This window comes from Methanosarcina sp. UBA5 (assembly GCF_002505485.1).
Taxonomy (GTDB): Archaea; Halobacteriota; Methanosarcinia; order Methanosarcinales; family Methanosarcinaceae; genus Methanosarcina.
This window is the reverse complement of the sequence record NZ_DAVG01000099.1, coordinates 1-97,533: the sequence shown is the minus strand read 5'-3', so window position 1 is coordinate 97,533 and position 97,533 is coordinate 1. Positions and strand designations below refer to the sequence as shown.

At 39.5% G+C, this 97,533-nt stretch carries 78 protein-coding genes and 3 pseudogenes; 38 read left to right on the top strand and 43 right to left on the bottom strand.

Annotated features, from left to right (window positions below; translation table 11 throughout):
* Nucleotides 1–160 precede the first annotated feature (160 nt).
* Both BP621_RS11540 and BP621_RS11535 read left to right on the top strand, forming a co-directional pair.
* On the top strand, nucleotides 161–793 hold the full coding sequence (locus BP621_RS11540) for an HD domain-containing protein (RefSeq protein ID WP_292390047.1): 633 nt from the start codon (nucleotides 161–163) through the stop codon (nucleotides 791–793).
* A gap of 159 nt (nucleotides 794–952) precedes the next feature.
* Nucleotides 953–1,672 carry a histidine phosphatase family protein gene (locus BP621_RS11535; protein ID WP_292390045.1) on the top strand — a complete coding sequence of 240 codons (720 nt, stop codon included), beginning with the start codon at nucleotides 953–955 and terminating at the stop codon, nucleotides 1,670–1,672.
* 179 nt (nucleotides 1,673–1,851) lie between these two features.
* Here the strand turns inward: BP621_RS11535 and BP621_RS11530 are convergent, their stop codons facing one another.
* Nucleotides 1,852–2,475 (bottom strand): SagB/ThcOx family dehydrogenase, encoded by a 624-nt coding sequence (locus tag BP621_RS11530; RefSeq protein ID WP_292390044.1) that lies wholly within the window; start codon nucleotides 2,473–2,475, stop codon nucleotides 1,852–1,854.
* Between the two features lie 87 nt (nucleotides 2,476–2,562).
* On the bottom strand, nucleotides 2,563–2,859 hold the full coding sequence (locus tag BP621_RS11525) for a metal-sulfur cluster assembly factor (RefSeq protein WP_394339306.1): 297 nt from the start codon (nucleotides 2,857–2,859) through the stop codon (nucleotides 2,563–2,565).
* Nucleotides 2,860–3,215: 356 nt separating this feature from the next.
* Here BP621_RS11525 and BP621_RS11520 point away from each other — a divergent pair, with 356 nt between their 5' ends.
* The gene (locus BP621_RS11520; protein ID WP_292390062.1) at nucleotides 3,216–3,446 is read left to right on the top strand and encodes a ferredoxin; all 231 of its coding nucleotides are present in this window, start codon (nucleotides 3,216–3,218) and stop codon (nucleotides 3,444–3,446) included.
* A 209-nt stretch (nucleotides 3,447–3,655) separates the two neighbouring features.
* On the opposite strand, the gene BP621_RS11515 is transcribed toward BP621_RS11520, so the two are convergent.
* Nucleotides 3,656–4,429, bottom strand: a complete 774-nt coding sequence (locus tag BP621_RS11515; protein ID WP_292390042.1) for a winged helix-turn-helix domain-containing protein — start codon at nucleotides 4,427–4,429, stop codon at nucleotides 3,656–3,658.
* Between the two features lie 231 nt (nucleotides 4,430–4,660).
* Between BP621_RS11515 and BP621_RS11510 the strand changes: the two genes are divergently transcribed.
* Nucleotides 4,661–4,861 (top strand): hypothetical protein, encoded by a 201-nt coding sequence (locus BP621_RS11510; protein ID WP_292390041.1) that lies wholly within the window; start codon nucleotides 4,661–4,663, stop codon nucleotides 4,859–4,861.
* 205 nt (nucleotides 4,862–5,066) lie between these two features.
* Nucleotides 5,067–5,504 carry a CoA-binding protein gene (locus tag BP621_RS11505; RefSeq protein WP_292390039.1) on the top strand — a complete coding sequence of 146 codons (438 nt, stop codon included), beginning with the start codon at nucleotides 5,067–5,069 and terminating at the stop codon, nucleotides 5,502–5,504.
* Between the two features lie 102 nt (nucleotides 5,505–5,606).
* Here BP621_RS11505 and BP621_RS11500 read toward each other — a convergent pair whose 3' ends face one another.
* The 4 genes from BP621_RS11500 to BP621_RS11485 all read right to left on the bottom strand — a co-directional run bounded on the left by BP621_RS11500 (nucleotide 5,607) and on the right by BP621_RS11485 (nucleotide 8,439).
* A complete protein-coding gene (locus BP621_RS11500; protein WP_292390037.1) occupies nucleotides 5,607–5,735 on the bottom strand; it encodes a hypothetical protein in 129 nt (42 codons plus the stop codon).
* Entirely contained in the window at nucleotides 5,704–6,864 is a 1,161-nt protein-coding gene (locus BP621_RS11495; RefSeq protein WP_292390035.1) for a tetratricopeptide repeat protein, read from the bottom strand. Before BP621_RS11495 ends, BP621_RS11500 begins: the two co-directional genes overlap by 32 nt.
* Before the next feature lie 734 nt (nucleotides 6,865–7,598).
* Nucleotides 7,599–7,844 carry a hypothetical protein gene (locus BP621_RS11490; protein ID WP_292390033.1) on the bottom strand — a complete coding sequence of 82 codons (246 nt, stop codon included), beginning with the start codon at nucleotides 7,842–7,844 and terminating at the stop codon, nucleotides 7,599–7,601.
* Between the two features lie 253 nt (nucleotides 7,845–8,097).
* On the bottom strand, nucleotides 8,098–8,439 hold the full coding sequence (locus tag BP621_RS11485; protein ID WP_292390059.1) for a hypothetical protein: 342 nt from the start codon (nucleotides 8,437–8,439) through the stop codon (nucleotides 8,098–8,100).
* Nucleotides 8,440–9,305: 866 nt separating this feature from the next.
* Here BP621_RS11485 and BP621_RS11480 point away from each other — a divergent pair.
* Both BP621_RS11480 and BP621_RS11475 read left to right on the top strand, forming a co-directional pair.
* The gene (locus tag BP621_RS11480) at nucleotides 9,306–10,739 is read left to right on the top strand and encodes a hypothetical protein (protein WP_292390031.1); all 1,434 of its coding nucleotides are present in this window, start codon (nucleotides 9,306–9,308) and stop codon (nucleotides 10,737–10,739) included.
* Between the two features lie 445 nt (nucleotides 10,740–11,184).
* Nucleotides 11,185–11,751, top strand: coding sequence for a flavin reductase family protein (locus tag BP621_RS11475; protein ID WP_292390030.1), 567 nt, complete (start codon nucleotides 11,185–11,187; stop codon nucleotides 11,749–11,751).
* Nucleotides 11,752–11,899: 148 nt separating this feature from the next.
* Here the strand turns inward: BP621_RS11475 and BP621_RS11470 are convergent, their stop codons facing one another.
* A complete protein-coding gene (locus BP621_RS11470; RefSeq protein WP_292390029.1) occupies nucleotides 11,900–13,096 on the bottom strand; it encodes an aldo/keto reductase in 1,197 nt (398 codons plus the stop codon).
* A gap of 633 nt (nucleotides 13,097–13,729) precedes the next feature.
* Entirely contained in the window at nucleotides 13,730–14,944 is a 1,215-nt protein-coding gene (locus BP621_RS11465) for an aldo/keto reductase (RefSeq protein WP_292390057.1), read from the bottom strand.
* A 1,528-nt stretch (nucleotides 14,945–16,472) separates the two neighbouring features.
* Here BP621_RS11465 and BP621_RS11460 point away from each other — a divergent pair.
* Nucleotides 16,473–16,706: a DUF2795 domain-containing protein gene (locus tag BP621_RS11460; RefSeq protein ID WP_292390026.1), complete on the top strand. Its 234-nt coding sequence runs from the start codon at nucleotides 16,473–16,475 to the stop codon at nucleotides 16,704–16,706.
* Nucleotides 16,707–17,069: 363 nt separating this feature from the next.
* On the opposite strand, the gene BP621_RS11455 is transcribed toward BP621_RS11460, so the two are convergent.
* Nucleotides 17,070–17,369: a carboxymuconolactone decarboxylase family protein gene (locus tag BP621_RS11455; protein WP_292390024.1), complete on the bottom strand. Its 300-nt coding sequence runs from the start codon at nucleotides 17,367–17,369 to the stop codon at nucleotides 17,070–17,072.
* A gap of 225 nt (nucleotides 17,370–17,594) precedes the next feature.
* Between BP621_RS11455 and BP621_RS11450 the strand changes: the two genes are divergently transcribed.
* Entirely contained in the window at nucleotides 17,595–17,717 is a 123-nt protein-coding gene (locus tag BP621_RS11450; RefSeq protein WP_292390023.1) for a hypothetical protein, read from the top strand.
* Nucleotides 17,718–17,940: 223 nt separating this feature from the next.
* On the opposite strand, the gene BP621_RS11445 is transcribed toward BP621_RS11450, so the two are convergent.
* The gene (locus BP621_RS11445) at nucleotides 17,941–18,468 is read right to left on the bottom strand and encodes a GNAT family N-acetyltransferase (RefSeq protein WP_292390020.1); all 528 of its coding nucleotides are present in this window, start codon (nucleotides 18,466–18,468) and stop codon (nucleotides 17,941–17,943) included.
* 253 nt (nucleotides 18,469–18,721) lie between these two features.
* On the opposite strand from BP621_RS11445, the gene BP621_RS11440 reads away from it, so the two are divergent.
* The gene (locus tag BP621_RS11440; protein ID WP_292390018.1) at nucleotides 18,722–18,916 is read left to right on the top strand and encodes a hypothetical protein; all 195 of its coding nucleotides are present in this window, start codon (nucleotides 18,722–18,724) and stop codon (nucleotides 18,914–18,916) included.
* Between the two features lie 9 nt (nucleotides 18,917–18,925).
* Here the strand turns inward: BP621_RS11440 and modB are convergent, their stop codons facing one another.
* The 5 genes from modB to cbiQ all read right to left on the bottom strand — a co-directional run bounded on the left by modB (nucleotide 18,926) and on the right by cbiQ (nucleotide 23,538).
* Nucleotides 18,926–19,609 carry a molybdate ABC transporter permease subunit gene (gene modB / locus BP621_RS11435; RefSeq protein ID WP_292390016.1) on the bottom strand — a complete coding sequence of 228 codons (684 nt, stop codon included), beginning with the start codon at nucleotides 19,607–19,609 and terminating at the stop codon, nucleotides 18,926–18,928.
* Nucleotides 19,610–19,620: 11 nt separating this feature from the next.
* A complete protein-coding gene (gene modA / locus BP621_RS11430; RefSeq protein ID WP_292390013.1) occupies nucleotides 19,621–20,454 on the bottom strand; it encodes a molybdate ABC transporter substrate-binding protein in 834 nt (277 codons plus the stop codon).
* Between the two features lie 342 nt (nucleotides 20,455–20,796).
* Nucleotides 20,797–21,654, bottom strand: coding sequence for a YihY/virulence factor BrkB family protein (locus tag BP621_RS11425; protein WP_292390011.1), 858 nt, complete (start codon nucleotides 21,652–21,654; stop codon nucleotides 20,797–20,799).
* Nucleotides 21,655–21,875: 221 nt separating this feature from the next.
* Nucleotides 21,876–22,706 (bottom strand): energy-coupling factor ABC transporter ATP-binding protein, encoded by an 831-nt coding sequence (locus tag BP621_RS11420; protein WP_292390010.1) that lies wholly within the window; start codon nucleotides 22,704–22,706, stop codon nucleotides 21,876–21,878.
* Nucleotides 22,707–22,713: 7 nt separating this feature from the next.
* Entirely contained in the window at nucleotides 22,714–23,538 is an 825-nt protein-coding gene (gene cbiQ, locus BP621_RS11415) for a cobalt ECF transporter T component CbiQ (RefSeq protein WP_292390008.1), read from the bottom strand.
* 874 nt (nucleotides 23,539–24,412) lie between these two features.
* Between cbiQ and BP621_RS11410 the strand changes: the two genes are divergently transcribed.
* The 3 genes from BP621_RS11410 (at nucleotide 24,413) to BP621_RS11400 (ending at nucleotide 27,322) form a co-directional block, all read left to right on the top strand.
* Nucleotides 24,413–25,285, top strand: coding sequence for a class I SAM-dependent methyltransferase (locus BP621_RS11410; RefSeq protein WP_292390006.1), 873 nt, complete (start codon nucleotides 24,413–24,415; stop codon nucleotides 25,283–25,285).
* Between the two features lie 452 nt (nucleotides 25,286–25,737).
* Nucleotides 25,738–26,487 carry a nicotianamine synthase family protein gene (locus BP621_RS11405; RefSeq protein WP_292390004.1) on the top strand — a complete coding sequence of 250 codons (750 nt, stop codon included), beginning with the start codon at nucleotides 25,738–25,740 and terminating at the stop codon, nucleotides 26,485–26,487.
* A complete protein-coding gene (locus tag BP621_RS11400) occupies nucleotides 26,480–27,322 on the top strand; it encodes a nicotianamine synthase family protein (protein WP_292390001.1) in 843 nt (280 codons plus the stop codon). The genes BP621_RS11405 and BP621_RS11400 overlap by 8 nt, the downstream gene beginning before the upstream one ends.
* Nucleotides 27,323–27,646: 324 nt before the next feature.
* Here the strand turns inward: BP621_RS11400 and BP621_RS11395 are convergent, their stop codons facing one another.
* The 6 genes from BP621_RS11395 to BP621_RS11370 form a co-directional block, all read right to left on the bottom strand.
* On the bottom strand, nucleotides 27,647–29,200 hold the full coding sequence (locus BP621_RS11395) for a flippase (RefSeq protein WP_292389998.1): 1,554 nt from the start codon (nucleotides 29,198–29,200) through the stop codon (nucleotides 27,647–27,649).
* 21 nt (nucleotides 29,201–29,221) lie between these two features.
* Nucleotides 29,222–29,587, bottom strand: coding sequence for a hypothetical protein (locus BP621_RS11390; RefSeq protein ID WP_292389997.1), 366 nt, complete (start codon nucleotides 29,585–29,587; stop codon nucleotides 29,222–29,224).
* Nucleotides 29,588–30,941: 1,354 nt separating this feature from the next.
* Nucleotides 30,942–32,420, bottom strand: a complete 1,479-nt coding sequence (locus BP621_RS11385) for a NosD domain-containing protein (RefSeq protein ID WP_292389994.1) — start codon at nucleotides 32,418–32,420, stop codon at nucleotides 30,942–30,944.
* A gap of 463 nt (nucleotides 32,421–32,883) precedes the next feature.
* Nucleotides 32,884–33,039, bottom strand: coding sequence for a DUF1328 domain-containing protein (locus BP621_RS11380; RefSeq protein ID WP_292389992.1), 156 nt, complete (start codon nucleotides 33,037–33,039; stop codon nucleotides 32,884–32,886).
* 553 nt (nucleotides 33,040–33,592) lie between these two features.
* Nucleotides 33,593–34,777 (bottom strand): DUF1015 domain-containing protein, encoded by a 1,185-nt coding sequence (locus tag BP621_RS11375; RefSeq protein WP_292389991.1) that lies wholly within the window; start codon nucleotides 34,775–34,777, stop codon nucleotides 33,593–33,595.
* Nucleotides 34,778–34,854: 77 nt separating this feature from the next.
* A complete protein-coding gene (locus BP621_RS11370; protein WP_292389990.1) occupies nucleotides 34,855–36,225 on the bottom strand; it encodes an MBL fold metallo-hydrolase in 1,371 nt (456 codons plus the stop codon).
* Between the two features lie 2,162 nt (nucleotides 36,226–38,387).
* Here BP621_RS11370 and BP621_RS11365 point away from each other — a divergent pair.
* The gene (locus tag BP621_RS11365; RefSeq protein ID WP_292389989.1) at nucleotides 38,388–38,771 is read left to right on the top strand and encodes a hypothetical protein; all 384 of its coding nucleotides are present in this window, start codon (nucleotides 38,388–38,390) and stop codon (nucleotides 38,769–38,771) included.
* Between the two features lie 520 nt (nucleotides 38,772–39,291).
* On the opposite strand, the gene BP621_RS11360 is transcribed toward BP621_RS11365, so the two are convergent.
* From BP621_RS11360 to BP621_RS11345, 4 genes are all read right to left on the bottom strand, one after another.
* Entirely contained in the window at nucleotides 39,292–40,227 is a 936-nt protein-coding gene (locus BP621_RS11360; RefSeq protein ID WP_292389987.1) for a helix-turn-helix transcriptional regulator, read from the bottom strand.
* A 650-nt stretch (nucleotides 40,228–40,877) separates the two neighbouring features.
* Nucleotides 40,878–41,213, bottom strand: a complete 336-nt coding sequence (locus BP621_RS11355) for a hypothetical protein (RefSeq protein ID WP_292389986.1) — start codon at nucleotides 41,211–41,213, stop codon at nucleotides 40,878–40,880.
* Nucleotides 41,214–41,918: 705 nt separating this feature from the next.
* Nucleotides 41,919–42,944 (bottom strand): DUF5996 family protein, encoded by a 1,026-nt coding sequence (locus tag BP621_RS11350; RefSeq protein WP_292389985.1) that lies wholly within the window; start codon nucleotides 42,942–42,944, stop codon nucleotides 41,919–41,921.
* A gap of 226 nt (nucleotides 42,945–43,170) precedes the next feature.
* Nucleotides 43,171–43,539 carry a VOC family protein gene (locus tag BP621_RS11345; protein WP_292389984.1) on the bottom strand — a complete coding sequence of 123 codons (369 nt, stop codon included), beginning with the start codon at nucleotides 43,537–43,539 and terminating at the stop codon, nucleotides 43,171–43,173.
* Between the two features lie 227 nt (nucleotides 43,540–43,766).
* On the opposite strand from BP621_RS11345, the gene BP621_RS11340 reads away from it, so the two are divergent.
* From BP621_RS11340 to BP621_RS11320, 5 genes are all read left to right on the top strand, one after another.
* Nucleotides 43,767–44,726, top strand: coding sequence for a hypothetical protein (locus BP621_RS11340; protein WP_292389983.1), 960 nt, complete (start codon nucleotides 43,767–43,769; stop codon nucleotides 44,724–44,726).
* Nucleotides 44,727–44,952: 226 nt separating this feature from the next.
* Nucleotides 44,953–46,125 (top strand): ATP-grasp domain-containing protein, encoded by a 1,173-nt coding sequence (locus BP621_RS11335; RefSeq protein ID WP_292389981.1) that lies wholly within the window; start codon nucleotides 44,953–44,955, stop codon nucleotides 46,123–46,125.
* Nucleotides 46,126–46,300: 175 nt separating this feature from the next.
* Nucleotides 46,301–47,332 (top strand): ATP-binding cassette domain-containing protein, encoded by a 1,032-nt coding sequence (locus BP621_RS11330; RefSeq protein WP_349682074.1) that lies wholly within the window; start codon nucleotides 46,301–46,303, stop codon nucleotides 47,330–47,332.
* A 3-nt stretch (nucleotides 47,333–47,335) separates the two neighbouring features.
* Nucleotides 47,336–48,172, top strand: coding sequence for an ABC transporter permease (locus tag BP621_RS11325; RefSeq protein WP_292389979.1), 837 nt, complete (start codon nucleotides 47,336–47,338; stop codon nucleotides 48,170–48,172).
* Between the two features lie 69 nt (nucleotides 48,173–48,241).
* Nucleotides 48,242–48,502, top strand: coding sequence for a UBP-type zinc finger domain-containing protein (locus BP621_RS11320; RefSeq protein ID WP_292389977.1), 261 nt, complete (start codon nucleotides 48,242–48,244; stop codon nucleotides 48,500–48,502).
* A 158-nt stretch (nucleotides 48,503–48,660) separates the two neighbouring features.
* Here the strand turns inward: BP621_RS11320 and BP621_RS11315 are convergent, their stop codons facing one another.
* Together BP621_RS11315 and BP621_RS11310 are read right to left on the bottom strand one after the other, a co-directional pair.
* On the bottom strand, nucleotides 48,661–49,116 hold the full coding sequence (locus BP621_RS11315) for a hypothetical protein (protein ID WP_292389975.1): 456 nt from the start codon (nucleotides 49,114–49,116) through the stop codon (nucleotides 48,661–48,663).
* A gap of 160 nt (nucleotides 49,117–49,276) precedes the next feature.
* Nucleotides 49,277–49,807 (bottom strand): GDSL-type esterase/lipase family protein, encoded by a 531-nt coding sequence (locus BP621_RS11310; protein ID WP_292389973.1) that lies wholly within the window; start codon nucleotides 49,805–49,807, stop codon nucleotides 49,277–49,279.
* Between the two features lie 717 nt (nucleotides 49,808–50,524).
* Here BP621_RS11310 and BP621_RS11305 point away from each other — a divergent pair.
* From BP621_RS11305 to BP621_RS11285, 5 genes are all read left to right on the top strand, one after another.
* Nucleotides 50,525–51,235, top strand: coding sequence for an SDR family NAD(P)-dependent oxidoreductase (locus tag BP621_RS11305; RefSeq protein ID WP_292389971.1), 711 nt, complete (start codon nucleotides 50,525–50,527; stop codon nucleotides 51,233–51,235).
* A gap of 222 nt (nucleotides 51,236–51,457) precedes the next feature.
* Complete coding sequence (locus tag BP621_RS11300; RefSeq protein ID WP_292390055.1) at nucleotides 51,458–52,168, top strand: SDR family NAD(P)-dependent oxidoreductase; 711 nt, start codon at nucleotides 51,458–51,460, stop codon at nucleotides 52,166–52,168.
* 97 nt (nucleotides 52,169–52,265) lie between these two features.
* Nucleotides 52,266–52,934 (top strand): phosphoribosyltransferase, encoded by a 669-nt coding sequence (locus BP621_RS11295; RefSeq protein WP_292389969.1) that lies wholly within the window; start codon nucleotides 52,266–52,268, stop codon nucleotides 52,932–52,934.
* A 487-nt stretch (nucleotides 52,935–53,421) separates the two neighbouring features.
* Nucleotides 53,422–54,948: an alpha/beta hydrolase family protein gene (locus BP621_RS11290; protein ID WP_292389967.1), complete on the top strand. Its 1,527-nt coding sequence runs from the start codon at nucleotides 53,422–53,424 to the stop codon at nucleotides 54,946–54,948.
* A complete protein-coding gene (locus BP621_RS11285; RefSeq protein ID WP_292389965.1) occupies nucleotides 54,924–55,067 on the top strand; it encodes a hypothetical protein in 144 nt (47 codons plus the stop codon). Before BP621_RS11290 ends, BP621_RS11285 begins: the two co-directional genes overlap by 25 nt.
* A gap of 812 nt (nucleotides 55,068–55,879) precedes the next feature.
* Here the strand turns inward: BP621_RS11285 and BP621_RS11280 are convergent.
* A complete protein-coding gene (locus BP621_RS11280) occupies nucleotides 55,880–57,364 on the bottom strand; it encodes an AAA family ATPase (protein ID WP_394339305.1) in 1,485 nt (494 codons plus the stop codon).
* A 537-nt stretch (nucleotides 57,365–57,901) separates the two neighbouring features.
* Here BP621_RS11280 and BP621_RS11275 point away from each other — a divergent pair.
* From BP621_RS11275 to BP621_RS11235, 9 genes are all read left to right on the top strand, one after another.
* The gene (locus tag BP621_RS11275) at nucleotides 57,902–58,357 is read left to right on the top strand and encodes a MarR family winged helix-turn-helix transcriptional regulator (protein WP_292390052.1); all 456 of its coding nucleotides are present in this window, start codon (nucleotides 57,902–57,904) and stop codon (nucleotides 58,355–58,357) included.
* Nucleotides 58,358–58,394: 37 nt separating this feature from the next.
* On the top strand, nucleotides 58,395–58,754 hold the full coding sequence (locus BP621_RS11270; protein ID WP_292389962.1) for a TrmB family transcriptional regulator: 360 nt from the start codon (nucleotides 58,395–58,397) through the stop codon (nucleotides 58,752–58,754).
* 665 nt (nucleotides 58,755–59,419) lie between these two features.
* Nucleotides 59,420–60,169, top strand: coding sequence for an ABC transporter ATP-binding protein (locus BP621_RS11265; protein WP_292389960.1), 750 nt, complete (start codon nucleotides 59,420–59,422; stop codon nucleotides 60,167–60,169).
* Between the two features lie 165 nt (nucleotides 60,170–60,334).
* Nucleotides 60,335–61,750, top strand: coding sequence for a hypothetical protein (locus BP621_RS11260; RefSeq protein ID WP_292389959.1), 1,416 nt, complete (start codon nucleotides 60,335–60,337; stop codon nucleotides 61,748–61,750).
* Nucleotides 61,751–61,854: 104 nt separating this feature from the next.
* A complete protein-coding gene (locus tag BP621_RS11255; protein ID WP_292389956.1) occupies nucleotides 61,855–62,265 on the top strand; it encodes a potassium channel family protein in 411 nt (136 codons plus the stop codon).
* A 716-nt stretch (nucleotides 62,266–62,981) separates the two neighbouring features.
* Complete coding sequence (locus BP621_RS11250) at nucleotides 62,982–63,308, top strand: CU044_2847 family protein (protein ID WP_292389954.1); 327 nt, start codon at nucleotides 62,982–62,984, stop codon at nucleotides 63,306–63,308.
* A gap of 157 nt (nucleotides 63,309–63,465) precedes the next feature.
* On the top strand, nucleotides 63,466–64,968 hold the full coding sequence (locus BP621_RS11245) for an SIR2 family NAD-dependent protein deacylase (protein WP_292390050.1): 1,503 nt from the start codon (nucleotides 63,466–63,468) through the stop codon (nucleotides 64,966–64,968).
* Between the two features lie 506 nt (nucleotides 64,969–65,474).
* The gene (locus BP621_RS11240) at nucleotides 65,475–68,600 is read left to right on the top strand and encodes a WD40 repeat domain-containing protein (protein ID WP_292389952.1); all 3,126 of its coding nucleotides are present in this window, start codon (nucleotides 65,475–65,477) and stop codon (nucleotides 68,598–68,600) included.
* A gap of 297 nt (nucleotides 68,601–68,897) precedes the next feature.
* On the top strand, nucleotides 68,898–69,032 hold the full coding sequence (locus BP621_RS11235; protein ID WP_292389950.1) for a hypothetical protein: 135 nt from the start codon (nucleotides 68,898–68,900) through the stop codon (nucleotides 69,030–69,032).
* A gap of 165 nt (nucleotides 69,033–69,197) precedes the next feature.
* Here the strand turns inward: BP621_RS11235 and BP621_RS11230 are convergent, their stop codons facing one another.
* Nucleotides 69,198–70,049 (bottom strand): methanogenesis marker 8 protein, encoded by an 852-nt coding sequence (locus BP621_RS11230; RefSeq protein ID WP_292389948.1) that lies wholly within the window; start codon nucleotides 70,047–70,049, stop codon nucleotides 69,198–69,200.
* A gap of 317 nt (nucleotides 70,050–70,366) precedes the next feature.
* Nucleotides 70,367–71,154 (bottom strand): annotated as a pseudogene (locus BP621_RS11225) (methanogenesis marker 8 protein).
* 287 nt (nucleotides 71,155–71,441) lie between these two features.
* Here BP621_RS11225 and BP621_RS11220 point away from each other — a divergent pair.
* Nucleotides 71,442–71,761, top strand: a pseudogene (locus BP621_RS11220) (DUF6951 family protein).
* A gap of 447 nt (nucleotides 71,762–72,208) precedes the next feature.
* Entirely contained in the window at nucleotides 72,209–73,555 is a 1,347-nt protein-coding gene (locus BP621_RS11215) for an APC family permease (RefSeq protein ID WP_292389945.1), read from the top strand.
* Nucleotides 73,556–73,869: 314 nt separating this feature from the next.
* Here BP621_RS11215 and uvrB read toward each other — a convergent pair whose 3' ends face one another.
* The 4 genes from uvrB to BP621_RS11195 form a co-directional block, all read right to left on the bottom strand.
* Complete coding sequence (uvrB, locus tag BP621_RS11210; protein WP_292389942.1) at nucleotides 73,870–75,882, bottom strand: excinuclease ABC subunit UvrB; 2,013 nt, start codon at nucleotides 75,880–75,882, stop codon at nucleotides 73,870–73,872.
* Between the two features lie 99 nt (nucleotides 75,883–75,981).
* Complete coding sequence (gene uvrC, locus BP621_RS11205) at nucleotides 75,982–77,541, bottom strand: excinuclease ABC subunit UvrC (protein WP_292389939.1); 1,560 nt, start codon at nucleotides 77,539–77,541, stop codon at nucleotides 75,982–75,984.
* 80 nt (nucleotides 77,542–77,621) lie between these two features.
* On the bottom strand, nucleotides 77,622–80,636 hold the full coding sequence (gene uvrA, locus BP621_RS11200; RefSeq protein ID WP_292389937.1) for an excinuclease ABC subunit UvrA: 3,015 nt from the start codon (nucleotides 80,634–80,636) through the stop codon (nucleotides 77,622–77,624).
* A gap of 1,022 nt (nucleotides 80,637–81,658) precedes the next feature.
* Nucleotides 81,659–81,823: a type II toxin-antitoxin system HicB family antitoxin gene (locus BP621_RS11195; RefSeq protein WP_292389934.1), complete on the bottom strand. Its 165-nt coding sequence runs from the start codon at nucleotides 81,821–81,823 to the stop codon at nucleotides 81,659–81,661.
* 557 nt (nucleotides 81,824–82,380) lie between these two features.
* Here BP621_RS11195 and BP621_RS11190 point away from each other — a divergent pair.
* Nucleotides 82,381–82,917, top strand: coding sequence for a metal-dependent hydrolase (locus BP621_RS11190; RefSeq protein ID WP_292389931.1), 537 nt, complete (start codon nucleotides 82,381–82,383; stop codon nucleotides 82,915–82,917).
* A 212-nt stretch (nucleotides 82,918–83,129) separates the two neighbouring features.
* Here the strand turns inward: BP621_RS11190 and BP621_RS11185 are convergent, their stop codons facing one another.
* The 3 genes and pseudogenes from BP621_RS11185 to tnpB all read right to left on the bottom strand — a co-directional run bounded on the left by BP621_RS11185 (nucleotide 83,130) and on the right by tnpB (nucleotide 88,459).
* The gene (locus BP621_RS11185) at nucleotides 83,130–85,214 is read right to left on the bottom strand and encodes a M13 family metallopeptidase (RefSeq protein WP_292389928.1); all 2,085 of its coding nucleotides are present in this window, start codon (nucleotides 85,212–85,214) and stop codon (nucleotides 83,130–83,132) included.
* 634 nt (nucleotides 85,215–85,848) lie between these two features.
* On the bottom strand, nucleotides 85,849–86,817 hold the full coding sequence (locus BP621_RS11180; protein WP_292389925.1) for a bile acid:sodium symporter family protein: 969 nt from the start codon (nucleotides 86,815–86,817) through the stop codon (nucleotides 85,849–85,851).
* A gap of 519 nt (nucleotides 86,818–87,336) precedes the next feature.
* Nucleotides 87,337–88,459 (bottom strand): annotated as a pseudogene (gene tnpB / locus BP621_RS11175) (IS200/IS605 family element RNA-guided endonuclease TnpB).
* A 381-nt stretch (nucleotides 88,460–88,840) separates the two neighbouring features.
* On the opposite strand from tnpB, the gene BP621_RS11170 reads away from it, so the two are divergent.
* Together BP621_RS11170 and BP621_RS11165 are read left to right on the top strand one after the other, a co-directional pair.
* On the top strand, nucleotides 88,841–89,551 hold the full coding sequence (locus BP621_RS11170; RefSeq protein WP_292389923.1) for a S4 domain-containing protein: 711 nt from the start codon (nucleotides 88,841–88,843) through the stop codon (nucleotides 89,549–89,551).
* 13 nt (nucleotides 89,552–89,564) lie between these two features.
* Nucleotides 89,565–90,326 (top strand): DUF2119 domain-containing protein, encoded by a 762-nt coding sequence (locus BP621_RS11165; protein WP_349682073.1) that lies wholly within the window; start codon nucleotides 89,565–89,567, stop codon nucleotides 90,324–90,326.
* 388 nt (nucleotides 90,327–90,714) lie between these two features.
* Here BP621_RS11165 and BP621_RS11160 read toward each other — a convergent pair whose 3' ends face one another.
* The 5 genes from BP621_RS11160 to BP621_RS11140 form a co-directional block, all read right to left on the bottom strand.
* On the bottom strand, nucleotides 90,715–91,782 hold the full coding sequence (locus BP621_RS11160) for a PKD domain-containing protein (RefSeq protein ID WP_292389921.1): 1,068 nt from the start codon (nucleotides 91,780–91,782) through the stop codon (nucleotides 90,715–90,717).
* Between the two features lie 231 nt (nucleotides 91,783–92,013).
* A complete protein-coding gene (locus BP621_RS11155; protein ID WP_292389919.1) occupies nucleotides 92,014–92,976 on the bottom strand; it encodes a hypothetical protein in 963 nt (320 codons plus the stop codon).
* Nucleotides 92,977–92,981: 5 nt separating this feature from the next.
* Entirely contained in the window at nucleotides 92,982–95,339 is a 2,358-nt protein-coding gene (locus tag BP621_RS11150) for a PP2C family serine/threonine-protein phosphatase (RefSeq protein WP_292389917.1), read from the bottom strand.
* 159 nt (nucleotides 95,340–95,498) lie between these two features.
* Nucleotides 95,499–95,681 carry a hypothetical protein gene (locus BP621_RS11145; protein ID WP_292389915.1) on the bottom strand — a complete coding sequence of 61 codons (183 nt, stop codon included), beginning with the start codon at nucleotides 95,679–95,681 and terminating at the stop codon, nucleotides 95,499–95,501.
* 1,145 nt (nucleotides 95,682–96,826) lie between these two features.
* The coding region (locus BP621_RS11140; RefSeq protein ID WP_292389912.1) for a hypothetical protein at nucleotides 96,827–97,533 on the bottom strand (707 nt) is incomplete at its 5' end.

The window sequence follows — 97,533 nt, the reverse complement described above, 5'->3', positions numbered from 1 at the left end:
AACTGCTTGCCCGCAAGCCTTTTCAAAAAAGGCTTGAGCGAAAACGACGTAGCGGCGTGATCAAGAATACCAATAAAGATAAGACATATAGAAAGGAGGTTTTAATTCGAATTCGGCCAATAAACTTTCAGGAAGTGATCAGCCAGGCGAAGGTTCAAACGTGAGAATATCAAAGGATAATATTCTTGCGGAAGACTTTTGTCCAGAGCCTCTATCTATGGAAGACCTTTACCACATCTATGGAATTGAGCGTAGTCATGCCGACAATGTGGCCAGGAACGCGCTTGAGCTCTTTGATATTCTTAATTCTGTACACGGATTGGACTCCGAAATGCAGAACCTGGTGGAGATAGCTGCTCTTGTTCATGATACCGGAGTGGCAACAGATTTTGAAAACCATCACAAAGCAGGAAGGAACATTTTACTCCTTCACCCGCCTTTAGAGGTGCCTGAAAGGCTCAGGCCTGTTGTTGCCTGGACTGCTTTCCTGCATAAAAAGAGTGCAGGCAAAGAGAAACTTGAGAAACTTAAAGAAAAGGAGTTCGGAAAAATGCCTGAGGACCTTCAAGATCTTACCCTCAAAGTAGCTGCCCTTGTCCGGATTGCCGATGCCCTTGATTACAGCAGGATGGAAAGCAGTCTCGGAAAAGTCACTTTCGGGAAGCGGAGTATCAGGTTCCAGATCGAGGGGCAGGGAGCTGCAATTGATGCGGAAAGAATGGCAAAAAAAGGTGACCTCTGGCATCTTCTCTACAATACTAGGCTTGAGTTCAGGCCTGCACCGAAGAAATAATAAACCATAGTGTTTACTGGATTCTGGATATACTTACTGGATTCTGGATATACTTACTGGATTCTGGATATATTTACTGGATTCTGGATATATTTACTGGATTCTAGCTATACTTACTGGCTTCTGGCTATAGAAACTGATGATATGGAGTATCATTTTATGGGTCATCTTATACTTGTCAGGCATGGAGAACCTGGCTTAAAGCCCGGAGAAAGGCTTGCCGGCTGGGTGGATATTTCTCTCAGCAGGAAAGGGATTGAAGAGGCTCTTCAGTGTGCGGTAGAGCTTGAAAAGTTCGAGCTGGACCTTGCTTTTGCCTCAAACCTTGTGCGAACGCAGGAAACTCTTTTTATAATATTGTCCGGGCAGAAGAAAACAGGAGTTATCGTCCATGAAGGAGCCTGTGATGGAGGATATTCGGAGAAAATGAATTGGTATTCGTCGTATCCTGAAAAGCTTGGTAAAAAACTAATTCCAATTTATTTTACACCTTCTTTAAACGAGCGCTACTACGGGAAGCTCCAGGGCAGGAAAAAGCAGAAGATGGAAGAAAAATACGGGGCAGAAAAACTTGCATCTTGGAGGTGGAACTTTGAGCCAGGCCCACCTGAAGGAGAGAGCCTCAAAGTCGTGTACGAACGTACAGTGCCTTATTTCAAGAAAAAAATTCTGCCTGCCGTAAAGGCAGGGAAAAATGTGCTGGTCTGTGCCCACCAGGGCAGTCTGAGAGCTCTGGTCAAATATATAGAAGGGATTTCCGATGAAGATATCAGGGAAGTCAGGTTTTCTACAGGCGAACTTGCGATATATCGGTATTCTGAAGGCAAGTTAATCCGGGAAAACGCTGAGATGAGCCCTGAAACTAAAAGAAACCTCTGAAGTTTCATAATCTCTTTATTAATCCCTTTCTTGGTTCCTTTCTTTTAAATTCCATCCTCTCTTAAGTTTCTCCTTTTCTTTCGGTTTCTCAATTTAAAATATTAAACTGTTTGAGAGGAGATTGGTACCATAAAAGGCTTTTTTAGAGAAGTATAGAAAATACAGTGCTTTAAAAGGATTCAAATATAACCCAGAGGCAGAATATAGAGAGGATCTTCATTTGCTGGCAGTTTAAGCACTTTTCTTACCTCTTCGTCCTCAAAAGCTCCTACTGTACAGGTTCCTATCCCAAGTTCCACTCCCAGAAGACATACGTTCTGTGCAGTGTGCCCTGCTTCCATATGGGCATAACGAATGCCTCGACTGCCATATTTGCCTGTTATCCTAGGATAAACCGCGGAGATTACAAATGAAACGGAAGCGTTTCTGATCATGGGCTGGAAGAGAGCAGCTTTTGAAAGCTTCTCCCTCACATCGCCTGCGATTTCTCGGACAAGGGCATGGCTTTCAGGAATGTACCTGTAAACCCCAGGTTCAAGTTTGCCATTTTCTCCGGTAACTACATGAATTTCAAGAGGATAAAGCGCACCTGCAGAGGGTGCAGTCCTTAAACCGTCCTCCGAATTTATTCCCTGAGCTGCCCAGAGAAAACGAGAAATAACGGACTCGGAGAGTTTTTTGTCTGTATATCTTCGTACGGACCTCCGCTTTGCAATGAGTTCTTCGATATGGCTTCTATCTGCAGCATCTGGCTCAGGCAGTTTGACTTTCATTGGCAAGTCGGTAAGACCCTGATTTCCCATATTTATTTCCCCCATACTTTTTGTACGACATTTCATTCCTTAATTATTCCTTAGTTATTCTTTAGTTATTCTTTAGTTATTCCTTAATTATTCCGTAATCCGCTTCAGTGCTTCTTCCGAAATCCTGTCAGGAGTCCACGGTGGGTCCCAAACAAGCTCGATCTTTGCTTCTTTTACTCCATCTATCGCCTCGACCCTCCTCTTCACGTTCTCTGTAATAAGCTCTCCCATAGGACAGCCAGGCATGGTTAGAGTCATTTTGATATGTACCCGGTCCCCTTTTACCTTTATCTCATAAACAAGTCCAAGGTCAATAATGTTGATTGGAATTTCTGGGTCGTAGCAGGTCTTTAAAACTTCAATAACTTCTTCTTTCGTAACTATGGTACCCTCCCCTCAAGGTATAGATCTACAGAAATTTATGCTTCCCATTTAATAAAAAGGCGGATAGAATTAAATATATTTCCCAAATATATTTTCCAGAACCTCAACAAAGGCTGTTCTCCGATTTTGAAAATTTATGCCCAGAAGTGAAATTATTCAAAAAAACTAAATAAATAGTTACTAATTCAGATAGTTACTAAACCAGCTCTTTTTTCAATATACATTAAGATGTACAGGACTGCATAGCTTGTCGAGGAATTTAATGCACTGAAAAAGTCATTTTTGAACGTTAAGTTATATATAAAAATCCTCTTAATTACTCTTATTGTAAGATAAACACAATGGGGGAGTGAAGTATAGCCGATAATACCGATAAAGTTGCTGAAAATGTTCCAGGACCTTATTATTGTGACTATAGCTGTATAGCGTGTCATCTGTGCGTGGATACCGCACCAGAGAATTTCAAGATGAATGACGACGATTCTAATGCCTATGTATATAAGCAGCCTGAAAGCGACGAAGAGAGAGAACTTTGCGAAGAAGCATTGGATGCCTGCCCGGTTAATGCAATAGGAAATGATGGCTGAAATCTCGGCTGAAATGGTAGCTGATGTGACAGCTGAAGTAATTTATTGATTTAAGCCAATTTTCCTGGCTTTTTATCAGTTTTATTGATTATTGTTGCCTTTTTACATCATTATTTCCTTTTATATCACTATTTCCTTATCACTACTTCCTTTTTAGATTATTACTTCCTTTTACCGTCTTTTATTACTTTTTCACTGTTTTCACTTATTTATTCTTTCTCAATTTCAGAATAGATTCTTGAAAGCCCCTGAAGAGTGGAATAACCTTTTCTGGTAATAATATAATCTCCCCGCTCATTTCGCTGTAAAACCATGCCTGTTTCAAGCAGTTTCTGGAGGTGGAAAAGCAGGTTTCCGCCGCGCAGACCTGTAAGTTTGGAAAGTTCGGAAAAAGTTTTGCTTTCCCCAGAAAGCGCTTTGAGCATCAAGAGACGCTGTCGGTTTGCTACCGGCTCGCAGACCTCAGTGACCAGCCTTTCAGGTTCGATTTCGCTGATGTCTATTTTTTTATCTTCTTCGTCCTTTTCTTCATAAATCTGGAGCGAGCGCATAAGTCTGACCTGCTTTTCAAAAAGATTTGTAGCTTCCGAAAAGCACCTGCTACAATCGGAGCTTTTTGCTTCCTTTTTTAATTCTTCCAGCCTGTCCCGGTACAGTTTTATGGTTTCAGCTTCTATCCTGCCCTTCCCAATAAGCCCTGCGGTTTCCTGTAAGAGCTCCCGAAAAGCCATTTCACAAAAATCCCGCATCCCGCAGTCCGCTGTCATCCTGGTATGCATTCTATCGTTTGCGTCATCACAAAGGTAGTCTACCATGGGCCTCATGAAGCTCTTTCTCATCTCCCCAATCATCCCTTCAATATGCTGCTGGTTTGCCCGCTGCAAAAACCTTGAGAACTCATTCCGCAGGGATGTGACTTCTTCCTTAATAGAGTGAAGTTCCTCCCGGTAATAAACCTCGGAATTTTCGTTAGCTTTCTCCATTTTTTATTTGCCTCGAAAAATGCTCAAAATTGATTATAAGCAATTAAAATTCTTTTAGTTAAAGCTTTTTGTAATCAGGGCCAACAATTAACGTTGCTAAGAATACTGCTATTGAAGGCACTATTAAAGGTTTAATTAAAAGTTATTTTTCTGTACAATTAAAAACCCGTACATAATTCTGACGCTCAAATATATAAATATATACAACTAACCAGATCCTGGTGATAAATCATGGAACTACATGATATAGACAACTTCGTACAGACCGCAAATAAAGATCAGCTCAAAGCCTTTGACTTCCTGGGGCAGTGGATGATGGAAATAACCCCTAAATACTGCACCTGTGCCTCAAAATGCTCCCAGAACTGTGAACTTGCAAAGGCACTCGGCGGAGCGCTTCAGGCGGCTGGACAGAAGCTTCAGGGACAGTAAGCAGGATAAACAAGTAGAAATAACGAGTGGAAATAAGCAGAATCTTATCCGGATCTGCTGCCCCTTCATTTTTATTTTTTATCTGTTATCTATGCTCGACTTTCCGGAAACTCTTCCTGCACTGCCGGAAACCGTGTTATGGCTTTATATAAGCTTATATAAACCAAAGGACGTATTAATTTAGAATCTAATTGGGGAATTCAAGATGGAATCTACGAAGTCCGAAAGGGAAAATTTCTGGAACGCAAAAACCTATGCATTCGTCACTGATCATACAAAACCCGCAATGAAGTGGGCCATATCCGAACTTAAAAATCGGGGAAAAAATGTTTATGTCATCGACCTTTCCGACAAGCCGGAACCTGGCTCTTTAAGGAAAGTGTCCGAACTTCCGGCCGGCCTTGACCGTGCCGTCCTAGGCGTCACAATAACTGATCCTGGAAATTTTATCCCTGCCCTGAAAGAGAAAGGCATAACTAAAATCTGGCTCCACTGGAGAACAGAAACCGAAAAAGCCGTGGATACCTGCAAAGCAGAAGGTCTCGAATGCATGACCGAACACTGCCCAATGATGTACCTCGGAAGTGGGTTGAGTATACATGGGATACACAGGGCTATTGCGAGGATGACGGGGAAGTATTGAAAACTGGCCAGTTAAATTTTTGACCGAAAAATTCACTTTATAAGTCTCGAAGCCAGTTTCCGTTTTTTATTTTAATGGCTTTCCGAAAAGAGAGCCAGTTTGTTAAATTAATTTATAAATATTTAGAATTAAATCCAGCTTTGACTTTTTATAATCCTCTATTATTGCTGAAAATTTGTATTTCCCTGCTCCCCAGAATTCATCTCCGCCAGCTTCTCTCCATTTTCTCATACAGGCCAATTAAATTATTTCGCGTGATCTTAAAATATGGATGGTCGGGTCCATATTCTTTTTCGATTATGCCAAGGGCTTTTTCGTAGAGGTTGATTGCGGTTTCGTATTCGCCCATGCTTTCGTGGAGGCCTGCGAGGTTGTTCAGGGTTGTGCCGACATCAGGATGAGTTGGGCCGAGGGTTGTTTCGTAGATCTTGAGAGCGCGGGTGTAGAGAGGAAGGGCTTTTTTGTGCTGGCCGAGGATCCTGTAGAGTTCGCCCATGTTATTCAGGGTCTTGGCAACATCAGGGCTGTCAGGGCCAAGGAGACGTTCCCGGATTTCGAGGGCTCTTGTGTAGAGTTCCAGGGCTTTTTCATGGCGGCCTTTCTGGACATAAACGCCTGCGAGGTTATTCAGGGTCGTGGCAAAGCCCGTATGCTCAGTTTTTCCGAATTTTTCCATAATTTCCAGGGACCGGGTATAGAGGATCATGGCTTTCTCATACCTTGTGGTCTGGAAATAGAGCAGGGCAAGATTGTTGAGGGTCTGCGCCACCTGCGGGTGTTCAGCACCGTATACTTTTTCCTGAAGCTTTAATGCCTGTCCGTACCTGTCCTCAGCTTCGTCAAGTTTGCCCATTTCCGAGAGCAAGACACCCATGTTATTCAGGGTTCCGGCTCTATACCCCATAACCACGCGGTTGTCAGGCTCCTGCTCCTGAAGCTTTTCAAGATGTTCGAGAGCCCGCCTGAAGCATTTTTCAGCCGTCTCGGGTTTTTCCAGCCCCTTGTAAAAAAAGGCCATCCTGTTCAGAGTCCTGACAGCACCTAGATTTTTCGGGCTCAGGAATTTTTTCTGGATCTCCAGCGCCCGGGTATAAAAGGAAAGGGCTTCTTCGCGTCGGTCTATTAGAGTATAAAGAATGCCAAGATCACTGAGTGTATCCCCGGTCTCAGGTCTAGGCTGGCTTGGAAGATTTTCGCGGATTCTTAAGGCCCTTGAAAAAAGCCTGAGAGCTTCTTCGTAATTCCCCATATAGCGATAGATTCCTGCAAGCCCGTTCAGCACAGATGCGGTTTCCGGACTTTCGGGCCCAGGCTTGTTTTCCACAATACCAAGCAGTTCTTCATACAGAGGGAAGAGCACTTTCCAAGATACAGATCTATAAAAGGGCTCGGCTTTGGCTGTGAACCAGCTTACCAGCTCCTCTGGCTCAAAAGTCTCCTTTGCATGTATAAAAGCTTCCTTTAAGGCGATCTCATCTTCAGGGGTGATAAGCTCCGGATCCAGATCTTTCAGCCGCTGCTCGTATCTTTCAAGTAGAGCTCTGTGATTTTTCGTTTTTATTTCTACTTCTTTTCCTATTTCCTTTTTTACTTCTTTTTCTGTATTTTTATCTTTAGCTTCAATAGAGGTACTTTCAGCAGAAATCTCTTCTTTTCCTGAGTCTTTCTTTAAATCGGTTATAATTCACCCCTCCTGAACGAAAAACAGTATAATAAACATCTTTATCTGGAAATCTAATTATGTTAACTCTAAATATTCAAGAATGCTTCTATATTAAATAAGCTTGTCCAATCATATATTTCTCAGAGTTGTCAGAATTCCTATGCATTAAAACTTGTAACAGCTAATGAACAATAATAAACAAATCTCTTGACAGGGTAAGCTGGTCTGCTTGGAATCCTATTAACTATGTGAATCAATTGATCACGCATCCAAAAAAAATCTATTAAATAATTAGTGAAAAGAAAATACAAAAAATAAAACAAGGTGGGAAGAGATTAAAAACTGGATTATTCCGGAAAGCAGGAGTTCTCAGAGTCATTCCCACAATATTTCGATTTTTATCTTATAATCCTGTAAGTATATTCATAATCTCAACCTGACTTTCCGTCTTCATCTCCATCCAGAGCAATATCGAGCTTATCTATTATGAATCCAGATCCGGTTTCGCTTCTAAGTAAAATGATTGTTATTCCGGCGCCTGATTCGTCCATAGGATATTCGTCATAAGGACGAAACATCAGCATTCTGGACCCTGTGTCCAATAATACATCCACAGGCTCTTTTGATGCAGAACTTCTAACTATTACGGTTTCTTTCGTAATGATTGCATTGTTCATAGGCGTATCGAATTCGATCCAAATAGGGGAGTCATGCCTGAAAGCAAAGGTTTGCCTTCAGGATATATGGATTTTACCTTCGGAGGAGCCTGTCTGTGCTTGAAAGGAGTGAAAAACGATTTTAAAGCTTCTGGAAGAAACCTGTTGCAGCACATACGTTTTTAACGGCATGTATAATGGCAGCTCCTGCAAGTACACCCAGCAGGAGTCTACACCATATACTCATTTTGTGCAGATTTACCTTCTTCGAGGCTCATTCCACGTCGATTTTATGTCCTCTCTTTTTAGCAGCACGCCTTTTTACAGCGTATATGAGTGTTGCGCCTGCAAGACCACCCAGAATTATTTTACCGATTCTCATTGAAGGCCTCCCCTTGCCTGTTTCAACTTCTTCTTCGCTAAGCATCATTTCTTCCGGCTCTAATTCGGCTTCTACTTCCTTTTCAAGTCTCCCTGACCTGAGTTTATTCAGGAGATATGCGCCAAGGGCCAGCTTAGCATATTTACGCAATATTCCCTTTCTCCCTGGAGATCTGCCTGACTTCATTTTCTTCATGATATATGCACTAAGCAATAGCTTACCGTATTTATTCATATTTTTCAATCTTGCACCCCACAATTTCTCCCTTATCGGAGAGTCCCATTGATAAGTCCCTTATTGTAATTCTTCTCCGGAAAGGGGAGTAGTGAATCATAATACTCCTGTATCTATCTTATAGCTCGCATATTATATAACGGCAACTATACAAAATATCCAATAATTTCCAACTGAACGCCAATTAGCTGGGCTGTTAAGTGCCCGACGAAAAAAACAGGAAATAATTGAAAATGGTGCAGCAACCCTTCATTGAAAAACTGTCTTTAATACTCTGCAGAGAAAAAAAATCTTTAGAAGGAGTAAAGAAAACAAACTTTATAGGAATTTAATTACAGATGAGCTCTATGTATATAAGTACAGATAAGTTCCGTGTATAATAATAGATGAAATCATTATGAAAAGTAGAGTAAGGATATAAGTGTTTAAAAATGGCATATAGTTGCAGATTTTAAGAAAATAATTTAAATTTTTACAGAATTAATTGGGTTTAATTTACGTGGAGAATATCTTTGAGACAGTCAAGTTTGTTTCAAATACTTTGCCAGAATCTAGAGTGTTCATTGATACGTCTTTTACGAAAATTGGCACATGCTGACAGAGACGCTGGTATTACCCCAAAATAAGGGATTAGCATTATGTTGACTAAAATTCTCTTTTATACACCTATTTTCCAATCATTAACATATGTAAAATTTCATTATAACTCAATCTGAGTATAGTCGTGCTAATTCCCTCATTTTGGCGGGATATGCAAAAATACCTATATTGTGAGAGAGGCAGGGATTAAGGATCTGCGATCTGAATAATGATTAGAAATAGTTGTAATCCTGTATATATATAGTCTAAAATACAAATTAATAGTTATGGAAAGAGCTGGGAGAGCCTGTAAATTTTTAGGAATAATATTCATTTTTAGTCTGCTGGCTCAGGGGATTTGTGCAGCAGAAACAAATACGAATTTAAATGATACAGTTAATGGAACAGCAAATGGTACAATAAACAAAATACATCCATTTCAATGGGTTTTGATACTACCTATTTTAGTCGGTTACCTTCTTTTTTTGTGTTGGATGTGCCGGTTTTTCGAAAGAATGAACTTCTGTTTTGTAGTTTTTATACTTTTAGCATTACTATTATGGCTTTTACAATTGAATTTGATCTCAACCATAATCCGGTATTTCTTTGTTATTGTGTTATTTTTTATCTTAGGTGTTATCATTTATTATGAGGTATTCTCTAAGGGGAAAAAAGAGAATGAAAACAACCCAATAATGAATCTTCACGATATAGTAAGGAATTTCATTGTTATTTCTGCAATTTTAATATGGCCCATGATGCTTTTTTATTTTTATCAGCATGACATCGAGAGTATTACATTTTATGGAATAGAGGAATTGGAGTTTCCAATCTACATAATATTTGCATCAACTGCTGGAGTTATTTCTTATCTCCTATTAAGTATTGAAGAAACTTATAGACAGCTCATTCCTGAGTATAAAAAGATGAACATTGCCTGGTCATATGTTAGGAGAATTCTAATTGCACCCTTTATAGCGTTAATAGGCATTTATACACTCCCTTTTCAAAATCCAACAGGTATTGACCCGAAAAATGAAATTTTTATATTCATTTTTTCCTTTTTTGCGGGTTTCTTTACAAAATCAGTAGAAAAATGGGTTTATTTAGGGGTTCAAGCACTTCTTCCCAAGTACGACAAAGATGAGTTAAAATTCAGGACTGAATATGATGTTGAAGAATCAGACTTTGTTAAGATACTCGGATTAGATGAAGATCTGGCATGTATGCTGTACAGTGCAAAGATAAGGACAATAGAAGAACTTGCAAGATACGATGCTGAGGGAATTAGTAAGAAAGTAAACCTTGATACTCGAAACCTGGTAGAAGGAACGGGCAGTTTGCTTAAAAAACAGGAAGGAAGAGTTGGCAACTACTCAATAAATCAAATTAACTTTTATATACACAAAGCAAGATACTATATGGAGATGGATGAATCGGAATTTGTCACAAAACTCAAAATGAACAAAGATCTGGCATTCAAACTTCATTATTTTGCAAATATAAAAACCATTGATGATCTGATAAAATGCGATCCAAAAAAGGCCTTTGAGAAAATCTGCGACTGCAAAAAAAAGGCAGAAACATTAGCAAGGCAGAATAATATTGAGATTAAAGATGCTTACAAAAAGTTATGTGGGTGTTCTGAAGAGGAGATTGAAGAGTTTAAGAAAATAGCAGGAGAAGAGTTTAAGAAAACAGCAGAAGAATGGAGGTTTTGACAAAACTGGTAATAATGCTTTAAAAACAAAAAATCGTTCTCAGTAAAATATGAAAATTCATCAGAATGTCTTTGATTTTTTTTCAGGCATGGTATAACTTTACAAAAACTCACGATCCTCTGAAATTAAAAATTGACTCTCAAAATAGAAAATGATTCCAAAGAACTCCAGAGATGGCGGAAAAAATAACTGATCATATATAGAGTTTAAAGGAATTGTTAACGTTCAGAGTTCCGGTCCAGTAACTTAGGGACACAACCTGATTATTATCCCCTAAAGACATATATTATTTTTAAGATGATTATATTAAGGGGATTTACACTTTTAGTTATATACTCTACTATAATACTTTCTTAATTTAACCAAAAAGAGCACAATTTATAGAATCCTTGCCTACTGATAATACAAAACATACTTATATATTCTCAAAAAGAAAAATAAAAGCATGAAACAATCAATAGGAGCAAAGCCACTTGCATTTCCGACTCCAGCCTGGGTTGTCGGCACCTATGACATGAATGGAAAGCCCAATGCCATGACTGCAGCCTGGGGAGGAATCTGCTGTTCGAACCCTCCATGCATCAGTGTATCCTTAAGAAAAGCGACTTACACTTATGCTGGTATCATGGAAAACAGAGCATTTACGATCAGTATTCCGTCGGAAGCTTATGTAAAACAGGCCGATCACTTCGGTATCACAAGTGGGAGGGATGAAGATAAGTTTGAGGCAACCTGCCTGACGCCGGTAAGAAGTGAGCTTGTGCCTGCCCCTTATGTAGGTGAATTTCCGGTTGTCCTCGAATGCAAACTTCTGCACACTCTTGAGATAGGGCTTCACACCCTGTTTGTAGGAGAAATCCTGGACATCAAAGCCGATGAATCCGTGCTCGATGAAAACGGAAACCCTAATATTGAGAAAATCAGACCTGTTATATATAACCCGGGAAGTAGAGACTATTATGGCGTTGGGTGTAGTCTTGGAAAAGCTTTTTCGATAGGAAAGGAATGTTGAATGAAAAATAGATTAAAGGAATTAGGGCAGTTGTTTATCTAGGGCAGTTGTTTCAATGTTGGTGCAATAACAGACTAAAAAGATAAGTGCCTTGTGATTTGACCTTTATTTCTTACAAAACTCCTTTATTGCTTCCCAAAACACCTTTTTATTCCTTCCCAAATGTCTTTTTTGCCACGATTTTCCATCCTCTGATATCTTTTCCCTCAAACTTTTCCTTCACTGCTTCGAGCAGTGAAGGAATATCTAGGTGCTGTGGACATTTTTCAACGCATTGTCCGCACTGGACGCACTGGGAAGCATACCCTGGCACATCACCTCTTATTATTCCACCTGGTTTTGACACATACATAAGTTTTGCTTCACTTTCATTACCTGACAGGTATAAATTATCATAAATCTCAAAACAGCCTGGAATATCCACGCCTGAAGGGCAGGGTAAACAATATCTGCAGCCTGTGCAGCCGGTTTTCATAAGTTTCCTGTATTTCTGTTCTACTTTTTTTACAAGCTGCAGTTCGGCTTCGGTCAGAGAGTTAGGATAAGCTTCAGATGCGATTCTCAGGTTTTCTTCGATGTGGGTCTCCTCATTCATGCCTGAAAGCACAACTGTGACCTCGGGTCGGTTCCAGACCCAGCGAAGGGCCCATTCTGCAGGTGTACGCTTCACAGGCGCTTTATTCCAGATTTCCTGCACTTCAGGGGGCACGGGATTTGTCAGCTTGCCTCCGCGCAAGGGTTCCATAATAATGACTCCCAGGCCTTTTGAAGCGGCATACTCAAGCCCTTCTGTTCCTGCCTGGTTTTTTTCGTCTAGAAAGTTATACTGTATCTGGCAGAAGGTCCAGGGATATGCATCCACAATCTGTTTGAAATCGTCAACCGACCCGTGGAAAGAAAAGCCAGCGTTGATAATTCGTCCGTCAGCCTTTGCCCTGTCAAGAAAGCCCAGAATATCAATCGTTTCCATTTTGTCCCATAAAAGCCTCACAAGTCCGTGCACAAGATAATAATCAATATGGTCAGTATTCAGCCTTTCAAGCTGGGCATTCAGGATCCTGTCCATGTCCTCTCTGTTTTTTATTGTCCAGGATGGAAGTTTTGTAGCAAGCATGACCTTTTTGCGGTATCCGCCGGCAAGGGCCCGCCCAAGGAAAGGCTCGCTTTCTCCCATGTGATACGGCCAGGCCGTGTCGATATAGTTTACTCCGTGGCCGATCGCATAACGCACCTGGCGGGTGGCTCTTTCCTCATCGATCTTTCCATCCCTGACAGCAAGGCGCATGCACCCGAACCCAAGTATAGAAAGTTCGTCTCCGTTCTGTGGCATTTTTCGGTAAAGCATTTCCATTACCTTTCTATTTTAAATTGTTCCCTTGATTTTTTATAGTTTTCCACCCCGAGTCCCGTCTCGGGAGGACGGAGCCCTTTTCGCTTCGCTCAAGAGGGCTGAATTATAAAGAAGATATTTAGCTGAGCCAACAGGGATAATTTTGGAGTAAAAAAGGCTGCATTTTCAACTTGCTCATGAAGACTGATTTACCCGAATTTCTTATCGAGTCACTATGCAAACCTTTTTTGAAACGGCTTGATTGAAAATCTTTTCAAAAAAGGTTTTATCGAAAACCCTAGCAGCGGCGTGATCAACCGGCGCAACGGTTGCGGGTCAACGGTTGCGTTCAAGAAGGCTAAATTATAATGAAGATAATGAGTTGAGCCAAGAAGATTGATTTAGGGATAAGTAAAACCACTACTTACTCACACTCAAAGGGTGAATTTATAAGACTTCATTCAATAGGGGAAAATCTCGACACAAGAAATATGGAAACTGTTTTTTTCGTGTTTTTGTCATTAACTCTTTAGTAGGCCTTTTTCCCGCCTGAACTAGCTACGGGATCATAGAAAATCGAGGTTTCTTGGGAGTTATGGTGTAATCGCGACGTTGTAGCGGGAATACATTTGGGAGGATTTTCAGGCCTCAAATAACTTTTAACTTCTGATCCTTCCTGAATTTTTCTCTTGCAGCGTCTTTCCAGATTTCCAGGTCAGGGCCTTCAAATTTTTCTTTAATAATCTTAAGTAAAGCAGGTATATCCAGGTGCTGCGGGCATTTTTCAACGCACTGCCCGCACTGGATGCACTGGGAAGCGTAGCCAAGGACACCCCCTCTTATTATTCCGCCTGGTTTTGCTGCATACATGAGCTTGCCTTCTTCTTCATCGCCCGAAAGGTACACGTTGTCGTAGATTTCAAAACAGCCAGGAATATCCACGCCTGAAGGGCAGGTTAGACAGTACCTGCAGCCTGTACATCCTGTATTCATAAGCTTGCGGTATTTCTGCTCAACTCTGTCAACAAGCTGGAGTTCGGCTTCGGTCAGGGAGTTAGGATAGGCTTCAGCTGCAATTTTCAGGTTCTCTTCTATATGGGACTCCTCATTCATGCCTGAAAGCACAACCGTGACTTCAGAGTGGTTCCATACCCAGCGAAGAGCCCATTCTGCAGGCGTACGTTTTACAGGGGCTTCATTCCATATATCTTTTATTTCGGGAGGTATCAGCCTAGTAAGTTTGCCCCCGCGCAGAGGTTCCATAATAATAATGCCCAGGCCTTTTGAAGCTGCGTACTTGAGCCCTTCAATACCGGCCTGGTTCTTGCTATCCAGAAAGTTATACTGTATCTGGCAGAAAGTCCAGGGATATGCATCCAGAATTTGCTTAAAATCCTCAATAGACGCATGGAAAGAAAAGCCGGCATTGACAATTCGGCCGTCAGCCTTTGCTCTGTCAAGGAAATCGGTTACGCCGAGGCTTTCCAGCCTGCTCCACAAAGTCCCGATAAGTGAGTGCACAAGATAATAATCGATATGATCTGTCCTGAGTCTCTCAAGCTGGGCGTTCAGGATTCTGTCCATATCTTCCCTGCTTTTTATTATCCACGAGGGAAGTTTTGTAGCAAGTTTAATCTTTTCCCGATATCCATCTGCAAGAATCGACCCAAGAAATAGTTCATTTTCTCCCAGATGGTATGTCCAGGCCGTATCTATATAATTGACTCCATGGTCAATCGCATAGAGAATCTGGTGCTTTCCCTTATCTCTGTCAAGCTTGCCATCTTTTACGGGGAGGTGCATGCATCCGAAACCAAGTATTGAAAGCTCATCCCCGTTCTTTGGAATCCTTCTGTAAAGTATCCACTTCCCCCCTTACTCCCTATTTCTTTCATTTTACTTTCTGCCTTTAAAATGACGTTATTAACGTAATTATACGTTATTATAACATTATTAAAGAAATAAAGTATTGTAACTTTGTAAAAACGGAAATTGTTCATCCAAAAACTCTATTAGATTCAGGTAAAATATCTAAATTCAGGTAAAAATATCTAAATTCAGGTAAAAAAATATCCGGATTCTATATAAAAATCAAATTTTTATTCGAAAAGATATGCTATTTTCGGATAACATTCACCTGTTTTTCCGGAGATTCCCTGACTTATATGTTTGATATCCGAATATCATACATTAATGTAATACTAGAAATATACTAGAGAGAAAAATAGTACAACACTTAATTATATAATTATTTTTTTGAAACTTCTTACTCCTTGTATTATTTTACTCTGGAAAATCAAGGAAGAGTGTTAATATCTCTCTTTAAATCTGTGACTATTTAATCGCTCACTATTTTCTAAACTTTCTAAAGAATATATGAAAACTAAGAATAATGAAAAGAATTGTGTATATTTCAGGAATTCCCAATTCAGTGAAACTTTTAACTATTAATGTTGGGAACATGCTTTTAAAAACGCTTTAATATATTATGAACTTTTTTTGCGCAGGACTCATCTCTGGGAATTCTAAAACAGTATCCTCCATTATGCAGTATTTTTTGAAAATCAATATTTTTCCTGATCGCATTATTGGTACATATACAGGTAACTTAGATTTTAGTGGCATTTAATTAAAATTGAACGATATTTTTTTGGTCTTTAAATATGCCGCATAGTTGCTTTTACCTTCTATATAAAAATCCGATAAATCCATGCTAAATTAAAAATCGATAGTAGGAATAATTATAAAATGCGAGATTTTATTGTGGAAAGTAGATCAGGCAACATCCAACGCTTTAAATGGCTTTTGAAGCAAGTATTACTGGTCACGCAGCTCATTAAATTCAAATTGCTGGTTATAGATCGAAAATATTGATAATTTTCTTGAGCTTTGAGCCGTCCTGCACGTGGAATTTTACGAGAAATTCGCGTTGCAGCATTGCATTTCGTGAGATAACCAGCCAGTTGCACGGACTTTGAGCTCTGCTGCGACCTGAGGCAAGCTTCAAATATCTCTCTTGTTTCGTTAAGTACACATATTTTTGTTCAGATTTCTCTTTTCTTAATATTATCACGGAAAATTACTAATCTACAAGATATATTGTTACTAAAATAAATTAAAGTATTAATTTTTAGCATATTATTTCAGAATGATGTTAAGATTTAAATAGTAACTCGTCATTTTAATTCATACTAAAAAGTTCAGCTTCCTTCTAAAACTTTGAAAAATATTGATATTCTGCAAGGAAGGAAGATGTCGTTAAGTTCTAGAGATAAAAATGATAGAGATGGCATTCTGCAAAATATAATAATCTTCGGAAAAGGAGCATCGAAACGCTGCGGATGTCACCAGGAAAATTTAAGGAGCTAAACAAAAGTAAAGGGGAAATATAATGGAAACTGAAAGTAAAAGCGAATATACCACCGAGCTTCCTGTGGAAATTCAAAAGATGTTAAAAAATCTAGATTTTCCTATAGAAAGAAACGGGATTATTGAACAAGCAAGAAAGAGTAAAGCAATTCCGGATATACTGCGTGAACTTGGCATGCTTCCAGACAAGAAATACAATAATGCTGAAGATATCGCCGAGGAACTTCATAAAACTTACATGGGGGTCCCAGCCTAAAAAAATATGACTTATTTTTTCATTTGTTTTAATAATCTGCCGCATCTGCGGCAGATATATTTTCAGGCTCTCCTGCTATTGATTTATAGAAAATACTTGTAATTTTATTTCCCTGAACAACCATCAAAAACAATATTTGTGACAGAAGTATTTGAAATTATATTTCCATCGTTCTGAAGTAAGGAACCATGATAAAGTGCCCTATTCTCACGACAGTTATTCAAATCATTTATTTGTGTGATTCTGGAGCAAGGTAATGGTTTTAGCTTCAATGCCAGGAATTTGGACTACTTTTTGCTCCAAAATCGGCACAGAGAAGCGAGAAAACCCCTTTCCCGATGTAATGGACTTCTTTTATATTGTCTACAGAATGTCCTTCAGGGCTTCTGAGGCTGTATAAACGCTTCCAACTCCAAAAATGTACTGAGTTATCCTTATTGCCTGCATTACTTCTTCTTTTGTTGCCCCTGCCTGCATCGCCTGACTTGCGAGGAATTTTACTCCGTTTACCGCACCATTAGCCGCATCCAGGGACATTGCAAGCAGGAATTTGTACTTGAGAGGAATTCCGCCTTCCACAAAAGCAAGTTCGCGTGTATTTTCAAGCAGGGTAAATAATTGAGGGTCCTGATCCACAATAACCTGTAATGGATTTTCTGTCAATGTACCATCTCCTTTTCTTTTGAGGAAATCTTTATTTTATTGCCTGTTCCGTTTTATTAGATTCTGATTATTAATTATTATACCTATCAATCAATTTAAAATCCTTCCTCCTAAAAAACGATAAATGCAGAAGAAGAAGGAGAAGTGAAAGAAGGGAGATAGAAAGAAGAAGGCAGAAAGAGAAAGAAGAAAAAAATAGATCAACGCAAAAGAAATAGATAAAGAATGAAAGAAAAAAGATCAAAAGGAGAAGGTAAAAAAGAAAGAGAAAAGGATCAAAAAAGTAAACCGGAAGGCAAAAGGGCAGAGTTATTTTTTCATAGCGTACATTTTTCGGTAAAAAATTAAGGAAGTTTTAGTGTAATGAGGGCATCTGTCTTTTGGGGGGAGGAACGGAGATGGATGGAGGGTGTTTAAAAGAAGAGTTCACAGATGCCAAACCTATTATAATACTTATAAATATATAAAATTGAGTTTATACGGCGGTTTTATGGGATTTGCTGGAAGTACTTAAATTATTTTCTGTAAAAACTCTTTTATTTTAGCTCCTCTATATTTGTGGATAGATTCTTCATTTCCATTCAAATTCGTAAGCTATGGTTCCATCTTCCGGGCCCTTTCCTTTTAAAAGAAAACCATTCTTTTCCAGGACGCGAATTGAGGCTTTCAGATGAGGGTATGTATAAGCTACTATACTGTCTCTTTTGAGGCTGGAAGAAGCCCATTGCACCATTGATTGAACTGCTTCGGTTGCATACCCCCTGCCGTGATATTCGGGAAGTACAGAATACCCGATTTCAAACGTTCCGTTCTCATGGGCAAGAAACCCTCCACTGCCTATCAAGACAGGCTGTTGAGGATCTTTCTGGCGGAGAATCCAGTAAAAACTCCAGATTCTGCGTTCTCTGGCCTGGATTCGGCCTAGAAAATCTTCGATCACTTCAGGCGTTATCTGCTCAGGCGGCCATTCATCGGGGACATAAACGTTGAGAGTCGAGGCAAAAGCCGGACGGTCGTGCAATTCCAGAAGATACAGCTCCGAGGTGGCAGGGAGCAAGCATAAACGTTCGGTATTGATAGAAGATGAAATCAAAGACATGTATCGAATTTGGATATACTCTTACATAATGTTTTTGATGATATACTTTTAATCTCGATCTACATCTGCAACTTTTAAAATGGAAATACACTGGTTCTGAGCGAAAATAGGAAATTCATTCAATATCAGATGAAGAGGTGAATGTTAAATTAATAAATAAGTTCAAAAATTCAGGTTTAAATTAATTAAAAAATAGGATTAAAAAATATAAGTTTAAAAGAATAAAAATTCAAAAAATTAAAGAAATAATGGCATGAACCCGTTTTCGTTCTGGGCACAAGCGGGAAGCCTGAAGTGCCTGGACTTGGCTTCAGGTATGATACGGATGAACACTGGGCCCCTTCCCAACCCTACAGGACTTCCAGGTGTGTTTGAGGGTTATACGCCTCCTCACTACACGAATATGCGTCAGGCCGTAGACGCCTTACAGAAGGAAGTTCGGTCCTGAAACTCAAAATTAGACCTCTAACTTTTCTCTGCTAGCAATTTTTCCGGTAAGAGCAATGGACAGTAGAGACATAACAGTAAGAACTAAAACCAGCACATTGGCGAGTTCGTCGTTTCCTGCTTGAAACGCACTGTATATTGAAATTGACATTGTGTTCGTTTTTCCAGGGATATTTCCTGCAAGCATGAGAGTAGCACCAAATTCTCCGACAGCTCTTGCAAAACTTAGTACCAGGCCTGCTATTATGCCCCTTTTTGCAAGGGGCAAGGTTATAAGAAAAGCAGTTTCAATCTCACTTCTTCCGAGAACATAAGCCGCATATTCAAGCTCTTTATCCACGGATTCAATTGCGGCCTGTGCGGTTCTTACCATTAGAGGAAGAGAAACCGTATAGGCCGCAATAACTCCAGCTTGCCAGGTAAACATGATTCCAGTGCCCGTAATGCTGTAGATTAATTGTCCAATGAGTCCGTTTTTACCTACTATCATTACCAGAAAATAACCGACTACCGTAGGTGGAAGTATCAGAGGAAGTGTTATCAACAGTTCTGCGAACTCTTTTCCCCGGAAATCGCACCTTGCAAATATATAAGCCAGGAATACTCCGCTGCATAATACGAGAAAGGAAGAGATGGCAGCTATCCGGAATGTAATCGATATAGGAAACCATATCTGGCCAAGCATTGGAGTCATATTTTATTCCGTTATTTGGATTCTGCTGTAAATCCGTATTTTTCCAGCGTTTCCTGTCCTTTTTTTCCTGTAACGAAATCAATGAATTTCTGTGCGTCTTCTTTATGCTCGGAAGAAGAAACTATGGCTATCGGATAGTTTACAGGAGTACTAACAGACACATTTGTGACGATTTTGATAGTTCCTGGTTTTGCAGTCATTGCGTCACTCATGTATACAAAGCCTGCGTCTACTTCTCCTCTTTCCACGTATGTAAGTACCTGTTTGACGTCTTCAGCAAGTACTCCCTTATTTTCAAGCCGACTCCACAGACCCACTTCAGTCATTGCAGCGCGTGTATAATTTCCGACAGGGACTGTATCAGGATTTCCAATGCCGATTTTCTTAACTTTAGGGTTAGTAAGATCTTTCACGCCAGTGATGTTAAGGGTGCTGTTTGCAGGGACAATAAGTACAAGTGAATTCTTGACAAAATTCTCTCTTGAACTATTATCGATAAGGGTCTCATTTGCAAGGGTGTTCATGTTTTTCTGGTCAGCTGATGCAAAAACATCTGCAGGAGCTCCTCCCTCAATCTGCTTACGCAGGTTACCTGAACTTCCAAAATTGAAATTCACATCTATGTCAGGATTTTCGGTTTCAAACTTGGATTCCATATCTGTAAAGGCTTCAGTAAGGCTGGCAGCTGCAGATACTGTTATAGCATCAGGCTCCTGATCAGAAGCCGAAGTGTTTGCTGCTACTTGGGTACCCGTTTCGTTTGTAGCTTTGTTTCCATTATCAGTACATCCTATTGCAAGGAACACACCTAATATTACTAACAGAACTATCAGTTCTTTTCTCATAATTTCACCTACACAAAATATTTTTTGTTATAATTACTTACGCGGTTGAACTAAGAATCGATAACAATGAAACTTCAGCAGTATAAATCACTTCTTTGTTTTTTCTATATTTGCATCCTCTGAAAATAGTGATATTATGTATAAATTGTGTTACAAACATGGTGTTATGTCTGAAAAAACATAACGCTTTTCTTTTTTGACTTTGATAGTATAAGAAGATTCCCAGTGTGGATCTTACAAAAGATATTAAGGATTGAGGCATCTCCTTGATAAACGACTTTATAGCGTGATTCTAAAGCAATCGAATAGTAATAAACAATATAAGAGGAAATTAAACAAAAATTAAACCTTATTTCCGGAGATAAGCCTTCTGGATTCCGAATAAACTTTTGTGAACTCCGCGCCAAGCGTAATCATGATTGAGGAATAGTAAAGCAGAAGAAACAATCCTATGATAGATCCTATTGCTCCATATACACTTGTAGGGTTATTATATGCAATAAAAAGTACAATAGCGTACTTTCCTATTGTTACAAGAATTGCCGTTACGAGAGCCCCTACAAAAATGGATTTGGAATCAAAACTCTTATCGGGAAGCACTTTATACACCAGTATGAAAAAAATCACAAGAATAAGAAAGCTGGCTATTGGACCTGTGTAATCAGCAATTACAGGTGAAAACGGAAGAAATTGCTGGAACAAGTTTGAAGCAGCATAAAGAAATCCTTCAACAAATATGCTCATTACAAGCAGCCCTCCAAAGAAAATAACAATAACAAAAGAATCCACGGCATTCTTTACAAAATCCTTGAGATTATTAGCTTCATCAGGCTTGATATCCCACGCTCGCTCAAGGAAATTCTTCAATTGCCTGAAAATATTACTTGCACTCCAGAGCAGCAGAATAAGACCAATTAATGCACTTATTGACAGGGAGCTAAGTTCAGGAATGCGTTCGAAAAGTAAAATTATCATGTTTATAATTACTTCGTCTGTAACCCCCTCTAAATGATTGATTATAGTTTCCTGAAGACTTTTTGATTTCAAAAAAATACTGCCTATAGATACAGATAGTAACAGGAGGGGAGGAAGACTCAACATAAAATAAAACGCCAGTGCGGCGCTGTAAGTCATTGCATCATCTTCCAGCCATTCCTTTATTGTTCTGGTAATCAGATTTCTTACGTACCCCCAGCTCATATTTTCCCCTAGTTTATAAGGCACTGCACTTTTATTAAATATGTCTTATTAAATATTGTGGACTTTGTTATTCCTGCAAAGGATGAAATAAAAAGAAAAACAAAGATTATTGACGAAGAAAAAAAATAAAATAAAAAAGAATATTTAAAAGATTTTTTAATATATATTGTATGAAAAACGAAAAATAATCACTGAAAATAATTTTAATGAAATAAAGCAACTTAATTTTTGTGCTCGTGTATATGCTCTCTATAGTGGGCATGCAGATGTTCATGCATAACCTTGCCGTGAACGTGCATATGTTCATGGATCAAATTTGTAGAAAGTAAAAGTTCCCTGTTATTGAGCACCTTTTCCACATCTCCATCCACAACAATTCTATGATCTTCGCCCATTACTATGGCTCTTTTGCTAATTTGCGCTACTGTCTCAAGGTCATGAGTGGCGGTAATTATCGTCTTTCCCACTCTCCCAAGCTCCTGCAATAGCTCTACCAACCAGAGCTGAGTCCTTGGGTCCAATCCTGCGGTGGGCTCATCCAATAGAAGGACATCAGGGTTATTAGCCAAAACAGCGGCTATACAGACTTTTTTCTTCTCTCCTCCACTCAGGGTATGAGGAGATCGATCTTTAAGCTTGGTAATTCCAATTAATTCCAAGACTTCTGTCACTCTGGTTTTGACTTCTTCCGGAGTCATATTGAGCTGCATGGGTCCAAAGGCAACTTCTTCAAAGACTGTGGATGAAAAGAGTTGCACATCTGAGTTCTGAAAGACAAATCCAACTCTTTTCCGGAAGTAAGACCTAAATTCATTATCTTTAATGGCATCGAAAACCTCTTCACGTATCTGACTGTCAAAAGCATAGAATTCTCCCAAAGTAGGATATATAAGCCCATTTAGAAGGCTCAGTAGAGTCGATTTGCCACTGCCGTTAGAGCCCATTATAGAGATTTGCTCACCTGGCGTCACCCTGAAGCTAATATCATTTAATGCATTTATTTTTCCAACATACGTATATGATACATTCCTCATATCAAAAATTGTTTCCATGTTCATATCACCTTATGATGTTCTGGGAGATCAACACTAGCAATACGCTCATGGATACCGTAATTGCTCCTGAAATGTAATCGCGATTGCGCATTTTGAACTCCTGCATTATCTTAACATCACCGTTGTATCCCCTAGACATCATGGCTGTATGGACTTTTTCGCTCATATCCAGAGACCTTATTAGCGTGTAGCCTATGCGTCCACCAACCCACTTCTGCTCATCGAACATGCCTCCAGTCTTTATGGTTCTGGCTTTCTTGGCAATGTATATTTCTCGCACCATATCAGTTAGCAGAAAAATATACCTGTAAGCCATCTCCAGCGTGAAAACATAGATTTTAGGAACGCCCACCGAGCGCAGAGACTTAAAAAGAACCTGATGAGGTGTGGTGAGAAAAAGCAAGACTACTACAGACACGCACGCTGCGACACGCATTGTAAATATTACAGCAGAATTGACGCCCTGTTTAGTAATATAGATACTATCAGGCAGTGAAAATGGTCCCAAATGAGTTCCAGGGCTGAGGTATGCTAACCTGATCAGAGGATCTCCTGGAAAGAAGACATTGAAGATCATTGGCATGGCGATTATTCCTGCAAAGATAGGTATGAAGAGCCACACTCGTTTGATGAAGAATAAGAGATCGATCTTGCTGATATATGCAAACAGCAGCGTAAGCATATAAACAAAGATCAGTAATCTAAGGTCTCTGATCAAACTAGTTGCGAATATCAAGGTCAGGAAGGAAACCAGCTTGGCTCTAGGATCCAAACTCTGTAGAAAACCATCGCACTTGGAAAAGTTATCTGAAACAAAAGCTTCCTCCAAAAAGCCAAAGATTCCATCAATTGTCTTTCCTATGAAACCCTCTTACCTTAATGCTTCGCCGAGCATCGACATGGACCAGTATCCGTTTCTTTCATCCAATCTGGAATCATCATTCACCTGCTTTAAAGCCTAAATTTCAATTAGTACTAAATATTGTATGAAATAATAATAAAAACCCTGTAAAGGAGAAGGAACTAACGCACTGGACAACATACTTTCGAAAACTAGCTGAAAACCTTTTCCACACTTACCAACTTGAAAGTAAAAATATCCATCTATTAACGGATCTGGTAAAAAATACATTCCTTGATATGGATGCCGCTGTTCCGTTAGGAAAGCTGGACGGGAAATATAGCTTATGCAAACGCAGGTAACTAAATTCAGAGTTACATTCAATTCAGTGGAATGTTGCATTGTAGTTTCATATGTGCACATATTTTGATATTGATATAATATCTATCAATAAATTATATCAATTTGTGATATTTATTATGAAAAAAACGTATATTTATATCATTTAAGATACTATATTCAGCAATATAGTATCAAATTGGATAGAATAAGGATGATTCGGCTTACAATATTAGGCCTTATTCTTGGCAGTGTGCCAATTTTTCTGTAAAATTACAAATTTTAAAAAGTTATCAACTCGAAAACTCGATATTAGTAGACTGATTTCATGTACTGTGCATAAGAACTTGACTTTGAATTTACAGCAAATTAGGGACACTGTCTCATTCTTTCTACATTGTTCATTCTCTGTTGAATTGTATTTAACAGGTTAAAGACCGTTAACTCAATACTCTAGGAACTTTTCCCGCAGGGAAATAAACTGAGCAAGCTCATGATTTTTGGGCATGAATTATCAACTCAATTGAAAAACGGATGCAAAAACGAAAATTTTCTAAAATCGAATCAAGGAAACCCAAAAACATGCAAAAAAAGGGTATTTAAGGCCTTTCATTGTGAATTTATTGGAGGAATTTCTATAGACTGCAAGAAAGTTATCGCCAGCTACTGGAATATAAGGTCTTCCACGTACACAAATGGAGTAAATGGCTTTGATGAAGAAGAACGCGCTGTCTGGAAACAAATATTTGAAAACTCCCTGTCTTCCAGTAAGCGTCTAAATGTACTGGATGTGGGAACAGGTGCTGGTTTTCTTGCCCTACTTTTTGCTGAGATGGGGCATAAGGTAACAGGAGTAGATCTTTCTTTAGGTATGCTTGAGAAAGCAAAGCATAACGCACAGAATATGGGCCTTGAGATTGATTTTTTCCATGGGGACGCGGAAAACCTGCCTTTTGAAGACAGTTATTTTGATCTGGTCACGAACAAATTCCTGTTGTGGACTCTCCAGCAGCCTGACTGCGCTGTTAGGGAGTGGAAGAGGGTTCTTAAACCAGGGGGTATGGTTTTTGCCATTGATGGAGACTGGTTTGATCCCCGACCAAGCAGGCGCATTAAAAGAACGGTTTATGAGTGGGCAGACAGGTTTACAAAAAAGAATCCGCACAATTCGGTCTTCAAGGACTGTTATGGGCCTATCCGGAGTTCTTTACCTCTCTATGAGGAAATAAGTCCGAAAAAAGCCTCTTTCCTATTTTCTGAAAATGGGTTTGTAAACACTTCAATAAATCTCCTTCTGGAGGTACAGAACTTTAAAAAAAGTAGGCAATCATTTCCACAGAGAATTCTAGGGAGTAACTCAATTTTTCTGATATCGGGACAGAAAAAGATAGAATAATTTCCTCTGTTACTCTGAATATGCAAAATGCAAAAATGCCCGTAACTATTCAGCTTATATAAAACAAAAATGCCCTGACATTTTTATTTTTCACGTCGTTAATAATTACTTCTTTTTTATTCTTGTATTTTATTGGTTAATTTAAATTTAATTTCTTACATCCGTTCTGTTCTGTAATACATAACGAGATTAAATTTTCAGATATTATGACTCATAAAGAATATAGGAAATATTTATATACATCTTCAAATTTTGGACTATATATTGACTAATATAATTATTTTTATAAAAATAACCATTATAAAGAAGGATCCAACCCCATGAATAGTTCAATAAGTGAAGAAAGTATCAACACTTCACCCATATATCAGGGATATGGGCGGGATTTATACGAACTACGAAATATAAAATCCCATATACTTCATTTTTATAATAACATTCAATCTTGCGATATGAATAAAATTGCCGAGCTTAATCTCTCTTATCTTTATGAAATATTCTCCGAGCTTGATGAACTTGGACATCTAAATGTTTCTGACAATCTCTGTCAGGCCTTACTTAGAGACCCGGTAATCAGCTCGGTCCTTCCTGCAATTTACACCAGTTATACCCATTTTTTTAGTATACATGAAACTCAGCTCGCAAGAAAAATTCTAGCTTGCAAAGAACCCTGGAAAATGTTAGAATCTTTTTCCCTCTATGCTAGATACGAAGATATGATTAAAATCCATGTCCAAAACTCTTCCCAAATTAAAATACTGGCATTTCTAGGCTGCGGCCCCCTTCCTATCACCTTACTGTTTTTTAGTAAACTATACGGAATTCGCTGCATCGGCATAGATCAGGATCCAGAAGCAGTGGCTCTGGCAAAAAGCTGTGTAAAACATTTTGGCCTCGAAAAAGAAATCAGTATTATCGAGGGTGACGAAAACTCACTTGCTGATCTCGACTGGGACTCTGTGCTGATAGCAGGGCTCGCTGAACCTAAACAACGTATTTTCAGGAACCTCCATTCGATTATAAAAAATCGAAAACCAGAATCTGAAAAACCTATTTCAGTGTGCTACCGTGACTATAGCGGTATGAGGCAGTTGCTTTATTGGCCAGTAAAACCAGAATATATCAAAGGGTTCCGAAAAATAAAAGAAATTTATCCCGATGGAAAGGTAAACAACACCCTGATCTTCCTGGAGTGTGAGTAACATTCCAAAAATTGAGACCGCACTCTTAATTGCTGAACTTCAGCAGATTCATAACCGTGTGAAGGATCTTGAAGAGAGAGATATTCTGGAAAGTTCCTCTGCTGAATTGCAGGAGATATTTCAAAGATTAGATGAACTCACTGCCCTGGATATGGATGAAGCATCCACAGAGATGATCCTTAAAAGTCCGGAATTTGACTCTTTGACGACTTCAATTTCAAACTTTAGATTTTTATACAATCTCAAACTTGAAATAGAAGAAGCAAAAAGCCTCATTGAAAGCCCAAATCCTTGGGAAACCCTTCAGAATTTCACCTTTTATTCAAATTACTTACAGCTTGCTAGAACCGAATATACAGATTCCGGCCTCAAACCAGAAGACCATGTTCTTTTTCTTGGAAGTGGCCCCCTCCCCCTGAGTTTGATAGTGCTATGTCATGAATATGATCTTCAGGGAATCGGAATTGAACAGGAAAGAGAAAGAGCTTGCATCTCTCGCAAGGTAATTGACCATCTAGGACTTTCCAAAAGAATCCAGATAATAGAAGGAAACCACTTCAGCTTGCCACTTGAATCCGTCTGTGAGCTTTACATGGTCGCTGCCCAGGCTGAACCCAAAAGAGAAGTGTTCGAACAGATCGCAAAAGTCCTGTCTGTGGGAAGTAAAGTCTCCTATCGCCTCTATGAAAAGGGTATTCGAAGAGTTCTGGACGGTGGTTCTTTATTCAAGTTGCCTTCCGGATTTGAAGAATATTTAAGGGTTCAGCCGGAACCTCCAGTTAATAATACGGTTGTATTTCTGAAAAAAGTTAGAACCGACTCACTAAATGAGTGAAATCAAGCAAAAGTAAATCTCTCGTGATTATTATTGGTTAGAACTTTGAGATCTTATGATGTTAATTTTGAGTTGATCCCAAAACTCAAAATTGCTTCTCTAACTCTCGTATTTGAAATAATCAATCGAGTTTCGGATCATGAAAAATAGTTCTGAAACTCTCACTGATTTTGAGACTAAAATTGGTTTTGGGATGAGTTCTGGATGAGCTCTAGTACTGTCTGTATCTTCTTTTCGACTTTTTTCACTTTAATTTGTGAAGTTTCGGGTTTCTGATCCTCTTCAAATAGAAGGGGTGCCGGCTTTCTTCGCACCGAAATCAAATCATGATGCAAGGGTTTTAAGTGGTTCGGGGATGTGGAGGCTAATGTTGTACCTGATATTCTTCCGAATCTCGCTTATCATTTTCATTTCATTATTGTCAAGTATTCTTGCTCTGTGGACAATCAGGAAATACCCAACTATGAAAGCTGCGTATTCCCAAGTTGCTCCGGTAAGCAAATGAATGTTCTTGGCTTCGAGCATGGACACAACTATAAGGAAAACAATCAAAGTCAATTTCCTATATGTCGAAGTGAATGGATGCATATTCTGCTTCTTCCAAGCCCTTAAAGTCATCAGGACTTCGATTGATGCAAAGGATACCGCAGTCCCTATAGCCGCACCTACCATGCCATACTCAGGTATAAGCATGAAGTTGATGACAACATTGATGCCTGCACTTGCTACTGAGCACTTCATAAGGAAATCCGAGTCCCCAGAGGCTAAAAGGGTATGATAATTAAATCCAAAATACGAATTTGCTATGAATCCTAGAGCAAGGATACGCAGAGCCGTGGCGCCAATTACATATTGCGCTCCGTAGAGTCTCGTGATAAAGTATTCGGGATACACGAATATCAACGCAAAGAGAGGAAATGTAAGCAGGAAGCACCATTTAGTTATTACCGCATAGATTGAGCCGAGGGGTGCAGTATCGTTTTGGCCCCAGAGTCTGGATGTAACAGGGACATACACAAAACCCATGGAGGATACTACCAGAGACAGGAAACCTACAAGAGGGTACACTGCATTGTAAATTCCAACAATTTCAGCCGACTTAAAATAGCCGAGCATTATTGTGTCTATCCAGCTCATGATGTTGAGCAGAGTTGCAGTTATCAGGAGTGGGAACGAATGCCTTATTAATTGCCTGGTTGTGTCACCGAATTGAATTTTCCGTTCCTGCCTGACTGTCTGCTTGATTGGCGGCTTCTTTATGAAGTACACAGACATTATGCCGAAAGTAAAGACCATTGAAAGCAGATCCGCAAACACGACTCCCTTCAAGGAAGCCTTGATGAATACGGCGACTGCAGCAAACCCAAGTAAAGATACCGGCCTTATAATGTTATAGAAATACATGTTAACATTCGTACGGTCGAATCCTCTGTAGATTGCTACTGTCAGGTTCAGGAGTATGGTAAATGGAACCGCAAAGATAAGGGTCTTCACTACGGACAGGACTTTGCCCTGTGCGTCAAAGCCATTTCCTGCCAGAGTTTGGAACAGGGAAGGTGATATTAGAATTGAAAGCAAGCCTGCAATCAAGCCCATAAGCATGGCTGAGATTATTAATTCATGTACCTTCTGTTCCTCATGCCTGCCTCTGAAGAACGCAATATATCTTGGCACGCCTTCATTGAGTCCAAGGGTTGCGACTGCACCTGTAATTGAAATTATGGTAAGTGCAAGGGCATATGTGCCAAAATCTGCTGGCGAGAGATGTGATGTGAGCACTTTTTTAGTAATGATGTCGAGAAGCATTCCGATAAGGGTTCCTGCAAGTATTACGCCGGAACCTGTCACTATCCGGTTGACCGAGTCGTTAACTGACATGTTAACACCGTTTTATTGCGGTTAGTTCCCGACTTCCTGGGTCAACAGACAGGAGCAATATTCGGTTGCCTTGCCAGTAACTACTTGTAAAATGTTCTCAGTCAACTGCAGGTTAAAGCCTGATACGTCTTTCTTTGCAGTTTGCAGGAAAGGTAAGTCTGGTTTCTCAGCCTTGCAGGTACTACTAGATAGGGTACTGTTACGGTATGTAATGAAAAATCTCATTTCGGAGTTTAGGGTTTCAAAGTTAGCTGTTTCGAATTCCCTTAAACAACTGTAAGTTTTAAATTTGTCTGTGTATCGGTCTTTTTGCTCAATTTTTTGTCTGGCTGCTCCTTTCTGAGCTTCCAAGACAAGGTCTATTTCGGGTTTCTTGATAAGCTGCATGATTTCTTACGACCTTTTGGATTGGATCGGAGCTAAATCTTCGATTGGATCTCGGGGTTAACTTCCAAGGTTGGACCAAGGGTTGAGTCCTGCTGGGTCCCGAACTGGCTCGAATGCGGATCTTGAGTTAATCCTCGGTTGGGTCCCGAATGTTCGAAGCTGGATCTTGGGTTGAATCCGGGAAAACTGTTGTTGGATCGCAGGTTGGATTTTGGGTTGAATCCGAAGGACTCCTGTTGGATCGCAGGTTGGATTTAGGTTGATCGCAGGTTGGTTTTGGGTTAGATCCCGGGTAGGATCTTGTGAATTGCAGGGTGAATCTCGGGTAAGATTCAGAGTTGGGTTATGGAAGGCGGGTATGGGTTTTACCCTCCTTGCGTTAATTCTGATTTGCTTCTGCTGATTTGCTTCTTAGTTCAACAGACATCTTGTCTGCTCTTCGAAGCTCGGAATCTGTTTTTGCATTCCTGGATCGGCTTACGAAGCTCGTCGAGCCTTTTTCCTTTTTGACTCAATAAACGTCCGTAACCAATTTAGCTATCTCAGGGATGGCAGAGCTAATTCCGGATTATGTCGTTTTTTCTGAAACTTGAAGGAAAGAAACTCATTAAATATTATTTAAAGTTCCCCTCAGATTTCTACGAAGTACCTCATCGACTAAATATAAAAGCTTTACGGGATCATTCTGATATTATCATAATAAGGTAAAATAGCGTCCTGAAGGAAACCTTATTTAATATGTTTCCTGTCAGGAATCGACTGAATGTTGGTTTTTGGCTTTTGAAGCTTTCAACCGGAGGCATTTTTCAAAGTAATACAAAGCTCCAAATTGAGGAAATAAGCCCTCAAAGAGGTCTGACATTCTCTGAAAATCCGACTTACCCATTACGGATAATCAAAATTTCTTTTATTCGGTCAGAAGAACTCCTGGCACAGAGGAGTTTTTACTGTTGTTATTCAAGTGCAGTCAGGGTAGAGAAAACGTTTCCGGAGATAGGGATATCTCGAGAGTGAACTTTAAAAATATAATTATCAATCGTTTTGGCAATTTATTATAACTTTTCAAAATGTTTTTTAAATGACCTGCTAGAATTATTATGATTCAATTTGTATATAAATAGATATTCATCAATACCGGAGAAATAAGCGTCTTCGTCAGTATTTGGTAAATAAGAGTTCACAAGACTTTTCAATTTGCCTTCAAAGCCACATAAAAAAGAAAAATGGAGGTTTAAAACCCTCTATGCTAGTTAATTTTTGTTAATTCTATTCGGTTCATTAATTCTATTCGGTTCAGTTATCGTTTTTGCTGAATTCAGTTGTCGTTTGTACTTGATTCAGCTGCCATTTTCATTTAATTTCTTGGTTTTACTTTTTTGTACAGGAACACGGCAAGCAGGGAAATAGCTCCGTAAACGATTTCAAACCCTGGAGCGTCTGTTTTATTTTCAAGTGCGTATTCGACACTTGAAGTGTTTATATCTACATTATCCCCTCCATTAAAGTCGGCAGCTTCCGATCCAGGCTTTGAATCGTTAGTTTGGTTGTAAGAGGTCCCATTGCCGCCTGCTTCGACAACTTTGGTTACATTACCGATACTTCCATCTGCGCCTGTTGCATTTTCACCTGTTTCGTAATTCTCGGTTGTATTGTTCCCGGGACCGTTTTCAACAGGGTGCGTAACAATTACTGCGGCAGTTTTTGAAGCTGCTCCATTTTTATTTGTAACGCTGAGGGTAACAGTGTAAGTTCCGATTGTCGTAAACACATGAACCGGATTTTCCTCAGTAGAGTCGATTTTCCCGTCACTTTCAAAATCCCAGCTCCACGAATCTGCATTTTTGGAGAGGTCGGTAAACCGAACTAAAAGAGGAGCAGGACCATTGCTATTATCCATTTTGAAGTTTGCTACCGGAGGTATAGGTTGCTTCGGCCTGGAAGACGAAATAAGGGGTAACTGGTCAGAGTAGGTGCTCTGCGCGAGTCTGTACCCGAAATCTGCAATTCCGTCTCCATCCTCATCAACTGCGGTTTCTGAGAAACCTGTACCTCCAGGTTCTGCCCAGAAATTGCCTCCAAGGTAGGAACCGCCGACAATGTTCTTTCCTTCGGTCTTTGTTGTGTTGTAGGCGTTTCCGACTCCATTTTGAATCTCTGTATTAACGGTGTTGTTAAAATAGTTATTATAAATCAGATTGTCATCACTCTCTGGGCAGACGAAAAGGCCGTAAACGTCGTTTGAGGATACATTATTGCCCGTAAGCGTGTTACTGTCGGAAGTGCTGATATGGATGCCAGTACCATTATTATCCGAAGCCATATTTCCAGAGAGGGTATTATTGGTCGAGGCCGATAATAAGATCCCATATTCTCCGTTGTTCGTAACCATGTTATTTGAGAGCGTATTGCCTTTTGAGTTCAAAAGATAAATTCCATAACCGTTGTTCAGGATTTTGTTATTCTCAATGATGCAGTTATTACATCCTGAGAGATATATTCCTGTATAGCTGTTTTTTGTTCCTGTAATCCCAAGTCCGCTAATTTTCACGTTATCGGCCTGCAAGGAGATTACATAATTGTCTGAGCTCTTAGCCGTAATTATCGTGTCATCAGGATTCCTGGATTCCGAAGATATTACAAGGTTATCTTTGTCTATTTTGATATTTTCGGTATAGATTCCGGGTTTTAAGATAATTACATCACCTGAGACTGCATTATTCAATGCGGTTTGTATCGAATCTCCAGGCTGGACGTAAATCTCACCCGCCGCTCCGATACCCGAGCCCAGTGTTAAGAGAAGAAAGACTGCCAGTAAAATAGTTAACCTGTTCAATTTAATTCCCCAGTACATTCAAAGTATGGGTGATACTTCGATTAGTTTACCGGGAATTAATATAAAGTAATATAAGTATATTGGTACAAATTATGGTACAAATTATAATTAAACTATATTACTAGTATTCATGCGAGAAGATAACTTAAAAAAGTATCAGTTAAACTACTCAACCTGAGTTAACATTTATACAACCGGGATAAAATTAATCAAAGAAACCCGATATAAGCTAGCCCGACTGGTCTAAAAAATATAAAAGGTCTAATAATGAATCAATTAATATGAGCCGTCTTAATTGAGAAGAAAAGCAAACAAACTAATTTTCGATATGCCTGAGGAGTAATTGTCAGGCAAAAGTCGAGGAAAAGTAAACTGGCTTTGATTTTTTGATACTGATATTACTCTCTATCACCCCTAGTGCATAAGCTATCTTGAACCAGTGTTAACTTCGTTAAGGCTGCCGTCATAATAGGAACGAGATGATTGCAAGTATAATAAAGATTATAACGAGCCACTTTGCAATCTCCATTGAGAAACCGGCAATTCCCCGTGCGCCCAGTATATATGCAATCAATGCTAATACCAGAAAGACCACAGCAAGATATATCAAATCCGCCATATTTCACTCCCCCAGTGATTATTTAGCCAATAAATCAATTATTAGATTGAAGGTATTTATAATTTGACTGTCAAAGTAAGTCACTTTGTTATAAATGGACACATTTTTTTAATTGAAATCGTCCCTTTTAAGATTATATATGGATATTCTAAGTCCTTCCTGTTTATCGCAATTAAACAGCATCGGGTTCTGCAGTCAGACACTGAAACAGTAATTAAACGAAGGCACTAAGATAAATATGCAAGTCCAAAACTTCATGAAACCACAGTATCGTTTCATTCTGAAAATGAAAAATTAGCGCCATATCGAGTCTAAAAATGAAGAGGAAGAAAAAATAAGAAGAGTTAAAGAAAATAACGAAAGGTAGTAAAAGATAACGGTAGGTAAGGAAAGATAATAAAAAGTAAAGGAAAGTAATGAGAAGTAATTAAAAGGTAATGAAACGTAAGTAAGGATAATAAAAAGTAAGTAAAGATACTAAAAAGTAAATCAGAATAATAAAAAATAAGCAAGAGTAAAAAGAAAATAGAAAGAAACCACAGGGCACAAAACCTTATGGAACAATCTTTTTGGCTTCGATATAATATCTCTTCTCATTTTCCTTCCCAAGGGAAAACGATTTTCTCGGAAGAACCCCTTTCTTTTTAATTAGAGAAAAGAAATCTTTCTTTTTTAAAGAGGGAAGGAAGAAACCTATATTACCCTGCTTTTTTCCAAGTTTTTCCACGACTTCGGGATCATGCTCATATTCGATTGAATAATTGTCAATGACCTCGTCAAGGGTTTCGACCTCAAGGTCGTACACAGGATTATCAAAAACCAATACACCAGACCTATCTTTTGTAACAAACCCTATTGAATGTCCTGAGGCTGGAAAATCGGCATGTGAATAGCAGACCATGCCTTCTTCGATCCTTGCATTGAATTTTTTAAGCAGCTCTTCAGGGTCAATTCCGCTTACAACCCTGTGAATCGGTTCAAAGGAAAGCCCGGGGTCGTGAACATTTACAAGCTCAACCATTGCATACCTTGCAGGATGATCGGCCTGTACGGTCCCTTTAATTTGTTCCCAGAAGCTCTTTGCAGCAGCAAGGCTGTGGTTTCCATCACCAACAAGAAGGAGGCCCAGGTTCAGGATTTTCTCCGAAATTTCTTTAATTATCTTTTCATTACTGATCCTGTAACCCATGATGTGGCCGCCATTTTCCATCAGATCAAAATCATAAACCTTGTCCTCTTCACAAACAAAATCATCAGGGTTTCTGGGAATAACCGAGAAATAAGGATCATCGTATAAAACTAATATATGAGAAAGTTCTAATTCCGCGTTTTCCCTTATCCTGACTCTTGCGGGAAGCCTTTCTTTAATAGTGCCTTCCGTTGGTTTGATAAACGAGTCTGACCCGTTGAACTGGTATTCTTCCAGGTCGACCGCAACCACAAGCCCGGTTCTTTCCTTACCTGAGACCGAACGCCTTACGAGAATAAAGCAGGGGCCGTGATCAACAAGAAGATCTTTGTAGTCACTTAGAGTTTTATGAATCTTATTTACTCTATTTTCATCGAGAGGAAGATATATTTCCGGATAAATTAAATTAAAAGTAGAAGGAGCATTTCCAATAAATTCTTCAACTCTTTTCCAGTATTCCAGATCCTGAGTGTGCTGATCACAGGCAATCACTGCCCACTTTTCCCAATTATCCTTTGGAAGAAGAATGTGAGGAACATGTAAAACCATGGTAGATTAAAAAAAGAAAGAGAATATAAAGATTTCTAAATTCCTTTTCTGAGTGTGGATTAGAGCAAAAAATAAGGTCATTTTACTGTGCCATATCCGGCATTCTTCCATGCAGTCATGCTGCCAAGCACATTATATACGTTATTATAGCCGTGCTTTTTCAAAATCGAAGCTGCTATACTGGAACGCCTGGAACTGTCACAATAAACAATTACCCGAGAATCCTTCGGGACCTGATCCAGATTTTCCTCAAGCTCCCCAATGTATATATGTTTAGCTCCCTGAATGTGTCCCTCAGCCCATTCTTTCTTCTTCCTTACATCAAGTAGTGTCATTTCCTCGTGCTTCTCCAGTTCATTCTTCAGATCATGGACAGAGATAAAATTAAATCCGTCTACTGGTAAGGCTTTCATATACCAGGCTGCAATTCCGCCTTTCAAAAAACCCGCTATATTGTCATAACCCAGACGGATCAGATACCTTGCAGCGGTTTCAAGATGTTCTTTTTCTTCTAGCACGACGAGTATAGGTTTATTATAAGGAAGCAACCAGCCGGCAAATGAAGGTACTCCTCCGAGCCAGATGCTATAGGAGTTTCTTATATGCGCTCCTCCAAAAGAATGTGGCATGCGCGTATCCACGACCACTGCCCCTTTTTCCATTTCTACCCTGAACTCCTCAGGTGAAAACAGTTTTGGAACTGGCAGATCCTGCAGCAGAGGAGGGCCCTGCAGGTTGTACTGTTCCATTTTCATGAAGTAAGGAGGAAACTCAAGCTGCTCTTCAAGTTTGAACTTGATAAACTCTTCCTTTTTTGTCTTCTGCAGAGCAGGATTCTGGATACGCTCAAGTCCGAGCGTACTGTAGTCCCTTTTGGCGATAGCTCCCCCACAAACCGAGCCTGCACCATGCGCAGGACATAGTATTACTCCATCTCCCAGGGGAAGGATTTTGTTAAATATGCTGTCATAGAGATTTGCTGCCAGCCTTGGAGCTTCCTCCGGACCATACAGATCGGTTCTTCCGGTATCGCCTACGAACAGGGCATCTCCTGTAAAAACCATTACTGGCTCTTTTCCTGTATCAAGGTCTGTCAGGGCATAGGACATACTCTCGTCGGTGTGGCCTGGAGTATGTAAAGCCATCAGCTTCATTGATCCAAAATCGAACTCCTTGCCTTCATTCAAATAGTTTCCATATTTGAAATTCACTCCATGACCGTGATAAATCTCTGCACCTGTAAGCTTCTTCAGTTCCAGGGAACCGATTATGTAGTCCTCATTTCTGTGGGTTTCAAAAATATATTTTATATTCATACCTTCTCTTCTGGCAAGCTCGGCATAGACCTGACAGTCTCTTCGAGGGTCGATCACTATGGCTTCATCTTCCGAGCCAATGAAATAAGAAAGATGAGCCAACCCTTCCGATTTAATTCGTTCAAACTTCAAGCTAACCCCCCTTTAGCTGTATTTTATGTTTATGGGATAAGTTTCTGCCTGTTGCAGATTTCTTTCCTTTTTAGTATATAACAGGTATACTTCATATTTTTTGTGAAGAACCGAATTTTTCAGATAGACGTTCAGAAAGTACTATTGCAACATGAAAGAAATAAAAATATAATTTCAAACGGAAGTAAAAATCCAATATCAAGAGGAAGTAAGATTCCATAAAAACAGAACTCTAATATCAGAAGAAAGTATGGTTGTAATGTGGGTTGAATTCGAGTAAAATCAACTTGCGAGCGGTCACCCTACCCTAAAGGATGAGGTATGCTTTCGGGTAGCCCTTTAAAAATAAAACATCCAGAGATTCCATGGAGAGAAATGTCCGGATTGCGCGACAAAATGGTCCGGCGATTTTGGTCTTGATCTTGAAGCCATCTGGAACACAGCAGTGGATGATGTCTCATCCTTAAAACCGTTGATTATTAAGATTTTAAATTAAAAATGATTTATATCCGGCTTTTAGATTCAGTTTCTCACACTAATTTCTGAAAACAACACATCATATACGGATATTGCTCCTGAACATTACGCTAGATCTGGAGACCGTAAATCTGAAGCTGGCATCACAAGCTGCTATAATTTTGAGGTTTTTATTGAAAGTTCCCACCTTAATATCAGAGCCCACTTTGCACCGGTTTATTTTTTACAATATTTGATCATGTTTAGCCAATATGCGATTAAATCTTTAAGTTTATATATTATGAAGTACTCTAGGCTATTGGGCATCTGGGAAGGTCATAAGAGACCTTTTAACTCTTTTTAATAACCCCCCATACCCCCCAACTCCCCAATAACCGGATGCCCAATCCCCATTAATACCATATTTAACCTCTTTTATTATTCAATCTCTTTTATTTTCAGTATTCTTTGTCCAGAATGCACCTGCTTTCTCGTATTGTTAGAACATTTTTCATTTTCTTCGTCATGTGATTTCACATAGATTTAAATTCGATCTGAACGGAATGCCCAGGAAGATAATCAAAGGCTTAAAACTGGTATTGGATCTGTTTTGCAATTCGTTTTTGCATTTTTCGTTACATGAAGAGAATATCCAGTTCCTGAAAAATAAATTACCACTTTACCTTAAAAGACCATCAGCTAGCCTGTTCTTCACCAAAGCTGCCAGATTTATTAGATTTTTTTCACGAATATCCATCCGAAAACGCACGTACCTAACCATAAAATGCTTGGTGCAACCGGGTTGAGGTTCTTGAACCTTACCACATCCAGTGGATCAGCAGGAATGATAAAGAGTTTTTAAGCTCATGCTATTGGTTTTTCAGTTAAGCTGCGTATCGCACAGTTCTTATGCTTTCAACAATTGTAAAGTAATTTTTTATGTTTGCGCTTAGAAAAATAAACAAGTAAATTTATCGCTTTTTTTGAAAATATAAGGATTTTAAGGAGCTTTTTTCATGTTATATGTGCTAGACCCCATTATAGATTAAATTTAAAGTTTATAAAATCATATTTGCTTTAAAAGCTTCCACTTAGTTTCTTTTTTCATAAAAAAACCCCATATTTAAGGTAAAATTGCTTAATTGATATCAGCAAAGGCATTTAGAAGACACAACTATAAAGTAAATTGCTGCTCAAATTTGAAAAACAAATACGATCAGATATTCTGGAAAATGTAGGGAAATTTATGTACCTCAGTTTTCAACAACTCGCCTTGAAAGCCCGAAGTTAAGGCGGTTTATAAGTATTAAACACATTATATATGGATAAAAATAACTTTTAAATTTTAAAAACCTTTATTTTATTAATTAAACCATTTAAAATGGTTATTTTATTAATTAAACCCTTTTAAGCTATTTTTTGGTATAAGTATATTTATATTTAATCTAGCGAATTTTAGAATTGTCAAGTCGCAGGTAGTCGGCAAGACAACCAGAACAGGTAAATTAAGCAGGTAATTCAAGGTATAAAACAAAGCCGAGTAATAAGTGAGTAATAACAGAATAAACAACAGAATAAACAGAATAAATAGAAAATAAAAATAATAATAAAGTTAAATAAATTTAACAGAATAAACAACAGAATAAACAGAATAAATAGAAAATAAAAATAATAATAAAGTTAAATAAATTTCTGGAGTGAGGTACGTGTTGGAAATGAAAAAGATACTGGGAATTTTCCTGGCAGTCTGTTTTGTACTGTCAGTGACAGTTGCATCAGTAAGTGCAGCACCTTGGGACAATGACAGGCACAAGCGGGACGACAACAGGAACAAATTTGACAACCATGACAGGATTAAGTGGAACAAAGACAAGATTAAGTGGGACAACGACAAGAGAAAGTGGGATAACGACAAGAGAAAGTGGGGCAATAAGAAACATGGCAACGAGTACAAAAAATGGTATAAAATGTATATAAGTTGGTTTGTCAGCTATAAAACGTTCTACGGTTATTACAACAAATTCTATAGCTACTACTACGAGTATTACGAGTCCTACAGGAGTTATAGCAGCCACTATGGAAGCAGATGATAACTGGCTGTAATATGAGACGATAATTATCTCGTCATACACCCCTTGGATTAAACAAGCAGCAATCTGGATTAAAAGCAGTTTCGATTAAACTCGGGAGTGGGTTATGTGTTGAAATGAAAAAGATACTGGGAATTTTCTGGCAGTCTGAAATGTATATGAAATGGTTTGGAGGTTACAACAAATCTCATGAGGATTGTAATAGATAACACTGAAACAAATGATCAGAGTTGGCTGTAAATTAAGACAGTAATTACTTAGCGATACACCTCTTTGGATTAAAAACAATTATCTGGATTAAAGAGAAAACGATCTGGATTAAAAAATAGTTTTAATTAAAAAGCAGTAAGACCAAGAGCAGTAGGGTTCTTACTGCTCAGGAAGTGGGGAGATTTATGAGTTCTCTACCCTGAGGAACAAAGTGAACTCTCCCTGATTCTCTTTTCTTTTACATTATCATTACATATTATTACCATTACATATTATATTACATTATGTTGCATTTTTGCTGGTCGTATAGTTAGCTTCCCCTGCGCTCCTCATCTGTTAAAGTTACAATATTCTCACGTCCGTGCTTGAACTTCTTAATTAATCCTCTCTTTTCCAGTTCTGAAAGCAGGAGGCTAATTTTTACTTCGGAATACTCCAGCCTGCTGCGGAGATCCTTTTGCGTAATTCTACCTCTGTGGCCCCGAATCATATCCAAGACTTCTCGTAAATCAGATGGAAGAGGGAGTTCTCTTAAATCAGCAGGCTCAATTTTGGAATTATTTGCAATTTTTATTCCTGGCTCTCCTGAATCTATTACCAACTCATTTGCTGAGACTACCTCTCCAAGGTTTCCGAAACCCGGCTTCACTCCAGAACCAGGGCTTTTACCAAGGGCATTTGCCAGAAGTCCAGATGTATTGAGCTTTTCTTCCTGAGACCTGTTTATTTTCATCTTTTTCCACTTCCTGGAAAGTTTATAACCTCCGCCAAGCAGAAAAAGAACCATGAAGGCTACTGGCAGGCAACTTACAGTAAAAAAGTCAGTCCTGGTTTTTTCGGTGGGATTGACATTACTTATTTCGTCTTCGACTGCTTCAGTTACCGGATTTCCGGAGACCGGATAAAGCAGGAGATCGAAGACATAGTTTCCTTCCTCTTCAATCTTCAAAGTTGTTTCTTTTGAATAAATAATGGTGTTGTTCCGGTAATACCTGGCTGTAATGACGTAGTCTCCGGGTCCGAGTTCAAAGGAATAAGTGCCGTTTTTTGCCAATACTGATTGAGGAGGATTGGAATTGATACTAATTACAGTATCATTTAGGGGTTCAAAGGTATCCCATGCATATGTTGCCCCATGGATTGTTGCAGTGATGTTGCTGTCTGCTAAGAAAGGTACCCCTGAAGTGGGAGATACCCCTAAAGCTAGTAAAGCAGCAGTGCAAAGGATGTAGAACCTCAAGATCATCTCTACCAGTTAATCCAGTATTCCCAGTTAATCCAGTATTCCCAGTTAATCCAGTATTCCCAGTTAATCCAGTATTCCCAGTAAATCTAGTGTTGTAAGTCGAGGTTATGGGGATCCGCTGCTAAAAGTTGTGAGCATAAGATATCTCTAAATTTTTTTGAATATTGAATATATGTCCGTTTTTCCGGATAATTTCAATAACTCGCCCCATATCTAAAATGAATTTTGCTATTATGAGCACGTTTCAAGATTGCTCCTGAGAAATCAAATATAGAATTTAAAGCCCGGCTCACTGAGCACCTTCCCCCATGTTTATAGACTATTATGGCTATAGCCTACAATTAAGTAAGTACAGATGATAAATAAATATATCGTTTATTATTTATTTCAATTTAAATAAAACAATAAAACCGATACAGTGCTCTGATCCTGCTTTGCTAAACCTTCCACTTTTATTAAAGTGGATAAATTTTAAAAAATTAACAAACAAAATCATCAAATGGACCGCAAAACCGTATCATTTAACAGGAAGACTGACAGCGTTACTAAATAAGATCAATAAAACAGGAGTTCTTACATAAAATCCTCTATTCTGATAGTTTTGTATCAGGAATTAACCTTTTCATTTTGGATTCAAAAGCTTTTATCCTTTATTTTAGGCATGTATACCTATTTCCATTGTAACCGTCGATGTATCCTTTTTGGTACCCTCTATTATAACTGTCTTTGTAGTTTTGGGTCCACCTGTTATCATTGGAAGGAGAAGGAATTTTTGAAAGAGCTTCTCTGCTTCCATATTTGTTACAGTCTATCTGGCCCTGTTCTCCGCCATCTCCATAACCTTTTTTATAACCATCGCTGTAGCCATCATTATTCTTACTATTACCAGCTGCGCTTGCTGCTGAAGCCGTTACTGACAATACAAAGCAAAGTACCAGCAAAATAGCAAAAGTATTTTTTACTCTACCAAACTTTTTGTATATCATAGATTAACTCCTGATTTGTTCAATTAAAAGTAATATAGAGAGTGTGAAAACGTTTTATTCCAAAATCTTTGATTTTTAAATTTTCTGCTTATAAACCTGTGATAATCTTACAAACCTGCGATGTTCGGACTTCGAGTAAGAAACCCAACTTTTGAACTCACGAACTCGAATTCAGATCCTAAACTCACTAACCTGAACTCAATCCTTAAATTCACTAACCTGAATTCAATCCTTAAACTAACCAATCTGAAATCAACCCTTAAACTCGCTAACTTAAGATCTTCATGCACCTGCAACTTCTACTTGACCTCTCGGCTTTGGAAAGAATTACTTAACTGTTTTGCAGGTACCTGTTAATTGATAATTTTAATATTAGCTGGATTAAATATAAATATACTTATAATAAACCTAGTTTGAAAACTGTTATATTAGTAAAATAAGTTTTTCTAAAGCTTTAATCATGAATTAAACTATATTTAACTCATTTAATACACATATAGAGATTAAAAATCACTTTTTTATGATACAGGCTTTAAATACAGGTTTTTTATGGTTTATACTGATTAAACATGGTTTCCAGTTGAAAAACGACTATAATGAAATAAAAAATCTCTTAAAAATTCAATATAGAGTGAAAAAGGAAAATTAAAGAAAACACGAAGGAAAAAACGGGCAAAAGCACCCCTCAATCTTCTAATTTTAAATTCAGATATCCGGCCTTTCCAGCTTTTCCAAAATATCCGCCTGCTCTTTGTGCTGCTTTTGAGCTTTTTCCTTTGATTGCTCCTTAAGTTGCTTTTCGGATGACGGAAGCCTGAGAGCCTCACTATCCCAGTTTGCCCTTTTTGCTCCTGCCTGATACACGCTTTCAAGAAAGTCCAGAACCGCTTTTTCCGGCGAATCTGCTGCATTTCGGACATCTTCATACCTTAGAAGCGCAAGCCCGGCCTGGTGACTCCAGAAAGCTTCTTTCGGGCTTAGCGGCTCATTCATGAAACCCGCAGGCTGGGGGTGCATATACGCATAAAAAGCCGGTTCCCTTATGTTCTGGTCTCCAGCCCAGAACCCGAAGCTAATCATTTCATGCGAGGAAGCCTCAAGTTCTACAGGGTTTGCCCCTTCTCTTACCGGAGCAAGCCTGCCTGAAAACAGAGTAAGGGCAAGGTCGGCGTGATGCCAGAAAAAGTGCACAGGCGAACTTTTCCCTGTAAACCAGCCCCTGAAAACCTGAAAAATGGAAGAGACCTGCACAAGGATTTTCCAGAACCGGTTCACATATTCTTCGTCATAGGCAGTGTGCTGATAATCGGACGGAAAAGGTTCGGTACTCACTCCAGGCATATCATATGGCACCGGCTTGATGCCTACCATGATCCCGAGCTCGCTCAAACTTGAAAATACCTTGTCATAAAATACGGCAACCGAAAGCCCTTTTAAAGACACGGTTTTTAAGTCCCCTTCACTCGTTTCTATTCTTAAAACATGTTCCTTGTCCCGGAAATTAAATTCCATCTCAAAAGTCATGTCCTCGTAAGGAATAGGTCCAGTCGTGAGCCCACGCACGGAAACATAAAAAGGCGCATGCCACCAGTGGTTCATTTTTGGAAACAGCGCAAGCTTGACCTTTCCCACGATTTGCAGGAATAGATGCAGCGTATTCTTCGTATCTTCCCATTCTTCAAGTGGCAAAGGTGGAAACTGAACATCCCGCGTAAAGCTAGTGCTTACCATGATTACCCCCTCTTGAAAACTCCTGGATTACTGAATCAATGACAGTAACATTATCAGTGATATTATCAGTGATAGTAAAGTTTGGTGGCGATCCCATCAAATTTATAAAACCCTGATTATGAGTTGTAGATTCCGTTAATTTATAAGTTTAAAACCTTTCCTGCCCGAGTGAAGAAAATTAAAATATTGACTCTGGAGCAGGATTTTTGAATTCATAGCTTGTTTTTTATTTTTCAGGCCAGTTTGAATGTTCCACGTATTCTATTACCGAGCCGTCGAGATGCTTTACTGTCATATTCCTGCCTGTTGGGACCTTATCCGGACCCCGGAGAATTTCTGCACCTTTTTCTTCCAGATAAGCCTTGAATTCATCGAGAGAATCTACAAGAAACGTAGCTTGCGTGCTTCTGAAGGGTTTCAGAGCTTCATCCGAGCCGGCTATGAGCAAAATAGATCTTATTTGAGCCAGTTCCAGGCCGATTGGTGGGATTGCAAAGCGCATGGCTGCGGGGGAGCCTAAGAGTTCTCCGTAGAATTGAAGGGCTGAGTTAAGGTCGTTTATATAGAGGCGGGAGAGGGTTTGAAGGATTTTCATATTATTGCTCTCACTTATACTATGAGCTATATAATTAAGGACTTCGTCGAGTTAAATCACAGTCTTAATATGCTGCTACTTCTGAGAATACTATATTATCTTACTGATTCAAAAGTTATATCCTTTATAATAAGAAATATAAAAAATTTGAAAATAATATCATTAAAGCATAAGTTCAATTTTTAAGGTAGTTTTTACCAAATAGTGTCAGGCTAAAAGATGATATCATGGATTTATTGAAATTGATAAATGATAAATGTAGTTTCTTCTCAGATACAGAGATTTCCCAAGGTCTAAAGAGTGTTATTTTACATCTCGAAACAGCTGAACGTCACTTTGAGAGAGAAAAACAAGGAGAAGATTATCTTTTTACGGATGTTGTTTATCGATCAAACCAAGCCTTTGAAGGTTCACTGAAAGAAGCATATAGAGTCCTTACAGGTAATCAACCTGAAAAATTGACTCCATACAAAATAGAACAATATCTTGAACAAAATGCAATACTACAGGAAAGGGTGTTATCTCTTTTTACTAACTATCGTGAAGAATGGAGGAATAAATCGACTCATGATTACAAATTATACTTTTCCGAACAAGAAGCGTTCCTTGCTGTAGTAAACATATGTGCTTTTTTTAATATACTTCTCGACCAAATGATAGGGAAGAAAGCATATGATCAAGAAAAAGTAGAGTTGTCAAAACTAGGAATTGTTCCATCAAAACAAGCTCAAGATAAAAGCCTAGTCGAACAGGTCAGTCAACTTTTAATTACATTTTCTAATGATTCCCCTTCAATAATGAGAGGCGCTACAATGCCTAAGTATTTTGAAAGGGAGTTAATGGGTAAGCTTAATGCATACTTAAGTTCTGCAGATGAGCAAATTGAAGTGATTCCAGAATACGCGGTTATTGATGGAGAACGCAGGTTATATGCAGATTTCTTGGTCAGAAAAGGTGAAAGTTCATTGTTGATTGAAATAAAAAACCCAACAAAATCTGTTGATACTTTACTAAATTACGGTAAGGATCAATTATTCACATATATAAACGCCTCTGGAATAAAAAATGGGATACTTTACATACCTCCTAGGAGGAATAACTCTACTAAAATGATGACAAGAGAAGTCGAACTTATAATGTCTGGTAACAAAATGAAAATAGTTGAGGTTTTCCCTGAAAAGTTTTAATTTAAAATTATGAACCCTCTAGTGAGCTTCAATAATCGGCATTCTTCTACTGGTTTATAAAAACAATAAGTTGTTTAGTACTGTTCAGCGTTGATTGAGTTTTGGATTAGCTCATAAAAAGAATATGAACTGCTCATTCAAATATATTCCACAAAAAATATTACCAACCTCTCTTATTATCTGGCTTCAGGCTTCAAACTGAAAGACAATAAGAAAGGTTAGAAAAATGTTAATTCTCGACCACCCCTACGTCTCCGAATTATTGAAAAATACTGCTGCGGAATTGCAGATTCCTGTTTTAAAAAATGAAATGGCAGCCGGACTGAAGACTGAAAAAGAGCTGAGGCTTCTTGAAGAAGCTGAGTTTATCAAAGTAATAAAAGAAAAGGGTGAGTTTTCTCTTTATTCTAATTCCGAAAACTCTATTGGCTGGATTTCGGAAAATTTGGGCTTTACAGGGTTGCCTGAGAAAATCGAGCTTTTCAAGAACAAAGTCAAGTTCAGGGAATTGCTGGAAAGGCTCTACCCCGAATTATATTTTAAGAGTGCTAAATTTGAAGAGCTTGACGAGATCCGGGTTGAAGAAATCGAAAAACCGTTTATAATAAAGCCTGCTGTGGGATTTTTCAGCCTCGGTGTACATAAGGTTTCCACCAACGAGGAATGGGATTCGGTACTGAAGTCCATAAAAGCTGAAGTTGAAGAGATCAAAGAGCTCTATCCGGCGCAGGTCCTGAATGTGGAGAATTTCATTATCGAGGGAAATGTCGAAGGGGACGAGTTTGCGGTTGATGCTTATTTCAATCGCGAGGGAAAGCCTGTAGTCCTCAATATTTTCAAACACATCTTTTCTTCGGAAAACGATGTCAGTGACAGGGTGTATTTTACTTCGAAAACGGTTATAGAAACCTACAGGGAAGCTATTGAGGATCTTTTAAAGGAGATAGGAAAGCTGGCCGGGCTCAGAAATTTTCCCCTTCACATAGAACTTAGAATAGCGGAGGACAGGAAAATCCAACCGATTGAATTGAACCCGATGCGCTTTGCCGGCTTGTGCGGGACTGATATTGCATATTTTGCATATGGGATTAGTACTTACAGGTATTTTTTGGAACAGCTTGAGCCGGAATGGGACAAAATTCTTGCAGATAAAGAGGGGAAGAGCTTCTGCCTTGTTATGTTGAACAAATCAGAAGACCTCAATTTGAATGATGTACAGGCTTTTGATTACGAAAAATTGCTTTCGGACTTCGAAAAGCCCCTGGAACTTAGAAAAGCGGATCATGAAAAACGCGGCTACTTTGGGTACATGTTTACCGAAACCAGAGACAGTAACTGGGAAGAGATTGAAAGGATTCTGAAATCGGATTTGAGGGAATATATCACTTTCAAGAGATAATATCCGATATTCCGGTATCAAAAGATTCGGTCACGATATTGGAAAAATCTGTCCATGTACTCAAGATTGATTCAAAATAGTTCGGACTGATTGAAATTTAATACTGACCTTACTTTTTTTAATTTAATTTTCCGGAAAATACATAAAGAGTATCCTTTCAGCAAAAAATCTATTTATCACTGAAGGTTCAATCTTTCTAAGGGAAAAGGTAAATGGGGTACTTGTTCTGGAAGACAATATCATAGAGGTAAATGACCTTGAGTATTCTTTCGGCGAGGTAAAAGCCGTCGATAATATTAGTTTTGTAGTCCGGAGAGGGGAAATTTTCTCGTTTCTCGGGCCAAATGGGGCTGGGAAGAGTACTGCAATTAATATTCTTATCACTCTCCTGCCTATGCAGAAAGGAAGAGTAACTATTGCAGGCCATGATTTGAGAACCGAGCCTGAAAAAGTGAGGGAATCGATAGGGATTGTCTTTCAGGAGTTGACTCTTGACAGGGACATGACCGTGAGGGAGACTCTGGAATACCACGGAAGGCTCTATTCAATGCCAAAAGCTCAAAGGAAGGCGCGTGTGGATGAATTGCTCAGTCTGGTCGAGCTTGAAGCAAAGAGTGATGTCCTGACAAGGTACCTGAGCGGTGGAATGAAACGCAGGCTTGAGATTGCAAGAGGATTGATGACCCGCCCGAAAGTGCTTTTTATGGACGAACCTACAATTGGGCTTGACCCTCAGACAAGGATAAGAATCTGGGATTACGTGCGGGACATCAACCGGCAGGGCACAACCATTTTCCTGACAACTCATTACATGGACGAAGCCGACCAGCTCAGCGATTATATTAGCATTATAGATCACGGACAGATAATTGCCACAGGCAAACCCTGGGAATTAAAAAATGCACTTGGACAGGATGTTATATATCTGGAAACAAGCGATAACCAGGAAGCTTCAGATATTCTGAGGAAACTTGGTACTGTAAAAGGGATTCGAGACAAGTCAAAAGGAATAATTGTCATGGTCAATGTGGATGGTACCTACCTGCTGCCTGAGATCATGGATAAACTTCGGAACGGGGGAATTAAGATCAGGGCCGTAAACCTCAAAAAGCCTTCAATGGATGACGTTTTTGTTCACTATACCGGAAGGGAGCTCAGAGATACCGGAACCGAAAAAACCGTCGTGGTAAAATCAGGAGGGCGTTAAGAGATGCATAAAGGCTTTCTTACCATATACTGGCGGGATATGCTAAGGTTTGTCCGATTCCGCACTCTCCTGTTTACTTCCCTTGTCCAGCCTGCACTCTGGCTAGCTTTTTTTGGAGTAGCAATGTCAAACAACTTTGAAAGGTTGACTGCAACCATGCCAGTTATTCCAGGGGTGAGGGCTGTGGGCTATCTGACTTTTATAGGTGCAGGTGTTATTGCCATGACCACGCTTTTTACAAGTCTTTTTGGGGGGACAGTGCTGCTATTTGACAAAAATTGGGGGCTCATGCGGGAGACCCTCTCAAGCCCTCTGCCACGAATCCATATAATCATAGGGATAGGGCTTTCAGCCATGACAAAATCCTTTATTCAGGCCACTGTGATCATGGTTTTTGGGCTTCTGCTTGGAGTCCAGTTTTTTGAAGGCTACACAGCAGCACAGATTTTGGTCTCACTCTTTGGGATCATGCTTTTTATAGGGACATTTTCTCTCGGGTTTCTTTTCCTTTCAGCCGCAATAGCAATAACAATGGAAAGCCCGGAAGGAATGCAGGCCGTAATAACCTTGCTTACCATGCCTTTCTTTTTCACGAGCAATGCACTTTATCCTGCGAATTCCTTTCCTCCAGTACTCCGGACCCTGTCCACAGTCAACCCACTCACACACCTTGTCAGCGGAATCAGGTATTTTGCAATAGGAAGCGATTTCTCGTCAATCGGGCTCCGTTATACTTACACTCAGGGAGAAATGCTTGTTTCCTTCCTGGCTCTCCTGGCTTTTGCGGGAATAATGTTTCTTATTGCAAGGTGGAGGTTTACCAAGGTTACTGTTACATAATTCCAATACTGCTTATTTTTAAAGCTATAAAGATAAAAGTAAAAAGGAAAAGGAGATGGGGGAAACACTATGGTCTGTACACACAGGAATATGATAAAAATTAAGAACATAGAACAAGGTTCAAAGGGATGTGAAGAGTGCCTGAAAAATGGAGATAGCTGGGTGCACCTGAGAATTTGCCTGACCTGCGGACACGTGGGCTGCTGTGACCAGTCAAAAAATAAACACGCAACAAAGCACTTTGAAGAAACTAGGCATCCCGTGATCGAATCTTTCGAGCCTGGTGAGGACTGGAAGTACTGTTATATTGATCGCCAGTACCTTGAGTAAAAGTATAACGTGAATGTCAGATTATCAAATAATGCTTCGCGTTGCTAGGGTAAAAAATTTTCGACATACTGTAATAACAGGAAAACATTTTGAAATACGATAATTACTATCTTTTTTTGAATCTGCGTTCTCTACCGCTAATCCTTTTTAGATCCAACCTAGAAGTAATTAGAATTTTTTGCGGGAATTTTCCCTGATGATTTATATCCTTCTAAAGCTTTTACCCAATTTTCTCCGTCCCATTTTTTCCAGTGCATCATTATCATTGCACGGTTTAACAAAAGTTCTTCTCCTGAGTCTATGAAATCGTTTCCATTCTTGAGTCCATGTTCGAAAGTATATCTAAGGCGTCCAGAGTACCATTCCAAAAATCGTAAGAATGCTTCGAATTTCGATATCCTCAGATTATGCATAAAAAATGCGATACAGATTTCTTGAAGTTGATCTTGTCTTGGTAGCCAGATATAATTAATAGAATTGTTTCCAAGATCGAGTAAAACCTCAACTTTTTCAAAAGCAGGATTATAAACAAAATCACCGGATTGGGATACCCATTTCCGCTGAATTTCCTTCGTTAGTGAGCACATTCTGATATACTTCTCTGATGTGTCCATTTTAACCAACCTCAGAAGGAAATATTGAGTAATGGTTAAAAGGTTCATCTGAGCTATGTGAAAGTATTGACCTCAAATGTTAATATAATAGGTCCTACGATGTGATCACTATTTTTGCAGCTGTTTCCATTTTTCGAACCGCTGACGGCACCAGTTACTTCTAGTGTTTAAACAAATTGATGTCAATCGAATTTCCCATAGCAACATAACCAAGAGCGTTTGGATGGCACCCGTCTCCAGAATCGTACTCTTGCCTCAGATTGTCATGACCATCGTCCAGCACAGAGTGGAAATCTATCACTTTATAGCCTTGTGCATTTGAATATGATATAATCCAGTTGTTCAGGTTGTTTGTTTTTATTTTTAAATTCTGTGAAACATAAGTCATTGGCGTGATTGAGCAAAGTGCTGGTGTAATTCCATTTTGTGTGGAATTCTTGCACATTGCAGCCAGATCGCCTTCAATAAACTGTTCAGGCTGTCCAAGAAGAAGGTCATTGATTCCGCCCATTATTATAACAAAATTTGGATGGTGTGATATTACATCTCTGTCAAACCTAGCTAGCATCTCGTAAGTCTGATCTCCGCACTCACCAGCGTTGTATATTACTGCTCCAGACAATCGTGATTGCAATATTGCAGGATATGAAGTTCCGTTTCCACAAAAACCGTATGTGATGGAATCACCCATACACACTATAGATATTTCATTCTTATTTAGTGTACCATTTCCGACGTCTGCACAACCAGAAAGGGATATAGATGACACAAACATGAGGATTGTTATATATTCAGTGTATTCATAAATTCTTCTTATACTCGACTCGTCAAATCTGGATTAACTTCAAAGCTTCTTCCATCTTCTCAGGGCTGATGGGGAGATCTTCACATAATCTCATATGCACTGTTCGAACAAAATGTGACATGCATTAAGCTTGCTTCATCGGTTTCAATAAAGCTATACAGTGAGTATTAATGGAAAACAGATATGCAGTGTCAGGGTACCAGAAAGACCCTGAAGATCTCCACCTCTATGTTAAGGATGTTAGAATTCTTACGCCGCATGAATAAGAAACACTACTCAATACCATTCCAAAGGGCAAGCATCGCACGCTTTTTTGACATATTACTCATCACCTACATGTGGTACATCGAAGTGTGTAGGCTTTACGCACATCAAGAGTGGTACAACCCAAAACGAAATATTATTCATCTGCCTGAATTCGCACCAGAATTCTAAATAAAAGGCTGACAACCTAAGAAATTGAGAATAACAAAAAGCTCATTCTCGCGAGAAGAACCTTTATTCAGAAACTTAATTTCCAAAAATATATCCCTTTTTTCTACATTTTATCTTTTATTTAATAAAAAATAATTAGATAAAAATAAACGGATAAAAGGGGTAGCAATGAGTTTAGCAGGCCAAACAGCTCTTGTAACCGGGGGGAGCAGGGGGATAGGAAGAGCTATCTGCCTTGCTCTGGCAAAAGAGGGAGCAAATGTTATCATTACAGCAAGAAACGAGAATGAAATAAAAGATACAATGGATAAATTAAAAGCAATGGGCAGTAAAGCCCTCGCTATCCGGGCTGACGTGCGGAGTGAAGAGGATGTAAGACGCCTGGTTTCAATGACAATTGACAAATGCGGCAGGCTTGATATTCTTATCAACAATGCGGGAGTGGCCTACAAGAAGAGGTTGGAAGAGACCACCCTTCAAGAGTATGAAAAAATCATGGATACCAACTTAAAAGGAGTCTTTCTCTGCACAAAGTATGCGATTCCATATCTCAGAGAGAGCAAAAATGGAAAAATCATCAATATATCCTCAGTAGGAGGATTGCATGGGCTTCCGGATTTTTCCGTATACTGTGCCTCAAAGTTTGGGGTAAATGGCATGACGGAGTCCGTTGCAGCCGAGCTTGAAGGAGAAATAAAAGTCTATTCGGTCTGCCCGGGCGCTGTAGATACGGATATGTACAGGTCGATCTATTCAGACAGGCCCCCACTCAAACCCGAGCATATTGCGGAAAAGGTGCTGGAACTTGCCTCGCCTGATTCAAAAGTTACATCGGGTAAGATAATTGAGATACAGGTTCCTCCAATCCCTCAGCTTTAATGATTGAAACCCGAAGGGTAATCTCTGGCAATTAGAGAGCAGTTCTGGCAGACTTATAATATCTACATTATCTTTTTGCCAGGTCTTCTTAGCACCTTTTGCCAGTATTCCCTTTTCCTTTTAAGAGATAGATAGCTCTTGATGCAGTTCAGAAATATTGCTTCCAAAATTATATCGTTATCCTGCTTGATAATTAATTAAATGACTGTTAAAGTGACTGCTATGAGATTGAGAGGCCAGACAGCCATTGTAACCGGTGGGGGAAGAGGAATTGGCAGGGCCATCTGCCTGTCACTGGCAGGAGAAGGAGCCAATATTGTAATTGTCGCAAGAACCGAAAGAGAAATTCGAGAAACTGCCAGGTTGGTGGAAAGGGAAGGTAGAAAGGCTCTTGCGATAAAGACTGACATTCGAAAAGAAGAGGAGGTCATTGGTATGGTTTCAAAGGCAGTGAATGCTTTTGGAAGAATTGATATCCTCGTAAACAATGCAGGAATTGCATATAGGAAATATCTTGTGGAGACTTCAACCGAAGAATACAATGAGATTATGGATACAAATGTGAAAGGTATGTTTTTCTGCGCAAAGTATGCTCTTCCCCATCTGCTTAAAAGGGGTGAAGGCAGAATCGTAAATATATCTTCAGGAGCAGGAAAGCATGGCATACCGAAGCTTTCGATATACTGCGCTTCAAAATTTGCAGTAATTGGTTTTACAGAGTCTCTTGCTTACGAAGTAGGAGGCGGGGTTCAGATATATGCGGTTTGCCCTGCAAGCGTGGATACCAGCATGTACCGTTCACTGCATACCGATGAGCCTGTTCTCAAACCTGAAGATGTTGCAAAAAAGGTGCTGGAACTTTGTTTACCAGAAACGACCCTTCCTTCAGGCTCTTCAGTCGAAGTTTACAGGCGGCCTATGAGGATAGTTTGATTTTGATATTTGTACATTATAAAAATAATTTTTTAAGAATAATTTGCTTTGACGTTTATACGAAAATAGGGGTAATTTTTGAATAGGAGGTGGAGTTATGTTCAAAAACCGTAAAGATGCAGGGGAAAAGCTTGCAAAAGCTCTTGAAAAGTACAGGACAAAAAATCCGATTATTCTTGCTATTCCACGCGGAGGGGTAGAAGTTGGACTGCAGGTTGCAGCGAAGCTGAATGCCGATTTTTCTCTCATTATTGCAAGAAAACTGCCTTTTCCGGACAATCCTGAAGCAGGATTCGGGGCAATAGCAGAGAACGGGAGCACATTTATTTTAGAAAATGCACATTACTGGCTTTCAGGAGAAACCATTGAACGGATAAAAAAGGAGCAAATCGCTGAGATTGAAAGGCGGATAAAAGCTCTCAGAGGAGGAAATCCCCTGCTCGAGCTTGCGGGAAGAAACGTAATTCTTATTGATGACGGCATTGCAATGGGCTCTACAATGCGAGCAGCCATTGAGCTTTGTAAAAACAGGAAAGCCGGAAAAATCGTGGTTGCAGTGCCTGTAGCAGGTAGAGAGGTTGCAGAAGAGCTTAAAGAAAAGGTAGATGAGCTTGTGGTGCTTGAGACTCCTGCCTATTTCAAGGCTGTTGCCCAGGCTTACGAGAGATGGTACGATGTTTCGGATGAAGAAGTGCTCGACCTGCTTAGAGAAAGTATAAGGAAAAAAGAACTGAAAGATCAGGAATTTCATGAGCTTGAAGCCTGAAAAACTTTTCCTTTGTTATTCCTGTGAAATAATCTATGCTGTTAAATGACCTCTGTTAGGTAATCTTTCTTAAATAATCCTTTCAAATGAATCCGGAAACTGTATACAATTAGTAACCCTAAAACCGGACCTTGCTGCAGTTAGTATTTCTTAGAATAATCTTTCTGTTTTCCCAGAGAAAGTTTTGCAGCATATTTTAAACCTTTCCACAAAGTTTTTCCAAAAATTCCTTTTTCTAAAAATTATTTTTTCAAAATTTTTAATTTATTTTATGTTCGTTTAATTTATTCTTTTTATTTTATATTCTTTTTATATTTTATTAAAAAACATTATTTCATTTATGATTACTTCAATTTACTGAGCTGCTTCGATTATAAACATATTAAGTTAGTTGAAGCTGTAACAACTAGGATTTTAATCACTAGTTAATAATTATTAAAGTACAAACCAAAAAGTTTAAAAATAAATTCAAAAGATAAAAAGACAAATGAAAAAATGTGAGAGAAAAGGTATCATGAAAAGTAAAATCGTAATTTGCGTATTCTTATTAAGCATTACTATAGCGGGCCTTGGATGCAGTTCGCAGTCAGATGGGTCACACCAAGAGAGTTCACAACTAAATGACACAAAAAATGAGAGTGCTGGAGATCTCAAGGATATAGAAGGCATCTGGATGGGAAATTTAACAGTCCCAGGTGGGTTGGAGTTAAGAATTGTGTTCAATATTTCTACTAATCCTGATGGATCTATCAACGCCAGCATGGACAGCCCTGATCAGGGAATAAGCAGCATACCTGTTGAAAGCGCTAGTTATAAAGACGGTAACTTGAACCTTGGAGTAAAATCCATAGGTGGAAGTTTTGAAGGGATATATCAGGAGAATAACAAAACAATAGAAGGAGAATGGAAACAGGCAGGATCAGCTTTTCCGCTTGTGCTTAACAGAATTGAGAAGACTCCTGATACACACCGAGAGCAAGACCCTGTAAAGCCTTATCCATATACTGAAGAGGAAGTTGTTTATGAAAACAAAGAAGCAGGAGTGAAACTGGCAGGAACGTTAACTCTTCCCCGGTCAGAGGGGCCTTTCCCGGCAGTCATACTCATAACAGGCTCAGGCCAGCAAAATCGTAATGAGGAAATTGCGGGGCATCGCCCGTTCCTTGTACTTTCGGACTATCTGACACGCCAGGGAATTGCGGTGCTTCGGGTCGATGATCGAGGTATTGGAGGTTCGACTGGAAACGTTTCACAGGCTACAACTGAGGACTTTGCTGAGGATGTACTCACAGGAGTTGAATACCTCAAAAATCGCAAAGAGATAGATCCAAGCCGAATAGGACTTATTGGACACAGTGAAGGAGGGCTAATTGCACCTATGGTAGCAGTAAAGTCTCCAGATATCGCATTCATTGTACTCATGGCTGGTCAGGGAATTACCGGGGAAGAGATTTCGTACCTCCAGAATGACCTGATTTACAGGGCAGAAGGGGTAGACAATGAAACTATAGCCCGGAATGATGCGCTTATGAAAAGCATGTACTCTGTGATAAAAGAAGAACAAAATGAAACTATAGCCGCAGAAAAACTTCGCAAACTTATAATTAATGAGGTGGAAAACATGAGCGAAGAGGAGAAAAAGAATTCAGGTTACTCTGAAGATGACCTTGACGCTCGGGTTAATGCTCAGGTCCAGAATCTGATCTCGCCCTGGCTGCGCTTTTTCCTGACATACGACCCCGCCCCTACCTTGATGAAGGTAAAGTGCCCGGTCCTTGCAATAACCGGCGAAAAAGACCTTCAGGTTCCACCTGAAGAAAACCTCAGAGCCATAGATGAAGCTCTCAAAGCAGGTGGCAATAAAGACTATACAGTTAAAGAGCTACCAGGCCTTAACCATTTATTCCAGACCGCTAAAACAGGGTCTCCCTCAGAATACGCAAAAATCGAAGAAACAATTTCTCCGGCTGCTCTGGAAATTATAGGAAATTGGATCTCGGAACATACGCAGTAAAAATAAAAGGAAGAGGGGGATATAGGAAGAGAGGGATAAAGGAAGAGAGGGATAAAGGAAGAGAGGGAGAAGGAAATAACAGTACTGTAAAATGTAGGATCCTCCCAAATAAGCGTTAAAACTAAGGACATAGAGTGCTTATTTTGGGCAATAGATATGCATATAGGATTTCCCCAAAAAATGTGCACTCTAAATATCATTTTTTAGAGAAATAATTTATAATAATCTTTAAAAATGTGCACTCTAAATATCATTTTTTAGAGAAATAATTTATAATAATCTTTAAAATTGATAAATTGCCAAGATGTAACCTTTATTTGCTCACAATTTATGATTATTTATAGTTAAGGCGTATGATGCCATTTTCATCCAGAAGAAGTTAAATGATAAAAGTGAGGAAAAAACGATGTTTAATCAATTAATTGGAGCGCTTAAGCCCTCTAAATAATAAATAAATTGTTTAATAAATGTACATTAATTGGGGAGAGACTGGCACTACGTTTAATTGGGTAAATAAGCTTTAATGGTCCTTAAAAAACTAATCATCTTTTGAAGGATCTATCTAAATAGCAAATAAATTGTTTAATGAATATACCTTAGTTGAGAAAGGACTGATACTATATTTAATTGGGCAAATAAAGCTTAATAGACTTTAAAAAATTAATCATTTTTTGAGGATATATTTATTCAATTCAGAGATTTTTTTTGACTACTATATTATAATATTAAAGAAAGTATTTTAATGCAACTTACAGAAAAATGCTTCAACCCATAAGCAAAGAGCCCTAATTAGCCTCATTGAATTGTTTCCAAAACTCTAAAATAGTCTTCTGAATTTTGCATTCTGAATAACCAGTCGAGTTTCTGGCCATTAAAAATAGTCCTCAAAATTTAACGATTTGGGAATAGAATTGATTTTGGTATGGACTCATTATCTGAGCTTAAATCGGGAGCTAAGACCTTTCATAAAACTATTAACATTGCTGCCCGAATCGGATATGGAAATTTTTTCCATTTCTCTTTTTCCTGCTCCTTTTGCAGGCTGCGGTTCAGGTTGCCTCTGTCTGTTCTGCAGTCCGAGCATTGACCGGCTTTTTGAGATAAGGTCATTGAGCTCGGATAATTCGATACTTCGGGTATCGTGCAGGAGGAGAGCTTCGTTTCTGTCAAGCGTCGAGAGCCAGATATTCGTATCCATCAGGTTTTTGAGAAGTTCCCTTTCGGCTTCAAGCCTGTATTTTACGCGTTCCAGACGATCGGCCAGGGCTTCCAATTCTTTTTCAAAAATTTCTTTCTGGACCTGGGGCAGTGTGCTCGCTTCTCCAGCCGATTCCTGGAGCGAATCAATTTCTCTCACAAGGTTGTCATAAGGATAGATCCTTGAAGATCCTTCCATTTTAAGCGTATAGCTGTGATTCGGGTGGGAAATATGGTGAGTTTCAATTTCCTGCCTCAGCCGGAATTCTTCTCCGCAGCTGTCGCAGACAATCTTTACAGGAAGTTCGTTTTTCAGGGCAATGCTTACTACAGTCTGAAGGTCTTCGGCTTCCTGACGCAGTTTTTCCGTATTAATACCACCTGAGATTGCGAACTCAAAGACGGTTTTCCTTATGGTTTCCCGCTCTTCGGGAAGGTTCCAGAGCATGTGCTGAAGCAGGAGCACCATTGTCCTGTCCACAGTCGGGCACTCGCTACTGCAAGCCGCAACCCTAAGCACCTCAATAATTTTCTTCCAGCGCCGGTCCGAGATTTCAATCTCCTGAAGCTGGAGGTTTTTTCGAAGCTCAGTTATAATGACCTCAACGTCAGGGTCAACAGGCAGATCTTTTGCACGTGCCCGAAGTTCGTATATTGCAGAAATAATGAGACTTGCAGCAGGTTCGAACTCGTCATGGCTCCTGAAAAGGAGGTCCCGGAAATTCCCTTCGTCCTGAATATATGCGAGACTGTACCTGAATAAAAAGCGGTCATAAAGGGCTTCAAGACTCTCGTTTTCATCAGGAAACTCATTAGATGCCCCGAAAACCGAGAGCAGTGGTACATCTACAAGCTCTCTCCCGTTATGGTATTTGTGCTCATTGAGAATGGTCAGGAGGCTGTTAAGGATCGCACTGCTTGCTTTAAAAATCTCGTCCAACAAAGCAACATGAGCAGTCGGGAGGCAGCCGTTAATTTTCCGGCGGAATTCATCTTCTTCCAGGGCTTTTAAGGAAAGCGGACCAAAGAGCTCTTCAGGGGTGGAAAAACTTGTCAGGAGATAATTGAAGAAATTTCCGCCTTCGATTAACTGGCAGATACTTTTCGCAAGCTGGGTTTTTGCCGTTCCAGGCGGACCGAGGAAGAGGAGGTTTTCCCCGGACAACACGGCAAGGAGAGAACCATTGATCTCGGCTTCCCGCTCTTTAAAATAGGCCATAAATGCAGATTTGATCTCAAGAAGCTTTTCTTTCAGGGATAGGCCTCCAAGGCAGAGGGTGATAGTGGGACAAGTTCAGAGTAAAATTAATTTTGCAGCCAAGTTTAAGTCTTTAGCCTGATTCTATTTTAAACCTTTTAATCGTATTTCATTTTGTGAAAACTCATTTTCCAAAAAATTAATTTCTGGAAATCTAGCTTCCTATTTTATGCTTTAAGTGGTTTCTGAAGCCTTTTCTTCTAATTAGCTTTTCGTTAACGAGTTTTTGAGTTCAAATGACATACAATTTAATTTTTTATATATAGAACTGAAGCAATCAGTTTTTGCATCTTAATCATTTTTGTGTGCAGGTAAACCGTGAAGCTTAAATATGTTTATAGCATTGTTGATTTATCAACTATTGATTTTTCAATTATTTAATTTCATATAATTGAAAAATCAATATTATTTTATGATTCATTATACATTCGGAAATTATTTACTTCAAAAATATGTTTATGATTATATAATCAGATATGAAGAGGAACAGTGGAAAAAATGGACGAAGCAACGCTGAAGAAAATAATTCTTCTGATGATGGAAAGAGATGCTCTTGATAACTTGATTTTTGAACAGACTTTTCAGAAGAAAATCAGTAGCAAATTTAAGAATCTAAGCAAGAATCAGCCTGTAGTAATCAAGATCATAGGCATGGAAGGTGAAATCATGCCCTCAACCATAGGGAAGTACACAGGTATGGATAAAAGCAGCCTCACCCGAATGGTAGATGATTTGGAGAAAAAAGGGATGGTTTTTCGAAAAACTGACCCTGAAGATCGAAGGAAAGTACTCGTTTCTCTGACTGAAAAAGGATTGGAGTGCTATAACTATTCTAACCAGATTATCGATGAGCTGCTTAAGCTTGTAGATGAAAAGGATACAGAAGATTATGTTAAGAGTCTTGAGACAATGGTGAGGATCTTAAGAAAGGCTGCCAGCCAACAAGTTAGATGAATTTAACTAGAGAATTGGGTAAAAGGAGGAAAATAAAGTGGCTCTTAAAATTGTAGAAAATCTTCAAAAGCTGGGTTTTACCGGAAACGAAGCTAAAATCTACGCAGTACTTGTCCGTCTTAAGCAGGCACGAGCCAGTGAAATTGCAGAAAATGCCGGAGTCCCAAGGCCCAAAATCTATAGAATTCTCAGGGGAATGGAGAAAAAAGGATATGTCTGGATAATTGAGGGTGAGCCTACTCTATTTTGCTGCGTAGAACCTGAAGAGCTCATTTTCAGGATCAGAACGGACTTTATGCTTTCTCTAAACGAGACTGCAAGTGAACTTAATGCTTTGAGCCCGGTAAGCGAGGGATTTTCTTCGGGAAGTTCTTCTAAGTTAAGAGTGCGGGCCTGAGAAAGAAAAGCCGGGAAAAGGAAAAAGTCATTTTTATGTAACAGAAATCATCTTATATAATTTTAAATATTATTAATTAAGACTCTGATAAATTCTTATAATTTTACTTTATCCACGGGCTTGTAACAAGCCCTTTCATAACATTTTCGCGTTCTGGTTGAAAACGAAATCTTGGTAGAATCCAAATAATAATTTTAAACCGGATTTTTGATTAGAAAGTAGTGTACGAAACTCTTTTATATATTTTTGCAGAATACTCTTTAACATTGAAAATTTTAATTAAATGAGCAAAACTAAAAAATTATCTAATGAATGTTAAAGGTTCAATCTTAATCCTTGTTCAATCTGATGCTTTCTGGGAAAAATTACTGACTCTTGACCTACTCTGCAATTTAATTTAGAATTATCTTTATTATTTAGTCCAATTTAGTCTAATCAATCTGATTAGTCCAAATTAGACTAAACATAAATTAAACGATATATGTATATATTTAGCCCAATTTACTTTTATTTACTCTAATATATCTATTAATATTCCAAATTAGTCTAATTTGTTCATGTTTAGTTTAATTTGATATAATTTATTTAATTTAGCCTAATTTACTCTATGACTGGCATTGTACCTTCATTTGCCTGTAAATAACGGGCTTTCAGGAGACTTAAAGATGATTGAAGTAAGAAATATTTTTAAATTCTACGGAAGTACAAAGGCAGTAAATGACATTTCCTTTTCGATTGGAAAAGGTGAGCTTTTTGGGCTTCTGGGTCCTAACGGGTCAGGAAAAACAACTATGATCAGGATGCTTACAGGCCAGATAAAACCAACCTCCGGCTCAGTTAGGGTACACGGCGTGGATGTACTTGAAGACCCGATTCGAGTACGCGAACTTGCAGGCATTGTTCCTGAGCAGGAAACCCCACCAAGTTTTTTGACAGCAGAAGAATACCTCTACTTCGTTGCAAAGATCCGGAAAATGGAAAGCTATGAGAAAACCTGTGAAAAATGGTTCGAATTCCTGGATTTCGGAGACCAGAAAAATTCACTATGCAAAGACCTCTCAAGAGGTACAAGACAAAAATTGATGTTTGCCCAGGCTTTCCTGCATGAACCGGAACTCGCAATTATCGATGAGCCTCTAATCAACCTGGATCCTGTAATTCAGAGAAAAGTAAAGGATTTTCTCGCAGGCTATGTGAAAAACGGAGGAACAGTTTTTATTTCGACACATATCCTCGAGATTGCAAAACAGATCTGTACCAGTATTGGGATCATTTACAAAGGAAAACTGGTCTATACAGGCCGCCTGGACGATCCTACCCTTCAGAGAAGAAACTTTGAAGATTTCTTTCTGGATTTAGTAAGCAGACCAGGGAATTCTGGCACCGGTCTGAGCATACCTGCACAATATGCATAACAGAATAGGGGTGTGAGATTCTCTTATTATGTATAATCCGCAAGCTGGAACAAAGGTAAGGGTAGAAATTGCCTAAAAATAAAAATTGCCTGGAAATATAAGTAAAAGTGACAAAAATGAGTGTAAAAATAGCACAAAAGCGAGACTAAAACTGGCAGGGATTTTATGTTTGATATCTTTAAAAGCATGCTTAAAGAAGAATGGCGAATGCATTCAAATCTTTTCGGAAACAATGGTTTTTCTCTCTTTCCGGTCTTTATCTTTCTCTTCACCTTCTTCGTAAGCCTGGTTCTGCCAATTTTTAGGGAAATCTTTACCTATGCCCAGATTGCGCTCGGGATGCATTACTTTTTTTTGCTTCTGGGAAGCATGGTAGGAGCTTTCGGGCTTATGGGCAGGGAGTTTATGAACCGGCGTTTCGGGCAGGCAAGCATGATAGCATATTCTTCAAGGACGCTTCCTGTTTCCGAGAGATTAATCTTTGCAAACTTCCTTGTAAAAGATGTCGTATATTACTTTGCCCTCTATGTGCTGCCTTTCGTTGCAGGTTTTGCGCTTGCTGCAGCCCTTATCCCGGCAGGAAACTTCCATTTTCCTTTTACCCTTCTCTTCCTTCTCCTGACCCTTTCTCTTTCCTTTATGATCGGGCTTTCCCTGGTATTTTTCTTATCTACTATTTATGCCCATTCCGGAAAGCTGCTGACTTTGGGTTTGCTGGCTGGCTGCGTTTTCCTGCTTTCTATTTCTGGAAATCTGGATTCAGGAATATTTTATAGCCTGCCAAGCCTCTCTTTTTTCCTGCTTTCCTCAAAAAGCCAGTTTCTGCTTTCCTCTGGGCTTATAATCATTCCTTCGGCTTTATCCCTGTTTTTCCTGAAGGTGGACTTCCCCCAGGCGAAAAAGAGCTTCCCAAACTCATTTTCCAGGCTTTGCGGGAAGTTTGGTTCATACAGGTATGCAGCTTTCGTCGCAAAGGATTTCCTTGACCTGAAAAGGAGTGAGGGAGGATTCGGAAAGTTAATCTTCTCGTTCCTGCTGCCTGCGGCTCTTATCTGGATGCTTCTTTCAGCCTTGGGAAAGGTTCTCCCGGCTTTAAATATTCTAATTCTGATTTCCCTTGTTCTGGGAGTACTTTCCTCTTCAATGTATAACTGGCTTACAGAATACGATATCTTTACCTCGTATGCTTTCTTTCCCCTGAAAGTTTCGGACATGATAAGGAACAAACTCAACAGTTACCTTTTCCTGAATCTTGTTCCGTTTATACTTCTGATCCTGCTCACCCTTAAAAAAGACCCTGCATTTCTGCTGCCAACGCTGCTGCTTTTCCTCTCAATTTCGCTTTACATGGTTTCAATACTTATTTACCTAACAGGGCTTTCTCCTTCCATAAATCTCTATAACGGCAGGACTTTCGCTGTATACACGCTCTCAGTCATGCCGCTCCTGCTGGTGAACGTTATCCTCTCAATGTTTGGTCCGTACTATGTGCTTGTAAACCTCCTGCTGGTGCCTCTTGCCCTCTACCTGCTCGGACAGAGCTTCAGAAAATGGGACCGGATCGAAAGCCCACGTTTCTAACAGCGGTATTAGTTAATGGTATCAGCTCTCAGTAAGTCCGAATTTACAGCTTTCACAAATTTCGTTTTAATCTCAGAAGAAAAATACGTTTGGAGGGAAAGATAATGATTCCTTTTCTTTATACATTCTTTATGTTTCTAAAGACACTAAAAACGCTGCTTAAAGATCCTAAGTTCAGGTCCCTCCTTTATTTAACTTTGATAACTCTCGCAGGGGGCACTGTCTTTTACCATAGGGTCGAAGGTTGGAGATGGCTTGACTCTTTCTATTTTTCGGTTATCACCCTGGCAACTGTGGGTTATGGGGACTTTGCCCCTAAAACGGATTTGGGGAAAATTTTTACTGTGATCTATATTTTTACAGGGCTAGGAATTCTGCTGGGTTTTGTCAATCCGATTGGAGAATATATTATAGATAGAAGATTTGAAATGGAAAAGAACAAAAATGAAGGCAAAACTTCTGAAAACAAATTTGATTTCTTCGGAGTACTGGGAAAGCTCAAGGATAAAAAATAGAATTTCTTGCAGAAAAAACCTGTGCTGAGAGAGCTTGAACTGATTTATCCTTTTTATAGTGATTATTACATAAATTATTTTGGAATTGCCAGTAAGTTTTCCACTTAGTGGGTCAGAAGGACTGGAATTTAGAGTTTATTGGCATAGATATCTTTTCATTACATCGGGAGCGCAGAGGGTCACGAATATCCTGTCCTTTATGTCGGGGATGAAGTGAACCCTCGCCTCTTTTTGGTTTCGTTTAAACCTCTGTACCGTTGCTTCTTTGTAAAGTGAGGTTTCTTGGTATCATGGTTACAAGAGTGGGAATGCAACTCTATATTGGGGAAACTTTGTTAAAGATACTAAACTCTTCCCAAGAAACCGGGCGGGCGGCCCGAAGCATACCCCATCCTTTAGGGTGGGGTGGCCGCATGCAATTTGATTTGTATTTGGTTAAGATACAATCTATACGAAATGCGTTATTTTTGTTGCCGCTTCTGTAAACCTAGAAATTGAAATCGATATGCATAGATGATTGCAGTAGTCATTTTTTTAACATTAATAGATTCCTTAACCGATGACGCATGAGATTGTATATAACTATTCTTTTATCTGTATTTCTGACTTCTTTTTCTCATTAGTTCAATACTTATTTTCCCTATATTAGTAAATATCCTTTTATTATTCAATAAAAATACCACTTTAATAATAAATATTTAGAACTGTGATTTTTTATGAAACGCCTTGTAAAATTAACTCTGGAAGATGGTAGTACTGTATTAATAGAAGCAGAAGAGGCTGAAGTTGAAGGGGAAATAACTCGTGTTTCACGTTCATCTACATCTCGTGAGATAGTAAATATCACAAATCAGACATTTGAAGAATCGCTTGGTATTGTAAAGCCTGTTGCTAATACTGTATTGAATCGGTTAAAAGATCTCAGTAAGCAACCGGAAGAAGTTAAAGTTTCTTTTGGCATTTCAATGGATTTAAAAGCCGGTATGTTTATAGCAGCGGGTACGGGCGCTAATTTTAACGTGACTTTGACCTGGAAAAGTTGAGAAATTGTGGAGTTGAAAACATTTCCATTCTGTGTCCTGATTTTTAATTTGCTTTCAAGACAGCAGGTGAGTGGAAAGAAAGGTGAGTGGGGAAAATAAACACGAGAAAAATTGAGAAGAGAATTTAACTTCTTGGGGGGTGTTAGTAGTGCCAACAATGCTGGAAGAGAAGGATTGGGACATTCTTCTTAAGAGAATCAAGTATGGAAAGTGTACTCCTTTTCTTGGATCTGGGGCCTGTTCTGAAAAGATTTCTGTTATTTCCCAGATTGCAAATGAATGGGCAGAAGAGTACGACTACCCAATGGAAGACTCGGACGACTTGACACGGGTGGCTCAGTTTGTGGCTGTGACCCAAGACGAGATGTTTCCAAGGGATGAGATTTGTAATAGAATCACTGAACTGTCAGAAGAAGTCACACCAACATATTTTGAAGCTCGTAATGAAATTCACGGAGTATTAGCCTATCTCCCACTGCCAGTTTATATTACCACAACTTACGATGACCTTATGGTGCAAGCTCTTAAAAGCCGTGGCAAAGCACCAACCCAGGAAATATGTCTGTGGAATGAAGAACTCAGGCAACGCAAACCAACGTCATCAGACTTCGATCCCACTCCGGACAAACCTTTAGTATATCACCTCCATGGATGGTATAAAAGACCAGAGTCACTGGTTCTAACAGAGGACAACTATCTGGACTTCCTTGTTGCCGTTTCAAAGGATCAAAACCTGCTTCCGCCGCGTATTCAGGAAGCATTTGGAGGCACATCTCTTCTTCTTATAGGCTACAAGGTAACTGATTGGGATTTCCGTGTTCTTTGCAGGATTCTTGATGACTACATCGGAAGAAGTGAGAATAGAAAGCACATATCCGTGCAGATCGTGCCAGGGAATGTTTCCGATACCCTTGAAGAAAAAGCTCAGAAATATCTGGATCGCTATTTTGATAAGGATCTTCATATCCAGGTATACTGGCACGATTGCAGCGAATTTGCCGAGGAATTGAAAACACGATGGGAGGCTTTCAAGAGTGATATCACAAAAATAAATGCCGAAAATAGGCAAGCTTTCCTAATTAAAGAAAAAACCGATAAGGTTTCGATACTCTTCTTAGCAGCCGATCCCACTAATGAATCTCGCCTGCGGCTTGGTGAAGAATTTCGAGAGATTCAAGAAAAACTGAAATTGGCTAAATTTCGGGACCGCTTTACATTATTGCCACAATTGTCAGTTCGCCCATCAGATATATCCCAAGCTTTGCTTGATATACAGCCGTATATTGTCCATTTTTCTGGTCACGGCACACCTACTGGTGCGTTATGCTTTGAGGATCTGGAAGGGAAAAATCACCCAATCGAGCCTGATGCGTTGGCTGCATTGTTTGAACAATTTAGTGGTCAGGTGAATTGTGTAGTTTTGAACGCTTGTTACGCAGAGATTCAGGCAAAAGCCATCGCCAAACACATCAAATATGTCATTGGCATGAACCAAGCAATCGGCGATAAAGCTGCTATCGCCTTCGCTATTGGTTTTTACCAGGCATTAGGAGGAGGGCGTAGCATTGAAGAAGCATATAGATTTGGGTGTGTACAAATTCAACTACATGGTATTCCAGAGCATCTAACACCGGTTTTAATAAAGAAGGATCAGTCATAATTGTCACAGTTCAACAAATAAGGATTGAGACGATGGGAGTGGCGTTTAAATTCTAGGTTCAAATAAGCTCCGGGGGTTTAAGGGTGATGTTTCGGCAGGGGCATCCGGGGGTAAGAAGATAGCTTATTTCTCCATCTCAAGAAGGGGAGAATGAACTTGTTCATGGATAAGGAAAGGAAATATTTAGAACTTTTTCCTGAAAGTTGATCCTGAAGGCCGCATCGTGCAGCAAAGAAGCGATTCTCCCCTAAAGTCCCTTTCTTTCGCTATTTCCGTATTTACATTCATTTTCAATAAAAGTACAGCTAAAAAACAGTACTTTATGACAGAAATCCTTGTATTCGATACCAAATTCTAAATTTCGAGAAAATTTACGATCTGAATTTGAAATTAACGTTGCTTATTATCCAATTGGATAAATAGTTTGAATTTTAAACTTTGTGAAGGGTGTTAGTAATGCCAACAATTTTCCGCAGAATTGAGAACGCGATGGGAGGCTTTCAATAGTGGGACCTGAATTCCAGGCTTATGTGGGTCCTCGACCTTTTGAACTGGAAGATAAATTCATTTTTTTTGGAAGAGACCGTGAAGCTCGAGATCTCCTGTCCCTGGTCATTGCACATAATCTGGTTCTCGTCTATGCCCAGTCGGGTGCAGGTAAGACTTCACTTTTCAATGCAGGGCTTATTCCTCTCTTGAAAGAAAACCAGTTCGAAGTTCTGCCAGTAGCACGAGTTAAAGGTACACCTTTGAATAACATAAAAACTGATGAGATCTCGAATATATACGTCTTTAATACCCTAACAAGCTGGGCTGAAGGTGAGTGTAATATTAAGTGCCTGGCTAGAATGAAACTTGTTGATTTTTTGAATGGGCAGAGTCGTATGCAGGATGAAGAGGGTATGCCTTTACCTCGTGTCGTCATCTTCGATCAGTTTGAGGAAATATTCTCTTTGTATCAGGACCGCTGGAAAGATAGGGACGGATTCTTTGAGCAAGTAAGCACTGTTCTGGAAGCAGATCCTCTCTTAAGGGTTGTTTTTGTCATGCGGGAGGATTTCATAGCTCAGCTAGATCCCTATGCAGATCTTCTGCCCGACAGATTGCGGACGCGTTTTCACGTAGAGAGTCTGCGCCGCGAGGCTGCACTGCTAGCAATCAAAGGACCGTTAAAATATACTGGTCGTTCTTTTGAAGAGGGCGTAGCAGAAAAACTTGTCGATGAGTTGCTAACAATTCGAGTTGAAACAATGCCCGGCAAGACCGCTGAGGTAAAAGGAGAGTTCATAGAAGCTGTGCAACTTCAGGTAGTATGCCAGAACCTCTGGAGGGAGTTACCACCAGATGTAAGGCAAATAACGTTTCAGCACCTGAAAACCTATGGTAATGTAGAACAGGAACTTTACAGATTTTACGAAGAGGCTATAAGGGCAGCGGCAGAGAAGGCACACATTGATGAGGAGGGTCTGCGCAGATTGTGCGGTGAAGTGATGATAACAACAATGGGGACGCGAGGGATGGTGTATCGGGCTCACGATTTCACTGGCGGGATTCCTAATGCAGCTATTGATGTGCTTGAAAGCATGCACCTTATTAGAGCAGAGTGGCGGGCAGGTGCGCGCTGGTATGAACTGACACACGACAGGTTTATCAAACCGATACTATTTTCTAACAAGGTTTTTAATGATGAACTGGCAGAGAAGAAACGGGCAAAGGAAGAACAGGCAGAGAAAGAATTGAGCAGAAGCCGCAATAAGAAAATGGGTGCAGCTTTCTTCATAATTTTAATTATAGCTGGATTTGCAACCTATCACTGGTATCTGGCAGAGACAGAGATGAGAGAAGCTCATGTTTCAGATGAGTTAAATTTAAAATCCAGCCTTCTACAAGGAGATCCTAGAAATCTAGATAAAAGTGTCCTTCTTGCTATTGAATCATTCAGAATTAGTAGGACATTGGATGCTGATCAGTTAATGTTGGGTGCTGATCGGTTAATACGTCAGGGATTATTACTCATACCTCATAGCGTTGTGGTTCTGAACCATGGTGACGGGGTGAATAATGTTATGTTCAGTCCTGATGGAAAATACGTCGCAACGGCGAGCAATGGCAAAGCAGCACGTTTATGGAATGCATCTACAGGTAAACAAATCTTTGTTCTGAACCATGAAGGTTCGGTAAACAACGTTGCGTTCAGCCCTGATGGAAAATATATCGCAACGGCGAGCAATGACAACACAGCATGTTTATGGAATGCATCTACAGGTAAAGAAATTTCTGTTCTGAACCATGAGGGTCCGGTAAACAATGTTGCGTTCAGCCCTGATGGAAAATACATCGCAACAGCGAGTTCTGACAGTACATCACAAGTATGGAATGTAGCTACAGGTAAACAAATCTTTGTTCTGAACCATGGTGATGTGGTGAATAACGTTGTTTTCAGTCCTGATGGAGAATACGTCGCTACAGCGAGCAATGACAGTACATCACGTTTATGGGATGCATCTACAGAATATGATATTCTGAACCATGATAATAAGGTATTTAAAATTGTTTTTAGTCCTGATGGAAAATACGTCGCTACAGCGAGCAATGACAGTACATCACGTTTATGGGATGCATCTACGGGTGAACAAATATTGGCTCCTCTCAAACATAATGGTTTAGTGAGTAATGTTGTTTTCAGTCCTGATGGAAAATATATGGCAACGGCGAGTTGGGACAATACATCACGCGTGTGGAATGCATCTACGGGTCACGTATGGAATGTTTCTACAGGTAAAGAAATCTTTGTTCTGAACCATGAGGGTCCGGTAAACAATGTTGTGTTCAGCCCTGATGGAAAATATATTGCAACGGTGAGTTCTGACAAAACAGCACGTTTATGGAATGCATCTACAGGTGAACAAATTTTGGTTCTGAACCATAATGGTTCGGTAAATGATGTTGTTTTTAGTCCTGATGGAAAATACATCGCAACGGCGAGTTCTGACAAAACAGCACGTTTGTGGAATGCATTTACAGGTGAACAAATTTTGGTTCCTTTCAAACATTATGATAGGGTGGTTAAAGTTGTTTTCAGTCCTGATGGAAAATACATCGCAACGGCGAGTCGTGACAAGACAGCACGTTTATGGAATGTTTCTACGGGTGAACAAATTACTGTTCTAAGACATTATGATAGGGTGGTTAAAGTTGTTTTCAGTCCTGATGGAAAATTCATCGCAACGGCGAGTTGGGACAACACAGCAAGTCTATGGAATGTATCAACAGGTGAAAAATATTTTGTTTTGAACCATGATGGTCCAGTATATAGTGTTGTATTCAGTCCTGATGGAAAATATGTAGCAACGGCAAGCAATGACAGTACATCACATGTATGGGATACATCTAAAGGTAAACAAATTACTGTTCTGAACCATAATGGTCCGGTAAATGATGTTGTTTTCAGTCCTGATGGAAAATATATGGCAACGGCGAGTGCTGACTATAAAGCAAGGTTGTGGATATTTAATATAGATAATCTTATAAATGAAGCTAGCAGTCGTTTAACCCGGAATCTTACACCAGAGGAATGGAAAAAGTATATGGGTGATGAGCCTTATCACAGGACATTTCCAAATTTACCTTAAATGTTTGCAAGTATAGGAATTATATACAAATAGTACAAAATCAAACACAGTCATCATCGTAACTCCTGACCAAGAGAGTTCTCAACATCGACTTTTTTCATGAAGTATACAATCAAGCACATTCGGAGTTACAATTCGTTCAGTGGTTTATACAGTTGGGATTTAATGCCATTGATTTCTCAGTTCAGCCGCGTAAGTCTTATAAATAAACAATTATTTGGGCTGGAAACTTATTTATAACTTTAAGACTAAATAATTAACTACTCATATAAAATACTAAGATAGAGAGGTTTCTATATGACAAAAAAACCTACAATGGGCGACAGTTCAAAAGCTAGTACGTCTGGTGGAAAACCGCAGGCAAAGGCTTCAGCCGATAAGCCGTCAAAGAAGGATGTAAAACCATCCAAGCCGGGCAAGAAAGAAAAATAATCAACATAAACCAGTTCCTCAGGTAGTAGTTTATCACTTCAATCTACACCCGGAAAATATGGAGCACAATAGAATTTTAAAGCCTTTTATATATTATAAAATTTAAAAAGAATATTACATAACAAGTATAAAAAAGTAGATAAACTATTGCCTGAATTACTTTCTTTAAACAAGATTTTTCGGCTGTTTATGTGCAGGGAGCACAGGCAGCTTCGTTGTATTGATTAGAATTGGGCTCTGAATGTCCTTTGCCCTTTCAATCACAAGTTCTTTTCCTTTCTGGGTAAGGGCAAAAAGCGGAATTGCGGCCGCTACCTGCATTAGAGGCTTTGCAAGTTCCCTTATGTGTCTGGAGGCACAGCTGATTACGATATCCGAGTTTTCAAGAATCCCCTGAGCTTCTTCCTTGCTTACTCCCGTAACATGTACGGCAACTATTATCAGGTCAAGCCTGAGTTCGATTTCAAGCTTTCTCAGGTTTTTTGCGGTTTTCAGGTCGGCTACGGTTACCGCGATCTTTCTGTAGCCAAGTTTGGCGGCTTTCCTTACCCCACTTGCCGGATCAATGGCTGCGGTTGAGGGATCAAGCACAGTTCCTCCACGCTCTTCAATTCCCTTAATAACTGCATCTATTGGTTCGGTTTCAACTAGGCCGGACATCCTACCTCCAATTCCCTGAACCAGAGCCGGATTGCCTGATATAACAGTCCCTGCACCGTCGCAGGCGGTTACAGTTGTTTCTATAAAGCCGCTATTGAGGCCGCTCATCATTATTTCTGAAGCACCAAAGGCAACAACGGTTGTTTCAAATTCGAGCTTACGATTCTCTGTAAACATTCCTAACTCGCGGATCTGGGACTCCATATTTTTCCGGATTTCTTCCGGAGTCATCTTCTGGACTCCCCGCAGTTTGACAAAAAGTGGGCACCATTCGACTACAGGAGCTCCGACTTCTATCACTTTTCCGTCTTTTACGACTACCCTGGCTTTACCCATCATTTCCATTATGTGAGGCATTAGAAACACACCTTCCGGAATCAAAAATAATATTACTTGATATTCTGATTCTTGCCTTAATTATTCTAACTTTCTATGGTGATTCTACCGTACAAACGACCTGATCTTACTTTTGCTCAGGCTGAAATCTTAAATCTGTTAATGAAATGGAGTATTGGGAGAGAAGGAGGAAGATAAGAAAGAAGAACAGAGAGCGAAAGAAGAAAGAAAAGTGAAGCATTAAATAAAAAGCTAAAGAACAGGGTTAAAAAAGGTAAAGTAAAAAAAGTAATAACGATGTCTATACCGTTTTCATTCGTTTTACTTCAATTTTCGTTTTACTTTAATTCTGTTGGCTGTTTGTTTTCAGGCAATGTAGGCAAAGGCATGGTATTGATCAGAAGTGGACTTTTGACATCCTTTGCCCTTTCAATCATAAGTTCTTTTCCTTTCTGGGTAAAGGCAAAAAGCAGAACTGCAGCTCCTACCTGGGCAAGAGACTTTACAAGATCTCTCATGTACTTTGAAGCGCAGCTGGTTGTAATATCAGCGTTTTCAATCAGGGTCTGGGCTTCCTCTTTGTTTAAACCTGTAACATGTACGCCAATTAATATTAAATCAAGCTCGAGTTCGGCTTCAAGTTTCCCTAATTCTTTTGCGGTTTCAGCGAAAGCCACGGTTACTGAAATTTTTTTGTAACCGAGTTCTGCTGCCTTCCGAACTCCTGCAACCGGGTCTATTTTTGCAGTTGATGAGTCAAGCACGATCCCGCCGCGTTCCTGAATCCCGTTGATAATTCCGTTAATCGGCTCGGTTTCGACAAGTCCGGACATCCTGCTGCCCATGCCCTGAACAAGGATTGAGTTATTGGAAATTACAGTTCCTGCGCCTTCGCAGGCGGTTACGGTTGTATCAAGCAAACCCCGACTCAGGCCTGTAAGCATAACTTCTGATGCTCCGAACCCTACAAGTCCTCAAGCTCCAGCTTGTGTTTATCCGTAAACATTCCGAAATCGCTTATCCTAAACTCCATGTTCTTCCTAATTTCTTTCGGAGTTATCCTCTGGATTCTGCGCACCTTGGCAAAGATAGGAAACCATTCAACTTCAGGCTCCCCGACTTCAATGACTAGAGTTTCTGATTATTTTATATTTTAAACGAAACTTACTTGTGTGCAAGTAAGTATTTTTTAACGTTAAGAGATAAAATTGACGCTTGTGATTAATTACTTAATAATTTATTGTCTTTGGACTATTAATTTTACCTTTGTCTATTTTCCTCTCAATTTGAATATTCTTTGGAAAACTGAATTTTAATTATTTATTTATTTATTTATTTATTTATTTATTTATCTGATATTTACTTATATGCAAGTAAGTAATTGTGATAATAATGAATAAAGAAGGTGACAGGTTGACTGAATTTACTGTAAATTCGAATCTCTGTGGTTTTGTTCACAAAATACGTGGAAGCAAAAAAGGAAATAAAATTATTGTCGACATCGAAACCCCATGTGCAAAGGTAAAGAAAATTTCTCACATGGAAGTCCCATGATAAAAATTCTGGATATCAAAAACAATTATGTTATTGACAGGGCACATGAAGCAGATTGTTCTTCAAATTGTCTTGTACCCTGTGCAGTACTTAACCTATGCAGAATGGAGAGCGGTTTCCTTGCAAAATCCCTGGTAAAAAAAGCAGGTAGCATCAGTATCGAATTCAATGAAATCTAAAAATGCATTTTAATCATTAATAGTATTCTCTTAGATAATTTTGTTATTGAGTTTTTTATATTACCTACTTCAACATTTGTTAAAATAATTTATCATAAGGTTGTAATTAGTCATAAAACCGTAAAAACAGGACAAAACGAGCCTCTACATCAAAGAGGTAATGATGAACATAAAGCTTAAGAAAAAACCTTATTTTTGCCTGTTCAGGGACGAGGATCTGTATTTATCAATTTTTCCATTCCTTTTTTGTAAACCCTGGTGTGTCTTCTCATTCGATAAATCGATGAACCATTTTATATAGTAAGTACTATTCAACTAGGTTATTAACGGATACGTGTGTGGTTATTGGATGGAAAGATTGATTTTTCTAGGACCCTCACTTGCTTATATATAAGTAAGCATACTACCCTTAAGTTGACTTTAGGATAAAATAGGCTTAACGATAAAATGACCGATCTTGAAAAAACAATTACTTTAAAGAAAGGAATAGGGCTTGCAATCTGCATGCTCATAGGCACAGGAATCCTCGCACTGCCCGGCCTGGCTCTCAGCATGGGGAATGTCCATGAAGCAATCCTTGGATGGCTCCTTATAACCTTCGTTACCATTCCGAGGGTCCAGATTTGCTCCAGGCTTGGCCTGAGATTCCCTTCGGCATCCGGGCTTGCCGGCTATGCAGAAAAAGCAGTCGGACCCGGGGGCAGATATTCGGTCTCTTATCTTGTAAGCGGTTCTTACCTTTTTGGGCTTCCTGCCGTTGCTTTTATTGGCAGTGAATATATGCGACAGCTTTTTAATCTCTCCGAATTGGGAGGAACCTTTTGTGCAATCCTTCTTGTAAGCTTGATGTTTATTTCAAACCTATTTGGGATAAGAGCTATCACTTTGATCAACTATCTGGCACTGACTGTACTTTTTCTGCTTATAGGACTGATTATTATCTTTAACCTCGATTTTCTCGGTTCCGGGCTGAGAATTGCTGGAGAAGCTCTGAGCGGTCATGGAAACGTAAACCCAAATACAGTGTGGAATGTTACAGCCTTGCTTTTCTGGGCTTTCCTGGGCTGGGAAAACCTTTCTTTTTCCCTTGGAGAGATGAAGGACCCAGAAAAAAACGTTCCCCGCCTATACTGGCTGAGTTTCGTTCTGGTCGCTGCAATCTATGTTTTACTTGCCCTGATAAGTGTAGGAGCCAGTGTTACAGGAGTTTCCCTTAAAGGGGCTGCCGGTCTATCCAGCCTTGTCCTTTTTACTCCAGGCGGAAATTTTCTGATATGGCTTATAATAGTAGTGCTTGCAGCAAACGCCTGCTCCTGGAACTTTACTGCAAGCCGTTTAATCTATGCAGCTGGCAGGACAGGTGTTTTCCCCGCAGTGTTCGGAAAGCTCTCAAAAAGGAATATTCCAATATCCAGTCTTGTGACTCTATATGCACTGTCAGTTTCCCTGATTACGGTTTGCTATCTTTTCAAAGTTCCCATTACGGCTATGATGCTGCTCGTAAACCAGAACTTTATTTTCCTCTGCGGCTTCATCATAATTGCTTACTGGAAAACAGAAACAGGCTGGCAGAAATGGACCTTTTCGGTTCTTTCACTTATGTCTTTGAGCTTTCTGGCGTCAGGATTTACCTGGAAGGTCATATATCCGGTATTTCTGATTGGGCTTGGTTATTTCAGGTTTATCGTAAAAAAGGAAAATACATTATCTCCGCAGGCAGTAGATTCACAGTCTAAGCAGGAACTCGTGCTTCTTGAAGACTCTCAGGAACTCTCCCAGCCTACAAAACAATAAGATCAGTCTTCTGGCAGTAATCTGACCTTATTAGGGCCTATCTATACCGAGAAACCATTAACACTATATTTAATCTTGTAAATAAAGCTGAATAAACCTCAAAAATAATTCTTTTTTAGAGTGACCTAACACATTTTACAATGTGTAGATTTTTGAAGTATATGAAAATGACTGATTGAGGAAAAATATTCACGAATAAAAAGTTTCCTCATCATTTCAGGTTACTTTTTTCTCTCTGACTATTTACCTCTTCGGCCATTTACTTCTTAGGCTACTTTCCTCTCAGGATATTTTTCCCTTAAGTCACTTTTCTCTCAAGCTACTTTGATCTCTTTCTCCAGCTTCTTTATCATTTCCCTTACCTGGATTGCCCGCTCGAAGTCCAGCCGATCAGCAGCTTCCTTCATTTCGGTTTCCAATTCGATAATCATATTGGGAATATCTGTTTTCGGGATGTGTTTGGTGTCGGTGATATCCACGACCTTTTCCCTGATGGGTTTCCTGATAGTTGTCGGGACGATGCCGTGTTCCTTATTATAGGCAATCTGCATGGAGCGACGGCGTTCGGTCTCATTAACGGCTTTTTTGATGGAATCGGTCATGTTGTCGGCATACAGGACAACCTTCGAGCTGGCGTTCCGGGCTGCGCGACCTATTATCTGGATCAGGCTCTTTGAATCCCTCAGAAAGCCTTCCTTATCCGCATCCAGGATGCCGATAAAGCCCACTTCCGGAATATCAAGCCCTTCCCTGAGCAGGTTGATCCCGACCAGGACATCGAACTTGCCAAGGCGCAGTTCGCGAATAATCTCAGTCCGTTCTATGGTTTTAATGTCCGAGTGCAGGTAACGGGCTTTGATTTCATTCCTGGCAAGGTATTCGGTAAGTTCTTCTGCAAGCTTTTTTGTCAGAGTGGTCACAAGGGCACGATCTCCCCTTTCCACAATTTTCTGAATTTCCTGCATAACATCCCTGACCTGTCCTTCAAGAGGACGAATTTCCACTTCAGGGTCAACAAGCCCTGTGGGGCGGATAATTTGTTCCACGATCTGGGCTGAGTGCTCCCTTTCGTAATCTGCAGGAGTTGCCGAGACAAAAATCACATTTTTCATATACTTCTCGAACTCATCGAACTTCAGAGGCCTGTTATCGTAGGCACTGGGAAGCCTGAACCCGTAATCGACAAGGCTCCTCTTCCTTGAGCGATCTCCATTGTACATGCCATGAAGCTGCGGGATGGTCTGGTGGCTTTCATCAATAACCAGCAGGAAATCCTCAGGGAAATAGTCAAGCAAGCAGAAAGGTTTCTCTCCCGACTTGCGATGGTCAAAGTGCCGCGAATAGTTTTCAATGCCCTTGCAACTGCCGGTTTCCTGAATCATTTCCATATCATAAAGCGTGCGCTGCTTTAACCTGTGAGATTCGAGCAGCCCAAGTTCAGGAAGGTGTTCTTCGAGCTCTTCGAGAATGGACTGAATTGCACTTTTCTGCTCATCCTCAGGAATTACATAGTGCCTGGCAGGATAAACAAAAAAGTAATCCATGTCTTCTGTCTTCTGTCCAGTTTGCTTATCCACCTCAGAAATCCTGTCTACTTCGTCTCCGAAGAGCTCAATCCGGATAATATTGTCAAAATACCCGGGAATAATGTCAATGGTATCCCCTTTTACCCTGAAGCGCCCTGGCATAAGCTCAAGATCATTTCGCTCGAACAGGATCTCGACGAGCTTTTGCAGGATTTCTTTTCTTTTAACCTTATCTCCTACTTTTAATTCAAATCCCATTTTCTGGAAATTTTCAGGATTGCCAAGCCCGTAGATACAGGATACGGATGCCACTACAATAACGTCCTGGCGCGACATCAGGGAAGCAGTGGCAGCAAGCCTCATTTGCTCGATTTTCGGGTTAATCTGGGCATCTTTTTCAATATACTGGTCCTTGGCAGGAAGATAGGACTCAGGCTGATAGTAGTCGTAATAGGAAACAAAATACTCTACCCTGTTTTCAGGGAAGAACTCCTTGAATTCGTTATAAAGCTGGGCGGCAAGGGTTTTATTATGAGCAATAACAAGGGTCGGTTTCCTGACCTGATTTATAACATTTGCAACAGTATATGTCTTCCCTGACCCTGTTACTCCAAGCAAGGTCTGGTACTGCTTTCCTTTTTTCAGCCCCTCCACAAGTTTTTCGATTGCCTGTGGCTGGGAACCCTTGGGTTCAAAATCGGAAACCAGCTTAAACTGCGGGCTGTCCCAATATCGGGCATCTCGTATTGTTTCGGAGAATTTTTGAGAGGACGTCTGGGACGTTTGGTCAGAAGGATTCATAAAATCAAGACCTTATAATATTAGATAGTAATTATCAAATTTTAAATATATAAATCATGTTGGCAATTAAGGGATAGATTCTTTTTAATTTTCAAGAACTCACTGATTTTTAGGAATCAATGATTTTTGCCTCAGCAGGCGGTTGTAGGTAATTGCAAACCTGTGGGCCTCGTCCCGGATTTCCTGGACAAAGAGCGAGGCTTTCTCGTCTTTTTTAATGGGAAGCGGAGACTTGATTCCGGGCACATAGATTTCTTCTTCCCGTTTGGCTATCGAGATAAGAGGAACCCTGATTTTAAGCTTTCTGAGCTCCTGAAAAGCTGAAGAGAGCTGTCCTTTCCCCCCATCTATAATAATAAGGTCAGGCAGATCGTGTTTATCCTCAAGCAAACGGGAATAGCGCCTGCGTACAACCTCGGCAATGGAAGCGAAATCGTCAATTCCCTCAACACTCTCGATCTTAAAGCGGCGGTAATTGTGTTTATCTGGCCTGCCTCCCCGGAACTGCACCATTGAGCCGACCGTAGCAGTGCCTGAGAGGTGAGATATATCGAAACATTCTATAACATTCGGAAGTTTAGAAAGGGAGAGTTTACTTTGCAGGGCTTCGAGCTTTTTCCGGTCTCCGAAGAAGCCAATCTCAACATTTTTCAGGGCAAGGTCAAGAAGTTCCTTTTTCTCTCCTTGTTTCGGAACTGTAACTTTTACTTTTGTTCCCTTGACATGGGAGAGGAAATCAATAAACGACTCTTCAAGAGATTCGGGAAGGATCAGCTCTTCAGGTGGTTCATTCTCGGAATAATACTGTACAAGAAATTCTTCCAGGAAATTTTCCCCGAAGGCAAAGACAAAGTCCTGTTTGTCCTCAAGCGTACCTTTGTAGACCTTGAAAAGCATGAGATAAACGGTATCATCCCTGATAATATAGTTCAAAATGTCCTCGTTATGCTTTTTTTGCCTCTCCATATTTTGCTTTTCCTGAAGGTACTCAAGAGCTGCAATCTCATCCCGCAGAGCCATGGCCTGCTCGAATTGTTGCCGAGATGCCAGCTCCCTCATTTCTTTTTCCATTGACTCGATAAGCTCTTTGATATTGCCTTTAAGGACAGAAGCAGCTTTCTTCACTTTCTCGGCATAGTCTTCCGTGGAAATTGCGCCTATACAGGGCCCGCTGCATGCCGCTATATGGTATCGGAGGCAGGCCCGTTTTGGCATCTGTTTGCAGGTCCGGAGCTGGAAGGTCTTTCTTACAACCTCAAAAATGTAATCTCTTTCCTTTGCCGAGACAAAGGGACCGAAAAAGCTTCCGTTGTCTGTCCTTTTCCTAGAAAGCCTGATCCTTGGAAACTTTTCATCGGTTAAATGAATGCAAGCATACCGCTTTGAGTCCTTTAGAAGAATATTGTACCTTGGCCAGTGTTTCTTGATAAGGGTATTTTCTAGAAGGAAAGCCTCTACTTCCGTGCTCGTGACAATAAAATCAAGGCCCCTTACAGCTTCTATAAGGCTCGTGGTTTTTGGGTCATGGTCTCGTTTCTGGAAATAGCTGCTCACCCGTTTTTTAAGGTCTTTTGCCTTGCCTACGTAAATCACAATCCCTTCTTCGTTCTTGAAAAGATAACAGCCAGGCAGGTGAGGAAGAGCCTCCAGGTCAATCATTTTTAAACCTCTTATTCAAGTTTTTAAATCTTTAAAGGGAGCTTAAATCAGCTTAAATTACCAAAATCAACTGCGCCAGTTTAAATCAACTGCTCTTCAAACGTTTTATCGGCCCTGTGTTTATTGTGCTTGAAACCTCTGGAGTCTTCGGAGTCTTCCTCCGAATCGTCTTCAAAGTCTTCGGAATCATCATTTCGATCGTCATCAAGACCTTCATAATCGGCCTCAAAATCTTCCCCTTCTTCGAAAACAGCCTCAAAAGAACCTTCTCCCGACATATCGAGATATGACTGTGAAAGTTTGGGAGCAAGGAAGCGTGCAGTATGGCTTCCCTGAACCGTGGACATTTCCTCTGGAGTTCCTTCAGCAATAATTTCTCCGCCTGCGTCCCCGCCTTCGGGACCAAGGTCGATGATATAATCTGCTGATTTGATCACATCCAGATTATGCTCTATTACAATCACTGTGTTTCCTTTTGCCACAAGCCTGTTGAGAACTGAGAGGAGTTTTTTGACGTCATGGAAGTGAAGACCGGTTGTGGGTTCATCAAGGAGATAAATCGTCTTTCCTGTACATTTTTTGGAGAGTTCTCTTGTCAGCTTGATCCTCTGTGCTTCCCCGCCGGAAAGCGTTGTTGAGCTCTGGCCGAGTTTGATATAGCCCAGCCCGACTCTTACTAGAGTATCGAGTTTGTTTTTGATTGCAGGAATGTTCTCGAAATGTTCGGCAGCCTCTTCTACTGTCATATTCAGGACTTCTGCAATCGACTTGCCCCTGTATTTTACTTCGAGGGTTTCCCGGTTGTAGCGTGTACCCTTGCATTCCTCACATTCAATGTAAACATCAGGCAGGAAATTCATTTCAATTTTGATCAGTCCGTCTCCCTGGCAGGCTTCACAGCGCCCTCCTTTTACGTTGAAAGAGAAACGCCCGTTCTTATAGCCCCGAATTTTGGCTTCCTTGGTTTCGGCGAAAGCCTGCCTTATGGCATCAAAGACCTTGGTATAGGTGGCAGGGTTCGAGCGAGGCGTTCTGCCGATAGGGCTCTGGTCAATAACGATTACCTTGTCGATCTCGGAATCGAAAACCAGCTCGTTATAGTCCCCTGGCGTTACACTTGATTTATTTATTTTCTTCGTCAGGGCTTTGTACAGGGTATCGTAAATAAGCGTGGATTTTCCGGAACCTGAAACGCCTGTAACTACGGTCAGGACCCCTATTGGAATATTTACGTCTATATCCTTCAGGTTGTTCGCCTTGCACCCTTTAAGTCTTATGAACGCCTCGCTTCGACGGCGAAGAGCAGGCGGTTTTATCTGTTTTTCTCCTGAGAGATACTGGCCTGTCAGAGATTCCGGGTTCTTTTCGATCTCTTCAGGTGTGCCTTCGGCTACTACATAACCTCCACGCACGCCTGCCCCAGGCCCTATATCGAGTACATAGTCCGCAGCCCGAATAGTATCCTCATCATGTTCCACGACTATTAGTGTATTTCCCAGGTCTCGCAGGGTCTGGAGGGTCTGGATAAGCCGTTCGTTGTCTCTCTGGTGCAGCCCTATTGAAGGTTCATCGAGCACATAGAGCACGCCCATGAGGTTTGAGCCAATCTGGGTAGCCAGCCTGATTCGCTGGGCTTCTCCGCCTGAGAGGGTACCTGCACCTCGGGAAAGGGTAAGATAGACTAGCCCCACATGTTCAAGGAACCCAAGTCTTGACCGGATTTCCTTTAAGACCTGCTTTGCGATCTCCTTTTCCTTTTCCGAGAGCTCCACGTTTTCAAAAAAACGGATGCATTCCAGAATTGAGAGATTGGTTACGTCTACAATGGACTTTCCGCCAAGCTTAACTGCGAGCACTTTTTCCTTCAGGCGCTTGCCTTCGCATTTCGGGCAGGGCTTGACCTGCATGAATTTTTCGAGTTCTTTTCGGCGGTATTCGGATTTTGTCTGGCTGTATAACCTCTCAGACTGCGGAACTAGCCCTTCCCAAGTACCCTTATGAGACCAATGACCATCCCCGTTTTTTATGCTCATGTCGAACTGCATGAGTTCGTCCGAGCCATACATTAGCACGTTATATTGCTCAGACGTGAGAGCCTCAATAGGAGTAAAAATATCAAAACCGAAATGTTTTGCCACGGCTGCCAGGTGCTGGCTCCGGTAACTGTCCAGGTAGTTCCTGTACAGAGCGACAGCTCCGTCTGCAAGGCAGAGCTTTTTATTCGGAATAATCAGGTCAGGGTCGAATTCCATCTTAAATCCGAGCCCATTGCAGGCTTCACAGGCACCAAAAGGACTGTTGAAGGAAAACATCCTGGGCTGGAGTTCTTCAAAAGCCATGCCACAGACCGGACAGGCCATGTTTGAGGAATATAGATGGTCTTTTCCATCCGAATCAACCGCAATTAAGAGCCCGTCTGCTTTCTGGAGAGCATTTTCACAGGCTTCGACGAGCCTGGAACGGTCTTCGGAGGGGTCCAGCCGGTCAATAACGACTTCGATATCATGCTTTTTGTAACGGTCAAGGGTAATCTCATCGTCAGTTCTGTGAATCTCGCCGTTTACCCTCATCCGAGCGAAGCCTTCGCTATTTAGTTCCCTGAAAAGGTGCTGGTAAGTCCCTTTCTTCTGCCTGACTATAGGTGCAAGAATGGTAACCATGCCTTCACATTCCCTGCTGAGGCTGTCCGCAATCCTTTCAGGCGACTGAGACTCGATTTTTATATTGTGGGTCGGGCAGTAAGGGGTGCCGATCCTTGCAAAAAGCAGCCTCAGGTAATCATAGATTTCAGTGACTGTCCCAACCGTACTTCGGGGATTTTTTGAGGTCGTTTTCTGCTCAATGGAAATTGCCGGAGATAATCCTTCGATGCTGTCCACATCCGGCTTGTTCATAAGCCCGAGGAACTGCCGCGCATAAGCCGAGAGTGACTCCACATAGCGCCGCTGCCCTTCGGCATAAACTGTGTCAAAAGCCAGGGTAGATTTCCCTGAGCCTGAAACCCCTGTAATAACGATTAATTTGTCCCGCGGGAGCTCCACAGTGATGTTTTTCAGGTTGTGTTCCCGTGCCCCTTTAATAATAATATTTTTCATTTTCCTTCTCTCGGTTTTTGTCCAGTTGAATCGATTAGATGAGAATTTAAGGTCGGAATAATTGTGGATTTTAAGTTAGAGCAAAGTCTGGATTTTAGATTAGAGTAAAGTCTGGATTTTTAATGTTAGATATCTAAGAAATCCAGAAATAATATGAACTTATGAATTTTAAGAAACTTTTTTGAAAAGCTTAAAGCTGAAATTTACTTATCAAGCCGTCTGTTCAGACAGTTAATTCTATACATTATTATAAATAAGTAGTGATAATTACCTAAAGTTGATTTCACTCCTACCAAAGATGACAATTTTCGGATTTCATACTGCTCCGTTTTTCGATACATATAGCAAAATGCAGACTTTTTATTAATAGAGTAATATAGCAGAGTGAAAGTATTAAGCAGTAAACAACCGGTTTTTTGAATTTATACTCAGTAGATTGCGTTCATCGATATTGAATTGTATAACGTTTTTACTTTTAATTTTTAATCTGTTTGTCTTCAATACTTTCAGTCCAGAATAATCATTTTTCTCCACAAACAAGCGTGAATAAACCTGTTAAGACAGGAACTAGTCCCAAAAAAGAAGGAGGAAAAACATCGGTAGACTGCAAGAAGAGCGGAGTTTGAACTTTTAATCATATAGCGGATGGCTAGATTATGCGTATCATATAAATAATTATCGACTTTAAAATATTTTAGTAAACATATGTTAAATTAGTACATAAGTGATGAGGTGCCAGCATTTCCTTATTTTCTTGTCTTTGAAATTGATATTAGCTTTGTAAAAGGACTAAAGACAATCCAGAAAGACCAGAAAACGAAGACTCAGAATTTGAAACATATCCACAGCTTTACATTGTAAATTAAGAACTATTTTAATATCTTTAACGACAGCAATGTTTTTGCCTTAAAAGGTTGATTGAAGCATAGTGCACAGGAGTCTTTCGGATAAACAAAATGCGTGAGACAAAAAATCTAAGTCCATATAAACGTCAAACTTTTTTCCTGAATTATTCACAAATTTCACATGAAATCCTGCTCGGCTTCAAGGCAAACCTGAATCGCCTCTTTTATGCGCCCCATGATCTGTATAATATTTTTCCTTGAGTGTAACACCCCCGGTATATCAGGAACTTTTGCAATATATATGCAATTTTCATCCTGTTCAATCAGGACTGTATAATTCAAGCTCTTGCCCTCCTCCATTGTTATCAAAATTTCATTTCAGTCGAATACCCCCTAGCTTGCTAGCTTGCTGCGTGGATGGGGTATGCTTCGGGCCGCCCGCCCGGTTTCTTGGGAAAAGCATAGTATTTTTAACAAAGTTTCCCTAATATAGAGTTGCATTCCCACTCTTGTAACCACGATACCAAGAAACCTCACTTTACAAAGAAGCAACGGTACAGAGGTTTAAACGAAACCAAAAAGAGGCGAGGGGTCACTTCATCCCCGACATAAAGGACAGGATATTCGTGACCCCCTGCGCTCCCAATGTAATAAATTGTTTAGGATTATTGTCTCCTTTAATGGATTTGGAGCGGTGGCGCGAATGTATCCTGTTGCTTGCAGCGGGGTGCGCCAGCGCAACTTTGATTTGGATGGTTGTTATTTCAGCTATATTAATTCGGTACGACGATTATATTGTTCATAGCTAAGAAATATTTTAAACAAAGCATCGCTATTTTGATGAGGTTCTATCAGGAACCAACAATATTTATATATTATAGAGGTATCTTTAATTTACGATGCTACTTTTTGGACATCTTGGCGTCACGTTGGGAGTATTTTTTGTACTTGGAATTTTTATACCTCGACTAAGGACTACTATAGATCCTAAGTACCTGGTTATTGGAGCCCTTCTGCCTGACTTAGTAGACAAACCTCTAGGAAGAGTTATCTTTGCTTCTACCCTTGAAAACGGACGCATTATAGGTCATACTCTATTGTTCTCTCTCATTTTTTCTCTGATAGGTTTATATTTGTACAAAAAAAGAGGAGATCTCAGGATTATTTCTCTTTCTATAGGCTCTTTCTTCCATCTTATGGAAGATCAGATGTGGGCAAGTCCTAAAACTTTATTTTGGCCTCTGCTAGGATTACGTTTTCCCAGAGATCATACCGATCTCACTGGAATAGAATATTTAACAAAAATGTTAGAAAATTCCTTTGAATTCAATTTTTCACTCTCTTCCATTCCTGAAATTTTGGGGATGGGGGTAATAGTCGTTCTGACTATACACTGGTTAGTAAAAAGATTTGGACAAAACAAATTCCAAAGATAAAAACATGCTCTGAAAACTAAAAACACGAAAGAATCTCGAACTTATCCCGGATGACCGGTCATCCTATCTTTTGCCGGCTCCTTTTCGGCTCATTTGATAATCTCAAAGCAGAATAAGGCTGACAGTAAATATTATCCTTTAGGGTTCAAGACTTTTTCATAGGTGCTCCAGTTCATGCCTCCACTGGTAAAAAAGGGCTTCCGGTGATCACTTTACCAGATCACCGGCCTTTCACTTTCTGGTATGTAGAGTTTATCTGAGGGATTCACGTCAGGAAATGCCCTGTAAAACTCAGGCACGTTGAAGACCACACCACTGACCCTGAACCTGGCTGGCGAGTGGGTATCAGTCAATGTCAGCGTCCTCAGGGATTCATTTGTGTCCGATTCCCTCCATACCTGGGTGAAGCTTAAGAAGAATCTCTGATCTCCAGTGAATCCATCGATCATCTCCGGCTCCTTCTTCAATGAGAGCTTATAGGCGTGATAGGCTATGGTCAATCCGCCCAGGTCTGCTACGTTCTCCGGCAGGGTCAGGTTGCCGTTGACGTTTAAGCCGGGCAGGACCTCGAACCTGCTGTACTCGTCCACCAGAACCTCAGTGCTCTTGTTGAAGCTATCGGCGTCCTCTGGCGTCCACCAATCCGTCAAATTTCCACTTGCATCGAACTTCCTTCCCTGACTATCGAAGTGATGAGTCATCTCGTGTCCTATAATAGCACCTATGGCACCATAGTTGGCAGCTTCATCAGCATCCTTATTGAAGAAAGGAGGCTGAAGAATGCCTGCCGGAAAGACTATGATTATTTTATTGTAATCTGCATAGGCGTTAATCTCCTGTGGATTCATTTCCCACAGCTTACGATTCACAGGTTGGCCTATTCCGTCCAGACCGCTTGGACCGTGATGGAACTTGAATTTAGAGGCCCTGAGGACATTCATGACATATGAATCGTTCTTAATCTCAAGTTCCGAATAGTTCAGCCATTCATCGGGATAGCCTACCTGTACATCCAGAGCTTCAAGCTTTTTGAGGGCTTCTTTCCTGGTTTCAGGCTCCATCCATGTAAGGTTTTGAATTCTCATCCGGAAGGCCTTTTTCAGGTTGAATGCCATCTCCTGCATCCTGGCTCTGGAACATTGATCAAAATATCTATCCACATAGACACGGCCTACGGCCTCACCTATGGCCTCGTTTTCCGCTTCAATAACCCTTTTCCAGCGGGGCTTCATTTCCTGCTGACCATTGAGTTTTTTCGTATAAAAATCAAAGTGTTCCTCTTCTACATCAGAGCTGAGATAAGGAGAGGTCCCTAAAATCAGCTTCCAGCGCAGGAAGGTCTTCCAATCAGCTATGCTCTCGTCCTGAAGGACAATGCTTAGTTCCTTGAAGAAGGAAGGATTTCTAACGTTGACCTCGTCTACGTCCGGACGACCCAGAGTGTCAAAGAGGCAATACCAGTTAATGCCTGGGGCAAAGGCCTGAAGCTCCTTAAGGCTCATCTTGTTATACGTTTTGACTTCATCGTTGTTGTCCACGTTAGTAAAGGATGCATTGGCCAGCCTGGTTTCTATCCTCATTACAGTCCTGGCATTATTCTCAGCGATCTCTGAGCTATCGCCGAGGAAGACGAACATCCTGGTAATGTGAGTCAAATACTGTTCTCTAATTTTGATAGATTCATTGTCCTGCCTGAAATAGAAATCTCTATCCGGAAGGCCTAGCCCTCCCTGAGTAAGGGTAGCAATCATGATTTTACTGTTCTTTTTGTCGGGCGCAGCATAAATTGAGAAGAAGGGATTTATGCCATACTCCATCATTTGTGTTGAGACTGCCTGGAGATCGGAGGCATTGGAAATGTTGTCTATCAACTTCATCTCGTCTTTGATTGGGTCAAGACGCTGCTTTTCTATGGTGGCATTATCCATTCCCACGCTGTAGAACTTGCCGATCTTCTGCTCAAGGCTTCCCTCAGGAGCAGAGGTGTTACTGGCTGCACTCTCCACTATTCTTTTGACACGGTCATAAGTCCTATCCTCTACTATGGCAAACTCTCCATATCGGGTTTTGTCCGGGGGCACAGGGTGGTTTTTTATCCAGGCTCCCTCAGCATACTCATAGAAGTCGTCTCCAGGTTTTACTGAGAGATTCATGCTTCCGGGGTCGAAAGCTTTTTCCTTTTCCGAAGTGCTTATATTACTCATCGAGGTTTCGGAAAAACCAAAAACTACAAGGGTTAGAGCGTTAACCAGTACGATGCCAAAAGCGAACAGACATATTACTCCCTCCTTCTCCATTTCCCCTCAACTCCTATAGATTTTAATCCTTACAGTACAGCTGCAAAAACGCTTATTTGAACTTTGTATGAATCCTTAATTTTGCAGTATAGAATACATATTTGGAGTACAAAATCACACTGAATAGAAGTTGTGATCAAGTTAACTACAAAATTCCTGCTTAGATAACACTACTTTTTGACTGTAAGCTCGCTATACCGCAACACATCCACAAGCCCTATTGCTCCCGTTATATAACATAATTATTCCCGTAATTATTTTAAACTACTTATACTAAAACTAGCCATAGTTTCAAAGATAGTGATTTTTAATATTACATTCAACTGGCTTGGAACTGAGTAGGAAACAAAAAGTAAACTTACTTCCAAAATTTGAAACTTTTACATATTTAGTGACCTGGAAAGCTGAAAGGCCGAAAAACGAAATTTCAGAAATGCAAAATTGATAAATATAATGCAAAATTGTTAAATATGATAGACTGGCAGAGAAAAAAATTATGAAGAGAAAGAGAAGAAATTATGGAAATCGATAAAGATAAGAAAATTAGATGAATACAGGAAAAATCCGGGAAACTTATGCGAGATCACCGGATTTATCCTGCTTCCCAACCTCTTTTTTGTGAAATCTCCAGATTTCACCCCAATTTCTTACTATGAATGCCTTTTTTGGAAGGCATCTTACTTTTATCGGGATCGGATACACTTTGTTTTGACCAGTGCCCTGCAAGGAAAGCTCCGGACAGGTTGTGCCATATGCTAAAAATCGCACCCGGAAGCGCGGCCACAGCCGTAAAGTGTTTTATCGCAAGGGCAACACTCAGGCCGGAGTTCTGCATGCCTGTATCAATTGCAATGGTCCTTGCTTCGATTTCACTGAGTTTCATAGCCTTTGAAACCCAGTAGCCACCTGCAAGCCCAAGCCCATTATGCAGGATCACTGCAAGCAGTACCAGCGGGCCGCTCTGTTCAAGGTTAGCGCTATTTGTCCCTATAATCACAGCAATAATAATCACTATAGCAGCGGCTGAAATTGCAGGAAAGATCTCTCTGACAGCATTTATCTGTTTCCCAAAGAAATAGTTGATTGCAAGTCCCAGCACTACAGGCACAACTACTACGTTTACAACACTTACAAGCATGCCCATGACATCGACCTCCACGGTTTGACCTATAAAAACCCAGGTAAGGAAAGGCGTTGCCAGAAAAGCCAGTAAGGTAGAGACCGAAGTAAGGACTATTGAAAGAGCCACATCCCCTTTTGCAAGATAGCAGATCACATTGGAAGCCGTGCCGCCTGGACAGCAGCCCAGCAGGATAACACCTGTCATAAGATCGGCAGGCAGTTTTAGAACATAACACACTACCCATGCTGAAAGTGGCATAATGGTGTACTTCATTAAAGTTCCCAGAATAACCACTGACGGTTTTTTCAACACTGCAAGGAAATTGTCCACTGAGAGGGTTACCCCCATCCCAAGCATAATCAGGCTTAGAAAAGGTACGATAAGTACCTGATGGGGAGCAAAGTATTCAGGATAAACATATGCGACAGCCGATAAGATAACTGCCCAGAGGGGAAACAACGATGTAAATTTTTGAAGCATTTTTTGATACACTATCTCACCAGATTTGCAGGATGAAGCCACGTGCCTGAAGCATAAGCAGTAGAGGTTAGTTAAGTAAGTTCAATAAAGTAAACTGTACACATAATATGAGTTATAAACAGCACTGTATATACAAGCTTGATTTGTTAGAAATACCTTGTTTGAAAAATACCTTGTATTGAAACAGATAAATGAATATAAGTCTCAATTACAAAATAAATAAAAAAATAGTTGTTTAAAAGTATATCTATTTCTTTACGATAGATAATAAAACTGTAAATAATTTCGAAGCTCTGTACGCGCTCTGCTCTTGAACCTTGTATATGATCAAACACATAGATGACAAGTTGTACTGGGTATAAGATTTTTACCTGTTCATCATCGAGTCAGGACATAAAATAGTCCTCAGTTTGAACAGTGAACTACCCCCCTGCCTGATGGCGAGGAAGGGGTTTCTTGCTTCATCCCTCGAACTATTGTTCACAAGTCCACAAGCCCATCCCCTACGTTCCGTAGGTGTCAGATTACTATAAGATTTTGATCTTGAAGAGAGAACTTCTTGATATTAATTGCAGCATTGATGTCTCTATCATGCTTTGTTTTGCAATCCGGGCAGATCCATTCTCTATCTTTCAAGGTTAGATTACCATTGTGGTATCCACAAACATTGCATATTTTAGAAGAAGACTCAAACCGTCCTATCCTTAAGATAGTTTTACCTGCCCATTCAGCTTTGTATTCTAACTTTGTTACAAAGCTTGACCACCCAGCATCTTCGATTGATTGTGCTAGACAGTGGTTTTTTACCATACCTTTTACATTCAGAGTTTCCAGCGCAATAGCTTGGTTCTCGCGGATAAGTTTAGAAGAGAGTTGGTGTTGGAAATCATTTCTCTGATTACTTATTTTTTCATGGATTTTTGAAAGTAGTAGTCTTGCTTTATCTCGATTTTTAGAACCTTTATCTTTTCTACTTACTCTTTTTTGAAGGCATTTCATTCTTTTAAGAGAGTTTTTAAGGTACTTAGGATTCTCAACCTTTTCTCCTGTAGAAAGAATTGCAAAATCTTTGATTCCTACATCTATCCCTATGGCAGTTGATTCTGAAACCTTTTGTTTTGCAGGAAGTTCTTTTCCATCATCCACTAGAATAGATATGAAGTACTTTCCGGTACTTGATCTTGAAATGGTTGCAGTTTTCATAGTACCTTCAAACTGTCTATGAAGAACTGCTTTAACTTCAACGATCTTAGGAAGTTTGATAACGTTTCTATTAAAATCTACAGTATAATGTTGTATGTTGTGGCATCTGATAAGATTGTACTGGATTTTTCTTAGATTTGAACTTAGGAAATCCTGTTTTTTCTCTAAAGAATTTTGTAAATGCTGATTCAACATTTACTAAGGATGCCAATAACGCTTGAGAATTAGCCTTTTTTAGCCATTCGTTAGAAGGTTTTACTTCATGAACTAATATTTTTTGTAAGTCAAGCCTTGATATTGATTTCTTACTTTGCTCATAAGTTTTTATTTTCTGTTCTAAAGCCCAATTATAGACGAATCTACACGCACCAAAATGAACTTTTATAAATTCTTCTTGATCATTATCTGGGTAGATTCGATACTTATAGGCTTTTAACATACTACACACCATAGGTTTTAAAGAGATAAATAGATTTCGCTAAAAATAGATTAATTAAGTTTAGAAGTTATATTTACTACTGTGCGAGGCTGCGCTTTCATTCCCCACCTGTCGCTTCGCTCCGAGGAAGGGGACTTCCCGCTGTGCCTCCGCACTCCCAAAGTTAAACTAAAACTACTGTCTGATTCCAGCTTTCAATGTGCTACTCTGAGAGCTGTTAATACAGGAAAAATGACTTTTGCATTCTTAAAATTAGAACAATTGCCAGGATTTTCCAGAATAGAATATTCAACACTCATCAACTTGTGCTATCTATAACACTCACCGACTTGCTATCTATAATACTATCTATATATACAGGCTCTGCCGATACAATGCCCCATGAGACTGGATGCATACCTTGTAGATATGGGACATTTCAAATCAAGGGGGCGAGCCAAGACGGCTATCCTTGCCGGAAATGTTAAGGTAAACGGCACGGCGGTAAAAAAGGCTTCCAGAGACGTGTCTACTGATGATATAATCGAAGTTACTGAGGGCCTGGACCAGCCTCAGGGCTATTTCAAACTCAAGCTTATTCAGGAGGAAAGCGGGATTCTTAAACCTGGAGATAAAGTGCTTGACCTTGGATCCAGCGCAGGCGGCTTTCTTCTCTTTGCCTCAGAAATTGCAGGCCATGTAAAAGGCATGGAATTTAGCAAGGACTTCAGGAGCGAACTTGGAAAAATTGCATACGAAAAGGAAAACGTTGAGATAATGTTCGGAGATGTCTTCACGGTACCCCTGAATTTGCTCTCAGAAGAGCCCGTAGACGTCATTCTTTCGGATATGACTCTGGAACCTGAGGACTCAATCAAGGCGCTTTCGAGAGTGCTGCCTCTGCTGAAAGCCGGGGGAAAGCTGCTGCAGGTTATCAAAATCCCGAAAAAGAAGAACCCAAAGCCCATCCTGAGTAAAATCGAGAACCTTGGGCTTGAAATTCAGCAGGTCATCAATCCCAAAAAACAGGAAATTTATGTGGTCGCAAGAAAGCCCCTGCCCGAGGAGAATGAGCCGCTCACAGAAGATCAGCCCGAAGAAAAGGAGTTCTGAGGCCTCGAAACAGATGAATACTGACAGAAGAGAGAATTCTGATGGAATAGGGAATTCTGATAGAATTGAGAATTCTGAAACAATAGAGAATTCTAAAGGAAAAGGAAACTCAAACGGAAAAGAAAGTTTCGAAGATTCTTTTTCCGGCAAGCACGAAAGTACAGAAATGAGACAAGATTCATGTCCAGATTTCGTGATGAAAGTTTACGGCTGCGGAAGACCAGTTCGGCTCTTCGTTGCAGGCCTTCACGGAGATGAATGGAAGGATACGACTGAACTCCTGAAGAGAATCAAACCTCCGAAAACCGGCACTCTGGCCTTAATTCCACTTGTAGACAACGGAAAGTACATCTCAACCCTGAACCCGGATTACTATCTCGGAACCGGAAAAAATATTATCAAGGCGATTGAAGAATTAAAGCCTGAAATCTACGTTGAGCTTCATTCTTATTCCAGCAAAAACCTTGAAAAACTGGCCGGAAAGAACAGGCTCGAACTCATAGGAGTGCCTGCTTACAGCGTTCTAAAAGAAGGAGTGCTCCTTGGTTCGGTTTCTCCCTGGGTTAGAAGAAAGTATTTTCCTAAAGAATTTCTCTGCCTCTCTTTTGAACTCCGAAAAAGAAGTGCGGAATCAAGAGAATTTACCGCCCGTATGCTTGAAGTCCTCAAGGAAATCCAATCACGGGACGAATTCATAGAATATATGAAAAAAGAATTTCCTGCTCAGGCGAAAAAGGCAATTGAAGATTACCGACAGTTTTACGGAGAGATATGAATCCCTTTAATTCTGTTCAGATCCTCATGATACCAGGAAATCTCTTGCCAGACCTCCTGCTTGTCATATCTGATCTTATATAGCCTCTAAGTCTCGTTAGATATGCGTAATTCTTCTGCTTTTGCCCGTAGGGTACACCAACTGTTTTGACTTAAATTGGGCTCTCACACGGTTGCAGATCCGAATCCTATCCGCTGAGCATACTTATAAGTTCGATATTGTGAATAGGTGTTGAGCATGATGTTATTTGTGATTGATGTTCTTTCTCATTCCCGAAGAAAATCTATTAAAACAAGGATTGAAACCAACCGTAGGTCAACGCTGTCTGCAAGCTGTCCTGCTGAACAGACAAAAAAGTAAAAAGAGATATTTCATTTTGAGTATCCCTTTAAGCTCCTTTGTGACTTTCTATAGGAGGAGATACAGTCTTCGGATTTGAATTTTCTATTCCTTTGTTGTCAAAATAGATGCTATCATATCCATTGGGATTATTTTCGTCGTGGTAGAAGCTTATAAATTTATTTCCAGACTGATCTCGCCATATATCCCATTTCCACTCAGGATGATCAGATCCCGAAGCTTCTGAAACGGTTTCTATAAAGTCGCTTCTCCCTTGATACTTATTTACAAATGTTAACACTTCAGATTTGGTGGGATAGCTTGTGTAATCGGATGCTGGGCCATTACTTTTAGGAGCTGTAGCAGTGATATAATTTGTTTTTGTTTCCGTATCCTTACCTGCTGCATTGGTTACCGTCTCTGTTACTGTATAAGTTCCAGCTGTTGTATAAGTATGCGTTGGATTATACTCGGTCAAGGTATCAGAACTGTCTCCAAAATTCCATTGCCATGTATTTGGTGATCCTGAGCTGTCATCAGTAAAAGATACTGTCAGTGGTGCTTCTCCTGAAGTTTTGGATGCAGAAAAATCAGCATCTGGAATTTGCAGAGGAGCTGTAACAGTGATATAGTCTGTTTTTATTTCCGCATCCTTACCTGCTGCATTGGTTACCGTCTCTGTTACTGTATAAGTTCCAGCTGTTGTATAGGTATGTATTGGACTTTGCTTGGTTGAAGTAACTCCATCCCCGAAGTTCCAGTTCCCGGAAGTTGGTGATCCGGTGCTCCCGTCAAAAAACTGTACCTTTAGAGGTGCTTCTCCAGAAGTTGTATCTGACCAAAAGTCGGCAACAGGGAGTACTGGTTGTTTTGTACTAATTGTTGTACCTGAATTTGGATTTGTATCATCGCCATCGCTTGCTGTCGGATCTAGTGCTGGTGTAACTCCCACAGGCACATGTGAAGCAATTAAACTTTCGTCGTTTCCATTTATCATCGCACTTCCAACAAGTGCCAGAAAGCATAGAATTACCCCGAAAAAGATTGTTTTGTAGAGTGGAGCGTTTTTTTTCTTTGGTGGATTTGTTACTATTGGATTAAATGATCGTCCTTTCATAGAAGAAACTGAAGTTTGCGGTATGACTGGGGTTTGTTGTCTAGTTCTTGGAAATGGATCTTTTCCAGTTTCATTTGCTATTTTACACCAAGGACAATAAGAAAGATGATTAGAGTACCAATGATTTTCATTTGCATTACATTGTTTCATCTAATTATACTCCTTGATAATTTATATTGTCAATTTTTCCCACTATACAATTACACCTTCAGGTGTAATTTCAGGTTTTAATCATTGAGTATCTATCTCCTTTCTTAGAGCTGTAACCCAATCTCTTGCTGTAGGTCTTTCTTTGTAGTTATCATGGCCGTCTACAAAACATTTAATAAAAAGTTCCTGAATTGATGGGGGAATTATTTCGAATGGGAATGCACCATCTGGAGGTTTAACACCTATGTTTTTATATTTAGGTACATAAGGAAAATATCCTTTCCTTATTTTCTTTTGAGGTGTATTTTCATATTCAACTGGCTTACCTTTTGCTTGGTATGGATCACATCCATTCATTAGTAATCTGAAAATAATACTCGCCAGCCCAAATAAGTCTGAATAATATCGATCGTAATTTTTATTTCCAAAATTTACACCCGGCTCCAATAGTTCTGGAGGAAGAAATTCTCCAAATCCAACTCGGCAGTAAAAAATATTTCCTGAAACGGGGTCTTTTATTTGAAAAGAGTCACAATCAATTAGAGTTATCAATGCACCTGGGTTTACAAGGATATTTGTCTGTCTTAAATCCCCTATACAATAACCTTTTTCATGGACGGCTGCAATTGTTCTTGAAATATTGAACGCGGTAACAAACAAATGCTTCCATGTGAATTCACCACCAAAATATTTTAATCTGTCTTCTGCGTCCCAATACTCATGAATTTCCCTGAAAGAGTTCATATTTATAAGAGGCATTGTAAATCCTATAAATTTACTTTTGTTAGGGCCGTCATAAAGAACTGAATTTGGCCACGCAATTGATACATGCTTATTACTTGACCAAGTAGGATCATTTGGGGGGTTATCTACCATTGTTAAGATTTTTTCATGAAGCTCTTTTGTAATTTTTTCACGGTGAAAAACTTTAGCGCATAGAAAACTATCTCCTTCAATCTTATGAAGTACACCTTCACCTCCACTTTTATTAGTACTTATTAATCGTATTTTTTTTCCAGTGTCGTCATAAGCAGTGAAACTCATTAGAATTACTCCCTTCTATTTAATACCAATATCAAAAGTGTCTTGTCATCTTCCGAAGTTTCACTAACTTTCTGTGAAAATAAGAAATCTTTAATATCCAATTCGCCTTGTTTTAAATTCTTAAGTTCTTGGGCATAACAGAATAAAGGATCAAAGAATTGTTCATAAGGTTGTAATCCATCTCGTGTTTTAATCAAAGAAGCCCGCTGACATCCATCGGTAAAAACAGCAATGCATTCTACATTATCAACATTTGAAGTAATTCTTAAAGAATTTTCCCAATTTTTGCTTGTTAAGGGTACTACCTCATTTACATATCTACATTCTTCAGGCTCCGAGATTATTGATAGTCCGTGAGCAGTTTTTGCAACTACAGCGCCATCCCCAACGTGAGCTATATAAACATTGCTTTCAAAAGACAAAGTAACAATAATAGTACAGGCCAAATCAACTAAATTACATTGTTCTTCTCTAGACTTGATTTCAAGAGCATTTCTTGAAGAAGTGACAATTTCTCTTAAAACTTGCTTATAATCTATATTCTCGCCTTTTTTTTCTGCAATAATCGCTTTTCCTGTTTCAATGGCAGTTTCAACAGCTGTTTTTGCACCGATATCACTCTTTTTAGCACTACCCAATCCATCTGCTACGGCAATAATACTCATGCCTGAAGATAAAATTTCATAATCATAAGCATCCTGACAAGGTGTATTCATTTTGGTATGAATTGACCCAATAACAGAAGTCCCAAAAATATAAGGTGTAACTGCATTTGATTTTTGTTTGATAACCCCTGCGCCATTGGAACTCTGTTTGACTTCTAATTCCTTCAGTAAATCATCCAATTCATCTTCGGGCTCGCAGTATTCAACATGACTAGTTAGATGTTCATGCTTTTTCAATTCTTCTCTAATCTCCTTAACCTTAATACTTCCAGGCCAGTACTTCTCGGCAAACCCCACGCATTTTTCAGCAGTTTTAAAATCCGGCTTTCTAATAAATTGTTTAGCTAAGTTAATAAATACACAAGTATATGGAATTATCTCGATTTTGCAAAAAGCAATGAAAACTTTTTCCGCTAATTTTCTATCTTTAAACAATTCAGTTAATTTCCCTATGAAATCATTTCCTTGTTCATAATTCAAATATCCTTGTTTGTGTGCAGTTGCTCTTGCATCATCTAAAATTTTTTTTCTTTTACAGTATAATAAATATTCATCATAATTTTTTTTGCTATTTTCGTTATTAAAAACCATCTCACATTCTTCGCAGACCTTTGTACCGGCCTTTCTTATAATATCATCAACAGTTACACCATCAACAATTCTATCATTTTTAAATTTGTCTTTCTTTTCTTTTGCTTGCTGTTTGAGCTTGTCGAACGACTGCTTACTCATGTTTTGGATACGACCAGGATTTAGAAAATCATAATAATCTATTTTACCAAGTTCCTTGAGACAATCCCCCATTTTATTAAACCTTTTAGTATTTTCAGGTTCATTTTTATAATACACATTGTAAATTTCCTGATAGGTATTTGGCATAACATTTATTTTGAGAATTTCTCTTATTTTGAGAAGTTCTCTTTCATTGATATATATATCAGGAAGAGTTGGAGAAATAACTGGAGAAGGAACTGGAGAAGGAACTGGAGAAGGAACTGGAGAAGGAACTGGAGAAGGAACTGGAGAAGGAACTGGAGAAGGAACTGAATAAATAACTGGAGAAGGTATGATTTTCACGCTAGCAACCGTTTTTGAGTGTATCTTCCTATCCTTCAAATATGTTATTTTGCCTCTTTGCCAGCAAATAGGGCAAATTGCTTTGAGTTTCCGCCTTCCATTGAAGAATACAGCAGGAAGTTTTGCTCCACAATTGCAGGTTCTTTTAAGAATTCCGTATCGACTAGGTGTTAGGTTTGTGTGTTTTTCTTGGCAGTTTAAGTTTGGGCAAACATAAACTGGTATTAGTGATTCTTTTCCACACACATCGCAAGATGTGTAGAGATTCTTTCCCATAATCCGTAGATAAACTCGGTCAATTGTCCAAATAATCACAAGCCATATGCAGGCAAATATCTGAATAACTAAATATATGAAAATATGAATAATGGATAAAACCATTGTGATGATATAACCGAAGACTACAATTGAAACAATTTTAGATAAATTAAATGCAGGTTTATAGATAGCACGTGGATCTAGTGAAAACATTGATAATATAGTGTCTATAATGCCATTGCCCGAATACTGTCTAATAGAATCATTATTTTTCTTAAAAGCACCTTTTATAGTATTTACAGAGTCCTTGTAAAATTTTTCAAAGAAATAACTTTTTTTAGCAGGTTGTGGGATAGTTGCCAACTTATAAGCCTCATTTTCTAGTATAAAATTGTTTTAAATTTTTTACATTGATAAATAATTAAGTATGACAGAAGTAGTTACTTAATATTCATTTGTAAACGCAACTATATGATCAGATAAGTGAAATCAGCGAGATTACACGATTACCATTTACTATTTTTACATATTTTCATAAAATGATCTGTAGTAATTGCCAATCGCCTTTCCAATACCCCAAATGCCACCGAAAATTAACCAAAGAAGCACTACTGGTAAGCAAATAGATAAAAACCATATCAATTTACGGTAAATCCATAACTGTTTAAGTGCATAACCCATTGGATCATCAAAGCTATCAGACATTTTAGTAACCTCATTAACAATTCATCAAAAGCCAGTTATTATTGATTAATTTTAATTATAAGTATTAATTAAGTTATAATTCTAATTAAAGTATATTAATTTACTCTTTTTTGCCATTAATCCATTTAAATATAGTAAAAATCATTAAATAACTCTAAACGAGACGTAATTATAAATTTAAGATTTTTTTTATGTTATTTTATAAAATAAACTACTAATAAACAGGCGGTATGAAGAAAACAGGCATTAATTGTGCAAGTAGCGAAAACAAAACAGCTATATCCATTACCTCAGATTTAAATGTGGAAGAAAGATAAACAAAAAGGTGAAAAATAAGCAAACTTCTTGCTAAGCTCACGAGATTACTGAAAAAAAGAAAACTTATGACCTCAATAATATAGACTTATGCGCTTAAAATTTGAGAACTTTGATCTAAGAGTGTGCCTGGAAATTAGATTTTCCAGTATGACTCCTGGGTATAAAGCATATAAGTAGTGTTTTGACATATATAAATAGTGTTTTGACGTTTAAACCTTAATTAATCCAAGTGAAATCTGGTCATAGTTGGCGTAAAATGAATATACATACCTTAAGCTCCCTACTCATATAGGGTCCTTCCAAATCAGTACTAAAACTAAGGGTATACAATGCTTATTTTAGATAATAGGTATGCATTTAAAGTTTCCCCAATTAAGGTACACTCTAAAAATCAATTTTTTAGATAAATAATTTATAATACTCTTTTAAATCAAGAAGAGAGCGAGATAAATACTTTATTTTTTTACAATTTATGTTTATTTATAAATAAGGCATCTGATATCATTTTCATCCATACAACATTCAATGTTAAAAGTAAGGACAAATCAACGTTTAATTTACCAATTAAAGTATTTAAGTCCTTTAAACAGCAAATAGATCAATTAATGAATGTACCTTAACTGTGGAAAGGCTTATACTACATTTAATTGGGCAAATCAGGTTTAATATCCCTTAAAAAACTATCATTTTTCAAGGGGTCTATACTAATAATAATTCCTTCATTTATACATATTTTCCAAATTTCATGTTAGAGTAATTTAAAGAAACTTTATATATTGAAATGGATTAAGAGATCTTAGGAGTAAGGATCAATACTAAAAATTTGATTAAGAAAACTTGTGTATATTTAGTTTAATGTGATTCTTATCGGCTAGTTTTTCTAACCTCAGCAATCCCTCTTTTTGTTCTGTCGATAATTTGCCTACATATCGTATGTTCAAGATTTTCCCCTTTAGATTTTTAACCTCAATCCCTTTCAGTGTTCCCGATTTAAATTTTTTTAGATCATAAACATACTTACTAAGATATTTATATGTACTGTCAGCAGTCTCAACTGATTTGCTTCGAACACAAAATAGTTTTTCACTAATTCCAATAGCATCTTCAATAACTTCATGTCTCTTGTTATTATTATAACTAATTTTTGTCTCACCACCTTTAACAAAATCCAGTATCTTGAAGGTCTTTGGCAATCGCCTAATATCATCATTAAATCGTTTATGATATTTTGCCATATAATCTTCACTTGTTTTGCCCATTTGAGTTTCAGATAAATCATATGCTTTTCTACCTTTAACAGATCTTAGTGTCCACGGAGATTTATATATATTTAGTTTAATGTGATTCTCATCGGCTAGTTTTTCTAACCTCAGCAATCCCTCTTTTTGTTCTATCGATAATTTGCCTACATATCGTATGTTCAAGATTTTCCCCTTTAGATTTTTAACCTCAGTCCCTTTCAGTGTTCCCGATTTAAATTTTTTTAGATCATAAACATACTTACTAAGATACTTATATGTACTGTCAGCAGTCT

What these genes read in the sequence shown, in the direction of transcription:
- BP621_RS11535 (WP_292390045.1), top strand. Translation starts at nt 953, where the DNA reads ATGGGTCATCTTATACTTGTCAGGCATGGAGAACCTGGCTTAAAGCCC.
- BP621_RS11530 (WP_292390044.1), bottom strand. Translation starts at nt 2,475, where the DNA reads ATGGGAAATCAGGGTCTTACCGACTTGCCAATGAAAGTCAAACTGCCT.
- BP621_RS11515 (WP_292390042.1), bottom strand. Translation starts at nt 4,429, where the DNA reads ATGGAGAAAGCTAACGAAAATTCCGAGGTTTATTACCGGGAGGAACTT.
- BP621_RS11510 (WP_292390041.1), top strand. Translation starts at nt 4,661, where the DNA reads ATGGAACTACATGATATAGACAACTTCGTACAGACCGCAAATAAAGAT.
- BP621_RS11505 (WP_292390039.1), top strand. Translation starts at nt 5,067, where the DNA reads ATGGAATCTACGAAGTCCGAAAGGGAAAATTTCTGGAACGCAAAAACC.
- BP621_RS11500 (WP_292390037.1), bottom strand. Translation starts at nt 5,735, where the DNA reads ATGAGAAAATGGAGAGAAGCTGGCGGAGATGAATTCTGGGGAGCAGGG.
- BP621_RS11490 (WP_292390033.1), bottom strand. Translation starts at nt 7,844, where the DNA reads ATGAACAATGCAATCATTACGAAAGAAACCGTAATAGTTAGAAGTTCT.
- BP621_RS11485 (WP_292390059.1), bottom strand. Translation starts at nt 8,439, where the DNA reads ATGAATAAATACGGTAAGCTATTGCTTAGTGCATATATCATGAAGAAA.
- BP621_RS11480 (WP_292390031.1), top strand. Translation starts at nt 9,306, where the DNA reads ATGGAAAGAGCTGGGAGAGCCTGTAAATTTTTAGGAATAATATTCATT.
- BP621_RS11475 (WP_292390030.1), top strand. Translation starts at nt 11,185, where the DNA reads ATGAAACAATCAATAGGAGCAAAGCCACTTGCATTTCCGACTCCAGCC.
- BP621_RS11470 (WP_292390029.1), bottom strand. Translation starts at nt 13,096, where the DNA reads ATGCTTTACCGAAAAATGCCACAGAACGGAGACGAACTTTCTATACTT.
- BP621_RS11460 (WP_292390026.1), top strand. Translation starts at nt 16,473, where the DNA reads ATGGAAACTGAAAGTAAAAGCGAATATACCACCGAGCTTCCTGTGGAA.
- BP621_RS11450 (WP_292390023.1), top strand. Translation starts at nt 17,595, where the DNA reads ATGAAAGAAAAAAGATCAAAAGGAGAAGGTAAAAAAGAAAGAGAAAAG.
- BP621_RS11445 (WP_292390020.1), bottom strand. Translation starts at nt 18,468, where the DNA reads ATGTCTTTGATTTCATCTTCTATCAATACCGAACGTTTATGCTTGCTC.
- BP621_RS11440 (WP_292390018.1), top strand. Translation starts at nt 18,722, where the DNA reads ATGAACCCGTTTTCGTTCTGGGCACAAGCGGGAAGCCTGAAGTGCCTG.
- modB (WP_292390016.1), bottom strand. Translation starts at nt 19,609, where the DNA reads ATGACTCCAATGCTTGGCCAGATATGGTTTCCTATATCGATTACATTC.
- modA (WP_292390013.1), bottom strand. Translation starts at nt 20,454, where the DNA reads ATGAGAAAAGAACTGATAGTTCTGTTAGTAATATTAGGTGTGTTCCTT.
- BP621_RS11425 (WP_292390011.1), bottom strand. Translation starts at nt 21,654, where the DNA reads ATGAGCTGGGGGTACGTAAGAAATCTGATTACCAGAACAATAAAGGAA.
- BP621_RS11420 (WP_292390010.1), bottom strand. Translation starts at nt 22,706, where the DNA reads ATGGAAACAATTTTTGATATGAGGAATGTATCATATACGTATGTTGGA.
- BP621_RS11405 (WP_292390004.1), top strand. Translation starts at nt 25,738, where the DNA reads ATGAATAAAATTGCCGAGCTTAATCTCTCTTATCTTTATGAAATATTC.
- BP621_RS11395 (WP_292389998.1), bottom strand. Translation starts at nt 29,200, where the DNA reads ATGTCAGTTAACGACTCGGTCAACCGGATAGTGACAGGTTCCGGCGTA.
- BP621_RS11390 (WP_292389997.1), bottom strand. Translation starts at nt 29,587, where the DNA reads ATGCAGCTTATCAAGAAACCCGAAATAGACCTTGTCTTGGAAGCTCAG.
- BP621_RS11380 (WP_292389992.1), bottom strand. Translation starts at nt 33,039, where the DNA reads ATGGCGGATTTGATATATCTTGCTGTGGTCTTTCTGGTATTAGCATTG.
- BP621_RS11375 (WP_292389991.1), bottom strand. Translation starts at nt 34,777, where the DNA reads ATGGTTTTACATGTTCCTCACATTCTTCTTCCAAAGGATAATTGGGAA.
- BP621_RS11360 (WP_292389987.1), bottom strand. Translation starts at nt 40,227, where the DNA reads ATGATCTTGAGGTTCTACATCCTTTGCACTGCTGCTTTACTAGCTTTA.
- BP621_RS11355 (WP_292389986.1), bottom strand. Translation starts at nt 41,213, where the DNA reads ATGATATACAAAAAGTTTGGTAGAGTAAAAAATACTTTTGCTATTTTG.
- BP621_RS11350 (WP_292389985.1), bottom strand. Translation starts at nt 42,944, where the DNA reads ATGGTAAGCACTAGCTTTACGCGGGATGTTCAGTTTCCACCTTTGCCA.
- BP621_RS11345 (WP_292389984.1), bottom strand. Translation starts at nt 43,539, where the DNA reads ATGAAAATCCTTCAAACCCTCTCCCGCCTCTATATAAACGACCTTAAC.
- BP621_RS11340 (WP_292389983.1), top strand. Translation starts at nt 43,767, where the DNA reads ATGGATTTATTGAAATTGATAAATGATAAATGTAGTTTCTTCTCAGAT.
- BP621_RS11335 (WP_292389981.1), top strand. Translation starts at nt 44,953, where the DNA reads ATGTTAATTCTCGACCACCCCTACGTCTCCGAATTATTGAAAAATACT.
- BP621_RS11325 (WP_292389979.1), top strand. Translation starts at nt 47,336, where the DNA reads ATGCATAAAGGCTTTCTTACCATATACTGGCGGGATATGCTAAGGTTT.
- BP621_RS11320 (WP_292389977.1), top strand. Translation starts at nt 48,242, where the DNA reads ATGGTCTGTACACACAGGAATATGATAAAAATTAAGAACATAGAACAA.
- BP621_RS11315 (WP_292389975.1), bottom strand. Translation starts at nt 49,116, where the DNA reads ATGGACACATCAGAGAAGTATATCAGAATGTGCTCACTAACGAAGGAA.
- BP621_RS11310 (WP_292389973.1), bottom strand. Translation starts at nt 49,807, where the DNA reads ATGGGTGATTCCATCACATACGGTTTTTGTGGAAACGGAACTTCATAT.
- BP621_RS11305 (WP_292389971.1), top strand. Translation starts at nt 50,525, where the DNA reads ATGAGTTTAGCAGGCCAAACAGCTCTTGTAACCGGGGGGAGCAGGGGG.
- BP621_RS11300 (WP_292390055.1), top strand. Translation starts at nt 51,458, where the DNA reads ATGAGATTGAGAGGCCAGACAGCCATTGTAACCGGTGGGGGAAGAGGA.
- BP621_RS11295 (WP_292389969.1), top strand. Translation starts at nt 52,266, where the DNA reads ATGTTCAAAAACCGTAAAGATGCAGGGGAAAAGCTTGCAAAAGCTCTT.
- BP621_RS11290 (WP_292389967.1), top strand. Translation starts at nt 53,422, where the DNA reads ATGAAAAAATGTGAGAGAAAAGGTATCATGAAAAGTAAAATCGTAATT.
- BP621_RS11280 (WP_394339305.1), bottom strand. Translation starts at nt 57,364, where the DNA reads ATGGCCTATTTTAAAGAGCGGGAAGCCGAGATCAATGGTTCTCTCCTT.
- BP621_RS11275 (WP_292390052.1), top strand. Translation starts at nt 57,902, where the DNA reads ATGGACGAAGCAACGCTGAAGAAAATAATTCTTCTGATGATGGAAAGA.
- BP621_RS11265 (WP_292389960.1), top strand. Translation starts at nt 59,420, where the DNA reads ATGATTGAAGTAAGAAATATTTTTAAATTCTACGGAAGTACAAAGGCA.
- BP621_RS11260 (WP_292389959.1), top strand. Translation starts at nt 60,335, where the DNA reads ATGTTTGATATCTTTAAAAGCATGCTTAAAGAAGAATGGCGAATGCAT.
- BP621_RS11255 (WP_292389956.1), top strand. Translation starts at nt 61,855, where the DNA reads ATGATTCCTTTTCTTTATACATTCTTTATGTTTCTAAAGACACTAAAA.
- BP621_RS11250 (WP_292389954.1), top strand. Translation starts at nt 62,982, where the DNA reads ATGAAACGCCTTGTAAAATTAACTCTGGAAGATGGTAGTACTGTATTA.
- BP621_RS11245 (WP_292390050.1), top strand. Translation starts at nt 63,466, where the DNA reads ATGCTGGAAGAGAAGGATTGGGACATTCTTCTTAAGAGAATCAAGTAT.
- BP621_RS11235 (WP_292389950.1), top strand. Translation starts at nt 68,898, where the DNA reads ATGACAAAAAAACCTACAATGGGCGACAGTTCAAAAGCTAGTACGTCT.
- BP621_RS11230 (WP_292389948.1), bottom strand. Translation starts at nt 70,049, where the DNA reads ATGCCTCACATAATGGAAATGATGGGTAAAGCCAGGGTAGTCGTAAAA.
- BP621_RS11215 (WP_292389945.1), top strand. Translation starts at nt 72,209, where the DNA reads ATGACCGATCTTGAAAAAACAATTACTTTAAAGAAAGGAATAGGGCTT.
- uvrB (WP_292389942.1), bottom strand. Translation starts at nt 75,882, where the DNA reads ATGAATCCTTCTGACCAAACGTCCCAGACGTCCTCTCAAAAATTCTCC.
- uvrC (WP_292389939.1), bottom strand. Translation starts at nt 77,541, where the DNA reads ATGATTGACCTGGAGGCTCTTCCTCACCTGCCTGGCTGTTATCTTTTC.
- uvrA (WP_292389937.1), bottom strand. Translation starts at nt 80,636, where the DNA reads ATGAAAAATATTATTATTAAAGGGGCACGGGAACACAACCTGAAAAAC.
- BP621_RS11190 (WP_292389931.1), top strand. Translation starts at nt 82,381, where the DNA reads ATGCTACTTTTTGGACATCTTGGCGTCACGTTGGGAGTATTTTTTGTA.
- BP621_RS11185 (WP_292389928.1), bottom strand. Translation starts at nt 85,214, where the DNA reads ATGGAGAAGGAGGGAGTAATATGTCTGTTCGCTTTTGGCATCGTACTG.
- BP621_RS11180 (WP_292389925.1), bottom strand. Translation starts at nt 86,817, where the DNA reads ATGCTTCAAAAATTTACATCGTTGTTTCCCCTCTGGGCAGTTATCTTA.
- BP621_RS11170 (WP_292389923.1), top strand. Translation starts at nt 88,841, where the DNA reads ATGAGACTGGATGCATACCTTGTAGATATGGGACATTTCAAATCAAGG.
- BP621_RS11165 (WP_349682073.1), top strand. Translation starts at nt 89,565, where the DNA reads ATGAATACTGACAGAAGAGAGAATTCTGATGGAATAGGGAATTCTGAT.
- BP621_RS11160 (WP_292389921.1), bottom strand. Translation starts at nt 91,782, where the DNA reads ATGAAAGGACGATCATTTAATCCAATAGTAACAAATCCACCAAAGAAA.
- BP621_RS11155 (WP_292389919.1), bottom strand. Translation starts at nt 92,976, where the DNA reads ATGAGTTTCACTGCTTATGACGACACTGGAAAAAAAATACGATTAATA.
- BP621_RS11145 (WP_292389915.1), bottom strand. Translation starts at nt 95,681, where the DNA reads ATGTCTGATAGCTTTGATGATCCAATGGGTTATGCACTTAAACAGTTA.